This is a genomic window from Paenibacillus sp. BK720, from assembly GCF_011761545.1.
Classification (GTDB): Bacteria; Bacillota; Bacilli; order Paenibacillales; family Paenibacillaceae; genus Pristimantibacillus.
Map to the genome: position 1 here is coordinate 461,370 of NZ_JAASRQ010000002.1, position 115,343 is coordinate 576,712.

Consider the following 115,343-nt stretch of genomic DNA (forward strand, 5'->3'; position numbering starts at 1 on the left):
TTATTTGATAGTCAAGAACGCGAAACCATCGAGCGGTATATGCTGCCGACCTACAATAAACCCGTATTCGACGGGGATTTCGTATCCAAATCGATGTTTGGGCGCGAAGGCGGTTCCGTCAAGATGTTTGATCAATCGGGCGAACTGGAGCTGGAGGACCAAGAGGCGTTTGATACTAGCGAGTTATTTCCCGTCGTGTATCAAAAAAGAACACGGCTGTCCCGCATTCATACCGCCGCCGGGGAGCTGCACCTGTTGGTTGGCATGTTTATGATCAACGGAGAGACAGCCGGACTCCTCGGACGCGCAGGTGGGCCGATTACCGGCAATTCAAGTCATTTTATCCCGATTGGAGTGTTGGAAAACCAATGAAGAAATTCACGATCGTCGCTAGCGCGCTCATGCTATGCTCTATTCTCAGCTCATGCACGAACAATCCGGATTACGTGTATAGCACCAGTTCCTTTACGAATTCGCAGAATACGGCCGTTGCTTCTTCGGCCCCGGTTAATCCTGTAAGAAATGTGCCGTGGGATTATCGGGTCGTTGAAGAGGAGGTTGGCGATCTTGTCGGGAGCGACATGACTATCATTCCGGACAATACGCTCCTTCCTAATGACAATAATTATGCAACGGGAGATAAAGTGTGGATTCTGCAATACATGGACGCGATGTTAACGACGGACGATGACAGACGCAGCCAGATCAAGCTGTCCTCCTGGGATACGCTGAAATCTTTTAAGGACGAGAAGAGCGCTCTTGCTGACTTGGCCAGCTTAAAGGAATCGATTCAAACGGAAGTCGATTTGATTGGCGTATACAAGACGGAGAACGCCGGTAAAACGCGCGAGTTCGCCGTAATCACGCTGCCGTCCGGCAATGTCGTGAAGCAGCCGATCAGTGACGAGAAGTATGCGGCTCTAAAAACGAAATCCAAGGTTAAAGTAAATATCGAGCAGGTTCATTTGTATGATGACTATGATCAGGTATATTCGAAATTTCGGGGGTGGGCGCAATGACCGTTGTAATTAATCTCGTTGTTAGCGTAGTCGTCATCATTGTTTTGCAATTGGCCGGCATGCTGTTCTTTAGTTTAATGACGCCGTTTAATGACCTGGAGGAATTAAAGAAAGGGAATATGGCCGTTGGACTCGCGTTTGGCGGGAAGTTTTTGTCCACGGCATTCATTATTGGCGTTGCGGCTTACACGAATACGTCCATATGGAATATGATGTTGTGGTTTCTGGTGGGTTACTTCATTCTAGTGGCTTCTTATTGGATCTTCGAGCTAGTAACGCCGGGGCTCAAAATCTCGGAGCATCTGCAAAAGGGGAATATCGCGATTGGAGCGCTTCTATGCTTCGTATTTATAGGAACAAGCTTTGCGGTGAGCAGCTTGATTATTTAAAGAATGAGGCAAGGGGTCGTAACCCCCTGCCTCATTTTTGCTTGTACATGTTATTTTGAATGGACTTCAACTTCTCTAGGTGGGGCTTTAATTGGTTTAATAACGGGCTTTTCGGATATGGCGTCTGCTCTCGAAATGCCATCTCGGCTGCAACGTCTTTATACGCAGTTATGGTCTGGTCCAATGCGCGAAGCTCTGTCGCTAATGCAGATAAAGTCTTGCGTGTTTCGTCATTAATTAATTTCGGTTTTGTTTTCCAATAATTATAGCTAATGTTGTGAAGGGGAATCCATACATCCGCCTGAAAGGCTAGGATAAACATGTCTTTTTGTGTTTCCGTCGTCATAACCGTCTGATTAATGGAAATTTCGGGTACGGAATCCTTAGAAAAACCGTCGCTAAATTCAATGATGGTAAGCAGCTGCTCGTTAATAGCTTCAGCCTGGTCTTGCGCCTGGTAAATTAAGTTCTGGATTTTAGCCGGATCCTCGTCTTCCTTAGAAGCGCTTATTTTCTCTAACGTTTCGGCAAGCGGGATTGCAGATGATGCATGGGTCACGATGTAGATGTAACCGGAGTCATTTTTTTGTTGATATAGCGTTTTTAGATGGTTGTACTTATCTTCCCATTTATTATTTAAATGATTATAAGAAAAAGTACCGACGACTACTAGAATAATAAAAATGATGAAGCAATAACGCATAGGTTTTGACAAGAGCTAATTTTCCTTTCTGTCTGAGGCTCGTATGCCCGAATGTTCCATAATGGAAAATAACATGCGGTAAGCTTGATTACAAATGGAAAATAATTCGCGGGCGAAAGCCAGGTTTATCTGGATCTAAACGGACGGGAATAGAACCCTTTTCGGAAATAGCGAAAACCTAAATACCATCTACACGCAGAATTGGCGTATGGATGGTATTTTTCGGTTCTCCAGGTCACAATTTTTACCTTAGAAGTCACTGGCGTGGTAGTCCGGGACAAGAGGAGATTTCTACAATGGCTTATGGAGTCAGCCTACAAGGGAAGGAGGAGGCGTTCGTTAACGGTTCAGACCCTAAACTATTGGAGGTATTCTCATGCCCGGAAAGACAAGAAGCAGCAGGTTGTTCATTTACGTATTCACTCTGGCATTATTGATCAGTCAGTTGCCTTTCTCCGCGTTTGTGTCCGCTGCATCCGCCACCTATGAAGCCGAATCGGCGGCCCGTGCCGGAGGCGTGGTTATCGCAACCGACCATACAGGGTATACAGGTTCCGGCTTTGTTGGCGGTTATACCGATGCCAATAAAGGCAACGCGGCTACGACATTTACGGTAAATGCCAGCGCGGCAGGCAGCTATACGACTACCGCAAGATATTCAAACGGAACAGGCTCGGCGAAAACCTTAAGCTTGTATGTTAACGGCACGAAGCTGAAGCAAATCTCTCTGCCGGCAACATCTGACTGGAGCAGCTGGTCTACGCAGTCCGAAACGGTGTCTTTGAATTCGGGCAGCAACACGATTGCGTATAAATTCGAGACAACGGATTCCGGCAACGTGAATCTGGACAACATCGTCCTAAGCGATACTACCTCGGGCACCGCGCCATCCGGAACAAACTTGGCTCTGAACAAGTCAATTTCCTCTAACAACAACTATACCGGCTTTGGGGCCGCCAATGCCGTTGACGGTAACGCATCCACCTATTACGAGGGCGCAGCGAATTCGTATCCAAACACGCTTACCGTAGATCTCGGAAGCGCGCAAAGCGTGAATTCCGTTGTCCTCAAGCTTCCGGCTTCGTGGGGTACGAGAACACAGACTTTTTCCGTTGCGGCAAGCACCGATAACAATACCTTTACTACCGTTGCAGCTTCCGAAACGTACACGTTTAATCCGTCTTCCGGCAATACGGTTACGGTTTCTTTTGCAGCGTCATCCGCCAGATCTGTCAGAGTCAACTTTACGGCGAATTCCGGCGCTGCCGGCGGGCAGATTTCTGAGCTTGAGGTGTATGGAAGCGGAGGAACCGTAACTCCGCCCGATTCTCCGGCCGGGACCTATGAAGCAGAGGCTGCCGTATTGTCCGGCGGTGCATCCGTTGCAACGGATCACGCGGGGTACAGCGGAACCGGCTTTGCAGGCGGGTTTATCGATAGCAATAAAGGCAATGCTTCGGCAACCTTTCATGTAAACGTTACCAAAGCAGGCAGCTATACGGTTGCTTTAAAATATGCAAACGGTTCAACGGCAGCGCAAACGCTTAGCCTCTACGCGAATGGAATCAAAGCGACGCAGACTTCCCTTCCGGCAACGGCGAATTGGGATTCCTGGAGCACAAAAGCCGATACCGTAAATTTAAATGCGGGCACCAACACCATTATGTACAAATACGATACAACCGACACGGGCAATGTGAATATCGACAAAATCGACGTTGCGATTGTAGAGACGCCTCCGGTCACTCCTCCGCCATCCGGAACGTATGGGGCAACCATGCCTTATGACGCGTATGAGGCTGAATCCGTATCGTATACGGGAACGGTCATAGGACCAAACACGACCTTTGGCAGCCTAGCATCGGAAGCTTCCGGCCGCAAAGCCGTGCAGCTTACGGCAGCCGGTCAATACGTGCAGTTCACATTGGCGAAGGCGGCAAAAGGCGTAACGATCCGCTACTCCATCCCGGATAACGCGGCAGGAACAGGCATTGACTCGGCCATCAGCATGTACATTGGCGGCGCATTGTTCAAAGATATCAATCTGACGTCCAGATACAGCTGGAACTATGGGGCTTGGGGAACCGAGGGCGGGGAGATCCGCTGGTCGAATAACCCGAATGCCACGCCAACTACTCCGCATCATTTGTATGACGAAGTGTCGGTTGTGCTGAACCAGGAATACCCTGCGGGTACGGTTATCAAGCTGCAGCGGAATGCAACAAACCTGAACTTCACCTCGACGGCCAATGTCACCATCGATCTGTTCGAAACGGAAGCCATTCCGGCCGCGCTTACGATGCCGTCCAATTACGTATCCATTACCAGCTATGGCGCCGTAGCCAATGACGGTGCGGATGATACAACAGCCATTAACAATGCGATCAATGCGGTGAAAAATTCCGGCGGAACCTATAAAGGCGTATGGCTTCCAGCTGGTGCTTTTACCTTGAATAACGGGAATAAAGGCGCGGGGTATAACGGCAGCGGTACGAGGCTTTACCTGGACAGCGGCGTCTCGATGAAAGGCGCGGGTATCTGGTACTCGACTTTGTCCGGCAACTATGCGGGGCTGTACCTTCGCGGCGGCAACGTCACGATCTCCGACTTTAAAATCAGCGCGAACGATATCATTCGCGACGATTATAACGGCGTATCCGGCGTAGAAGGCAACGGAACGAATTCCACTTTGACGAACCTGTGGATCGAGCATACGAAGGTAGGCTTCTGGCTGACGAACCAGACGAATAACGCAACAATCTCGAATTCCAGAATCCGTGACGTATGGGCGGACGGACTGAATCTTCATTACGGAACATCCAATACAACGGTGACCAATAACTCGGTCCGCAACAGCGGTGACGACGGTCTGGCGATGTGGTCGGATACGTATTTGGATACGAATAATACGTTTAGCTACAATACGGTTCAAATTCCTACTCTCGCGAATAACATTGCCATTTACGGCGGCAAGGACAACAAGGTGATCGGCAACCTGCTGACCGATTCGGTGGTTAACGGTTCGGGCATATCGTTTGGAACCAACTTTAATCCTCCTTCGATGACGGGAACGTTGACTGTGCAGAATAACGTACTCATTCGGACGGGTTCCTATCATAAGGATTACGGCTATCAAATCGGTGCGATCTGGGCATATTGGCTGAATAACACGGGCAAAGCCCAAAACCTGACGGTTACCGTATCCGGCAATACCATACAGGACAGCGTCTACAGCGGCATTTTTATTGAGGAGCCGGCTCCAAGCATTTCGGTCACGTATGCTTCAAACGCCATAACCAATTCGGGGACTTACGGGGTGTATATCCGGGGAACGGCAACCGGCAGCTCCGTCTTTAACAATAATACGGTCAGCGGCGCGCCGTCCGGTAAGTTTTCCAATACGTCAAGCAGCTTTACCGCAACGGGTTCAGGAAATAATTGGTGATCCATAGGCAGCGAAAAGAAACAGCCCGGCTGAAATGAACCGGGCTGTTTCTTTTTACCTTTATATTCCATTAAGAAATCATGAAACCATTTACATGGCTTTACGTATTGTTCACAAGCTTGGTTTTTAATTCAGCTAATGCTTACGAAGCATGAATCATCACGATGACCGAACAACGGTCATTCTGGTGATTATTCATTTAAGGAGGCTATTTATGCCCGGCATCAGGATTGTTACCGATTCCACAACGGATTTGCCGAAGGAACTGCTCGACCAGCATGAAGTGGAGGTCATTCCTCTGTCGGTGTATGTAGACGGGGAGACGTACGAAGATAACGTAACGATTTTTCCGCTTGATTTTATTAAAAAAATGAAAATGGCCTCTGAGCTCCCGAAAACCTCGCAGCCTGCCGTTGGCGTATTTCTCGACACGTACGACCGGCTCGGCAAGAATGGCGACACCATTATTTCCATTCATATGACAAGCGGCCTAAGCGGTACCTTTGCCTCGGCGAGCGCCGCAGCCGAAATGTCCGCCAGCAATGTGATCGTTATCGACTCTCAGATGATCTCCCAAGCGCTTGGATTTCAAGTGATTGAAGCCGCTAAGCTCGCCAAGGAAGGACACACGTCCCAGCAAATCAAGACGAGATTAAAAAGCATACTTGAAAACACCTCATTGCTAGTTGTCGTGGATACGTTGGAAAATCTCGTAAAGGGCGGACGCATCGGCAAAGCAAAGGGCTGGATCAGCTCGGTGCTTAGCATCAAACCGATCGCGATGCTGCAGGAAGGCGTATATACGCCGATTGCCAAGGTTCGGACTTCATCCCAGATTATTAAGAGCTTGATGGAACGGTTCAAGAGCGATACCGAAGGCAAGGAGATAACCGAGATCGGAATCTCGCATGCCGATAATCTTTCCTTAGCCGAGCGGCTTCGGGAAGAGATCAGCCGGATCACGGCAACGCCAGTCCGTATCCGCCCGGCCACTCCGGTTATTACGACGCATACCGGCCCCGGTGCTATAGGTTTTATGTATTGCGCGGAGTAAACAAGAGGCTGTCTCCAATGGATTAGAGCGGTGACCCGAAGATAGGCACTTCTTTTTAAGTGTCTGTTTTTCGGGTCTTTTTTGTTTTCGAATCGCCTTAGAATATTTCTAAAGGTCAAGGGAATACTCAGTCAAAAAGGAGGCTTCCAAAATGAACCAGCTTGAAGTCGGTTTGCCGGAAAAGATTCAGAAGGCTCTTAGCGGTTCGCCTGATCTTATCGTAAAGACCTATTTCGTGCAGGAAAAGCTCGAATTAACCTGTATGTATTTGTCTACACTTGCGGATAAGAAGCTTATAGATGAGCTGGTTATCTCGGGAATGATAACACCTTGCCAGCCTCTCAAGGATCATACACCGGTTCAATGGCTCTTATCGTTATTTAAACAAGCTGAACTGAAGAAAGTAAGCGGTGTTGAGTCCTGTTTAAAGGAGATATTGGATGGCCAATGTCTAGTCATTCCGGTTGGAACGGAAGCCGTGTCTATTGACGTGCGCAGCCTTGAGCAGCGCGCTGTTGCGGAGCCTGATACGGAATCCGTCGTGAGAGGCCCGCGCGAAGGCTTCGTTGAGGATTACTCGAGAAATCTTTCCCTTATTCGCAAACGTTTAAAGAGTACAGCTCTCGTTATCGAGAAAATGACAATCGGTACAGAAACGCAAACAACGGTTTGTTTATTATATATGCGGGGCAAGGCAGAGCCTCAAATCATCGATCAATTCCGAACCAGATTAAAAGCGATTCATACAGACAGCATTCTCGAGAGTGCCTTCATAGAAGAATACATTCAGGAAAAAACGTTAACCCCGTTTCCGCAATTTCTTGCATCCGAAAGGCCTGATGCCATTGTGGCAAAGCTGCTAGAGGGGCAGGCGGTTGTATTAACGGATGGCACGCCTGTCTTATTGGCAGGTCCAATTCATTTTTTTCAGATGTTTTCAGCAACCGAGGACTATTACCAGCGAGCTGATATTGCCACGTTGCTGCGGTGGCTTCGCATGCTTGCTTTTTTAATTTCAATTTTTACTCCTGCCTTGTATATTTCTGTTGCCAGCTACCATCAGGAATTGCTTCCGTCATCCATGCTGGCAAACCTTGCGTCGCAACGGGAAGGCGTGCCGTTTCCGGGCGTTGTTGAAGCATTCGCCATGCTCATCGTATTCGAGATCATTCGTGAAGCGGGACTTCGCATGCCGCGGATAGCGGGGCAAGCGATTTCGATCGTTGGGGCGCTTGTGCTTGGACAAGCCGCGGTGGAAGCAGGGCTTGTATCGGCAGCGATGGTAATCGTAGTCTCCTTGACGGCAATTGCCAATTTTGTTGCTCCAACCTACGGATTTGGAATCGCCCAACGAATTATCCAGTTTGCCTTTATGGGGTTGGCCGGTACTTTGGGCTTCTTTGGAATTATGTGCGGCGTTTTCTTTCTCCTTGTGCATTTGATGTCTTTGGAGCCATTCGGTACGCCTTACTTCTCTCCTGTTGCGCCGCTAAAGCTAAAGGAGTGGAGGGATTCCATTCTTCGTCTTCCTAGACCAATGATGAAACAACAGCGGCAAAAAGAATAGATAGCAGAGGGTAGCCATCATGCGGAAGTTGATATTAGCTCTATGTATGTTAGGGATCTGTCCAGGATGCTGGGATATGAAAGAAATCAATCAGTTAGCTCTAGTGGATACGATTGCGATGGACCAGGACGATAACCGCAACTTCCATTTTTACTTTCAAGTATTGAATCCTCCCAGCATTGAAGCCCGGGGATCCGGACCGTCGAGAGCGGCTGTATACACTTATGAAGTTTCTGCGCCTGCCATTGGCCTAATTACGAAAAAAACAGAGGCCGTGATGTCCAGAAAGCTGTATACCTCGCATATGCAGGTTTATGTTCTATCGGAGCGCAGCGCTAGAAACGGAGTGCTGAGCTTTGTGAATTTGTTAGAAAATGATCCCGAGCGCCGAACCAATGTTTATACTATCGTGACGGAAGAGCCTGTATCTACCGTAATGAATTCCTTTACCGTATTGGACCGGGTGCCGGGAAGAAATATTCGGCTCCTATTGGATTGGCATGCGAAAAATTTTGGAATCAACAAACTGCCAATACGAATGAAAGATATCGTTGCAGGCATTCCTTTCAGCAGGCCGACTATTATTCCCATCATTCAATATACGGGGGAGCGTGCTGCATCAAAAGCGGACCGGCTAGACGATATTAACGCGACCAAGGAAAATCTGAGGCTAGTATCGGGAGCCGTGTTTATCCGAGCGAAGATGGTTGGGAAAATCAATACCGAGATAAAGAACCTGTATTATGTTTTTAACGGATATGCCAAGCGAATCGATGAAACGGTCGAGGTCAGAAATAAACGTGTTGATATAGAAGTGACGGATATAAAGATCAAGCGGATCTGGAAAACGGACAAACAGCTGATATTGCGACTGAACGCAAAGGCGGGCATCATAAACAACGAGCAGAACCAGAGATTGAATGCAAGCAATATCAAGGAACTGGAGCAGGCGATTAATTCTTTTTTTAACGAGAAAGGCGAGGATTTTTTCCGTTTCGCCCTTAAACAGAATTGGGATTTGCTCGGAATCGGCGATACCAGGCAAGGCCGAAAAAACTGGAAGGAGATCAAGGTTCAATTTGATACCCATTCCAAAGTAACCTCACTAGGGAATACGATCACGCCATACGAGTAGGGGATATGAATTGGAGAAAAAATTAAATACGCTTCAAATGTTTTGCATTGTAACTTGCTTTGTAAAAGGAACAACCTTTCTTGTGCTTCCAAGCGCCACGGTTATGGATGCTCAACAGTTTGGCTGGCTGGTGCATCTTTGGAGTCTCGTCTTCGGATTAGGGATAGCATCGCTATGGGTGTACATTTTTGATCAGCATCCAGGGCTGTCGCTGGTCCAAATATGCAATAAAGTATTGGGTAGGTACGGCGGAGGAATAGTTTCCTTCTGTTATATCCTCTTTTTCATTCAAATTACGGCTTGGGTAACAAGGAATGTAAGTGATTACGTGCATGTGGCTATGATGCCAAGAACGCCTTCGACGGTCATTCATCTTTCTTGTCTTGTTGTCTGCGCTTACGCCGTGATTAAAGGCATTCGAGTCATTTCGTTAGTCAGCGTGTTTATTGTGCCGTATGTATTTGTTGCGTTCTGGGTCCCATTTACCGTTATGTTAACCGAGTGGCAATGGCGCAATTTCCGTATTCCGAGCGAATTTCATCTCTGGCCAACAATAGTGGAAACGAAATACGCGCTGGGACTGCCCTTTATGGAATCTATAGCCTTTATGATGATATTTCCTTTGGTACAAGGCAAGCTTAAGACGGCTTTATTAGGCGGGACGGCGTCAGCGGGCATGCAAGTTGCGCTTTCGGTATTTTTCGTAATTGGAATTCTAGGCGTGCACAGGGCTTCTCATCTTCTGTATCCGGAGTATACGATCTTCCGAGAAATGGTTTTTTCCAACTTTATGGAGCACTTTGAATCGATCTTGTCCGTTAATGTGCTGTTAATCGTTTTTGTGAAAGTAAGCGTCATCCTTTATTGTACGGTAACCGCAATCGCGCAGCTGTTTGCCATCCGCAGCCGTGCGGCAATAACGATTCCTTTGATTTGGGTCATATCGGCTTATTCCCTTCTGTTTGCGAATATCGGAGAGTATATGAAGTGGATTCGCGACTATTTGTTTGCCTATTATTTGCCGTTTGGTGTGGGCTTCCCGGTTCTGCTTCTTGTGGTCCATTGGTTAAAAAATGCTGGAAAGGTTGCGAAATCTGCATGATTAGCCTAATGCTGATCGCTTTACTGTTTTTGACAGGCGGAACGATTATCGTCCGACGCTTACATTCGCCTCGAAATGAAATGTGGGTGTTCATCGTCATTTCCTGCATCGGCATTATCATATGGAGCAGTATTATTCTTTATAAGCCGCTTGATCTGAATAAGGCGATCGGCTGGATGATCGACAGTATAGCCGGATAATCCAGCGATCGCCACGACAGGTGGAAATTAACGGGTAAGCTCCCGCCGTACGACAGGGGCAACTTTGGCAGCCAGCAATTCGATTGCGGTTGCTACCTTGCCGAAAGGCATACCGCCAACATCCATTTGAAGCATGAATCGGTCGTGCTTAAACAGCTCATGCTGATGCAAAATTTTCTCAATGACTTGCTCCGGGCTGCCTACAGCAAATGCCGTTTCAGGTCCGGCGATACGACCGAACTCGGCTTGGGACATTTTTCTGCCCGCAAATTGTCCGAGGTAACTGCTATAGTAAGGATAAAATTCATGCAGCGCCTGCTGGGAGGTATGGCTGATATAACCGTGACTGGAGACGGCTACCCTCAGCTTGGAAGGTTCATGTCCGGCTTGCTGCCCAGCCTGGCGATATATGTCCGCAAGAGGCTTTGCTCGTTCCGGTGTCCCGCCAAGAAGAGCCAGGTTCATGCCTAGACCAAGCCGGCCTGCATTTTGGGCGCTCTGAGGCGTTCCGCCTACGCCAATCCAAACAGGCAATTCAGGCTGTTTAGGTCTTGGAGCAATTTCGAGATCACTCAACGAACTGCGGAATTGTCCGTTCCACGTGATTGTCTCCTGTTTACCGAGTTCTAATAGAAGCTCGATATTCTCGGCGAATAAAGCGTGATAATCTTCTAGCTTGTAGCCAAATAAAGGGAAGGAATCCACAAAGGCTCCGCGCCCAGCGATGATTTCTGCTCGCCCTCCAGACAGCAAATCGAGAGTGGCGAAATCTTCGAATAAGCGGACGGGATCAACCGTGCTTAGGACGGTAGTTGCGCTGGTCAACTTGATCTCTTTAGTAGCTTGCGCGATTGCGGCCAGAATAACGGGGGGAGAGGATACGGCGAAATCCAGTCTGTGATGCTCTCCTACTCCAAAGATATCTAAACCGGCTTCGTCAGCCAGCTTGGCTGCATCGATTATTTCTTTCATCCGCCGCTGAGCGCTTATGGTTGTGCCGCTAGCCGGGTCAGGAATTAAATCGCCAAAGGTATAAAGACCGATTTCAAAGCGTTTGGATGTATTCGTTACAGATCCATTACTCATCTGGAACACCTGCTTTCAACTATTTTTCATTAAATTATCGGAGCGTATACAAATGGAACACGAATTGAGTTATTGCAAGGTAGAGCCAGCACTCGAAGTCATAACGGGCAGATGGAAAATACCGATTTTATACATGCTTTTCCAGGGCACGAAACGGTTCAGCGAGCTTCAGAAGGGCATACCGAATATCACGAAAAAAATGCTGACTACGCAATTGCGTGAGCTTGAAGAGCACCACATTATTCAACGGGAGGTTTACCCGGTTGTCCCGCCTAAAGTGGAATATTCATTAACGGATTACGGCCATACATTAGAGCCGCTGCTAACATTTATGCATCAATGGGGCAGCGCTCATGTGGATTTCATGCGAAACAGAAGCAAACATCAACGATAGATGCCCGAGCCTTCCGGAAAGGTCAATTTTTTGCATTTGGTCAATTCGTTGTGAGAGTTGAGTGTTTGCAATGCCATTATGCTGTCGGAGCGCTTGTTTGAGAAGTAGTTACTTTTTACTGTCCGGGTCACTTTTTCGTAACCATGCCCTGAAGGTTTGTATTGAACGAAATAGACAAATAAAACGGGCTTTAGAGAAAAGTGCGAACGTCGAAAAAGCAGTATAGTGAACTCATGCAGGACAGCATTACTTCTTCTTGAGATAAATAAAACAAAGAACAGGTGGGAGAATATAATGGCAGAGCAAAAAGTATGGTTAATCACGGGAGCATCCAGAGGAATTGGTTTGGAGATTGTAAAGGCAGTGCTTGCAACCGGCGATCAAGTCATCGCAACGGTTCGGCGTTCGCCGGAGGCTTTATTGGATCAACTTGGGAATCCCGCTAATCTTAGCGTTGGGATACTGGACATTACAAATGAAGAACAGGCTAAAGAAGCGGCAGACCAGATCGCACGGAAGTTCGGGAAAATTGATGTTTTGGTCAATAACGCAGGTTTTGGCCTTCTTAGCGCCGTAGAAGAAGCTTCCGCCGAAGAGGTGAGAAGGAACTTCGAAACCAACGTATTCGGTTTGTTGAATGTAACCCGTGCCGTACTCCCTCATATGCGAAAAGAACGTTCGGGACATATTATTAATATTTCGTCTGTCGGAGGATTAAGCGGATATATCGGATGGGGAGTATACGGTTCAACTAAATTCGCCGTTGAAGGGATTACAGAGTCCCTGGCCTTGGAGTTGGCCCCGCTCGGCATACATGCTACCGTAGTTGCACCGGGCTTCTTCCGTACCGACTTCCTGGATGCTTCTTCCCTTAGCAGCTCCGGAAAAGTCATTCCCGATTACGCGGAAACGGTCGGAAAGATGAGGGATTTCGCTGCGGCGGCTAACCGCAAACAGCCGGGAGATCCCGTAAAGCTGGCAAAAGCCATTGTACGAATTGCGAACGCGGAAAATCCGCCTGTCCATTTGCCGTTAGGGAAAGATTCTCTGCAGCGGTACAGAGAAAAAACAGCCGATTTTGAACGAGATATCGCGAATTGGCATGATGTCATCACCGGTACTGACCATGATGATGTTTAAATGATCATTCACATTAAGATGAAACCGGGGCTTCCGCACCCGGTTTTTCCCATTATGAGCTCATTAGGAGGAAGAGCTAATGTCTGTACGGGCAGAAAAAGTGCTTAAGGCTCCTCGAGATCTGGCCAACGATTCCAGCGAACAACGGTTATTGAAAATGAAAGGGTTAACGGTTATTGAATCTTGTACGTTTACGGAAGGACTTAAAGGAAGTATGTTCCTGGAGGATCATCTTCTTTTGTTTGTGCTTGAGGGCATGTATAAAGTAACGTTCGGCGATGAGGAGTTTACCGTAAATAAGAATGAAATGGTTCTGCTGCAGAAGTCGATTTTAGTGAATTACGAGAAGTCGGGAGAAGAGGATTCCGACTATCGTCTGGACTATATCATGTTTTTTCTGAAAGAAGAACTGCTGACAGAATTTATTAATATGGCGGATCTCCAATATAACCATCCGGCTGTTTTGGTACCGGTATCTGTGAAAGCGATCAATGAGCGGCTAATGAGCTATATTCATTCATTGAAACCGTATTTTAAAGAAAGGGAAGCTTTAAAAGAAGGGTTGATTAGGGTTAAACTGCTGGAGTTATTGTTTGATGTCGCGGATGCGGACGAACAGTTTCTATATCAGTTTTTGCAATTAAGACGAACGGACAAAAAAGGGATTACTGAAATCGTGGAGCAGAATATTACTAATCCGGTCTCGCTTCAGGATCTAGCATACTTGTCGGGTCGAAGTTTGTCGACGTTCAAGCGTGATTTTCAAGCGATCTACAATACTTCCCCCGTGCGCTGGATACGTAACCGGAGGTTGGATATTGCAAGGGACATGCTGCTTCACACGTCAGCCTTGGTTACGGATGTCTGTTTCTCAACCGGCTTTGAGAATGTTGCCCATTTTTCAAAGGTATTTAAAGAGAGATTTGGCGTAGCGCCTTCCTCGTATAGACAAGCAGTGCTTAACTCGGAAGGCGAGACAACTTCTTAATCGATTTTGGCGAATTTTGTTGATTTTTCGCGAATATTTGGTATTATATTGACGAGTTTTATGGGGGGAGTCGATTGGATTGATCCGTATTTCTTCGTTAATAGAGAAGGGCTTTGAGTATCATGCATTGCCTCAAGGCTTGCAGATGCTGGACAATACGCTGGTTTTGCAGCTTGAAGGGTTGGAGGACAGTATTAGCGCAAGGCTTAGCTTCAGCTTTCAGAGCCGTGAATGGATAATTGATCAGGTAACAGGGCCGGAACCATCGACGGAATGGACAGCGGCAAGGCTAACCGAAGAGATAGAGCGGATTTTCGACTATCGGCCCGAACTCCTTGAAGCGGGAAGGCTGTTAATTGCGCGTATCGACGAAATAAATAAGATGGACGATGACGAATTCGAGGCGGTGTACGAGCGCGGCGAATTGAAAGAGTTCATGCTTTAAAGCTATAACCGGCCTTTGCCAAGGCCGGTTATTTTATTTTTAATCGGGGCAGGAAAAGAAGATCTGGCGGTTAATGACTATAAGGTAGGCTTTATCATCTTGAATGACTGGAGAGTGCAGGTAGTGGCAAAAGAGAAGAATTGGGCAGGCAATTACACGTATAATGCGTTGGAATATCTCTACCCGGAGAATGTGGAACAAGTGCGGGAGATGGTTGTGAGAAGCAGCAAGCTGAGAGTACTGGGCTCGAGACATTCCTTTAACGGGATCGCGGATTCGCACGCAAGCCTGTTGTCGCTTCAGAAGATGAATCGTGTACTTGAGTTGGATAAGGCAAATAACCGCGTAAAGGTAGAAGGCGGAATACGTTACGGGGATCTGGGCGAATATTTGCATCGGGAAGGTTACGCGCTTCATAACCTGGCGTCGCTGCCGCATATTACGATAGCGGGCGCTATTGCAACGGCAACCCATGGCTCCGGAGACCGGAACGGCAATCTGGCAACGGCTGTTTATGCCCTCGAAATCGTAAAAGCCGACGGAACAATCGCCGTGTTTACCCGGGATGACGAGGACGGAAAGTTTAATGGAGCCGTTGTTGGTTTAGGAGCTTTAGGCGTCGTAACCGCCATTACGCTGGACATTCAGCCTTCCTTTGAGATTAGTCAATACATTTATGATCTTCTCCCGCTGGCACAGCTCGAGAATAATTTTGACGCCATTTACTCCAGCGCTTATAGCGTCAGCCTGTTTACGGACTGGAAGGGCTCATCTATTAATCAGGTTTGGCAAAAAAAATTGGTTCAAGAGGGTTCGGCTGGGGAGGCGCAAGCGGAATTCTACGGGGCCAGCCTCGCGGAAGCCAAACGCCATCCCGTACCGGACCAAACCGCCGAAAATTGCAGCGAGCAATTCGGCGTGCCGGGCCCATGGCATGAACGTCTGCCGCATTTCCGCATGGATTTCACGCCAAGTGCCGGCGAAGAGCTGCAAACGGAATATTTTGTGGCCCGTGAGCATGCCTATGAAGCCATTTGCGCAATTCGCGAGCTTGGCGAGCAGATCGCCCCGCTGTTGTTTATTTCCGAAATTCGCACCATTGCTGCCGATCAGCTGTGGTTAAGTCCAAGCTATCGGAAGGATTCCGTTGGCTTCCACTTTACCTGGAAACCGAATTGGGAAGCCGTCAAGCAGGTGCTGCCGCTCATCGAAGCCAAGCTGGAAAAGTTTAACGCGCAGCCGCATTGGGGCAAAGTGTTTACAATGCCGGCGGAGCGAGTCCAAGCCCTGTTCGGGAAGCTCCCGGAATTCCGCCAGCTGATGCTGGAGTGCGACCCGGACGGGAAGTTCCGGAACGATTTTGTGAATGAGTATGTCATGACGAAGTAATCGATTCTTATTTATATAAGCCGGGTTCCTAATAGGGAGCTCGGTTTTTTATTTAACTGGAAATGGGTTGTTACCCGCACGACTAACAGCGTTCAAATGAGAGAAGCGTAAGTGAGAAATGAGTTGCTTTTGATGGAAAATATAAGGAGAATGGAGAGGTTGGCAGATAGAGGAGGCGAGGTCGAATTGGATTCGAGATTTCTCCAGGCAAGAACGGAAGAAATAAAGTACCACGAGAAGTTTTATGCCGAACATGAGTTGTTCGCCCCCGGAACCTGGATCGCTAAGCCGGTGCAAGCCATTATGGATACTTACGTTTTGCTGGAGCCTCATGGGATGCGCGTATTGGATCTTGGCTGCGGTGTTGGGCGAAATGCCATTCCGATTGCGCAAGCAATCAAAGCCTATAGCGGAAAGGTGACGGCCGTAGATCTCCTTCCTTCCGCAGTCGCGATATTGCAGGATAACGCGGAAAAATACGAAGTAAAAGATAACCTGGAGGCGATTGCCGCGGATATCGAGTATTTCCAGATCCCATCGCAATTTTATGACTATATCATTGCATGCTCTTCCCTAGAGCATGTATCCTCCGTAGACGCATTCCGAACCGTCATTGGCCGGATGATAGAAGGGACAAGGCCCCGCGGCATTCATGCCATCTTAATGAGTACGCAGACGGAAGAGCTGGATTATAATACCGGCGTAGTGTCGGAAGGATTAATAGAATTAAACCTGTCGACAGACGATGCTTTTTTTCTCTTGAGAGAATGTTATAACGGCTGGGAGATTGTGCTAGAGCGAGTGATCCCCCAGGCCGTTCAAGAAGTGAAATACGGGAAGTCTATCGAATACCGGGGAAATTGGCTGACATTTATCGTTCGCCGTACAAGCTGAGGGAGGGAAAGAATATGGCGATGCCTACTCATATTGTGGCCGTCGGAGGAATGGTGGAGAACGATCAAGGCGATATCCTGCTCGTGAAAACACAGCATGACGGATGGGTATTTCCCGGCGGGCAGGTGGAGGTCGGGGAGAATTTGACCGATGCGCTTATGCGCGAAATTCAGGAAGAGAGCGGGATCACATGCGTTGTCTCGCAATTGATCGGCGTATACTCCAATACTTGCACGTATAAATGGCATGACGGGGTAACGGATGTGCCTACCAAGCTGATGCTGGATTTTGCATGCCGCCAAGCAGGCGGTTCCTTGCGAACTTCCGAAGAAACCTCGGAGGTATGCTGGGTTCGGAAGGAGAAGGCGCTCGACCTGATCCAGTCCCCGGCGATACGGACGAGGTATCAAGCTTACTTGGATTTTGACGGTACGGTCAATTATATGGATTACGTTACAAAGCCGGACTTCAATATCAAACTGGAAAGGAAAATCTAGGCTGTAACAAGATGCAAAGGAGACGGCATCGCATGGAGCGACGGCAAACTCCTCATGGGGCGGAAATGCGGCTGCGCGCTCGTATGGTTTCGGTGCTTAAGGATGTGCCGCATCGTTAAGCGCCGCGAAAGTCCTGAGAGAATCGGACGGAGGAACAAACAACCGGAGCAGCTAGAGTCCGCTCCGGTTGTTTGTGACGTTCAGATTGAAAAAAGCCCCGTACTTCGTGACACTCTGTCTAATGTAAACGGTAATATTCGCCTCTATACTAGACATAGATGTAAGAGAAGGACTGCGCAAAAGATAATGGTTACGGCATGGTACGGTTAGGTAAAGGGAGAGGAGTGCGCAAGCGATGTCCATCAACCGGGATGAAGCGGATCTGATTGCAAAGGACCGTCAATATGTGTGGCATGCCATGGCGCCTTATAATGAGCAGGCACCTCCGATGGTCGTTAAGGAAGGACAAGGCTCGTGGATAACGGATAGCCGGGGCAACCGGTATTTGGACGGGATGTCCGGTCTCTGGTGCGTGAATGTGGGGTACGGGCGGGAGGAACTGGCCCGTGCGGCTTATGAACAGCTCAAAACCTTGTCCTACTATCCGTTAACGCAAAGCCACGAGCCGGCGATCCGCCTGGCCGAAAAGCTGAATGAATGGCTGGAGGATGACTATGTCATCTTCTATTCCAACAGCGGGTCCGACGCGAACGAAGTCGCGTTTAAGATGGCAAGGCAATATCATGAGCAATCCGGCGCCCCTGGCCGCTACAAGTTTATTTCCCGTTACCGGGCGTACCATGGCAATTCGATGGGCGCATTAGCGGCAACCGGGCAAGCTCAGCGCAAATACTTGTATGAGCCGCTTGCGGGAGGCTTCCTTCATGTCCGCCCGCCGGACAGCTACCGGCGTCCGGATGGCATGTCGGTCGAGCAGTTTAATCTGCAATGCGCGCAAGCGATCGAAGAGACGATCGTATGGGAAGGGCAGGAGACGATAGCGGCTGTTATTATGGAACCCGCGATCACAGGCGGAGGAGTCCTTGTGCCCGAGCCCATTTATCTCGAGAAGGTCAGGGATATCTGCACGAGGTACGGCGTACTGCTCATTATCGACGAAGTGATTTGCGGCTTTGGCCGTTCGGGCCGTAAATTCGGGCATATGAATTACGGCATTAAGCCGGACATCGTTACGATGGCGAAAGGACTGACCAGCGGTTATCTGCCTTTGTCGGCAACGGCGGTTCGCAAAGATATTTACGACGCCTTCAAGGGCAAGGACATGTACAGCCATTTCCGTCATCTGAATACGTTTGGCGGCGCGCCGGCAGCTTGTGCCCTTGCGCTGGCGAATCTCGGGATATTGGAGCGGGAACAGCTGGTGGAACGGTCGGCCGCGCTTGGCGAACGGCTTATCGAGGGATTAACCGGCTTGAAAGAGCATCCGATAGTCGGAGACATCCGGAGCTTTGGCTTTCTAATGGGCATCGAGCTGGTTAGCGATAAACAAACGAAGGAGCCTTATCCGCTGTCGGGCGTTGTCCGGATCATGGCGGAGTGCAAGGCGAAAGGTCTCCTAATAGGCAAAAACGGCGATACCGTCGCAGGCTACAATAATGTGCTAACGATCAGTCCGCCGTTGTCATCCACGGATGAGGATATTGCTTTTCTCGTTCAAACGCTAAAGGATGTATTCGAATGTATATAATAGAAGAAAAACAAAAAAAGCCTGATCTCTATCAAGCTTACGCGTTTGCTCTATGGTCGGGACGACACGATTTGAACATGCGACCCCCTGGTCCCAAACCAGGTGCTCTACCAAGCTGAGCTACGTCCCGGAAAAGAATGGTGCCGGCGATAGGAGTCGAACCCACGACCTACTGATTACAAGTCAGTTGCTCTACCAACTGAGCTACACCGGCATATGGTTTGTGTCGGGCACAAAACGTATTATGCCACAGCCCGTGCGAATTATGCAAGACTTTTTTCGAGAAAGTTTTCTAGAGCTTTTTGGCCTTGAAATGAACAACGGCGCTGTACAGCATTTTACCTGTAAGGGCATTAAAGGCAGCTTGATGCTGAACCTGGTGAACCTGCAGCAGAAGCGCTTTATTGTTCTCGATTTGCCGCTCGATCTTCAGCTCCAGCGTGCGCAGATCGCTAGCCTCAAAGAACTCTACTTTATCGTCAATCAAATCCAACCGGAATTCCATCGTCGACTCCTCCTGTCTCTATTTTTATTATTTGAATCTATTATAGCGTTTTTGGGCAGCGAATCAAAGACGGATGAGACTAAAGTCGGAGTGTTGGGAATTGACCCAATTTTTGTTTACAAATAGGTATATATATCCTAAACTAGTCCTTGTGTGTCGAAAATAGCGTAATTCAACTGAAAAAGGCAAACTTGCCGAAAGGCAAGGACGCAAAGTTATGGGCCTAATGCTGCATAGAAGCGATGGCTGCCAGACCGCCGGACGCAGGACATAGTGCCTTAAACAGCTATCCGCCTGTCCTAGGCCGGATAGCTTATTTTCTTTTTTCAGTGACAGCGAGGAGAGACGAGAAGAATGAAGGAATGGGTTAAAAAGGCATTGCAATGGCTAGGCGCAAGAAAGCAGCTTGTGGAGGGAAGAAGAAAAATCGGTGTGCGGCTGCTTATGCTGACCAGCATCATCACTTTATTTAACGTAGGGGCAGGCGCGTTCATCTATACGCAAAATCTGTCGGTATCCCATGCCGTCAAGAATGCGAATACGCTTACGAGCGCGCAGCGCGAATACGAAGGGATCTCTAATTCGCTGCTGCAAACGCTTCTGATGATGATCAATTCGATCGAAAACAACAATGACAGCCAGAATGCGGAAGTAGTCGATCCGAAAGAACGTTTGGCCGATATGCCGGGTCAGATCGAGCATTTGAAGAAGACCTTCGAGAAGCTGGACAAGATGTTCCCGGCCGCGGAGGAGCAGCAAACGTACATTGGCCAGGCGAACATCTACGAGATTGCCTACAATGACTTGAAGAGCTCGAATGTCACCCAGTTCGAAAATGTGACAGCCGAAATGAAATCGGCGCTTGTGCTTAGGCTCGTTAATATTTACTTGAACGAGCTGGAGTTCGCCAACCAGAACGTCAACGCCCGGATTACCGTTGACGCTGCGCATACGGATAAGGTTCTGTCCGATAGCGTGGATACGGCGAATATAATCATCCTGATTAACGTACTGATCCTGGCGGTGATTCCGTTTCTGTTCACGGTTGGGCTCATCCGAAGCATCCGATCCGGTCTTCAAGGGATTATGGGACGCATTCAAGCCTATCGGCATAATGACTTTACTTATAACCAGGCGTTCGAACGCAAGGACGAATTCGGCGATATCGACCGCTCGCTTGCGGCCATGGGCGATAATTTGAAAGCAACCATCAAAGCGACGCTAAGCGTAAGCCAGACCGTTCTCCAGATGTCGAACCAGATGGGCGATATGATCTCCCGCAACCGTACGGCATCCGAGCAGGTGAAAGGGCAGATCGATCTGGGAACAACCGTCCTGCTCTCCCAATACGACGATGCGACTTCGATCTCGGCCGTAACGGAGCAGATCTCGGCAAGCTCGCAGCAAATTGCGGCGTCGAGCGATTATATCAATAAAGACATGCAGCAAATGAGAGACGATTCCCATACCGGCTCGGTAGACATGGAAGGCGTTGTCCAAATGGTGAACCAGACGGTTGAGCAATTCAACCAGGTGACGGAAGCTTTTAACCGCATTACCGAACGCTACAGCAATGTATCGAAGTTTCTGGAGAGCATCCAGGATGTCAATACGCAGACGAACCTGCTGTCTCTTAATGCATCGATCGAATCCGCCCGGGCCGGCGAACATGGACGGGGCTTCGCGGTTGTAGCCGAGGAGATCCGCAAGCTGTCGGGTCAGACCGACCAGATTTCGAAAAATATTTCGAAGGAAATGCACCTGATTCAAGAGGATGTGGCGGCAAGCAGCAAGAGCATGGGTGCTTTCGCCGAAGTAATCTTCTCCACCAAGCAAGCCTCGACCGCCGCGAGCGACATGTTCAAAGGACTGGAAAAGCAGAGCCATACGTTGTCCGAGCAAGTCAGCGAGATCTCGACGGCCATCAATGAAATTACAACCGGCATCACGCATATCGTGACCGCCGTGGACAAGCTCCTGCTCACCTCCTCCGAGGTGAATGGCAAAATGGAACAGATGGGTCATCTGTCCGTTGAGCAGAACAATATTTCGGATGATTTGCAAGGGATGGCGCAAAATCTGCAGCAATCCTCGTATGAGCTGAAAGAAAAAGCGGCAATTTTTAAAGTTTAATGCCAATCTTGCAGGTACAAGACAAAGGCTGTTCTCCTTGCGGGGAGGACAGCCTTTGAGTCGTTTTACGGTCTAGTATCAGCTTGCGCGTTCCGGAACCGGTGAATTCCGAAGTCACGGAGGGAGGAGTGCAGAATCGCTTCTTTAAGCGGATGAAGATTTGGAGTGAAGCGGATCTCGATGCCAAGTCCCGCTAACCGCTCAATAAGATCGGAAAGCGGTTCCACGGCAAGGGGAACCAAGGTTTCCTTGGATACGTAGTATCCGGCGTATTCGTCGAACAGCTCGAAGGACTCGGGTGGCAGCTCGTACCGGTACAAGGTTGTCTGCTTGATCCGTTCGTGCCAGCCGGTCTCCACGGTAATCACAATGTTGGCAGCCGTAGTGCCGAAAAACCTCCGTTCATCCTCTGAAGTTAATCCTGCCGATCTCGTATAGACGATTCGAGGGCAATCCCTCGGGAAGAAAAAGGTGAACTGATGCTCCTCGTCAATCGCCCAGACAACGGGCGGCATATCGGTCCGGTTGGCTTTTACCCTCGGAACAAAGACGTCAATAGCCCTTTCCTCGCTGAAATGAAACAGCCTCATCCTCATAGCCTCCTATCGAAGCGGTCGTCAGTGCTTATCTATTCTAGGGCAGTCCTTTCGGGCAAACAACTATTTTTCGTAAAAAAATGGATATTTTTGATTCAGCCTCTTTACATCACTAATGATCTAGTGTACTATTCAACTATAACACTAATACAAAAGGGAGAGGCGCTATGACAACGGCAAAAATAACGAATCCGTCGATCGTGCTTCAATTGGACGGTTTGACGAAGAAGATCGGCAGCAAAGCGATTGTGAACGGATTATCCTTTGATATCGCGCAGGGAGAGGTTGTTGGACTGCTTGGTCCAAACGGCGCAGGCAAAACAACCACGATGCGGATGATTGTTGGTTTAATCGGAATGTCGGAAGGGGACGTCCGGATTTGCGGGCAAAGCGTACGGACGAACTTCGAGAAGGCCATCAGGCATGTCGGAGGAATTATCGAGAACCCCGAGTTCTACCCGTACATGACGGGCTACGATAATTTGAAGCAATACCAGCGGATGACGGAGGGCGTAACCGACGCGCGGATTGAGGAGGTTACGAAGCTGGTTGGCATGCAGGAAGCGCTCGGCAAAAAAGTAAAGGCCTATTCGCTTGGCATGCGCCAGCGTCTCGGTATCGCGCAAGCGCTGCTCCATGAGCCAAAGCTGCTTATTCTGGATGAGCCGACTAACGGCCTGGATCCGGCGGGTATCAAGGAGATGCGCGAATATTTGAAGCGGATAGCGGAATCCGAAGGCATCGCGATTCTGGTCTCCAGCCATTTGCTCAGCGAGATCGAGCTGATGTGCAGCCGGGTTATCGTAATTCAGGAAGGCAAGTTTGTTACCGCCCGCTCCATCGGAGAGACGGAATCGCCGAAGCAGAAGGTGCTCACCATTTCCATGCAGGTCGGAAATGCCGGGCAGGCGCAGGAAGCGATCAGCCACGTCGACGGGGTTGAGGTGACGCAAACGGATTCCTTCACGAACCGGATTACCGTCAAGCTGCTGCATGATCAGATTCCCGGTCTTGTCGCGAAGCTTGCGGCGGAAGGCGTTGCAATCTACCGGATTGAGGAAGTACGGGCAACCTTGGAAGAAGAGTTTATGAAGCTGACGGGAGGTAACCGCATTGCGTAACTTTACGGGATTATTAATAAACGAATGGCTGAAGCTCAGCAAGAAGAAGTCGTTTTTCGTCGCCTATGCCATTCTTGCCGTTGTTTTTGCGATTTTAGCCTTTGCTTTCTACAAATTGTCGCCGGACGGCCTGAACTCAACGGTTGATTTCGCAACGGGCACGATTATGCTTCAAGCCGCAGGGCAGCTGGTTCCGGTTCTTGCCGTTCTCGCGGCGGCAGGCAGCGTGACGCAGGAATACCGTTACGGCACCATTAAGTTTCTCCTGATCCGGGCGCAGAGCCGTCACAAGATTTTGGCCTCCAAGTATATCATCTCCGTGCTTTACGCGTTAACGTTAGTCGTAACCGCGGCCGTGTTTGCCGTCGTTGCCGGTTATATCGTTTACGGCGGCGGGGCAGGGGAATCGACTTGGACGGATTTTCTTAGCAATGCAGCAAGTCTGGCCGTTTACTCCATTGTGTTCGTAACGCTGACCTTTATGATCGGAATCCTGACGAAATCAAACGGTGCGGCAATCGGCATCGGCATTTTCTCCATGATGGTCGGCAGTCTTCTGGTTATGCTGCTGTCCCGTTACACGATTACGAAGTATTTGCTGTTCGCCAATACGGACCTGTCGGTCTACCGCAGCGACGCAGTGCCGGTTGAGGGGATGACGCTCGCCTTTTCCATTGTTATACTGCTTGTATATATGGCGCTGTTCCTATCCGTCAGCTTCGCCGTTTTCAAGAAGCGCGACATCGCTTAAGCGAGGCGTTTGGGGCCGACAGATGGAAAGGAGAATCTTGACCCGTGACAATTGTATTTGACAACAATATGCCGATTTATATTCAGATTATGAACTATGTGAAGAAGCAGATTATTACCGGCAGATTAAATCCCGGTGACAAAATCGAATCGGTACGGGACATGGCCCTTGAGCTGCAGATCAACCCGAATACGATTCAACGTACGTTCCAGGAGCTGGAGCGGGAAGGCATTGTAGAGACAAGACGAGGACTTGGCCGATTTGTGACGAGTAGGGAGTCGACGATTATGCAAATCAAGAAAGAAATGGCGGGCGAGCTGCTCGAACGGTTTGTGCAAGGAATGAAGGAGCTTGGCTTCGAGAAGGACGATATTGTGGCCATCGTAAAGGATGCCGTAAAAGACGGCAAAGCGGAAAGCCGTACGGACAGGAGTGAATAAGAGACGTGGAATCGATCTTGGAGCTATCGGGAGTAACGAAAACGTATGGAGCCAAGCGTGCGCTGGACAATGTTTCTTTCAAAATCCAGCCCGGCAGGATCATTGGCTTGCTTGGCAGCAACGGAAGCGGTAAAAGCACGTTGATGAAAATCGCCGCCGGCCTTATGCCGCCATCCTCGGGCCAATTGCTCGTATGCGGGGAAACAAGCGGTCAGCGGACCAAAGCTTTGACTTCTTTTATGCCGGATAAGCCGCTGACGGAATCCTGGATGCGGGTCAAGGACGCGCTTGGCTTTTATCGGGATTTCTACCCGGACTTTGACCCAGCAAAAGCCGATGAAATGCTGCAATTCATGAAATTGCAGCCCGCGGACAGGATCAGCACGTTGTCCAAAGGGATGAACGAGCGGCTGCAGCTGACCTTGGCTTTGTCCCGCAACGCCAAGCTGTATTTGCTCGACGAACCGATTGGCGGCGTGGATCCGGTCGCCCGCGAGAAGATATTGGATGCGATCGTTAAATATTATAACGAAGACAGCTGCTTGATGATATCCACGCACCTGGTACGGGATATCGAACGGATTTTCGACGAGGTTATTCTGATCAAGAACGGAAGCATTGTCCTTCACGAGGAAGTGGAGACGATCCGGTTCTCGCAAGGCAAAAGCGTGGATGAGCTGTTTAAAGAGGTGTTCGCGGAATGATGAATTTGCTTAAGCTGGTCAAATACGATTGGAAACGGAACGCTGGCTTTTTGCTGATCGTCGGAGCCTTGTTCGTCATAACCGGAGGTGCGCTTACGGTGTACGGCGAGGTTAAGAACCTGGAGTCGGATCTGATTTACGTGCTGACGTTTCTGCTTTATTTGGCCGTAACGATTTCGCTCTGCGTAACGGTCTGCAGGACGTTCGAACGCAATCTCAGGTATTTTAACCGCCGGCTTCTTCCGCTGCCAGCCTTATATACGGTATTATCTCCGCTATTGCTCGGAATCGCGGGGCTGATTGTCATTGGCGTTGCAGGCGTAATCCATCTGCTTGTGCTTGGCGGCGTTGTGGATACGGTACACTTGCGGGTCTTCGATATTCTGGCGGACAGAGGCTTCTGGGCGATGCTGATCTCCAGTATTTTATTTGTAACGATCATTTTCTCAAGCATTACGGTGGCGAAAGTATTTAGAGGGAAAAAGGGCTCCTGGATAGGCGCGGCTCTCTTTATCGGGCTGCAGCTCGCCGTTCAATGGGTGGAAACGAAGCTGTTCCCAAGCATGAACGTGTCTACGGATCAGTTTTTCAAATCCGTTAACGTAAAGATTACGGATTCCGCCGATCAGGTCGTTCATGTGCAGGCCAGCGTTCCGAATTTTTGGGGACCGCTGCTTTATGAAGCTGTTATTATCGTCCTGCTGGTTTATATGATGACCTATCTGATTAACCGGAAAATTCAGGTTAGGGGCTAGGAGTTGCGATAGAGCTTTCTGAGGTGCTTAGCACCCAGGGAAGCTCTTTTTTTGTCAGATATTGATGCTTTCGCCCTATTCTTTCAGTTGACGGTCCGTTGCCCAAAGTGTTTCAATTAAATTTGATGAGGCTGGACGGATGAAGAAGAAGGGAGAGACATGCAGCTTTGAATAACATCATGAAGCAGTTTATGAAGGCATCGCGGATACGCGTGCTTCCGGTTATGCTTATTCCCGTTGCGCTTGGCGCATTGGGCGCTTTCGTGTGGGATGGCCGCTTTAATGTTTGGCTGCTCCTGCTTACGCTTGTTGGCTCGGGCGCAGCGCATTTGTTCTCGAATATGATCAATGATTTGTGGGACTACTACAACGGAACGGATGAAGCAGCCAAAGCAGCAGAAGGGGTTATATCGACCAATTCCGGCTATCTCACAAACGGTACGTGGACGCTCCGCGCATTCGCAGCCGTGACCTGGTCGCTATTCGGGCTTGCCGCGCTATGCGGCATTGTTTTGTCGGCGATTAGCGGATGGCCGGTTATCGTGTTTGGAGGACTTGGCGGATTGATCGCTTATTTCTATGTTGCGCCGCCCATACGTTTTGGCTACCGCGGCAAAGGCTACAGCGAAGTTGCAATCCTGCTGTCGTTTGGTATTTTGCCCGTTGCCGGCGCTTACTATGTGCAGTCCTCGCAGCTCGACTACCGGGCTTTGCTGCTTTCGCTTCCGATCGGACTGCTTACCACTCTTATTTTATTCAATCATCATTTCCTGCACTGGCAGGCGGACAAGCAGGCCGGCAAAAAAACGCTGGTTGTCGTATGGGGAGAACAAAGAGCGCTAGTCTTCTCCAGATGGCTGCTGGCTTTAGCTTACGTCTCGCTGGTTATTTGCGTGCTTGCGGACGCGCTGCCTTGGTATGCGCTGCTTGGACTTGCGACGGGCGTTCCTCTGTATGCCGTATACGGCAAGCTGAAGGAGCATAATCCTTCCCATGCCTATTTGCCGCTGATGGGCAATTCGGTTAAGGCGACTAACCGCTGCGGCTCTATCCTGATTGCCGCATTAATCATTCAAGGCCTCTTATAAGATAAGGGGTCGGAATTTCATCACGAAAGCTGAGGGGACAGAAGATGGGCAAACAATGGGTGCTTGGGGATTTCGATACGATTCTTGACGAAGGCAAAGTATGGACGATTGGCGGCTTCCCGCTGCCGGACGGAACATTCTGGCAATACCGCGAGCCGGATGCGGTAGTTATCGTACGCAACGGTATCCTGTACGTGCGAGCTCCGCTTAGCCGCAAGCATGACAAGATTCAAATTCTCGACAATGCAAAGCATATGTACTATTCGGCAAAGCCGGTGGAAGTGCCGGAAAGTGGCGAGATCAGCTTCGAGCTCCAGATCCGTGCTCGTACGCAGAATACGGCGCCCGGCGACTTGTACGACGGTTATGCATCGCTTAATCTGCTGGATTTCACGACAGGAGGCGCGCTGGACTTCTTTGCAGGCAATGACAAATACGCAAGCGTTTATGCGGTTTTGCCGTTCCCTGGCGTTTCGGTGCCGGAGACGGACAAGACAAGATATTTCTGCGTGTTCAAGGAATCGACCGATTTCCAGGCTCGCGAGTTTAATACGTACAAAATTACGTACAACCGCGATAATGACGAGATTGTCTTCTGCGTAAACGGTACGGAAGTACGCAGGGAGCGTAACGTACCGGTGAAATTCAATCAGTTTACGGTAGCGCTTGGCATTATGACCGAGAAGGATCTGACCCCGGAAGGCAGCGTATCCGTTCATGGCCAGACGGTAATAGGAGAGTACTCGCCAATTACGATTACGGTAACCGAATAACGCACGAAGACGAGGCCGTTCCTGAGGGAGCGGCTTTTTTTGCGATGTGCCTAGGTTCAAGGCAATTATTTACAATTGTAATAGGGTGCAGATTAAACAAAATAAATGGCGAAGTGCTTGACATGAAACTCGGAGTATTGTATTGTTACTAACATAAAGAAAGTTACTTATAAAATTCCTAGGAGGCAGACAAAAATGTCAAATACTTCTACTACAGCAAAAACGTTTCTTGAGGCCGTAAAAGCTAGACGTACTTATTATGGAATCAGCAAACAATCCACGATCTCGGATGACCAAATCGTAAGCTTGGTTCAAGAAGCAGTAAAATATTCCCCATCGTCCTTCAACTCCCAAAGCGCTCGCGCAGTGGTACTGCTTGGCGAAAATCACGATAAGCTTTGGAATATCGTAAAAGAAACGCTCCGCAAAATCGTACCTGCCGATCAATTCGCATCGACGGAACAACGCGTTGACAGCTTTAAAGCCGGTTACGGTTCGGTGCTGTTCTTCGAGGATACTGCCGTAATCGAAGGACTTCAGAATCAGTTCCCAAGCTATGCCGACAACTTCCCGAAATGGTCGAATCAATCCTCGGGTATCCTTCAATACGTGGTATGGACTTTGCTGGAAGAAGAAGGCCTGGGCGCTTCCCTCCAGCACTACAACCCGCTGATTGACGAAGAAGTGAAGCAGACTTGGAACATTCCGGCCAGCTGGCAGCTGATTGCTCAAATGCCGTTTGGTACTCCGACTGCCGAGCCGGGCGAGAAGCAATTCCAGCCGATTGACGAGCGCGTGAAAATCTTCAAATAAGATCGCTACAAGTAAAGCAGCTCCATGCGTTGGGGCTGCTTTTTGCATGCAAGGAAGCCGCGCTACTAGCCGTTATAAGTAAAAACATGTACAATAAAAACCGATACATCATTTATACCCTTTATTATTCGACTGGAGGACCCTATGAGTATCGACCCGCGTACGTTGAAGCAGCTGCTCCAGCTGCAGCTTTCACCAACTCTGGACTTTCAAACGGCGGCTAATCCGCTTGAGGCGAATAGCGGCGACGGCAGCACATCCATGTTTGACTTTTTGCTGTCTCAATATATGAACGGCGATTTTTCCGAAATGGATAGGTTCGAGCCAAGCACGCTTACTACCGATTCGCTTGCCAAGCTTGCGAGCGTGCCTAGCTTGTACAGTGCCGTATTAAGCGGCGGAACGGACCAGGCAGGCAGCTCCGCAGCATCCGATTATGACGCTATGATTACGGAGGCGGCGGCCAAATACGGCATTGATCCCGAACTGATTAGAGGAGTTATTCGTACGGAGTCCGGATTTCATTCCGACGCGGTTTCCTCCGCAGGGGCAAAAGGACTTATGCAGCTCATGGATTCGACTGCCCGCGGTCTTGGAGTAACCGATTCCCTCGATCCGCGGCAGAACATCGATGGCGGTTCGAAATATTTATCCTATCTGCTTGGCAAATACAACGGTAATGAACAAGTAGCGCTAGCCGCCTACAATGCGGGGCCCGGGCGAATCGACCGGCTTGGCATTTCAACGGACAGCGAACTGCTGGCTAACCTGGACAAGCTTCCCGAGGAAACGCAGCGGTACATTGGCAAGGTGCTCGGAGCCCGCTACTAGTCCGCTTCATTATCGGGTATTTGGTTTGGAGATACAACTTGCCTCTAAACGCGGCCGCTTCTTTTGAACGGTCCCGATAGAGGTTTTCTCTTTTATAGGAAAGGTGTTGAATATATGCTGTATTTCGATCATTGCGCATCCACCCCGCCTTACGCGGAGGTCGTGGATACGTTCGCGGAGGTTATGAAAGCCCATTACGCCAATCCTTCCTCCATTCATCGCGCGGGAGTTGAAGCCGACAAGCTGATAGCCCGTTCTCGTTCCGTGCTAGCGGAGCAGTTCGGCGTAAAGCCGGAGGAATGGCTGTTCACGTCGGGCGGAACGGAAAGCAATAACCTCGCCGTAAAAGGAGCGGTCAGACAATTCCGCAGCCGGGGAAATCATCTGATTACAACCCAGATTGAGCATTCCTCCGTCAATGATGCCTTCCGTCAGCTTGAACAAGAAGGCTTCCGGGTCACCTATTTGCCTGTTAGCAAGACGGGGCATGTGGAACTCAAGCAATTACAGGCGGCTATAACGGATGAGACGATACTGGTCAGCATTATGCATGTGAATAACGAAGTGGGATCCATACAGCCGATCGAGCAGATCGGCCGGCTTTTGTCGGAGTACCCGCGAATCTTGTTCCATGTGGACGCGGTGCAAAGCATCGGCAAGCTCCCGGTTAAGCTGAAGGAGTGGAGAATCGATTTGCTGAGCGGATCAGCCCATAAGCTTCGCGGGCCTAAAGGCGTCGGCTATCTGTATGTACGGGAGGGCTTGCAATTGCAGCCGCTGCAATCCGGCGGTTCGCAGGAACGCGGCATGCGGGCGGGCACGCAAAATGTACCGGGCATCGTTGCTTCCGCCAAAGCGCTGCGGATGAGCATGCAGGCCGAAGAGAAGAACCGCAGCCGGATGTACGCGCTGCGGGAGCGGCTGATCCGGCGGGTTGCGGACATTCCGCAGCTGATGCTGAACGGCAGCGAGGACGCGGCAGTTATGGCGCCGCATATCGTGCATTTTTCCTATCCGGGCATGAAGCCGGAAGTGATCGTTCATATGATGGAGGAGCAGGGCGCCATCATCTCGACGAAATCGGCCTGCTCGTCGAAGGATAATAAGCCAAGCAAGGTGCTGCTGGCTATGGGAGCTTCTTCCGAGCGCGCAGCGGGAGGGATCCGCATCAGCTTTGGCGACGAGCATACGGAGCAGGACATCGACAAGCTGGTGGATATGCTGAGCAAGACGGTTATGCAGCTGAAGCCGCTTGAAAGGAGCAAATCTTAACGTGATTTACGATAAAGTCATTGTCCGTTATGGCGATCTTGTCATGAAGGGACGCAACCGCAATCAATTCGAGAAGCGGATGCAGCAGCAGATCAAGCTGGCTCTGAAGAGCTTTGCCGCATTGAATTACGCCAAGTCCTTCGGCAGGATGACGATTTCCTTAAACGGTGAGTCGTTTGAACCTATAGCGGAGCGGCTGAAGGATGTATTCGGCATTATCTCGTTCAGCCCGGTTATTCAGGTGGAAAACGAGCTGGAGAGCATTCAAGCTGCGGCGCTGCAGTTGATGAAAGGGCTTGAGAAAGAACCGGCGACCTTCAAGGTTAGCGCGAAGCGCGTCTGGAAGCCATTCGCGCATCCTTCGCAGGAGATGAACCATCTGGTTGGTTCCCATGTGCTGCGCGCGTTTTCCGAGCTGAAAGTAGACGTGCGGAAGCCGGAAGTGGAGCTGCGCGTCGATATTTACGAGGAAGGCACCTTCGTCTACAACACGGTTATTCCGGGAGCAGGCGGTTTCCCGTTTGGCTCGAACGGTAAAGCGATGCTATTGCTGTCGGGCGGCATAGACAGCCCGGTAGCGGGCTGGATGGCCATGCGCAAGGGCCTGGAGCTGGAGGCGGTGCATTTCCACAGCTATCCGTTCACCAGCGATAAGGCGAAGGAGAAGGTTATTGATCTCGCCAGAAGACTGTCCTACTATGCCGGAGCGCCGCTGAAGCTTCACCTGGTGCCTTTTACCGATATTCAGACAAGGCTGGTGCAGGCTAAGCAGGACAGCATGATGATTACGCTGATGCGCCGCGCCATGCTCCGCATTACCGAGCAGCTGGCTGTCCGAAACGGTGCCGGCGGCATCGTAACGGGGGAGAGCCTTGGTCAAGTGGCCAGCCAGACGCTGTCCAGCATGAACGTAATCGGTCGGGCGACGGTACTGCCCTTGCTGAAGCCGCTTATCATGATGGATAAGCAGGAAATCATTAACGAAGCGGTGCGGATCGGAACCTTCGAAACCTCCATCCTTCCCTACGAAGACTGCTGTACGTTGTTCCTGCCGAAATCGCCAAGCACGAATCCGAACCTGAATGTTGTGGAGCGGGCGGAATCCTATATTCCGGAGCTGGAGCAGATGCTGCGCGAGGCCGTGGAGCGCACGGAGATTATGGAGCTGACGCCGGAAGCGCAGCCCGAGGAGAAGGAAGCAGAGGAAGACCGCTGGTTCTAATCTAAATAAATAAAAAAAGCAGAGATCCCGTTAAACGGTTTCTCTGCTTTTTTCTTGCACAGCCTGTTTTCTGCGGTTGTTCGTAAACAAGCCCGCAGCTACAATCAGTGCGATAATGAGGATGATGAACGCCCAATAGATAACCGGGTTTTCCTTGAAAAACTCCTCGAACGCTTTTTCGTGGGTGATCATCTTGGCCGCCGTATAACCGAGTACGCCGGAGCCCAGATAAATGATCCAAGTAAATTTGTTGATCAGCTTGATGAAGAGCGTGGAGCCCCATACGATAACCGGCACGCTGATCAGCAGGCCTAATGTAACGAGCAGCATGCTGCCGTGCGAAGCGCCCGCAACCGCGATGACGTTATCGATCCCCATGGCCGCATCGGCGATTATAATGGTCTGAATCGACTGCCAAAGCGTATTGCCGGCTTTAATGTCGCCATGCTGATCATCTTCCTGAACAAGCAGCTTATATGCAATCCATAGAAGCAGGATACCGCCAGCCAAATGGAGCCAAGGCAAATCGAGCAGCCGTACTACAACGATAGTGGCGATGATCCGGATGCCGATTGCGCCAACCGTACCCCACAGGACGGCTTTCTTCTGCTGGTGCTGCGGCAAATTGCGGGCGGCCATACCGATAACAATGGCGTTGTCGCCTGCCAGGATGAGATCGATAAAGACAATATTGAGCAGTGCCAGCCAAAAATCTACTGTAAATACATCCATTATTCGTGACCCTCCCTTCCGTCGAATGTCCAGTAGCCGCGAAAGACTTCCTTTACTACGGATGAAGGACGGGATAGGGTTCAAAAATTTTTGTGGACATCCTTCATAAAACTTGTCCGCTGCTCATACAGGTGGTAAGAGAGGGGGCGAACGCAAAAATGGATAGTGTGCTGACTTTTCTTCAAATTGTCCTGATTAACCTGTTATTAAGCGGAGATAATGCCGTTGTTATCGCGATGGCCAGCCAACAGCTTCCTCCGAAGGAGCGGAAGAGAGCCGTATGGTGGGGAGCGCTGGCGGCCGTCGGGCTGCGATGCCTGCTTACGCTGGCCGCAATCTCCCTGCTCCAGATTCCTTATCTGCAGGCTATTGGTTCCTTATTATTGCTGTATATTGCGGCAAAGCTTCTGGCGGATGCCGGACAGGAAGGCGAAGGCGACCTGGACATGCCCCGCAAAAAATCCACATCGCTGTCCCAGGCCGTGCGCACGATCGTCGCTGCGGATTTTATTATGAGCCTCGACAATGTCCTGGCGATCGCGGCGGTCGCGGACGGGGATACGGTGCTTATTCTGCTTGGGATCGCGCTTAGCATTCCGATGATCATTTGGGGGAGCCAGTTATTGGGCACGCTATTGCATAAATTTCCCCCGCTTGTGTATATCGGCGCCGGGCTGCTTGGTTATGCCGCAGGAGGAATGCTTGTCCACGATCCCGGTATGGACGCTCTTTTGTTTAACGGTTCACGAACGGCTGCCGAAGCTATACCGCTGCTCTGCATCCCGTTTGTCGTCATTATCGGTTTATTGAAGCGGAAAACTTAAACCATTTTCACAAACCGTTCACAGGTGAACGGTATTTTTTTGCAATGTTCCTTCTGTTCCCGCTGGTATTTTCATCGCAGTTCCTTTAAACTATGATAGATAAAAACTGGCGTCGTACGTCTGTATGGGGGTAGACGTTGTAAGGAGCGGAACGCAAATGCCTAATAACAAATATTCCGCTGGAATTATTGTGTTACTAGCCGGGGTCGTTATTTTACTGGGCAAACTTGGTGTATTCAGCTTTTTGGGGGCTATCTTCTGGCCGCTGCTCGTCCTCATTCCGGGAATTTTGCTGCATGTATTTTATTTCGGCAGGCTGCTTCCCGCGGCAGCGCTCGTACCGGGTGGAATACTAACCGTGTCTGCGCTGCTGTTTATGGTTTGTAACATTTTTGGATGGGATGCACTGAAATATTTGTGGCCGCTGTTCCTGCTTGGCGCAGCCGTCGGTCTTTACGAATATTATTTATTTGGCTCGTCCCGTCCGCGATTTGCGCTTACGGCGTCTGTAGCGCTTGCCGTTGCTTCAGCTGTATTTCTGTTGCTCGTCTTGTTATGGAGCTGGGGAATTTACCTTGTTGCGCTGGTCCTGATGGTTGCCGGCGGCTGGATGGTAATCACGAACCGCTCGCGCCGCTGGTAAATGTTCGGCAAATGTTGTGCAAGGAAAGAAAATTAGACAAAATGGAGTGGATTATTAGTTATGCAAGCAAGAGAAAACATCCGGAATATTGCGATTATCGCCCACGTAGACCACGGCAAAACAACTTTGGTCGATAAGCTGCTGCAGCAATCAGGTACATTCAGAGAGCATGAAGCTGTACAGGAGCGCGCAATGGATTCCAACGATCTGGAACGCGAACGCGGTATTACCATCCTGGCGAAAAATACGGCGATTACTTATAAAGACTACCTCATTAATATCGTCGACACACCTGGACACGCGGACTTTGGCGGTGAAGTAGAACGGATTATGAAGATGGTTGACGGCGTATTGCTGGTCGTTGACGCGTTTGAAGGCTGCATGCCGCAAACGAAATTCGTACTCCGCAAAGCGCTTGAGAGCAACCTTACGCCAATTGTCGTCGTTAATAAGATTGACCGTCCGAATGCCCGTCCTACCGAAGTTATTGACGAAGTGCTTGACCTGTTCATCGAGCTTGGCGCGAATGACGACCAGCTGGAATTCCCGGTTGTTTACGCATCCGCGCTGATGGGTACTTCAAGCCTTGATCCCGAAAAACAGGATGACAACATGCAGGCTATGTACGAAACGATCGTTAGCCACATCCCGCATCCGACAGAAACGGTCGATGAGCCGCTTCAATATCTTGTAACCTTGCTTGATTACAATGAATATCTGGGCCGTATCGCCGTTGGCCGCGTGAACCGCGGTATTGTTCGTCAAGGCCAAGCCGTTGCGGTTATCAACCGCGATGGTGCCGTGAAACAGGCGCGTATCGAGAAGCTGTTCGGCTTCCAGGGTCTGAAGCGCATCGAGATTGAAGAAGCGGGCGCAGGCGATATTGTTGCGATTGCGGGCATTAAAGACATCAATATCGGCGAGACCATTGCCGATCCGGCTAAGCCGGAAGCTCTGCCGGTCCTGAAGATCGACGAGCCTACGCTGCAAATGACGTTCTTGGTCAACAATTCTCCGTTTGCCGGCCGCGAAGGCAAATGGGTAACGTCCCGCAAGCTGCGCGAGCGTCTGTACAAGGAGCTTGAAACGGACGTAGCGCTGCGCGTGGAAGAAACGGAAAGCCCGGATGCCTTTATCGTATCCGGCCGCGGCGAGCTGCATCTTGGCATCCTGATCGAGAATATGCGCCGCGAAGGCTACGAGCTTCAAGTATCGAAGCCTGAAGTTATCATAAAAGAAATCGACGGCGTGAAATGCGAGCCGTACGAACGCCTTCTGATCGACGTGCCGGAAGACAGCATGGGCGCCGTTATGGAGAGCCTCGGAACACGCAAAGCCGAAATGGTGAACATGATCAACAACGGCAACGGCCAGGTTCGTCTGGAGTTCATTATTCCTGCACGCGGTTTGATCGGCTACCGTACTTCGTTCCTGACCCTTACCCGCGGTTACGGCATCATGAACCATGCGTTCGACAGCTATGGGCCTCTTGCAGGCTCAGACGTGGGCGGGCGTCACCAAGGCGTGCTCGTGTCGAGCGAGACTGGCACTTCGACCTTCTACGGCATGCTGGGTGTTGAGGACCGCGGTATTCAATTCGTGGTTCCGGGCACGGAAATTTACGAAGGCATGATCGTGGGCGAGCATACCCGCGATAACGACATCATCGTTAATATTTGCAAAGAGAAAGCACTGACTAACGTGCGTTCCTCTGGCAAAGATGATACGGTGAAGCTGAAAACGCCTCGTCTGTTCTCTCTTGAGCAAGCGCTCGAGTATCTGAACGACGACGAGTATTGCGAAATTACGCCGAAGTCGATTCGTCTGCGTAAAAAAATCTTGAATAAGAGCGAGCGCGAGCGGGCGGAGAAGCACCGCAAAATGGCGCAAGCAAACGCATAATCACCTGGCAGGCATAAGGGGGTCACGGCATGCAGCAATGGTTGAGCGACCATCACGCCGTATCGTATTTGCTTATTCTTGGATTTACGATTTATATCTTCAACAAAGTGTTCAGGGCTAACAATCAGAAGCTTCCGATTCTGAAAGAAGTGCTTGTCTACGTCCTGATGGCCATCGGCTCGCTCGTGCTGATGGTCCTTCAGGTCGACAAGCTTCCTATTATTCAATGTATGGGTATCGCCGTGCTGATGATGCTTATGCTTCGCGGCCGGCAAATCTACGACAAATGGAAAAATAACCGGGCCGGCGGCGGCGCCGTAAAGGAAGCTGATTCAGGCAAATGACGTTTGATGATGCCTTGTTCAACTGGCTGCAGATTCATATCGTGGCCGAAGACCGGCCGGATGATCGGGCGGCATTGGATACCCGCGACTTTTTCGCGCAAATATTGTCGGAAGATCACGGAGTTGCCAATCCGCATATTTCGGCAACGGATGCAACGATGGTTCATGTCAAATATGAGCGCAACGGACGCACAAAGCTGCAAATGTATCCGCGAGAGGCTGCCGAGCAGCTTCTCGTTGATATCCGGTCCAATCCGAAATATAACTGACATAAAGGTGATGATCCTATGACGCAAGGCTCGGCAGAACTGCCTTCCCGGAGAGCAAATGCCAAGACCGCTCCTAGATCGCCTAAGCAACCGAAGAAAAGACGCGTGTGGAAAGTCGTTTTACTGCTATTATTAGCTGTTATTTTGATAATCGTGGCATACTTCGGATTTTTGGCTAACAAGGCGAACAATGCAATCCAGCAAATTGGTACAGTTTCAAACGATGACGTAAAGATTCCGACCGCGGAATCGGTTAAGAAGAAAGCGGTTGGGATGGTGCTGCTGGGTCTTGATACAAGGGCCAAGGGCGGCGGCATGAACACCGACGTCATGATGGTTGCCGTCTTTAACCCGAATACCAAATCGGCCACTGTTATTTCGATTCCTCGCGATTCCTTGCTCGAGCTGGACGGTTATGGCGAGCGCAAGGCGAATGCCAACTACGCAACGTTCTTTAGCCAAGCCCGTTCCGATAAAGGCATGGACAAGGAAGCGGCGGAAGAGGATGCAAAGCGCGCGATTCGGGATATGCTGGGCAAATATTTCGGCGTGGATCTGAAATATACGGCGGTTGTTAACTTCAAGGGCTTCGAGGACGTTGTAGACGCGCTTGGCGGCATTGAAGTGGACGTCGATATGGATATGAAATACGTCGATAATTACGACGGCACCAACATCAATCTGAAGAAGGGTTTCCAGAAGCTTAACGGAGACCAGGCGCTTGATTTTGTCCGTTACCGGAAATCGAACGACGGCAAAAACATGTCCAGCGATTTCGACCGCAACAAGCGCGAGAGCGAGGTTGTAGCGAAGATCGTCGACAAGATGAAATCGCTGAACGGAATTACGAAGATGGGCGAGGTTATCGACGCTGTTGGGGACAACATGGAAATCGACATGCCGCCGAAGGAAATTCAGAACCTGATGAAGACGTACTTCGGCATAAGCAGCTCGGATGTTCAGTTCATTCCGTTAGAAGGCGTATGGAAGAGCCCGTACGTTTATCTGGATGAGGCCAAGCTGAGCGAAGCTCGTGCGGCTTTGCAAGCGAAAATGGCTGAATAACCATAGACTGGCGGTGCTTTAAACGCTATAATAGTTGTACGGATATGAAATCCTTCCAAGAGGAGGTCATGCGGATGCCCAAAGCCGTGACCGCGACATTCACACTTAAAAGAAGAAGCGGTGATGAGTGCTCGGGAAAATTCTTGAGCCCAGCGGTTGACGACTGCATCTGTGTGCCGATCTCGGCATGTATCCGGATGGAAACGAATAAACTGATGACAGGCTTGTCCAAAGGGGCACACTGTCATAAGGAAAGCCTAGTGATCTGATCACTAGGCTTTTTGTGTCTTATGACGCGGTATACAAGCTAATGAAGATTGTGTAAATTGTTGGCCCGCTGTTGTACTTCCGGATCCTGCGGCATAACCTCTCGAGGGATCTGAGGTACGATGCGGCCGATAATGTCGGCCATCTCTTCCGCAAAGCCGCTGATCGGTCTGCCGCGCCGGATATCCGCACCGATTTCGTTCAGCCGCTGTGACAAATCCATATCGGCTGTTACGATAGCATCAATGCCGTAGGGATCTTTATGGAAAGCTTCGGCGACGGAATATTTGATTGTGCCGACTCTGGAGCGATCAAGCTTGCTGTCGACATCAATCCCGACAACGGCGGTGTTTCCGAGCACCACGCAGTGCGCATTCGTGACACCTTTGATGCCCATGGCCAGCTGTTCCAAATGCCTGGAGACTTGCTCAGGATTCGCAATTTCTTTCTTCTGAGGACTTGTCTGCTGTGCGCGAACAGAGCCATTATTTTGAGGAGAGGGTGATGTTTCGTTTCGAGCGACGGTGCCGCATCCAGCCGTAATTGCCGCAATAGCGATTGCCGCTATCAGTTTTAGGTACATGTTGGTTCCACCTCTTTTTCTTGTTGCACATCGTCTAATCAGAATGTAGTGTACCCGCAGCCAAGTATGGCTATGTATGTCTATCTATTGAATGACCGACGCCGGGAGGGTTCTCATGAAAAAAATATTCGTGCTCGACACTAATGTGCTGCTTCATGATCCGCAATCGCTCTTTGCCTTCGAGGATAACGAAGTCATCATTCCCGCGGTGGTGCTCGAGGAAATCGACTCCAAGAAGAGGCTGGCAGACGAACTAGGGCGCAATGCGCGTTCCATATCCCGGTTGCTCGATGGTATGCGGGTGGAAGGGCATCTACACGAGGGCATAACGCTTCCTAACGGCGGATTGTTAAAGGTGGAGCTTAATCATCGGAGTTTCATGCGCGTTCAAGAGATGTTTGGAGAAATGACCAACGATAACCGAATTCTTGCGGTCGCGCTCAACTATCACTTGGAACAGCTGGAGAACGAACAATCCAGCACTGTCGTTCTTGTAAGCAAAGATGTGCTAGTCCGGATCAAAGCGGATGTGCTGGGCCTCAAAGCCCAGGATTATTTGTCCGACCGGACCGTGTCCACGACTGATTTTTATGCCGGCTATGAGACCTTGTTCGTCCATCCGTCTGTTATCGACGAATTTTACACGTACCGGTTCCTGACGGTCAAAAGCATGCAGAATATCGCGAGGCTGAAGCCAAACGAATTCGTAATCCTGCGGGATGAGATGGGCACCTCCAAATCTGCCCTGCTGAAGGTCAGCCAGGATGGCGTACGCCTAGAGCCGTTGTTCTTAAGCAATGACCCGATTTGGGGAATTACGGCGCGTAACGCGCAGCAGCGCATGGCTCTTGAGCTGCTGCTCAACGATGAAATCCCGCTTGTCACTTTGACCGGCAAAGCCGGAACGGGCAAGACGCTGCTTGCGCTTGCCGCCGGCCTCTTGAAGGTGGAGGATGAGCATAAATACAAAAAACTGCTGATTGCCCGCCCCGTCGTACCGATGGGCAAGGATATCGGTTACCTGCCGGGCGAGAAGGAAGAGAAGCTGCGCCCATGGATGCAGCCGATCTACGACAATCTGGAGTACCTGTTTGACACCAAGAAGTCCGGCGACATCGATAAAATATTGATGGGTCTCGGAAGCATTCAGGTCGAAGCGCTGACTTATATTCGCGGCCGCTCGATACCGGGGCAATTCATTATTATCGATGAAGCTCAGAACTTAACGAAGCATGAAGTAAAGACCATTGTCTCCCGTGTGGGAGAGGGCAGTAAAATCGTACTGATGGGCGATCCGGAGCAGATCGACCATCCTTATCTCGACGCCGTAAGCAACGGGCTCACGCACATCGTCGAGCATTTCAAGAGCGAAGGGATAAGCGGCCACATTACCCTCGAAAAAGGCGAGCGCTCCAAGCTCGCTCAGCTCGCAGCGGATCTTCTATAATTTTAGCCTAAAAGCGCAGCGGTGCCGGGGAATCCCAGCACCGCTATTTTGCTGTTAAAGGCAGAAGGTTAATAGGGCGAACGGAGTAATCAAATGATTCTGGAGAAGTGTAACGTTCGCTTTTGTGAGTGGATTCCTACACTGCTTACACTTAAATCGATGGAATCCACGAGCAATGGCGATCGGAAGAACATTCAAATACGCAGTTTGCCCCATTAACCTACAGGGCGGGGGGGATAAAGTCCTAGACTTGTTTGGACAACTCTGCGTTTTATTGCTATGATAGTTTTAATAGACTAGACTGCGGGGGCTTAAGTTATTTCGGAAAGGGAGAAGTGTGTGGCTACAAGGAGATTTGTGATGATCCTTGCAGGAGCAGTGCTGTTGTCCGTTATTTTGCTTATTCCCAACATGGACCCGCGCAAGCCGGCTTCCTCCGGCGGCAGCTCCCATGATGCAAATACCGGACCTGTCGCTAACGAGCTGGATGAAGAGCCGACGGAATCCATTGTTGTAACCGTTTCCATGTCACCCGATCAATTTGCGTTTTTAGAAGAGGCGAATGAACGTTTCAGATTCAAATACCCCAACATCGAGGTGGAGCTGCTGAATATCGAGTCGAAGGAAGAAGCCTACGCTGCCTGGAAGCAGGATCTTATGCTGGGCGCTTCCTCCGATATTATGCTGATGGACAGCGGCTGGGTCAGGGAATTTGCCGTCATGGGCCTGCTTGAGCCCGTTGATAGCGTCAACGCGGCAAACACTTTATCCGACCAGCCGGCCAAGCTGCTGGCTCCGCTCAGGTGGAACAGTTATCTGTGGGGAATCCCTTTTGATGCCGATCCTTCCATTCTCGTATGGAATAAGGCTATGCTGGCCGAACAGAACCTAAGCGATCCTCCTAAGGATTGGACAAGCTTCCTGCAGCTCGCTGACCGTCTGTCGGCTTCCGGGAACGAGGGGGCTTTGCTATATTTGCCCGGTGATTTCAGCGGAACGGCAGCCTGGCTGGATGCCTGGAGCAGCGGTGACCAACGCGGGGCGGCTGCCTTAATCCTGAATGAAGAGTCGGCTAACCGCCTGGAAAAGACGGCTTCTTTGACGATCCCTTCAATGGCCGTCAATAAACGCTTGCTTGGAACCGAGATGGACAATCAGCGCTTGCTTGCGTCGGTCGTTTCCTGGTCGGAGTATAAAGGGCTTTCCCAATCGGAGCAGGATAAGCTGCTAATCGACAAGCTTAAGCTCCGCAACTTATGGCTGGGGAGCCGCAGCTTTGTTGTCTCGGCAAATACGGATCGGGCAGAGGCAGCGTTCAGCTGGATTAAAGAAATGACGAGCGTGACTGAGCAGGAACGCAATTATGAACGCCTTGGCAAACTGCCCGCGAAAAATTCCATATACGAAATAGGCGGATATTCGGGCTCAACGGCCCAATATCCGCCTACATGGTGGTTGCCTTTGCTAAACGAAGAGCCGGTCGGCGAACCGCCTGCTCCGAACTGGCATAAGGAATGGAGGCGGTGGGAAGCTTCATGGCAGCTGTATACGAGCGGGGCAGCGGACATTGCCGGTTTTATCCAATCGGTTACAGCTTCATCTTCAAGTAAACAATAAGCTCCTTGTCTTTCATTTCAACCGATTTAGCTTGTATGAATGTAAGGATGTCACCAGGATAAAAGCCGAGATCAAATTTGTCTTCAAGCGCTTTTCGTGTCGTGTCCGGCAGCGCAAAACCGTTAAACAACAGCTCATCGACATGGAATACGATGCCGTTCTTCGGCTTTTCTTCCACGGTGTAATGACCGGTGACGGCAATTTCCATGTTATCGTGCTTGCCGGATGCGGTAACTTTGCCGTCTTCGAACCGGAAGGAGAAATCGTTAAACCGTTTATCCTGCTCCCTAAGGAATGTATTCAAGGCATCCTCCGGAATATGAATCGTATAATTAAACCCGTTTATTTCCAGGTATTGCTTATTGTCTTCAATCCAGCTAGGCAGCTTGTTCATCGCTTTGGACAAAGCGCCGAAATATTGCTCCACTTCTTCAAGTCCGTCGGATTCCCAATAATTCGTCAGCTCCTGCATCAGCAGGCGAAGCCGATCCGCATCGGAGCGTCCGGCGAGCTGGCCGTCAATCTGCTGCTCGAGCTGCGCAACCCGGCTGCGCTGGGTTTGAAGCCGGCTTTCAATCTCTTCAAGCTCCGTTTTTCTTCCGTCCAATTTGGCGTATTCCTCTTTCAAGCTCTTATATTCCTTTGTGTAGGAATCAAGCGTATTGCGGTCCCGCGAGAAAATAATGTCTACGTAGTCCAGCATAGCGAATAAATCGTGAATCGAATCGAAGGAAAGTATCGCGCGCAGCAAAATCTCGCGTTCCCCCATATAATAAGCGCGCAGCACTTTACCGGCCTCTTCACGTTTCTCCTTTATTTCCTGCTCGCGCTGCGCAATCCGTTTATCCGTAATCGACATGTCGCCCGCAACCTTTTCTTTTTCTGCTTGGATACGTGCGATTTCTTTGTCAATCTCCACGATAGACAAGCTATTCTCCAAAATCTGATTGACCTGCTCGTCCTCCGTTAACTGAGGCTCGGCCATGACGGGAAGCTTGCAAATGGCAAGCATAAGAACGACAAGAAGGATAAAGGGCCATCTGCCGCGAACATAAATGCGATGGAATGCCACCAGCCGCCTCCTTTCTCACGTTGCAAGGCCTGTACAGCTAACATTGTATGCGACGGTTCCATTTATTATATCTGATAAGCAGGAGTTGAGCAGGTGAAATTAGGCAAAATATCGTTAATCAGCCGGATTTCGGAGCGAATAGCGCGGATGCCTGCGGTCGGCTGGCGGGCAGGCAGCAACGGCTCGGATAAGCTCCGCTGCATGACCTTCAAACAATACATGAGTTTATGTTTATATGACGGGCAATACGGATATTACCGCTCGGGACCCGTGCGAGTAGGGCGGGAAGGCGACTTTTACACCAGCTCCGCCGTAGGGGCCGTGATGGCGCATTGCTTGACGAATCATGTGCATGAATACGCTGCGCGTGCTGCCGTGAGCCAGATTCAGCTTGTGGAATGGGGGGCGGGAACGGGGCGGCTTGCGATGCAAATACAGGAGGCCTGGCAAGCAAGGGCAGAACAGCCTTCCGCTCTTCAATGCCGGTTTGTTCTGATTGACGATCACCCGGGTCACTTGGAAGAAGCCAAGCGGACTTTGGACTCGAAAACAGGCCGTACGGCGTTATTCCTGTCATCCGACGAAGCCATGCGGAGCGGAGGTCATTGGCGGGATCGGCCTTCGGTTGTGCTCGCCAATGAGCTGCTGGATGCGTTTCCGGTAAATCGGGTGACGGTGGAAAAAGGGAAGCTTGTCGAACTGGGCGTAGCGGGGAATGCGGAGGATGGCTTTTACGAGGTGCATATGCCGCTTTCGGACGAAAGGATTGCTGCCGCGTTGCATAGAGATGGAATTCGCCTGGCGGAAGGCCAGCAGACGGAAGTGAATCTCGATGCGGAGCAATGGCTTGCAAGCCTTGCCGGAGTGCTGGGGGAAGGACGGGTTATTATCATTGATTACGGTCATGAGGCGGAGGAGTACGCGGCGGAACACCGGATGAAGGGGACTTTGTTGTGCTATTCGGATCATGTCGCCTCCGACGAGCCTTACCTTCGGATTGGCGAGCAGGATATAACGGCGCATGTTTCGTTTACGTCCCTCCGTCATGCCGCGGAAGCCGGAGGGTGGCAGGTTGCTTACTACGGCACCCAGAAGCAGTTTCTGATCGATCACGGGGCGTTTGAGCTGCTGCGGAATCACGCGGAAACCGACCCTTTCGGCCAGGCGGCCAGAAGGAACCGGGCGGTTCGTCAACTGTTGCTGAGCGACGGAATGAGCGAGACGTTTAAAGTGCTTGTGCTGGATAAATGAAAAAAGGTGCGGCTCCGCGAGGAGCTGCACCTTTTTTTGCCGTTCGCAAACTTTAGAATGGGTTGCCCATTTTGAATACGGTCCAGTAAGTAAAGCCTACAAACGAAATAACCATATATCCCCAGAACATGAGTATGTATGTTCGTTCGCTAAATTTGAGATAACCCAGGAAAACGAAAGCCACCGCTTGTGCAAAAAACAGAAGCGCGAATTCAGTCATGTGGCCTGCGAAGGCCATCAAGCCGATCACAAGAGTCCAAAAACCGAGTACCCGATACATGCGTGCCATGAAACCATCCCCCCTTCGCTCTGACCCGAATTTCTATTGTACATTATAACGGTTGAATTTGGCAGTGTAAACAAGCAAGTACGAACAAAATCAACTATTTTGTGTAAATTGAAAGCGTTATGATATCAGTTTGCTCGTTAATCGGCAGAATTATGTATGAGCTTTTTGAAATTTGGTTATACAAATTAGTATCCGATAGATTCTATGAACTCTACCAAGGGCATAGAGATAAAGTAAGCGCCTTTACGTAAGGAGGTTTTGGTCGCATGACAGCAGTCAGACAAGATGCGTGGAGTCCCGACGACGATCTCATACTCGCCGAAGTTACACTACGCCATATTCGCGAAGGTAGTACCCAGCTAGCGGCTTTTGAAGAGGTAGGGGAACGTATAGGACGGACTTCGGCGGCTTGCGGATTCCGCTGGAACAGCTGTGTCCGCAAACGTTATGAAGAAGCGATTCAAATCGCCAAGCAGCAGCGCCAGAAGCGCAATTATTTGAAAAAACAGGCGATTGTCGCAACCCCTCATGTCTCTTCTATTGCCGTTTACGATGCAGAAGAAAGAGCATTTAGCGCTAATGCGGTAACGACGGAGGAAGGTTTATCCGTTGATTCCATTATTCGTTTTCTTAGACAGTTCAAGACCACTTATCAGGACGTAAGCCGTCAAATGAAATCCTTCGAGAAAGAACTGAAGGAAAAAGAGGATGAAATCGAACGTTTACGCGAAGAGAATGAGAGATTGTCTAGAGAAGTAAATAATGTTCAAACCGATTACCGGGCCGTCAATGACGATTATAAAACATTGATTCAAATTATGGACCGGGCACGCCGACTGGCGGTGTTGACGCATGAAGAGGAAGCAAAGCCTCGTTTTAAAATGGATGCAAACGGAAATTTGGAACGAATTGAATAGGTGATAGCCCCGCCGGCGATGTACGGCGGGGTGTTCGCTTTTTATCCGGAAACAAGTATGCTATATACGAGCATACTTTTTTTGTGCCCAATACTTGCGAAGTGGTGATCCCGAGTTTGAAGATACATATAGTTGGAGGCGGAGCGATTGGTCTCCTGCACGCCGGGCTGCTGGCTCGGGCGGGGCAGGAGGTGACGGTGTGGACGCGAACGGACAAGCAGGCGGAGCGGCTCCAAGCGGAAGGCGTCAGGCTGGAGACGCTGGATGGAGTTGTACGGGATATCGCAGTGGACAGCCATTCCCTTTCAAGCCTACAGGCCGGTCCAATCGGAGAGGAGCATTCCGCGGCATGGATCATACTGACGGTGAAGCAAAGCCATATCGATGAAAGCCTGCTGCATCGGCTGCGGAGGTTAAGCAGCGGGACAACGGCGATTTTATGCCTTCAGAACGGAATCGGTCATATGGAGAAGCTGGCGGCCGCTCTTCCGGACGCGCTCCTGTATGCGGGTGTCACGTCTGTTGGAGCCAGACGGCTAGATGATGCCCGCCATGTGCGGCACACGGGGGATGGACCATTGTGGTTTGGGGCGTATTCGGAGGACAAAAAGGACGATTATCTCCAAAATTTGTTGTTAAAAATACTGAAAACGGCAGGATTCCGTGCGGGATTGTCGAATGAGATGAAGGACATGATTTACCAAAAGCTGCTTATTAACGCGGTAATTAATCCGCTTACGGCGATTTACGATACGACAAACGGAGAGCTGCCGCAGCATCCGACAAGGCTGAGGCTGATGAGGTCCTTGTACGAAGAAACATCGGCGATTCTTTCGGCCGACGGAATGAAGCCGGGAGGCGACGGATGGCAGCTTGTGATGCAGGTATGCGCGGCAACGGCGGCAAACGTCTCTTCCATGCTAAGCGACGTCAGGGCAGGGCGCCAGACGGAAATCGACTGGATTAACGGCGGTGTTTCCGGACTGGCCGTACGTCTAGGCATAGCCTCTCCGTTAAACGATGCTGTAACAGCACTCGTGAAGCAGCTCCATTAACAAAACGAGGAAAGGTGCGGATGACATGGGCTTTTTATGGGACAGCATAAAATATGTCTACGCCTATTTGGCGGTAATACCTGTCATTCCTTTTCTTCTGGTTTATTTCGGGTATGGCATGTTTTCGGACGACAGAAAAAAAGCGTTCCAGCTGGCGATGGATGTTACAACAGCGCTTCTGATCGGATGCGTAGCCGTATTGTTCGATTCCATCTTTAACAGCTCATTCGGACTGTATGCTATAATTCTTTTTATGCTGCTTGGCGGCGGCTTGCTGGGCAATATGCAGTTCCGCAAACGAGGGAACGTAAACGTGAAGCGGGTGTTTCGCGCCGTGTGGCGGCTGGGTTTTTTTACGATGAGCATGGCGTATCTGCTGCTGATGTTTATCGCGATCGGACAGAAAATCTTTACCGCGTAAGCACTTTAGGGCCTGTAACCAAGAGGTTGCGGGTCTTTTTTTCTTTTGACGTGCGGCTTATCCTTTGTGTACAATCAAATTGTTGCTTGAATGGTTACAGTTTTGCAAAAACTATATGATCGATTTGGGAGGAACTGGCAGCGCTATGAATACGGAACATTATGACTTGCCAAGCGCCCAGCCTTTAACAGAGGCTTATATACATCGGACGGACGCAAATATCGATTCGCTGTACGGCTATCATGCCGGACGCGAGCAGGATTGGGCAGAGCGCCTGGAGAAGCTGGAGGGGCTTTCGGGCAGCCGGGCGAATTCGGCGGAATTAGCGGAGGTGCTGCGCCAATACAACAGCCCGTATACAACGCCGGAGGTGGATGCTTCAATTCGGGCCATTGCGGAAGGAGCGCCGGTTATTATTGGCGGACAGCAAGCCGGCTTGTGGTCGGGATCGCTGCTTGTGATACATAAGGCGGTCTCCATCGTCAGCGGGGCGAAATGGGCTTCCGAGAAGCTGGGCCGCACGGTTGTGCCGGTCTTCTGGATTGCGGGCGAGGATCACGATTGGGATGAAGCGAATCACACTTACGTGCTGAATGCGGAGCAGGAGCTTCGCAAGCTGATCGTTCAGCGTCCGGAAGGTCCAAGAACATCCGTAAGCCGTACGGCTGTGGATGCGGACAGCTGGAACGCGATGCTGGAGGAGCTCGAGCAGACGCTTCCGCATTCCGACTTTAAGCCTGGACTGCTTGAGCAGCTCCGGCAAATTACGGGTCAATCCCGGTCGTTGTCGGACATGTTTGCCGGAATTCTGGCCTTTTTGTTCGGCAAGGAAGGCCTTGTTCTACTGGATGCGGATGATCCAAAGCTTCGCAAAATCGAAGCGCCGATGTTCCGCCGCATGATCGAGGAGAACGATGAGCTGGAATCAGCCTATAAATCCGCGGCGGAGAAAGTGAAATCGCTTGGATATCAGCTGCAGGCGGATGTCGTAGAGGGCAGCGCGAATCTGTTTGTATTTAACCCTGCGAACGGGGAAGAGCGGACGTTGCTGCACAAGCGTGACGGGCAGTTCCAGGACCGGAAGGCGACGGCTTTCTGGACGAAGGAGCAATTGCTCCAGCTGGCGGAGGAGCACCCATCCCAGCTTAGCAATAACGTGCTTACGAGGCCGATTATGCAGGATTATTTGTTCCCGGTGCTTGGGACCGTTTTGGGTCCGGGCGAAATCGCGTACTGGGCATTAACCGGCGAAGCTTTCCGCAAGCTAGGGATGGAAATGCCGATTATTGTGCCGCGGATGTCCTTTACCCTGGTAGAAGGTACGATTGCGAAGCATATGATGAAATATGAGCTGTCTTTCGAGGATGTGGCGAAGCGTTTCGAGGCCCGCAAGCAGGCGTGGTTGTCGGAGCAGGACCAGCTTTCCATCGAAGAGCGTTTCGAAGACGTGAAGCAGTCGTTTGTTGCGATGTACGGTCCGCTTCTTGAGCTTGCCGGTTCCATTCAGCCGGGTCTTCTGAAGCTGGGCGAGACGAACCGTCAGAAGATAGTCGAGCAGATCGAGTATTTGGAAGCCAAAACAAAGGACGCGTTTAATAAGCAGTACGACGCATCGATACGTCAGCTAGACCGCATTGCGCTTTCGCTCTGGCCGAGCGGCAAACCGCAGGAGAGAGTCATCAACATGTCCGGCTACTGGAACCGTTACGGCTCCGCGTGGCTGGAGAAGCTGCTCGAGCTTCCTTTCAGTCCAACGGGCGGACATCAGCTCGTCTATTTGTGACGTGAGCAAACCTTTCTCGAGGCAATTCGAAGATGGGCGACCGCGTTTAGAGGTAGGTTTAATCGCCAAATAGAACTTCAGTTTTCGATTGTCGTGAAACTTGTACGTTCTACTGTGGTAAGAATGTTGTAGGAGGCTATTTAAAGGCATGAGTACATTGGAAAAAAGCATTATCCGCGATATCGCCCTCGCACCGGAGGGGCATTTGAAAATCGACTGGGCAAGCGCGCATATGCCGGTCTTAAACCGAATCCGCGAGCAATTCGAGCGGGATCTGCCTTTTAAAGGCCTAAAGGTGACCATTTCCCTCCATTTGGAAGCAAAAACGGCTTATCTCGCGAAGGTCGTTAAAGCTGGCGGAGCGGACGTAACCATTACGGGCAGCAACCCGCTGTCCACGCAAGACGATATTTGCGCGGCTCTTGTGGAAGACGGCATTACGGTATTCGCCAAATACAATCCGGAGCCGGAAGAGTACAAGGAGCTGCTTATCAAATCGCTTGAATCCAAGCCCGATTTGATTATCGATGACGGCGGCGACCTGGTTACGATTCTGCATACCGAGCGAACGGATCTCCGCGAGAATCTTCGCGGCGGCGCGGAGGAAACAACAACGGGAATTATCCGTCTGAAGGCGATGGAGAAGGAAGGCACCTTGAGCTTCCCGATGGTTGCCGTAAACGACGCATATTGCAAATATTTGTTCGACAACCGCTATGGTACCGGCCAGTCCGTGTTTGACGGCATTAACCGGACAACCAACCTTGTCGTGGCAGGCAAAACGGTAGTAGTGGTTGGTTATGGCTGGTGCGGCAAAGGCGTTGCCATGCGCGCCAAAGGCCTTGGCGCAAACGTGGTCGTAACCGAGGTTGATGCCATTAAAGCGGTTGAGGCTTACATGGACGGCTTTACCGTTCTTCCGATGTCGGAAGCGGCAAAAGCAGGCGAATTGTTTATCACGGTAACGGGCAATAAAGACTGCATCCGTGCCGAGCATTACGAAGTCATGAAAAATGGCGCGATTCTCTCGAACGCCGGCCACTTCGACGTCGAGTTCAACAAGCCGGAGCTTGCGGCTATGTCGACGGATATTCGTACCGTTCGCCGCAATATCGAAGAATATAAGCTGAAGGACGGCCGCAGCATTTACGTGCTGGCTGAAGGACGTCTCGTCAATCTGGCTGCAGGCGACGGTCATCCGGCAGAGATTATGGATACCACGTTTGCCCTGCAGGCGCTTGGTCTTCGCTACGTCAACGAGCAATATGCGAATATCGGCCAAAAGGTCGTCAACGTGCCTTACGAGCTTGACGAACAGGTCGCACGCTTCAAGCTGGATTCGTTGAACATCAGCATCGATAAGCTTACGCAGGAGCAGGTTGCTTATCTCGACAGCTGGAAAGAAGAATAGATTAAATGCAAAAAGGACGCGCCGTAATACGGTGCGTTCTTTTTTTTGAGGTCATGGGACTTGCGGCAATCACCGTACAATGAAACAAGGGGGGATTGCGCAATGAAAAGCTCCGTTGACACGATACGTCTCATGGATCGTTTCGGTGCACGCAACTATAGTCCGCTTCCTGTTGTAATCGAGAGGGCAGAAGGAGTATGGGTGGAGGATCCGGAAGGCCGTCGCTATATGGATATGCTCAGCGCGTATTCAGCGCTGAACCATGGTCACCGGCATCCCGCAATCATTCGCGCGCTTAAGGAGCAGGCGGATAAGGTAACGTTGACTTCAAGGGCCTTCCATAACGAACAGCTTGGCCTGCTTTCCAAGAAGCTTGCGGAATATACGGGCAAGTCCAAAATCCTTGCGATGAATACGGGGGCCGAAGCGGTGGAAACGGCGCTGAAGGCAGCGCGCCGCTGGGCTTACCGGGTGAAGGGGATTCCTTCCGGCAAAGCCGAAATTATCGTCTGCGAAGGGAATTTCCATGGCCGGACCATTACGATTACTTCATTTTCCTCCGATGCGCAGTATCGCGCCGGCTTTGGTCCTTTTACGCCGGGATTCAAAATTATCCCCTATGGTGACGCCGAAGCGCTAGCCGCTGCGATAACGCCCAATACGGCAGCTTTTCTCGTAGAACCGATTCAAGGCGAAGCCGGCGTTGTAGTGCCGCCGGACGGTTATTTGAAGCAGGCTTTTGAATTATGCAGACAGCGCAATGTATTGTTTATGGCCGATGAGATACAGACGGGCTTTGGGCGGACGGGCAAGCGGTTTGCCTGCGACTGGGAAGGCGTTGTTCCGGATGTGTATATATTGGGCAAGGCGCTTGGCGGAGGTGTTCTGCCGATTTCGGCCGTTGCGGCCGGAGATGACGTGCTGGGGTTGTTCGAACCGGGCTCGCATGGCTCTACCTTTGGCGGTAATCCGCTGGCATGCGCCGTAGCGTTAGCCGCGCTTGCGGTGATGGAGGACGAAAAGCTGGCCGAGCGGTCGGAGCGGCTTGGCCAATATTTCAAGCAATCCCTGGAGGCGATCCGCCACGAGGATATTATCGAGGTAAGGGGAAAAGGTTTGTTTATCGGAATGCAGTTATCCGTGCAAGCGAGAGCGTATTGCGAAGCTTTGTTCCAGATTGGGCTGCTGTGCAAGGAAACCCATGAGACGGCTATCCGCTTCGCTCCGCCGTTAATTATAACGAAGGATGAGCTCGACTGGGCGCTGGAGCGGATCAAGGAAGTGTTTCAAATATGAGTAAGCTTACCTTGTTATCCGTTCCCTTTGGTCTTGGAGCCGGTATCCCTGGCAGCGAACAGGCTCCCCAGTACATCTACCGGCTTGGCCTATTACAGCTGCTGCAGCGGCAAGGCTGTACGATAAATAAGCTGAAGGAAGTCATTGGCACCGGAATGCCTTCTCCCGCTATACCGGTCCCGATGAACCATTCCGAGGAAGTCATCAAGACGGGAATCGCATTGGCACGGGCCGTAAAAGCGGTGGTTGCTTCCGGACAATTTCCCTTCGTTCTTGGCGGAGATCATAGTCTGGCGATGGGTACGTTAGCCGGCTTGACCGCGCATTATAAGAAGCTTGGCGTCATCTGGATCGATGCGCATGCCGACATGAACACGGAGTTAACCAGCCCTTCCGGCAACATGCACGGTATTCCTCTCGCCGTCGCCCAAGGCAGGGCACAGCTGTCTTTATCGCACTTATTGCCGGGAGCGGGTACAATCGCGCCCGGCAATGTTGTCCTTATCGGAGCCCGCGATCTGGATCCGGCAGAAGAAGCGCTTATCCAGGCAGAAGGAATTGCTTGTTTCCGAATGGCCGACATCAGACGGCTTGGCATTCATGCGGTAATCGCCGAAGCGCTCCGTATCGCGGGAGATGCGGCGGACGGTATCCATCTGAGCTTTGATATCGACAGCATTGATCCTTCGGAAGCGCCGGGGACGGGAACGCCGGTACGGCACGGCTTGACTGCGGACGAAGCGCGGGAGGCTATCCGTCTGCTAGGCTTATCCAAACGACTGACCTCCGCCGAATTCGTAGAGGTGAATCCGCTGCTTGACCGCATGGATCAAACCTCTATGCTTGCAATGGAGCTAATCGTACTTTTACTAAGCAGCATGAAAAGTTAGGACGTATTTCCTCCCTCGCGCAACCTTTCCAAATCTTGTGCGTCTAGGACGGTGATCCATAGAAAAGGGGGAGTAAAGATGGGCATAAAAAAATACGGGTACACGTTCTTGCTCATGATTATGGCGATTGCACTGTTTCTCGGAGGCTGCACGTCGGGCAGCAGTAACATGAACTCGGCTGCGTCAACGGCAAACGGAGGGGCTGCCGTCACTGAACAGTCCTCGGATGCCAAAGCGGATGTCAATTCGGAGAGCGCGGCAAGCTCCGCCGAAGCGCCTGTCGCAGCCGTAGGCGGCGAGGCTGGCGGCGGGTCTATCGGAGAGATTGCCGCTGCCGGCACGGGAGCGGGCTTGAATCAAAAACTGATCTACAAAGCGAATTTAACGATAGAAGCCATTGATTACGATAAGGCGGCGTCGGCGCTCCGCAACACGATCCACCAGGCAGGCGGTTATATTTTGCAGTTCCAGGACGGTCAATACAGCGGCGAGATGAGCTCCACCTATACCATCAAAGTGCCTGCGGCATCGTTTATGGATTTCATTGACCGCCTCAACGGAATCGAACATAAGAAATTCGAGCGGCAGATAAGCGGAACGGACGTGACGGAGGAGTATGTGGATCTGCAGTCGCGTCTGACAGCGCAGCAGGTAGTAGAGGAGAGGCTGCTTGCTTTTATGGATAAAGCGACAAAAGCGGACGATCTGGTGAAGTTCTCGGAGCAGCTTGCGACGGTTCAGGAAAATATCGAGCGATTAAAGGGACGGATTCGCTACCTGGATAACAACGTATCTTATTCTACGGTCGAGCTCAGGCTGTATCAGCCAAACGCGAAGGAGGATACGCTGTCGGTGGAAGACGGTCTTGGCGATAAAATGTCAAAAGCCTTGCAAGACAGCGTAAACGCCATGATCACCGTCTTGCAGGGATTGCTGGTCTTTGTCGCAGGAGCTCTGCCGATTTTGCTGCTGCTCGTTATTATCGGGCTGCCGTTGTACTGGCTGAGAGGCAAATTCCGCTCCAGGCCGAAAGATCAGGCTACGCCAAGTCACCCTGTTGCCCCTCCTGTCAAAGAGGAGGCTAAGGAAGAGGATCCGAATCAGCTTAACGGTTAATCATATGAATTATTTTTCGAAAATCCTGCTCATGGAGCAGGATTTTTATTTTAGGTGGCGAACTAGTCTATCTTAGTGGGGAAATGTGGTGCGAAGTGGAGGATATGGGGGAAGGGGTGGGCGTATCTCATGTTTATGGGTGAATATCAACATACCATTGATGAGAAGGGCCGCATTATTATTCCTTCAAAGTTCCGGGAATCGCTTGGCACCAGCTTTATCGCAACCCGCGGTTTGGATAACTGCTTGTTTGTTTACCCTATGAGCGAGTGGAGCGTGCTGGAGCAGAAGCTGAAGTCACTGCCTCTCATGAAGTCGGATGCCCGCGCTTTTACCCGGTTTTTCTTTTCCGGGGCAACGGAATGCGAGCTCGACAAACAGGGAAGGGTAAACATACCAGCCCACCTTCGCGAATACGCGAAGCTGGATAAGGATTGCATGGTGCTTGGCGTATCAAGCCGCGTCGAGATCTGGAGCAAATCGACGTGGGAAGGCTATTATGAGCAATCCGAGCAGGCGTTCAACGAAATCGCGGAGAAATTGGTCGATTTCGACTTCAACTTCTAGAGTAAACAACAAGAATGGGAGGATGTTAGCGTGTTTCAGCATATTACAGTGCTATTGGAAGAGGCGGTTGACGGACTGGCGATTAAGCCGGACGGCATATACGTCGACTGTACGCTTGGCGGCGCAGGCCATAGTGAAAGAATTGTGTCCCGGCTGAGCGGTGGAGGGCGTTTGATCGCATTTGACCAGGATGATGCTGCGCTGGAGAACGCACGCGTAAGGCTTGCTCCCTATATGGATAGAGTAACGCTAGTCAAGAGCAATTTTCGTTATTTGGAAGAAATGCTTCTCACGTGTGATGTTCCAACGATAGACGGTGTCCCTCAGGTCGACGGTATATTGTTCGATCTTGGCGTTTCCAGTCCCCAACTGGATGAGGCGGAGCGCGGCTTCAGCTACAACCATGATGCTCCTCTCGATATGAGGATGGATCAGGGAGGAGCCTTAACGGCCTACGATATCGTAAACAGCTGGGAAGAGCGGGAGATTTCCCGCATTCTGCATGTGTACGGCGAAGAGAAATTCGCCAGATCGATCGCACGTAAAATCGTCCAGGCCCGCGAGAATGCGCCGATTGAAACAACAGGCGAGCTGGCAGAACTGGTCAAAGCCGGAATTCCGGCAGCTGCAAGACGAACTGGCGGTCATCCTGCCAAGCGTTCCTTCCAAGCTCTCCGGATTGCCGTAAATGACGAGCTCGGCGCCGAGGAGGACGCATTGGAACAAGCAGTGAAATGCGTTGGCCAAGGCGGCAGAATATCCGTTATTACTTTCCATTCGTTAGAGGATCGCATCTGCAAGCAATTATTCGCGAGTTATGTTGAAAAATGCACTTGTCCGCCGGATTTTCCGAAATGTGTATGCGGCGGCACAGGAAAGCTTCGGTTAGTGAACCGCAAGCCGATTGTTCCGACAGAGCAGGAGCTTGAAGTTAATCCTCGCTCTCGCTCGGCCAAGCTGCGTGTCGCAGAAAAATTGTAGGTTAGAGGGGGTTCTTTCATTGGCTTATATCAACGGCAATTTGGCGATGCAGCCAAAGCGCAAGCCGGATCAGAAGACGGTTGTCCGCGAGACGAAACGGATTGTTGTGAAGCGCAAGTCGATTCCGGTTCAGGAGAAGCTGCTGTACATGTTTACGGTCGTTTTTTGCGTAATCGTGCTTGGAGTCATCGTGAATCAATACGCGAAAAACTATGATATGCGCGTCCAAATCAAGCAGATGAAAACGCAATACGCAACGATGAACATTGATATGAAAGAGTTGCAGAAGCAAGTAGAAATGCTAAACGATCCGGAGAGGATCCGCAAGATGGCAGAAACGCAAGGCATGGCAAGCACTGAACAGCCGGACATCATGGTTAATACTCAATCCGCCAAGACGGAATAGGTGACGCATATGGTGAAACGAATTAAACTTCGCACGTTGTTGTTTGGAGGGATAATGACCCTCCTTTTTGTTGTTCTAATCGGTAGAATCTATTGGGTGCAGGTGGTCAAAGGAGACTTTTGGTATGACAAGGCCAAGACTAGATGGGCGGCCGAAGAGAAGCTCGTGGCGAAGAGGGGGACGATAACGGACAGGGATGGCAACATGCTCGCCATGGATTCCGTTGCTTACGATATCGCGGTAAACCCCGATATGATTCATAAGCTTAATATTGCCGGCGAGGTAGCGGCCGGATTACATACATTGCTGGGCAAGCCGGAAGCCGATCTGCTCAAGATCGTTACGGCGCAAAAGGACGGCAAATACTATCAGCAGCGAGAGATTCACGAGGAAGGCTGGAGGATCGACAAGGAGCTTGCCGACAAGGTTGTAAAGTTCCGGCAGGAGCTTTACGACAAATACAAGACGAAAGACGTCGGCATTTATCTGTTCGAAGATCAGAAACGGTATTATCCGCGACATTCCATGGCATCGCAGCTGCTGGGCTACGTGACGAAGGAAGGGCAGGCCGCTTCGGGGATCGAGTCGTTTTATAACGATAAATTGAAAGGCGAAGACGGGGAGCTCAAATACGAAAAGGATGGCAAACGCGTGCAGCTCGCGGAAGGCCAGGTCGAATACAAGCCGGCGAAGGATGGCCAGGATATCGCTCTTACGATCGACATGGATATTCAGAATTACGTGGAAAAAGCGCTCGAAGACATCAATGATAAATATCATCCGAAGAGCATTACGGCCATCGCGGCGGATCCGAATACGATGGATATTCTGGCAATGGCCAATTATCCGACGTTTGATCCGAATACCTATTGGGACATGAGCTATGAGAATGCGTATAACCATTCGATCAAGTCCTTGTACGAGCCGGGTTCCACGTTCAAGATCGTAACGCTGGCTGCAGCCGTGCAGGAAGGGATTTTCAATCCGAACGCGACGTATAAGTCCGGTGCTATTTCGGTACCGGGCGCCCCGGTAAAAGACATTAACAAAGTCGGCTGGGGGACGATAACTTATCTGGAAGGTTTAAAGCGCTCCAGTAACGTTGCGTTCGTTAAGCTGGGCTGGGAGCAGCTTGGCGGCGTAAAGCTCATGGATTATATCAACCGGTTCGGTTTCGGCCAAAAAACGGGCATCGAGCTTGGCGGCGAAGCGGCGGGCGCCATTAATGTGAACTTATCCATTCCTTCCGATATCGCCCGCGCTTCGTTTGGTCAAGGCAAGGTACAGGTTACCGCGATGCAGCAGGTTGCGGCGGTTGCGGCGGTTGCGAACGGCGGCAAGCTGATGGAACCGCATATCGTGAAACAAATTTACGATCCCAACACGAAGACAACCGTGAAGACGCAGCCTAAGGTTGTAAGACAGGTTATTTCGCAGGAAGCCTCCAAGAAGGTGGGCGAATATCTGGAACAGGTCGTATCGGACCAAGAGATCGGTACCGGGCGCAATGCTTACATCGAAGGCTACCGGGTAGCGGGCAAGACGGGTACGGCACAGAAGGTTATCAACGGAAAATATTCGCAAGACAAGTTCGTCGTATCTTTTATCGGTTACGCGCCCGTTGAGAAGCCGAAGATTGTCCTTTATATCGTCGTAGACGAGCCTAACGATCCGAAAGCCGGCGGCGGCGCCGTTGCGGCACCCGCCTTCAAGGATATTGTATACAAGAGCTTAAAGCATCTGGGCGTTGCGCCGGATATTAATGTTACCGAGAACGGGAAGAAGGAAGTAACGGTATCCGTGCCGAAGCTCGCAAGCCTAACCGTATCTCAAGCAAAAACGCAACTGAAGTCGCGCGGCTTGAACGTTGAGGTAGTCGGCGGCGGAACAAAGGTCATCCAGCAGGTGCCTGCATCGGGTGCCTCCGTTCATCCGGCCCAGAAGGTATACTTGATAACGGAGCAGCGCGATAAGCTGAAAATTCCGGATATGACGGGTATTTCGTTGCGTGACGCGCTCGAAATTGCTTCCGTGCTGGACATCCGCGTAACGGTCAAAGGCGAAGGGTATGTCGTCTCCCAGAAACAGGTTACGAAAAACGGGGAGCGTCTCGTTGAACTCACGCTATCGCCGCAGACGGACGCGGTGAACGACGGGACCGCGTCTTCCGATTCGCAGGGCGCGACGGATAAGGCAGACGATCAGAAAGTCGAGACGGCCAATACGCAATAATTAATCAATAGCTTGTTCTATCCCCCACTTGTCCCTCATAGGTTGGGAATGAGCGTCAGCGTACGCTCAGCCGAAGGATGAGGCGTAAGGGGGAACAAGGATGAAGGTATCAAATGTAACGTTGCGTCGCCGGCTGTTTATCGTACTTTTAATCAGCGTGGCAGCTTTTGCCGGATTGATTTTCCGGCTTTCTTACGTTCAGTTGTGGCAGGGAGAGAAGCTGTCCGCCCAAGCGGAAGACAACTGGCGGCGCGAAATTCCTTATAAGGCGAAGCGTGGCGATATTCTGGATCGCAACGGGACCAAGCTGGCTTTTGACGTAAGCACGCCAACCGTACTGGCTATCCCCGTGCAAATTCCGGACAAACAGGCAACGGCGGCCAAGCTTGCGCCTTATTTGGATATGACCGAAGAAGCATTGGTCAAGCTCCTCTCCAAGAAAACAAGCATTGTCGAGCTGAAGCCGGGCGGGAAACGAATGACGACCGACAAGGCGCAGCAGGTAAGAAACTTGCATCTTAACGGAATCGTGGTTGCGGAGGACAATAACCGCTATTACCCGTACGGAAGCCTCGCCGCGCATTTGCTGGGCTTTACGGGAGTGGATAAAGGGCTTACCGGCGTGGAAGCGAAATATAACGACATGCTTAAAGGGATAGACGGCAATGTCTCTTACTTGTCTACCGCGTCGGGCAAATCCATGCCGAATTCCTCGGATACGTATCAAGCGCCGCAGCAAGGCTTGTCGCTGGAATTGACGATAGACAAGCAGATTCAGGCGGTCATGGAGCGGGAGCTCGATCAGGCGATGACGGCCCTGCAGCCGGACGATATCATTGCGATTGCAATGAACCCGAATACGGGGGAAATTCTCGGCATGGCGAGCCGGCCAACCTATGAACCTGCTAATTACCGGGAATATCCTAGCGAAACCTATAACCGCAATCTTCCGATCTGGATGACTTACGAGCCAGGTTCGACATTTAAAATCATAACGCTTGCGGCAGCGATCGAAGAGAAGAAGGTAAACCTGAAGAACGAAACCTTCTTTGACCCCGGCGCCGTCGAGATCGGCGGAGCTAGGCTGCGCTGCTGGAAGAAGGGCGGCCATGGCAGCCAGACCTTCCTCGAGGTTGTGCAAAATTCCTGCAACCCGGGATTTGTAAACCTTGGTAATCGGCTTGGCAAAGAGAAGCTTTTCGATTATATTAAAAACTTCGGATTCGGTTCGAAAACCGGCATTGATATTCCTGGCGAAGCAAACGGTATCTTGTTCAAGCTGGATAAGGTTGGTCCTGTCGAGCTTGCCACGACCGCATTCGGTCAAGGCGTGTCGGTAACGCCAATCCAACAGATTGCTGCCGTTTCGGCTGCAATTAACGGCGGTACCTTGTACAAACCCCATGTGACCAAGGCATGGATTAATCCGCAAACCGGCGAGACGGTGCAGCAGATTGAACCCGAGGCTGTCCGCAAGGTTATTTCGGAGGATACCTCGAAGCAGGTGCGCGAAGCGCTTGAAAGCGTCGTTGCCCTCGGAACAGGCGGCAATGCGTTTATCGACGGCTACAGGGTAGGGGGCAAAACAGGTACGGCGCAAAAAGTAATCAACGGACGTTATTCTCCGAATGAACATATCGTATCCTTTGTTGGCTTTGCTCCCGCGGACAAACCGGAGATCGTCATCTATGTGGCCGTAGACAATCCGCAAGGCATTCAATTCGGCGGTGTCGTGGCTGCCCCTATCGTGCGTAATATTATGGAGGATGCACTTACGATCATGCAGGTGCCTCCGCGCGACAAGCAGATCGACAAGAAATACAAGCTTGGGGAGACGCCGATCGTTACGGTTCCTAATCTGGTAGGGAAATCGGTATCGGATCTATACGAGGATATGAACATGAACTTCAATTTGTCCTCGGCCGGTTCAGGCAATACGGTTATCCGCCAGGCTCCGGCGGTTGGCGCGCGGGTAGAGAAAGGCTCTACGATACGCATTTATTTGGGCGATGAGGACGATATATCGGATTCCCATTGACTTGCCGCTAATCAAGGAGGATGATATAACGCGTTCTCCTTGACTATAATGAGAGATAACGACCAGCATACGGGAGGAAAAACAACATGCGATTAAGCGAATTGGCAGAACTGCTTATTACGGCGAGATTAACTGGAGCAGGCGATACGGAGATAGCGGGGATCGAGACGGATTCGCGCACAGTAGAGCCGGGACAGCTATTCATCTGTCTGCCCGGTCATACGGTTGACGGTCATGCTTACGCGTCTCAAGCGGCAGCCAAAGGCGCAGTCGCATTCGTCGTCGAACGTGAGCTGGAGCTGGATGCTCCTCAACTGATCGTGAAGGACAGCCGGCTGGCAATGGCCGTATTGGCGGATCATTTCTACGGTCATCCAAGCAGGACCCTTCAACTGATCGGGGTAACGGGGACGAATGGCAAGACGACTACAACCTATTTGATCGAGCAGATTTTAAATGATAATGACAGAAAATCCGGCGTAATCGGCACCGTGGAGATGCGGTATGCGGGAAAATCGTATCCGATGTCGGGCACTACGCCCGAAGCGCTTCAGCTGCAGCGATATTTGTCCGACATGAGCAAGGAGGGGACGGCGTATTGCGCGATTGAAGTTTCCTCGCATGCTCTGGAGCAGGGACGCGTGAAGGGCTGCCGGTTCCGTACGGCGGTCTTTACGAACCTGACCCAGGATCATCTGGATTACCACGGAACCATGGAGAAGTATGCGGCGGCAAAAGGGCTGTTTTTCTCCCGCCTTGGCAATGAATACGCGGCAAACCCCGAAGACCGGTCTTACGCGGTTCTAAATGCGGATGATCCCGTATCCGAGCAGTTCGCCAAGCTGACGGCAGCGGAAGTGATCACTTACGGCATCGACCACCCGGCTGACGTCCGGGCTTCGAATATCCGGATTTCCGCGCAGGGCACTACGTTCCGGGTAAGCACATTCCGCGGCGAGACGGATATAGCGCTGCAGATGGTCGGCAAGTTTAACGTCTATAATGCGCTTGCAGCTATTTCGGCTGCCCTCATTGAAGGCGTTGCGCTTGACCGGATTAAAGCGAGTCTCGAAGCGGTTCCCGGCGTGCCGGGCCGTGTGGAATCCGTGCAGGCGGGCCAGGAGTTCGCCGTTGTCGTGGACTACGCGCACACGCCTGACGGTCTGGAAAATGTGCTTCGCGCGGTGAAGGAGCTGGCCCCGCCCCGGATCATTTGCGTATTTGGCTGCGGCGGCGACCGCGACCGGACGAAACGTCCGATAATGGGCTCGATAGCCGCCCGGTACGCGGATTACGTGCTTGTCACCTCCGACAACCCGAGAACGGAAGAGCCCGGCCTTATTCTGAAGGATATTGAAGCCGGTCTCCTGAAGGACGGAATCACGTCCGACCGTTACGAGCTCGAGGTTGACCGCCGCGCCGCGATTGAAAAAGCGGTTGAAATGGCAAGCCCGGGGGATGTAGTATTGATTGCGGGGAAAGGCCATGAAACGTATCAGATTATAGGAAGCGTCACGCATCCTTTTGACGACCGTTTGGTGGCAAAAGAAGCGATAAGGGGATTATTACATTGATCAATCGTACATTGGAGCAAGTCGCCGACATGTGCGGCGCAAGAGCCTATAAAGGTGAACCCGTCCGGATTGCCGGCGTCAGCACGGACACGCGCAGCATTCAGCCGGGTCAGCTGTTCGTTCCGCTTGTCGGAGAGAACTTTGACGGTCACAACTACGTGGCTCAGGCGCTTCAGCAGGGAGCGGCAGCCGCGTTGTGGGAGACGAAGCGGGAAGTGCCGCAGGAGCTGACGGACGCGCCTCTGCTGTTTGTAAGGGATACGCTGAAGGCACTGCAGCAGCTGGCTACCTCCTACAGGGAAGAACTGTACGTGCGCGTTATCGGCATTACGGGCAGCAACGGCAAAACAACAACCAAAGATATGGTTGCCGCCGTGCTTGGAACAGCTTATAAGGTTCACAAGACGGCAGGCAATCTGAATAATCATATCGGCCTGCCCCTAACCGTTCTCCAGCTAGACGAGGAAACGGATGCGGCAGTCCTTGAGATGGGCATGAGCGGCTTTGGAGAGATTGAGCTGCTTACGAATATTGCCCGTCCCGACGTTGCGGTAATTACGAATATCGGCGATGCCCACCTGCTTCAACTCGGCTCCCGCGAAGGGATCGCCAAGGCAAAGCTGGAGATTGCGCAAGGGCTTCATTCGGGAGGAATTCTTCTCTATAACGGCGATGAGCCGCTTCTGGAGGCAGAGCTGGCCAGAATGAGCTTGCCGGAAGGCACGCAGCTTCAAACCTTCGGCCTTGGAGAATCGAACGATTGGTCGGCGGCCAATATTGAGGTAGGGGCCGTATCCTCGACTTTTGCGGTTAAGCGCAAGGGGCAGGATGCGGCATCCTCCCCGTACACCATACCGGTTCCCGGCCAGCATAACGTCAGCAACGCGCTTGCGGCTATCGCGATAGGACGCCGATTCGGCATTTCGGAGGACAATATCCGCAGTGGCCTGATTGGCCTTGAGCTGACGGGCATGAGAATTCAGCCGGTGAAGGCCCATAACGGCGCCATGATTCTTAACGACGCGTATAACGCCAACCCGACCGCCGTACGCGCGGCGATTGATCTGGTCGGTCAATTGACCGGATTCCGCCGCAAATGGATTGTTCTTGGCGATATGCGGGAGCTTGGTCCGGAGGAAGAATCGCTCCATTTCGAGACGGGAGCCTATATCACGCCGGACAAGGCGGATGCCGTCATTACGTTTGGACCGTTGTCGGAGCATACGTCGGCGGGGGCTTTGTCGCAATTCCCGGCGGAAGCAAAGGGAACGGCAATCGTACATTTCGAAGATAAAGGGAAGCTTGGAGAATGGTTGAGAGAGCAAGTAAAGCCTCAGGATCTCGTCCTGGTCAAAGGCTCGCGCGGCGTGCGCATGGAACAGATTGTCCAAACTTTGGAAGCGAGGTGAGATAGATAATGGACACGATGGTCATCTTATTTTCATTAGGTGCATCATTCTTAATAGCGGTTCTGCTTGGACCATTGTTCATTCCGCTTCTCCGGCGCATGAAGTTTGGACAGCAAATCCGGACCGACGGTCCGCAAAGCCACTTGAAGAAGAGCGGCACCCCGACAATGGGCGGCATTATCATTATGCTGGCGCTGCTTATCGCTTTTTTGAAATTTTCGGATAAAACCCCGGATTTCTGGGTGCTGTTTACGGCTTCGCTAGGTTTTGGACTTGTTGGATTTCTTGACGATTATATCAAAATCGTATTTAAGCGTTCGCTTGGTCTGACGGCGCGCCAGAAGCTGTTCGGCCAGCTGTTGTTCTCCATCATCGTATGCGCGGAGCTGTACAATATGAATCACAGCACCATGATCACGGTGCCGGGCACTTCCTGGGGCTTTGATCTCGGCTGGTTCTATTATCCGTTCGTCGTCATTATCCTGTTCGGATCGAGCAACGCGGTCAACTTTACGGACGGTCTGGACGGCCTTTTGTCGGGGACCAGCGCAATAGCCTTCGGCGCGTTTACCATTCTCGCGCTGCAAGTATCCGAGCATGAATCGGCTATTTTCTCCGCGGCAATGGTTGGGGCGGTGCTTGGGTTCCTGATCTTTAACGCCCATCCGGCGAAAGTATTCATGGGAGACACCGGCTCGCTTGGCATCGGGGGCGGCATCGCGGCCGTCGCGATTCTGACCAAGATGGAGCTTATGCTTGTTATCGTAGGCGGCGTATTCGTACTGGAAATGCTATCGGTCATCCTGCAGGTTGGATCGTTTAAGCTCCGCGGCAAGCGGATTTTCAAGATGAGCCCGATTCACCATCACTTCGAATTAAGCGGGTGGTCCGAATGGCGCGTCGTTACGACCTTCTGGTCGGTCGGCTTGCTGCTGGCCGTTATCGGACTTCTTCTTGCGCTATAAGGTATAATGATAATAGTTGGACGGAACTCTTGCCGGCTTCCATGGGAGCCGGGCGAGAGGGACGGACTATACATAACGAAGACTATTAAGCGGTTAGCTCCGCTTCTCATACAAAGGAGTTGTACTTATGAACCATCCGGCGACTTATCGGGATCGCCGCGTCGTTGTATTAGGGCTTGCAAGAAGCGGCGTGAGCGTAGCAAAGGTATTCCATGCTCTTGGAGCGGAAGTGATAGTCAACGATAAAAAAGAACGCGAACTATGCCCCGAAGCGGATGAATTAACTGCTTTGGGCATTTCTGTGCTATGCGGTTATCATCCGGACGATCTCGTCACAAACGAAACGGCATTGCTGGTGAAAAATCCGGGAATCCCGTATTCGGCAAGTCCCGTTCGGCAAGCCGAGGCTCATGGCGTGGAGATTGTAACGGAGGTCGAGGTCGCTTATTGGCTGTCGGCGGCTCCGATCATCGGCATTACCGGTTCGAACGGTAAAACAACAACAACGACCTGGATCGGCGAGCTGCTTGCCGGTGCGGGCCGAAATCCAATCGTGGCGGGCAATATCGGCATACCGCTCTGCGAAGCGGCGGCCGAAGCGACGAAGGATGACTGGATCGTCGCCGAGCTCAGCAGCTTCCAGCTGAAAGGGACCTCCGCGTTCCGTCCTCGCATTGCCCTGCTGCTTAACGTTGTCGAGACGCATCTGGACTATCACGGCGGGATGGAGGATTACGTCGCGTCGAAGGCGAAGCTGTTCGACAATCAGACAGCGGACGATGTTGCCGTTCTGAACTGGGACGATGCAACCTGCAGAGCGATTGCAGACCATCTGACCGCAAAGCTGCTGCCGTTCTCGCTTTACGTGCGGCTCGACAAAGGGATCTGCATTGAACCGCCGTTTGAGCGCGGGAAAGATTCGGATCAAGAGCATATGATCGTATGGCGCAAAGAAGACGGAACGGAGCAGGCGATTCTGCCGGTATCGGCGCTTGGGCTTCCGGGCCGCCATAACGCCGGAAACGCGCTTGCGGCGATTGCTGCTTGCTTGGCTGCGGGAGTCGCTCCTGAAGCGATGCTTCCGGCCTTGCAAGGCTTTAGAGGCGTAGAGCACAGGCTTGAGTATGCAGGCGAATTCAACGGCGTCAATTATTATAATGATTCCAAGGCGACAAATCCAACGGCTACCACCATGTCGGTAGGATCCTTAAGCGCGCCTATTATCCTTATCGCCGGCGGGCTGGACCGCGGCTCCGATTATATGGAGCTTCTTCCGGTATTCCGAGACCGGTTGAAAGGGCTGGTAACGCTTGGCGAAACAAGAAGCAAGCTGGCGAAGGTAGCCGAGCTTGCAGGTTTAACGAATGTGCGATTGGTCGAACCTGAGGAGGACGCCGAGTCTACTTTGCGGAGGGCCGTCCGGGAGGCTGCCGGACTTGCGGAGCCTGGAGATATCGTTTTATTGTCGCCGGCTTGCGCAAGTTGGGATATGTTTACATCCTTTGAGGACCGAGGACGCATTTTTAAAGAATCGGCGCATACCTTGTAAGTAGGGGGCTTGTCCCTACTTTACGCTAAACAAGAGGTGTGTTTGCTATGGCCAAAGCCAGGTCCGCCCCGGACGTTTGGATGATCGCATCGATTGCGCTTATCCTTACGATTGGATTAGTAATGGTATACAGCGCGAGCGCGGTGCTCGCTTTCCATGAATTCGGCGATAAATTCTATTACGTGAAGCGCCAACTTATATTTGCCGTGCTTGGCGTCGGTGCGTTACTATTTACGATGAACGCGAATTATCTTATATGGAAAAACTGGGCGAAGGCGGCTTTGCTGATTTGCTTCGTCCTGCTTATTATCGTGCTTATCCCCGGTATCGGCGTAGTCCGCGGCGGCGCCCGAAGCTGGCTTGGCATCAGTTCCTTCGGCATACAGCCTTCCGAATTCATGAAGCTTGCGATGATTCTGTTCCTGGCCAAATGGCTGTCAGACAAGCAGCAGACCATTACCCATTTTACGAAAGGCTTGCTGCCGCCTCTTGGTCTGGTTGGACTAGCCTTCGGCTTGATCATGCTGCAGCCGGATCTGGGGTCCGGCGCGGTTATGGTAGGAGCCGCTTTGATCCTTATTTTCGCGGCCGGCGCAAGAATCAGCCATCTCGCCTTGCTTGGATCAAGCGGGCTGCTTGGTCTAATAGCGCTGGTAATTGCCGAACCATATAGGATGAAGAGGATTACCGGCTTCCTTGATCCTTGGGCCGACCCGCTGGGTACAGGCTATCAAATCATTCAATCGCTCTATGCCATAGGGCCGGGCGGTCTGGTAGGGCTTGGGCTTGGCATGAGCCGTCAGAAATTCAGCTACTTGCCGGAGCCGCAGACGGATTTTATCTTTTCCATCATATCCGAGGAACTTGGCTTTATAGGCGGATCCGCACTTATAATTTTGTTTATGGTCCTGGTATGGAGGGGAGTCCGGACTGCGATATCGGCACCCGACACGTTCGGAAGTCTGCTTGCGGTAGGGATTACGGGGATCATAGGCGTCCAGGTGTTAATCAATATCGGTGTCGTTATCGGCGCTATGCCGGTGACCGGGATTACGCTGCCGCTGATCAGCTACGGCGGATCTTCCTTGACGCTGCTGCTTACCGCTCTTGGCATTTTGCTCAATATATCCCGTTATTCAAGATAACGAAGGAAAACATATTGGCGTAAATGGCCGGCATGGCGCCGCCTTCTTAAGGCGGCCTCCTGACGTCCATTTTTGTGTTTACGGGTCAGCATGGGCGATTGTCACACTCGAGATGGAGAGGGCATAAGATACTCTATAAATCGTGACCGTCGCCCTGCTCGGGCCGTTTGTCACAAACGCAGCGGCGGGCAGCACCAGTTGCCGGCAGCCGCAAGCGAAGCCTGATTCTCTCAACTAGAAGCTATAAGGAGGTTCGACAACATGGAAAACTATATTACGGAATTGGAACAAGCGGGTCTCGGTCAAATCCTGTACAATGAGCCGCTTGCGAAACATACGACCTGGAAAATCGGCGGACCCGCTGACGTTCTGTTTATCCCACACGGCAAAGATCAGCTCGTGTCGGCCATCCGCCTGCTTCATAAGCATGGCGTACCGTGGACGAATCTGGGACGCGGTTCCAATATGCTGGTGAGCGACAAAGGAATTCGCGGCGTGGTGATCAAAACGCGCGACGGGCTGGATTATGTGCGCTTTGAAGGAACGCTCGTGCATGCGGGCGCGTCGTTTTCGTTCGTGAAATTATCAAGAATGTCAGGCAGGGAAGGCCTGACCGGGCTGGAATTCGCGGGGGGAATTCCGGGTACGGTTGGCGGAGCTGTCTATATGAACGCAGGCGCACATGGTTCCGATGTGTCACGTATTTTTAGATCAGCTGAGATTGTGCTGGAGACAGGTGAATTGGTACGATTCGACCGAGAGGCGATGCAATTCTCTTACCGCCACTCTATCCTTCATGAATTGAAGGGCGTTGTTGTGGAAGCTACGTTCGAGCTTGCAGAAGGAGACCGCAATGAAATTTCGGCAACACTCGCCGCATATCAGGAACGGCGGTTACGCACGCAGCCGCTGCAGCTCGCATGCGCAGGCAGCGTGTTCCGCAATCCACCCAATGATTTTGCCGCTAGACTTATTCAAGAGGCGGGCTTAAAGGGCGTTCGATTCGGGGGAGCGGAAGTTTCGGAGCTTCACGCCAATTTCATAGTAAACAGAGGGCAAGCGACAGCTGAAGATGTTCTCACCCTCATGACTCACATTCAAGGTACGATTGCGGACCGCTACGGCGTTCGGCTGGTACCGGAAGTATTGGTGGTGGGTGAGCGGTAATTCGGAGGTGATACATTGGACAAATTGGTGATTGAAGGCGGGAAACCTCTCTCAGGATCCATTGTTATCCAAGGAGCGAAAAATGCCGCTTTGCCAATATTGGCAGCCTGTATGCTTGCGGAAGGCACATCAACCATTGAACACGTGCCTAGGCTGCTTGATATCGACGTAATGCTTAACATTTTGCGCGAACTAGGATGCCGCGCTGAGCATGTGGGAGATACAGTTGTTCTGGATACAGAAACTGCACACACCTCGCATGTGCCGGAATCGTTAATGGGACAGATGCGCTCGTCTATCTTTTTGATGGGGCCGTTATTAGCTAGATTTGGTGAAACGCAGGTGTATCAGCCTGGCGGCTGCGCAATCGGCGAGAGAAAGATCGATCTACATTTGGAAGGACTTCAAGCTCTTGGCGCGGAAATCGAGGAGATTGGCAACCGGATCATCTGCCGTGCGGATAAGCTGCACGGGGCGGATATCCATCTGGCCTTCCCAAGCGTAGGGGCGACGGAGAACATTATGATGGCAGCCGTGCTAGCCGAGGGTCGGACAACGATCAGCAACGCAGCGCGCGAGCCGGAGATTCAGGATTTGCAGAAGTTTCTGAACGCGATGGGCGCGAAAATCATGGGTGCCGGAACGGACACGATTACGATCGAAGGGGTACAGTCGCTAACGCCTTGCACGTATACAGTCATTCCGGACCGCATTGTTGCCGGCACCATTATGGTAGCCGCAGCCGCAACCCGAGGGCAGGTCACCTTATTAAATACGAATCCGGCGCATTTATCCTCGCTTATCCATGTGCTTCGACGGGCAGGTATTCAAATCTTGGTTGACGGTGATATAATCAAGGTGGGCTGTCCAGGGCGCCCAAGAGCAGTCGAAAGAGTCGTAACGGCTCCGTATCCTGCCTTTCCGACCGATCTGCAGTCGCAGGTGATGGTGCTGCTTGCGCTTGCCGACGGAGTCAGCATTTTGAAGGAAACGATCTTCGAGGGACGTCTCAAGCACGTGGATGAATTATCCCGCATGGGCGCCGATATCCGCGTGGATCTGAACTCGGCGTTCATTCGGGGCGTACCGCGTTTGTACGGTGCAACGGTGGAAGCTACCGACCTGAGGGCGGGCGCAGCGCTTGTCATTGCCGGCCTGGCCGCGCAAGGCAAGACGATTGTCGAGCAAATCCATCATATTGACCGCGGTTATGAATGCATTGAAACGATGTTAAGCAGACTCGGCGCGCGCATTTCGCGTTTCTCTCCTGTGCCGAAGAATTGACCGGGGATGACTCGAATCGCAGCTGGATAGAAACGACCGGCCCTGCCAACAAGGAGGACCGGATGTTTTTTTAGAAGGAAGGGACAAGTTATGAGCGAGCTAGTGCCTGTATTAAAAGAGCCGGAGCGAAAGAGAAAGGGCAGCCGCAAACTGCTGGCCGTTCTTTTTTTATTGTTTGTTATTCTCTTATCTGTATTATTTTTCAACTCATCAATCAGCAAGATTACGACGATAACAATAGAAGGCGCGCAATATACTTCCAAAAGCGATATTCAAGCAGCAGCCGGCATTACGGCAGGGGACGCTTATTTCGGCGTATCGGAATCCAAGTCGGAGAAGCATATCGTCAAAGCGTTAAAGCCTATAGAAGAGGCGAGCGTCTCCAAGTCCTTCCCCGGTAATGTCAAAATTACGGTAAAAGAATTTCCCGTTGTGGCGTTTGAATTGTCGGCAAGCGGCGAAATGACCGCCATTATGTCGAACGGAACCAACGTTTCGGCATTAAGCGACGAATTTTTGATGGACAAGCCCGTTCTATCCGGCTGGAAGCCGAATGACCCGAACCGGACGGAATTGACCAAGCAGCTGGGCAAAATCTCGGAAAAGCAGCTGTCAGACTTGTCGGAGATTATTCCGGATCCATCGAAGGCTTATCCGGATCGGATTAAGATCTACACCAGAACCAAGTTTGAGGTCGTGACGGCGGTATCCTTGCTGCCGGAAAAAATCGAAGCGCTAAATGCGGTTATCGAAACGCAGGAGCCGGGAAAGATTACGATGCTGCTCGCGGACACTTATGTTCCGTTTAATAGTAATGCTTCAGAAAATATGGAATCTGATCAAAAAGAGACTACTCAATAGGTAGAAACAATGGTAGAATTTTATTCACGGATTTATTGTATTTTCATAGGACTATCAAGCATTCATAAGGATTCATAACATAAGAGCTCACAGCCGCAACATTAGGGAAATGAAAATTTTGTTGAAAAAAGAGGGAATATATCAAAGGCGTTGAATATGTAGAAGGACGAATGTTTATAACCCTATCTTGTGTGTATTTTATCAGTTGAAACGGGAGGTGCCGCGGGTTGAGCAGTAACGACATCATCGTCAGTTTGGACATCGGTACATCCAAAGTTCGTGCTATTATTGGTGAAGTGAACAACGGAACCATTAATATTATTGGAGTTGGATCTGCCGACTCGGAGGGTATTCGCAAGGGAGCTATTGTAGATATTGACCAAACCGTGCAGTCGATTCGCAGCGCCATCGAGCATGCGGAAAGAATGGTTGGCATTCAAATATCAGACGTCTATGTTGGGATTCAGGGGAATCACATAGCACTTCAGACGAATCGTGGCGTTGTTGCAGTATCCAATGAGGACCGTGAAATAGGAGAGGAAGATATCGAGCGCGTGGTTCAAGCGGCCAAGGTGGTCGCGCTTCCTCCCGAAAGAGAAATCATTAATCTTGTACCAAAGCAATTTTTGGTTGACGGCTTGGAAGGAATATCCGATCCTCGCGGAATGATCGGCGTACGGCTTGAAGTTGAGGCGACTATTGTAACAGGTGCGAAAACGGCTATACATAATTTGATGCGCTGCGTAGAGAAGGCCGGACTACGGATTTCTGGTGTAATCCTGATGTCGCTTGCTTCCGGCGTCATGTCGCTTACGAAAGACGAGAAAACAATCGGAACCGTGCTGACGGATATCGGCGCGGGTTCTACTACGATTACGATCTATGAGCAGGGCAGTCTTGTTGCGATCTCGACATTGCCGATCGGCGGCGAGTACGTAACGAACGATATTGCTTACGGACTGCGTACGCAGTCGGACCAAGCGGATAAGATCAAGCTCAAGTACGGCTGCGCTTTTGTCAGCGATGCAGCTGACGATGTAAAGTTTAAAGTGACTCGCATGGGGAGCAATGTAGAAAAAGAGTTTTCCCAAGTTGATCTGGCCAGCATCATCGAGCCGCGCATGCAGGAAATCTTCCATCTTGTCCGTCAAGAGGTGCGCAAGCTTGGTTATGGGGACAAAGTGAACGGATACGTACTGACTGGAGGTTCTGTTACGATGCCGGGTACACTGGCACTTGCGCAAGCGGAGCTGGAGTCATCTGTTCGTATCGCATCGCCGGATTATATCGGTGTGCGCGACCCTGCTTACAGCAGCGGGGTAGGAATGATCCAATACGTGTCGAAATATATGGGAGTACGAGGAGCAGCAGCAAGTACAGGGAAGAAAACGGCAAGCCGCAAGTCGGGTACCACCGCTTCATCCAAACCCGGTATGTTCGAACGGTTGAAAAATATGTTTAGCGAATTTATTTGATCGGGGGAAAATGAAAGATGTTGGAATTCGATTTGGATCTGGAGCAACTCGCTCAAATAAAGGTAATTGGTGTTGGAGGCGGCGGCAGCAACGCGGTTAATCGGATGATCGAGAACGGCGTTAAAGGCGTCGATTTCATAACAGTTAACACGGATGCGCAAGCCTTGCATCTGGCAAAGTCCGAGCATAAGCTGCAAATCGGCGATAAGCTGACCCGCGGTCTTGGCGCCGGCGCAAATCCGGAAGTAGGCAAGAAAGCGGCTGAAGAGTCGAGAGAGCTTGTCATGCAGCAATTGAAAGGCTCGGACATGGTGTTCGTTACGGCTGGCATGGGCGGCGGTACGGGTACGGGGGCAGCTCCGGTTATCGCCGAGATTGCCCGCGAATGCGGCGCGCTGACAGTTGGCGTAGTAACACGACCGTTCACCTTCGAAGGCCGTAAACGTGCCGCTCAAGCGGAGCTTGGCATCGAAGCGTTGAAGGAAAAAGTAGATACGCTGATTGTTATCCCGAATGACCGTTTGCTTGAGATTGTGGACAAGAAGACCCCGATGCTGGAAGCGTTCCGCGAGGCGGACAACGTGCTTCGTCAAGCAGTGCAAGGTATCTCCGACTTGATCCAGGTACCTGGTCTGATCAACCTCGACTTTGCGGACGTAAAGACGATTATGACAGAACGCGGTTCGGCGCTGATGGGTATCGGCATCGCAACAGGCGAGAACCGTGCTGCGGAAGCGGCGAAAAAAGCGATCATGAGCCCGCTGCTTGAGACGTCCATCGATGGCGCTCGCGGCGTTATCATGAACATCACGGGCGGCAGCAACCTGTCCCTGTATGAAGTCAATGAAGCAGCAGAGATCGTTATTTCCGCTTCCGATCCGGAAGTAAACATGATCTTTGGTGCGATCATCGACGAAGAATTGAAAGACGAAATCAAGGTTACGGTTATCGCGACAGGCTTCGAAAGCAAACCGTCCGCGGCATTGCGCCGCATGGCGCAGCCGCAAGCCGAGCCGGAAGCCCGCCAGGCGGCGCAATCCGCGTCTCCGCAGCAGCAAGCTGCCCCGGTGAAGCCATTTGGCGCATCGACTTCGAGCGACCAGCTCGAAATCCCTGCGTTCCTGCGCAACCGCCGCAACGACCGCTAATCCTTTAACGCCTGACCGGTGAACCGGTCAGGCGTTTTTGTTTTATGGTTGTTTGGTGGAACTCAGTAATTGGCTCTGAGAGGCTGAAACCCGCCTTTCAGCACCCGTGACTATGCCTTATTAGTTTGTTTGAGGCAACCCATCGAGCAATTAGCGCATTGGCTCGATCCTTCCCTATTTTCAAAATAGCCACGAACATCTATCCGCCTAACAGACACCGTTTCTCATCTCGGAAATCGGACAGCCCGTACTCCGGATGAAGATCGTCGAATCGGGAAAAGGCAGGCCGCCATAGCGAAGAAACGGCTTGCACTCATGACCCAACCCCTCCATCAGTCTTCTTTTATTTTCGCCGCCGCGTCTCTTAAGATGATCTTCATACCAACTATTAAATATCTCTTCATACGACAAATCCGGTCACGCTCCCCGTCAAATAGAAAATAAGAAAGCCGCGTATCAGGAGCAAAATCGATCCTGAAGACGCGGCGTGTGCTTCACTGCCAGAGGAATTATATGGATAAAGATTACCATATTCCCGGTAAGGCAACAACCCGTTAGCCCTATAAACTCGCACATACCCTCGACAAAAAAAGCTATGTCATGCCGTCATGTTTAGACAGACTTTGAAATAAGATTTTTATATACTAGGTTCAATCGTTCTCTCCAGAGGGGAGGGCAAACGTTCTGTCGTTCGAACCCGCTGGAAGGTGAAGCTGTGACTGTTTATGTCGATGTCATGTTTGTGCGGGAGCTGCTCGTTGACGGCAGCATACTGCTTACGACTGCTTGGGTGCGTCATATCCGGGCGCGTCCTTGGCGGGTGCTGACGGCAGCCAGCATGGGTGCTTGTTACGTTGTTCTTATGTTGTTTCCGCCCTTATCGATTCTTTTTACGTTAGCGGTAAAAATACTGATTTCTCTCCTGATGTTATGGGTCGCGTTTGGATTCTTCTCCATCCAAAACTTCTTCAGGAATATCGCAGCCTTCTACACCGTGAATTTTGTTGCGGCCGGCGCGATAATCGGTATTCACTACTTGCTGATGCAGGGTTCAGGCGAAGTATGGCGTACGATCACCTTTATAAATGGCGGTATGCAGGTCGAGCTCAAGATGGGATTTATTTACGTGCTCGCTGCGTTTAGTATCGGCATTTACATATACCGCTCGGTTTATGTTCAACGGCGCGAGAGGGAGCTGGTGAGGACCCATTTGGCCGAAGTGAAGATTCAAATCGGCGACCGGGAGCATACCTGCACCGGATTGATCGACACGGGCAACCAGCTGTACGACCCGTTGACGCGGACGCCGGTTATGGTCGTGGAAGCAAACGTATGGCAAGATGACCTGCCGGAATCGTGGCTCAAAAGCATTCGCGAATCGCAGGTGGATCGGCTTGTTGCCGGCCTCGGAGACGAAGCTTTTGCTTGGCAGGACCGGCTGCGACTCGTACCTTACAGAGGAATCAACCGTGGATCGCAATTTATGCTGGCGCTAAAACCGGACTTTGTTCAGATTGAGCGGGAAGGGCAAGTGTTCGTCTCCCGGAAGGTTCTTGTCGGCATTGACGGCGGCAAGCTTTCGGCAGACAGCGCTTACCAAGCGATTATCCATCCGTCACTCGTTCAGAACAGCCAATGATTGGATTAAGAAGACGAACGTTTACATCATTTTGGGGAGGGATGGGCCGGATGCTCGTCAAATGGAAATTAGTCCTGCAGTTATATTATTATCGTGTTTTGTTTTTATTCGGATTAAAAAGCGAAGAAATCTATTATATCGGCGGCAGCGAAGCGCTACCTCCGCCCTTGACCCGTGAAGAAGAGGAATATTTGCTCGACAAGCTCCCATCCGGCGATACGGCGATCCGCGCGATGCTGATTGAGCGGAACCTGCGTCTTGTTGTATACATTGCGCGCAAGTTCGAAAATACCGGCATTCATATCGAAGACCTGGTTTCCATAGGAGCAATCGGTCTTATCAAGGCGGTAAATACGTTTGATCCGGAGAAAAAAATCAAGCTCGCTACCTACGCGTCCCGTTGTATCGAGAATGAGATTCTGATGTATCTGCGCCGCAACAGCAAGACGCGGACAGAGGTATCTTTCGACGAGCCGCTTAATATCGACTGGGATGGCAACGAGCTGCTGCTGTCCGACGTTCTTGGCACGGAAAACGATACGATCTACCGGAATATCGAGGAGCAGGTTGACCGCAAGCTGCTTCATAAAGCGCTTGATAAGCTGTCGGAGCGGGAGCGGATTATTATGGAGCTGCGCTTCGGGCTTGCCGACGGCGAGGAAAAAACCCAGAAGGACGTAGCGGACCTTCTAGGCATTTCCCAGTCTTATATTTCGCGCTTGGAGAAGCGGATTATTAAGCGGCTCCGCAAAGAATTTAACAAAATGGTGTAATGTTATACCCATTTTCGGGGCAACAGATACCCCTTTTTCGGAAGAATAAAATAGGGGTCCAGGGAGATAATGTACATTAATGTTTCTCCTTGGGAGGTAATCACGTTGACCCGAAATAAAGTCGAGATCTGTGGAGTGGATACCGCGAAACTGCCTGTCCTGACCAATGCCGAAATGCGGGAGTTGTTTACCGCACTACAAACCCAGAACGAATGGGCAGCCAGAGAGAAATTAGTTAACGGCAATTTAAGGCTGGTTCTAAGTGTGATTCAACGGTTTAATAACAGGGGAGAATTTGTGGACGACTTATTTCAGGTCGGCTGCATCGGACTTATGAAGGCGATCGATAATTTCGACCTTAGCCAGAACGTCAAGTTTTCCACCTATGCCGTGCCGATGATTATCGGTGAAATTCGCCGTTACTTGCGTGACAATAATCCGATCCGCGTGTCGCGGAGCCTAAGGGATATTGCCTATAAAGCGCTGCAGGTTCGTGACAGCCTGACGAATCAAAATTCGCGTGAACCAACGATTTTCGAAATTTCCGAAGCGCTTAACGTACCGAAAGAAGATGTCGTTTTCGCTCTAGACGCGATCCAGGATCCCGTTTCGCTCTTCGAGCCGATCTATCATGACGGCGGAGATCCGATATACGTAATGGATCAGATCAGCGACGACAAAAACAAGGATGTGTCGTGGATCGAGGAAATTGCGCTTCGCGAAGCGATGCATAAGCTGAATGACCGCGAAAAAATGATTTTATCCATGCGTTTCTTTGAAGGAAAGACGCAAATGGAAGTAGCCGACGAGATCGGCATTTCACAGGCACAGGTATCCAGGCTCGAGAAATCGGCCATCCAACAAATGCAAAAGCATGTTAAGACATGAACGGCGCCGCTTGGCGCCGTTTTTTATTGTGCCGCGAATGCCTGACTTGTTTTTTTGCGGAAACAGGACATTTTGGGCGTTTTGTACATATAGTTAAGTGAGGATGTTTATCCCTGTCTAAATGGAGTGTAAGTGTAAATGACTGCACCGACGTTCTTATATTTAAGAAAAGTGGTGATGCGCATATGAAGATATCCGATTTCCAAACCAAGGATGTCATTAATATCGTGGACGGCAAGAAGCTGGGGCAGATCAGCGATCTGGAGCTGGATCTCCGGCAAGGGCGTATCGATGCGATTGTTATTCCCCAATTCACAAGATTTCTGGGCATGTTCGGCAACGGGGGGACAGAGGTTGTTATCCCTTGGCGCAATATCGTGAAGATCGGGGCGGATGTCGTGCTCGTCCGGCTTGATGATTCCAGCAAGAAGCTGGAGGACGAGGATTTGCACGCTCGCGCATAACAGGTTAAACTGCTTACAGAGGTGAGTGTCCGTATGGAATCGTTTAAATCTGTACTTACGGCGAAGGGACCTTCGCTTTTTTTATTGTCAACTTGGCTGGAGCAAAATGACCGGTTGACCGCCGGATTTACCGGCAGGAACGGCGGCGTAAGCGAGCAGCCGTGGTCATCGCTGAACGTTGGCCTGCACGTTGGAGATTCGGATGATGACGTTGTGCGTAACCGTCAGCTTATTGCGGAAGCGATTGGCTGGCCTTTTGAAGCATGGACTTGCGGGGAGCAGGTGCATGGCTGCGAAGTTTTCCCGGTGACCGAAAGCGATCGGGGGAAGGGAAGAATGTCGCGCGTGTCGGCAATTGCCGATACGGACGGACTAATGACGGACGTCCCGGGCGTGCTGCTCGCGTCATTTTACGCCGACTGCGTGCCGCTTTATTTCTACGACCAGCAGCATCAGGCAGTAGCGTTAGCTCATGCAGGCTGGAAAGGGACCGTTCAGCAGATTGCGGCGAAGACGATCGAAGCCATGGGACGGCAGTACGGGACGAAGCCCGAACAACTGCTTTGCGCCATTGGTCCGTCCATCGGCGACTGCTGCTACGAAGTGGACGGCTTTGTGATCGATAAGCTGCAGCCGCTTGTAGAAGGGCTAGCAAATAAACTGAATCAGAGCCCCGATGGGATGATGACATTGGTGGAAAACGGTAAAGCTATGGTAAACTTAAAACAAATTAACCGACATATTATGCTTGAAGCAGGAATTTTGCCGATTCATATCGAATTATCCGAGTGGTGCACGGGATGCGGCACGGATCAATTTTTCTCCCACCGGAAGGAAGGCGGCAAAACGGGCCGTATGGCCAGCTGGATCGGTATCCGGGAAAGGTGAACGAATGACGACTACAATCAAAGAAGCATTGCAGCAAAGATTGGAAGAAGTAGAGCTCCGGGTCGCTGCAGCCTGCAAGCGAAGCGGCCGCAGCCGCGAGGAAGTAAATATTATTGCGGTTACGAAATACGTATCGCTTGAAACGGCGCAGGCTGCTCATCAGCTTGGTCTCCGGCATCTTGGCGAGAACCGCTGGCAGGATGCCAAGGAAAAATGGGAAGCCATAAGCGGCAGCGGCGCCGATGAAGAAGACGGACAAGCTGTCTGGCATTTCATCGGTTCGCTGCAGACGAACAAAGTGAAAGACGTCATAGGCAAATTTACATACATTCATTCTTTGGATCGTCTGTCCTTGGCGCAGGCGATAGACAAACGGGCATCCCAGCTAGGTCTCACTGTCCCTTGCTTTGTTCAGGTTAACGTATCGGGCGAACAATCCAAGCATGGGCTGGACCCTGAACAGCTTCCTGCGTTTCTTGCAGAGCTTAAGGAATTATCATCCCTGCGTATTATCGGCCTTATGACGATGGCGCCTTACGAGACGGAAGCAGAAGAGACAAGACCCATATTTCGCTCTTTGCGCAAGCTAAGAGATGAAATGAACAAACGTGCAATCCTCCCGGAATCGATGACGGAATTGTCTATGGGCATGTCAGGAGATTTCGAAGTAGCGATAGAGGAAGGCGCAACCTGGATCCGCTTAGGAACGATACTAGTAGGAAAAGAGGGATAACGATGAGTGTCATGAACCGATTTATGAACTTTCTTGGTCTTCAGGAAGAAGAAGAGGTAATCGAGCGCGAAAGAGTAACGCAGCAGCATCAACAGACGGAAGAACCGGAAGTTGAAACTTCTCCGTTCGAAGCACGTAGAAACTCCAAAGGCGGCAATAACAATATCGTCAGCATTCATACGCAAAAGAGCGTGCGCGTCGTACTGAGCGAACCGCGTTCTTACGATGAAGCGCAGGATATTGCCGACCATCTGCGTTCGCGCCGGGCGGTTATCGTGAATCTGCAGCGTGTGCGTACGGATTTGGCTGTGCGGATTGTTGATTTCTTAAGCGGCACAGTCTATGCGCTTAACGGCCACATTTCGAAGCTTGGGCCAAACATCTTCCTGTGCACACCGGATTCTGTAGAAATTCAAGGCGCCATTACCGAAATGCTGGCAGAGGATATTGATTACAATAAGATGAGGTGACCTTGAGTTGAGTGTGTATTCTTTGATTATGAACATCCAGAACATTTACAGCTTTATGATTATCGGCTACGTATTGCTGTCCTGGCTGCCAAATGCGCGTGAAAGCTTTATCGGTGTTTTCCTGGGCCGGCTGGTAGAACCGTATCTCGGAATTTTCCGCAGATTCATTCCACCGATCGGCGGTATGCTCGATATTTCCCCGATTATTGCCATTTTCGCATTGCGCTTTATTGCTTTTGGGGTTATTGCCGTTCTTGAGTTCATTCTGAACATGTTCTAAGGAAGGACAGCTTATGAAGCCAACAGTATACGAACATTTCCATCCGGATGAGAAGCCTTTTGTCGACCGGGCGTTGGAGTGGGTTGAGCGGTCCGCGCAGCTGCATGAGCTGAAGCGGACCGATTTTTTAGATCCGAGGCAGGCTCAGATTCTGCAGATGCTGGCGAACCGGAATCCGGACGTCCAGCTTAGGCTTGCCGGCGGATATCCAGAGGCTGAACGCTGCAGAGCGATTATTGGCCCGGAGTACCGATACCTGGACGATGAACCGATAGGCTTGTCCGTTCTCGCCGTCACCGGCGGAGGAAGCGAGCTCGATCACGGCGATTACCTGGGCGCATTGCTCGGGCTCGGCGTCAAACGCGATCGAATCGGAGATATTCATGTTCATGAGGACTATTCGCATATAATTGTTTTGGACGAAATTGCCGATTACTTAAATGTACACTTAAGACAAGTGCATCGTGCGAGCGTACTAACGGAAATAATCCCTATCACTGAGCTTAAGCCCGTTGTGCCTGCCTTTCAAGAAATGTCCTTCACTGTCGCCTCGATGCGGCTTGACGGAATCGCTAGCGATGTTTACCGAATCAGCCGGACGAAGATCGTTGATCCCATCCGTGCAGGCAGATGCAGAGTGAACTGGAAGACGGCCGAGAATCCGTCCGAACAGCTGAAAATGGGAGATGTCGTCTCCTTTAAAGGCTTAGGCAGATTCAAGGTTTTGGAAATCGATGGCATGACAAAAAAGGGAAGAATTCGCGTCAGGGTTGGTAAATTTATTTGATCGGTTGCAGGATTTTGGAAACAGCTGTCGAATCCAAATTCACAACGATTATTCCGAGTACATCCGCGATTGCGGCAAATACACTTTAGGAGGTGCGCCAATGCCGTTGACGCCATTGGACATACATAACAAGGAATTTGGACGAAGATTACGCGGGTATGACGAGGATGAGGTCAACGAATTCCTTGACCAGGTTATCAAAGATTATGAATCCATCATTCGCGAGAACAAAGAGCTTCAGAATCAGATTCTTGGTCTTCAAGAAAGACTGAACCATTTCTCGAACATTGAAGAGACGCTTAGCAAGACGATTATCGTCGCGCAGGAAGCGGCGGATGAAGTGCGAAACAACGCGAAGAAGGAAGCCCAGCTTATTATCAAGGAATCGGAAAAGAATGCCGACCGCATTATTAATGAGTCGCTGGCCAAATCCCGCAAAGTATCGCTTGAAGTGGAAGAGCTTAAGAAGCAGGCCTCGATTTACCGAGCTCGCTTCCGTACTTTGGTTGAAGCGCAGCTCGAGCTGCTTAGCCAAGACGGTTGGGATTCGCTGGACTCGGCGTCTCCGCAGCTATCCCATTCCTCGAGTACTTCGCATTCTTCCCATGCTTCGTCTTCCGTAACCCATTTATCGGCGGAGCAATTGCAGCGCGGATAGGCAATTGTCATTTGACAACCGCTCTGCGATAAGCTATAAATAGAATTAATTGCATGATAGTTGAATGGAACTTCATTGACGAGAACGAGTACGATTCCAAGTTCGTTCACCAGAGAGCCGTTGATTGCTGAGAAACGGCGTTCGAACCGATTCGGAAAATCATCTCCGAGAAGCAGTGCTGAACACGAGATCCAGGCGGATCCGTTATTAAGGACTGACGGCTTGTCCCCCGTTACAGGGACCGCGAATTTACGCAATTCGCGCCAAAGGTGCCGCATCCGGTTGTTTCTTAGCCGCTGTCTGCGGAACAAGGGTGGTAACGCGAGCGCAGCCTCGTCCCTTTTACAGGGACGGGGCTTTTATTTATTTTTGCCCATGCTTACGATGCAAGAATTTCACGAACCGTTTAATCAAACGGTTAAAGTTCCAATTCTTTTTAGGAGGTAATCAAGATGCAACGTGTAGACGTCAAAGAAAAAGCAAGAGCCCGCGAATTGCGAGTACTGAAGCAATGGGCAGAGAACGATACGTTCAAACAATCCATCGAGAACCGCGCCGGCAAGCCTAACTATGTATTTTACGAAGGTCCTCCGACCGCAAACGGCGCGCCGCATATCGGTCACGTTCTGGGCCGCGTCATCAAAGACTTTATCGGCCGTTACAAAACGATGTCCGGCTACCGCGTCGTCCGCAAAGCAGGCTGGGATACCCACGGTCTCCCGGTAGAGCTTGGCGTAGAGAAGCAGCTCGGCATCTCCGGCAAGCAAGAGATCGAGAAATACGGCGTTGAAGAATTCATCAAGAAATGCAAAGACAGCGTGTTTGTTTACGAGAAGCAATGGCGCGAGCTGACGGAAGCGATCGCGTATTGGACGGATCTGGATAATCCGTATATCACGCTTAAGAACGAGTATATCGAAAGCGTATGGCATATCCTGTCGACGATCCACAGCAAAGGGCTGCTCTACCGCGGTCACCGCGTAAGCCCGTATTGCCCATGCTGCCAGACTACGCTAAGCTCACATGAGGTTGCGCAGGGCTACGAAGACGTGAAGGATCTGTCCGCAACGGTTAAATTCAAGCTCGCGAGCGGCGAATCCATTCTCGCTTGGACGACAACGCCTTGGACGCTGCCGGCTAACGTGGCTTTGGCGGTAAATCCGGAGCTGGATTACGTCCGCGCTTCCAAGGACGGCGAAGTCTACATCGTTGCCCAAAACCTGGCGGAGAGCGTGCTGAAAGAAGGCTACGAGACGCTTTCGACGCTGAAGGGCTCCGAGCTTGTGGGGCTTTCCTACGAGCCTCCGTTCCGCTATGTGCCTATCGAGCATGGTCACGTTGTCATCCCTGGCGATTTCGTCAGCGATACAAGCGGTACGGGTATCGTTCATATCGCGCCTGCCCATGGCGAGGACGACTATAAAGTTTCCCGCCAGAACGGCATCAGCATGCTGAGCGTCGTAAATAACGCTGGCCGTTATGTGGACGAAGTTACCGATCTTGCGGGCCGTTTCGTAAAAGACTGCGACGTCGACATTGTCAAAATGCTCAGCGAACGCGGCCTGCTCTTCTCCAAAGAGCGCTACGAGCACAGCTATCCGTTCTGCTGGCGTTGCAAATCGCCGCTTCTGTATTACGCGACGGAAAGCTGGTTCATCGAAACGACAAAAGTGAAAGATCAGTTGATCGCCAACAATAGCACGGTCGACTGGTATCCTGGTCATATCCGCGAAGGCCGCTTCGGCAAGTTCCTCGAGGATCTGGTGGACTGGAATATCAGCCGTAACCGCTACTGGGGAACGCCGCTTAACGTTTGGGTATGCGAAGCAACCGGTAAAGAATACGCGCCAAGCAGTATTGCGGATCTGCGCGAGCGCGCCGTAGATTTCGTTCCGGAGGATATCGAGCTTCACAAGCCCTACGTGGATGAAATCAAGCTCAAATCGCCATTCCAGGAAGGGGCTGTAATGACCCGCACATCGGAAGTTATCGACGTTTGGTTTGACAGCGGCTCGATGCCGTTCGCGCAGCAGCATCATCCTTTCGAGAATGCGGATGAGTTCGCGGAGCAGTATCCGGCGGATATGATCTGCGAAGGCATCGACCAGACGCGCGGCTGGTTCTTCAGCTTGCTGGCGGTATCGACGCTGTACAACGGCAAAGCGCCTTACAAGGCTGTTATCTCGACAGGCCATATCCTGGATGAGAACGGACAGAAGATGTCCAAATCCAAAGGCAACGTTATCGACCCTTGGGAGATTATCAACGAGTATGGCACGGATGCCTTCCGTTGGGCGCTTCTTGCAGACAGCGCGCCATGGAACAGCAAACGTTTCTCGCGCGGCATCGTAGGCGAAGCGAAGTCGAAAGTTATCGATACGATCGTAAATACTCACGCGTTCTACGCGCTGTATGCCTCCATCGACGGCTTTGATCCGGCTGAGCACGAAGAACGCCCGCCGGCAAGCAAGCTTGACCGCTGGATTGTATCCCGCCTGAACAGCTTGATCAAGACGGTAGTGAAGGGTCTTGAAGTGAACGACTTCCTGAACCCCGCGAAAGCGATCGAAGTATTCGTCGATGAGCTCAGCAACTGGTACATCCGCCGTTCGCGCGACCGTTTCTGGGGCAGCGGCCTGACGGAAGACAAAGTAGCGGCTTACCAAACGCTGCGTCATGTCCTGCTGACGCTCTCCCGCGTCATTGCTCCTTACGCTCCGCTGCTTGCAGAGGACGTATACGGCAATCTGGGCGGCGAGTCGAGCGTTCACTTGGCGGACTACCCGGTTGCGGACGAATCGGCAATCGACGAGACGCTGGAGCGCGACATGGACAGCGCGAAGCAAATCGTCGAGCTTGCCCGCAACGTGCGCAACGAGACCGGCATCAAGACGCGTCAGCCATTGTCCGAGCTGATCGTATCGCTTGACCGTGACTTTGCGGTAACGGAATACGAGGACATCATCAAGGACGAGATCAACGTGAAGTCTATCGCGGTTCAAAACAGCGACAGCGGTTTTGTGGATTTCACACTCAAGCTCAACCTCAAAGTTGCGGGTAAAAAATACGGCAAGCATGTTGGGCCAATCCAGGGCTACCTGAAGGGGCTGGCACCTGAGGCGACACGCGAAGCTGTCGCTTCCGGAAGCCTGGTATTCACTTCGTCGGAAGGCGAAGCGATCACGGTAACCACGGAAGAGCTGCTCGTAGAGAAGCAAGCGAAATCGGGCTTTGCATCGGCCTCCGCAAACGGCGTTACCGTTGCGCTTAACACGGATATTACGCCGGAGCTGGAGCAGGAAGGCTGGGTTCGCGAAGTTATCCGTGCCGTTCAGGATACTCGCAAAAAGCTGGATCTGCCGATCGAGAAACGCATTGATCTGGTACTCGACGTAGACGCCGGGCTGCAAGCCGCACTGGAGACATTCAGCAACGTGCTCAATGAGAATGTCCTGCTTAACAGCGTTTCTTATGAGAAAGCGGAAGGTATGGAACGCGTACAGCTTGGGGAAAAAGAAATCGGGATTCTTGTCCGCGTTTAGGCATACGGACGCCAGGGATCGGGATATAGTATAAGGAGCATGGCCACGAAAAAACGAGAGCCTTCAGGGTCTCGTTTTTTTCTTCCCGGAAGCGGATGGATAATTACGTTTTGCAAAGGGGGACGCTGCATGGTCCGAGTAAAACTGGATAACGACCCGGAGAATGACCTCAAGGACAAGAATAAGGCTGACAATGAAACGATGGAACGTACATTAAGCAGATTGGACATGCGGTTAAGCAAAATCGCGACCGATATGGAACGGACGCAAATCGCGGATTACGTGGATTTGCTTAATCATCCGCTCCGGCTCATGTGGCGCAATTTGCTTGGCGGTCTGTCGAGAGGCGTCGGCATCGCGATTGGATTTACGTTCTTTGCCGCTACCATTCTGTATGTGCTGCGGATAATCGGTGCGCTGAATCTGCCGATCATCGGCGATTATATAGCGGATATCGTACGTGTCGTACAAATCCAGCTGGAAGGCAAAATTTATTAGAAAAAAGGCGGGAGGTGCAGCGCACCCTCCGCCTTTTTGTCATTCCCGTCATTCCAGCTCAAGCTCATGATCGCCTTCTTCATGATCCATATACTGCTTGTAATGACGGTTGCGGATAACGGAAACATGGTTGCCGGTAATATCCGTCGCCACAAAGCTTTCGTAGGATTCAACGAAGCCGTCGTTCTCGTCCGCTTCGATGCCGATATGATCATAATCGTCGACATTGTTATTTTCCGAGTATGCGGGTGATTCGGACGTTCCCCATTGCTCGACAATTTGCCAAGCGTCTTCGCCGTCGAAGCCGTTATAATCATCGTCATCCCGGCTGGATCTGCCAAAAGGAGGGGCGAGAAATTCCTCTTCGACCGGCTGCTCATGAGAAGTTTCCTGTCTTGGCGCATGCTCGACGCAGTACAGCGCATCGGGAAGAGCCTCGAGCCTTTCGTCGGGAATCGGCTTCCCGCAGGTACGGCATTGGCCGTAAGTGCCATTATCCATTGCCTCAAGCGCCGCAGAGATGCGAGCCAGATGAAGATCTTCCTTCTCAAGCAGCGCAAGATCCTTGGAGCGCTCGAACATTTCGGTACCGAGATCCCCCGGATGATTGTCTATAGGGGATAACTCGCCCGTATTATCGCGCAGCGAAGAGGCAAGCCCATTATGTTCGTTATGGGACTGGCGTTCCTCTATCTCCCGTTTCTCCGCCTCGAGCCGGCTTCGAAGTTGTGCAAGCTGGGTTGCATTCGGCATCGGTTGCACCTTCCTTAGATGAAATAGGTAAGACGTTTCGTATCTTTAGCTATAGTTTTCGCAAACCGGCTTTTTTTATAAAGGACTTCATTGGAAAGGGGGGACTACTGGCTCAGATGCTGGCCCTTATGCTACAATACAGTAGTTTGGTACAAACTAGGAGGGATACGATGCGTTTTTATTATTACTGGATCGCGGCAGCAGCATTTTTGCTGGACTTGATCACCAAAAAAATCATTGTGGCTCAGCTTGAAATCGGTGAGCAAATCAGCGTGATCGGCAATTTCTTTCTTATTACCTCGTATCGGAACCGCGGCGCGGCATTCAGCATTTTGCAGGAACAGCGGGTGTTTTTCATTATCATCACTGTTCTTATCGTCAGTGCAATTATCTGGTATATCCAGGCCTCCAGAAAATCAGGAAAGATATGGCTTCTGACCGGGCTTGGCCTTGTGCTTGGCGGGGCGGTCGGCAACTTCCTTGACCGTGCGATCGCCGGGGAAGTGGTTGATTTTCTGATGTTTAATTTCGGCAGCTATACGTTCCCGATCTTCAACATAGCGGATTCCGCTATTTGCGTAGGCGTAGCATGCATATTAATCGATACCTTGCTGAATTCGAAGGAAGATTCGAAACGAATCGGCAACAGAGAGGACAAGGACCAAAACGAGCATGAGCAGCAACCTGTTTAATGAAAATGATGATTTGTTGGAATTCGAGGCAGCCCCGGAGCAGGCAGGAGAACGAATCGATAAATTCGTGACGGACAGCCTGAACGAGGATTCCATATCCCGCACGCAAGTGCAGGAATGGATCAAATCCGGAGCGGTGCTTGTCAATCAGAATGCCGTAAAACCGAACTACAAGCTGTCTTCCGGAGATCTGATAGCCATCCGCGTGCCGGAGCCGGAGGATGCGGCAATCGAAGCCGAAGATATTCCCCTTGATATTGTGTACGAGGATGCGGACGTGATTGTCATCAACAAACCGAGGGGGATGGTTGTCCATCCTGCGCCGGGACATTCCTCCGGAACGGTCGTGAATGCCTTGATGCATCATTGCAAGGATCTGTCTGGCATTAACGGCGTGCTTCGCCCTGGCATCGTGCACCGTATCGATAAAGACACATCCGGCCTCTTGATGGCGGCCAAAAACGATCTTGCGCACGTTTCCCTTGCCGGGCAGCTGAAGGAGCATTCCGTTTCGCGCAAATATATTGCCCTGGTCCACGGCAATCTGCCGCATGATCAAGGCACAATCGATGCTCCAATCGGCCGCGACCAGAATGATCGCAAGCTGTTTACGGTCACGGACCGCAATAGCAAGCATGCCGTTACCCATTTCGTAGTGCTCGAGCGTATTGCGGACGACTACACGATTGTAGAGCTGCAGCTGGAGACGGGGCGTACGCATCAAATTCGCGTTCACATGAAATATATCGGTTATCCGCTTGCGGGTGATCCGATGTACGGCCGCAACAAAACGGTGGCACTCAAAGGACAAGCGCTGCACGCGGCGGTTCTGGGCTTCAAGCATCCGCGGACCGGAGAGTTTCTGGAGTTTGAAGCACCGATTCCAGCCGACATGGAGCATGTGATTAATTCTCTCCGTCTTCGTTAATTAGCCAGGATGAACGTTCAAAGGCATGTGCGGAAAAATGCAAACTTTTCAGCATATTATTCATTATTTCAACGCAAAAAGTAAGCTATTCTAAAAAACGATGCTTTACATTAAATAGCCATCAAAAACATGGACTCTGTTCAAAGGCATGTGCTACAATGTTCGGGAAAAAGGCTTGTCCTTATGAACAGTTGCTGGTGATGAAGGAGAGACGAAAAGCGATGCAAAACATGGAACAAACAATGGAAGTAATCAATTACATCAAGAACGGCAAGAAAGTTACGCCGGTGAAGGTATACTTCAAAGGCAAAATCTCATCGGCTAACGCTGAAGTGAAGGTATTCGATTTCGGCGACGGTGGCGTGCTGTTCGGCGACTGGGCGGAAGTCCAAGCATTGCTCGAGAACGAGAAAGAAAACATTGAATACTACGAAGTGGAGAACGACCGCCGCAATTCCGCAATTCCGATGCTCGATCTGAAGGGCATTAACGCCCGCATCGAGCCGGGCGCGGTCATTCGCGACAAAGTCGAAATCGGCAACAACGCGGTTATCATGATGGGCGCAACGATTAACATCGGCTGCTCGATCGGCGAAGGTACGATGATCGATATGAACGCAACGCTTGGCGGACGCGTGCAAGTCGGCAAAATGTGCCACGTTGGCGCAGGCGCCGTGCTGGCTGGCGTAATCGAGCCGCCATCCGCTCTTCCGGTTGTTATCGAAGATGACGTTGTCATCGGCGCTAACGCGGTAGTTCTGGAAGGCGTCCGCGTTGGCAAAGGCGCTGTTATCGCAGCAGGGGCTATTGTTATCGAGGACGTCCCTGAAAACGCGGTTGTCGCAGGCGTCCCTGCCCGCATCATCAAGATGGTTGACGAGAAAACGAAGTCCAAGACGATCATTGTTGAAGGTCTTCGCGATTTGAAATAATAGCTTTTCAGCGCGCGCCATCTATGTGGCGCGTGTTTCCTTGTTTGGAGGGGCTGACGAATGCTTGTGGTTGGCCTCTTGCATGTTGCAGGAGGGAGTTGATGGAATGAGCAAGTTTGTGGAGTTAAGGCGGAAGTTTCACCAGATTCCCGAGCCGGGCTTTCAAGAGTTTAAAACGCAAGCCTTGCTGCTCGAGTATATTAACGGACTGCCGCAGGAGAGGCTGGAAGTGCGGACCTGGCGTACCGGCATCTTGGTTCGCGTGAAAGGCCTAATCGGGGAACGCTGTTTAGGTTATCGGGCGGATATGGACGGGCTGCCCATTGAAGAAGATACCGGCTACGAGTTTCGTTCGACGCATTCCGGCTATATGCATGCCTGCGGACATGATCTTCACATGGCCATTGGTCTTGGGGTATTGACGGCAATCGTCGAGCAGCCGGTCAATGACGATGTTCTGTTCGTGTTTCAACCGGCCGAAGAGGGTCCGGGCGGAGCATTGCCGATGCTTCAAAGCGAAGAGTTTAAAGAATGGAAGCCGGATTTTATGATGGCGCTGCATATCGCCCCGGAATATCCGGTAGGCACAATCGCAACGCGTCCGGGCATATTATTCGCCAACACCTCGGAGCTGTTTATCGATATCATTGGCAAAGGCGGCCACGCGGCGTATCCGCACCGTGCCAACGATATGATTGTTGCGGGGGCAAGCCTCATCATGCAGCTGCAATCGATCGTCTCGCGCAACGTCGATCCGCTAGATTCCGTAGTTGTGACGTTAGGCAAGATCGAAGGCGGCACAAAGCAGAACATTATCGCGGAGCGGGTGCGCCTCGAGGGTACGATCAGAACCTTGAGCGCAAAGTCGATGAGCGATGTGAAAGCGCGTATCGAGTCGCTGCTGGACGGGCTTAAAGTCAGCTTTGGCTGTCAGACCGAGCTTGATTACGGCTCGAATTATTATCAGGTTTATAATAACGAACAAGAAGCCCAGCGATTTATGGATTGGGTTCGCGCTTTTGAGGGCGTGCAGCTCGTCGAATGCACCGAAGCAATGACCGGAGAGGATTTCGGCTATTTCCTTCAAGATATCCCGGGTCTTATGTTCTGGCTTGGCGTAGATACGCCGTATGGCCTGCATCATGCCAAGCTGGAGCCGCAGGAGGACGCGATTGGAGTTGCGATCGAGGTCGTCTCGAATTATTTGCGGCATCGTTCATCATAAAGAAAGCTGCTTTGCGCAAGTCGCAAAGCAGCTTTTTTGTGTGGCGGATAGATTAAAGTCCTTCTGCAAAGGAATGAATGCGGTCCAAGGCTTCTTTCAGCACTTCCATGGAGCAGGCGTAAGAAATGCGGATGTAATTGTCGCCGTAAGGCGCAAACGCGGCGCCGGGCACGACCGCAACCTTTTTCTCCTCGAGCAGCCGGTGCGCGAAAGTCGTGGAGTCGAGTCCAAACTTCTCAATCGAAGGGAAGATGTAGAAGGCTCCGTTTGGCTTTACCACATCGAATCCGGCTGCGACAAGCCGGTCGTAAGCATAGTCGCGGCGACGAGCGTATTCGTCTCTCATCGGCAGCGCGTCGTCAAAGCCGGCAGTCAATGCTTCTACCGCCGCCGCTTGGCTAATCGAGCTGGCGCATGTTACGTTGTATTGATGCACTTTTACAATGTGCCGCGCCAGATAGGCAGGCGCGAACAGCAGTCCGATGCGCCATCCGGTCATGGAATGCGATTTGGACAATCCGTTTATGACGATTGTCTTGTCGCGCATGCCGGGCAGTGCCGCAATGGAAGAATGCGTTCCGTCGAATGCAAGCTCGCTGTAAATTTCATCGGATAGGATAAATAATTCGCGTTCATGCACCAGAGCGGCAATCTCCTTCAGCTCGTTCAGCGTTAACGCGCAGCCTGTCGGATTCGAAGGCGACGCAAGCACGATGCAGCGCGTCCGTTCCGTCAAATGCTGTTTGATCAAATCGGCCGTTAATTTGAAACCGTTGCCCGTTGTGTCGACGTGCACCGGCTTAGCGCCGCACATGCGGATAATCGGCTCGTAGCCCGGATAAATGGGGCCCGGCAGGAGCACCTCGCTGCCTTCCTCAAGTATCGTACGGAACGCAACGTCAATCGCTTCGCTCGCGCCGACCGTTACGATAACCTCTTCCGAGGGATCATAAACAAGCCCGTATTTATGCTGAACGAAGCTTGCTGCCGCTTTTCGCAATTGCAGGGTTCCTGCGTTTGGCGTATATACCGTTTCCCCGTTGTCGATCGCATGCTTGGCTGCTTCGAGGATATGCTGCGGCGTAGGAAAATCCGGCTGCCCGATTGTGAGCGACAGCACTCCTTCATATTGACTAACCTTGTTGGCCATTTTCCGGATGCCGGAAACTTCGATGCCTCGAACATCCGCTCTAATTAAATGTTCCATGCTTGCTTTCACCTGTCCTGTCTATGTACGTTATGGATGGTATTCATCTTAACATAAAGGGCTTGGCACTTCGAGGGGGGATGGAGGCTTGCCTATCAGAAAAAGTTATTTCATTAATCATAAAATGTCCCTGTAATAAAATTAACGGCGGTGCAGATGATAAAAACATTCGATTGCGCAGTTTGCTTTTTACCTGCACAACCCTTGACATCCATTGCCCGACGCGGTACAATTCTTTTGATATATGGCAGTACCTTTAAATCAGCCCCGTGAGGCTGGCAAGGTAGCGTGAATAACAGATCTGCCACACTTGGAACAGGGCCTTAGCCTAACCGTATCCTGCTGGGATAGCGGCGGTTAAGTCGACCCTCTATGTGTGGCTGGTCTCAGGCTCCTTGCGTTGTTGGCAAGGAGCCTTTTTTCGTCTCCTTGCCGACAGGCGCGATTGATTATCCGAGAGCGAAGGAGGCGGTAACGGTGGAAGAAGAGCATCTGGTCATAATGGACGAGACGGCGATCCGAAGAGCACTCACGAGAATTGCCCACGAGATCGTGGAGAAGAACAAAGGCATTGATAACTGCGTTCTCATTGGCATCCGCACAAGAGGGATTTACCTGGCAAGAAGAATCGCGGATCGCATTCAGGATATCGAAGGCAAGCCGGTTGAAGTGCGAGAGCTCGATATCACCTCTTACCGGGATGACCGCAAAGCCGCATCCGTGGATACCCGTGTGGAGCTGGCTGCGGTAATCGGCGATTTGAATGGCGAAGTGTTCTCCGCGCATGATAAGAAAGTTATCCTGTGCGACGATGTCCTCTTCACCGGTCGCACGATCCGTGCAGCCATGGATGCCCTGATGGATTGCGGAAGGCCGGAAAGCATCCAGCTGGCCGTTCTGGTGGACAGAGGCCACAGAGAACTCCCGATCCGGCCTGATTACGTCGGCAAAAACGTACCGACCTCCAAGCAAGAGCAAATTGACGTCTCGTTAACGGAAATCGATCTGAAGGACCAAGTCATGATCATACACCAGAGGGGGCAGGTCTGATGACGACGATGACACAGCTTAAACAACGCAGTTTGCTTGGACTTAAAGATCTTGGAAAAGAAGAAATTGAATCGATTTTGGATCGCGCGGCTTACTGGGAACAACACCCAGCCAAGGTGCACAATGTAATGCAGGGCAAATTCGCGGCGAACATGTTCTTCGAGAACAGCACAAGAACCCGTTTTTCCTTCGAAGTAGCGGAGAAACGCCTCGGAGCGGAGGTGCTGAACTTCTCGGCTGCCGTGTCGAGTGTGCAGAAAGGCGAATCGATCTACGACACGGTCCGCACGCTGGAATCGATGGGGATCGACGTCGGAATTATCCGGCTGAAGCCTATCGGCGTTCTTGCCGAGCTGGCAACCAAAATCCAAGTGCCGCTTATCAACGCGGGCGACGGCAATAACGAGCATCCGACGCAGGCACTGCTCGACTTATATACGATGCGCAAGCATTTCGGCAATCTGAACGGTCTGACCGTATCGATCATCGGTGACGTTCTTCACAGCCGGGTAGCACGCTCCAACCTGTGGGCGCTCCGCAAGTTTGGCGCGAAGGTGCAATTCTGCTCGCCAAGCAATATGACAGCGCCTGAGCTTGATGCGCCTTACGTATCGATGGATGAAGCCCTGAAAGCCGACGTGGTGATGATGCTTCGCGTACAGCTTGAGCGCCATGAGAGCGGCATGCTGAACTCGGCGGAAGCTTACCGCGAGCAATTCGGCCTGACGGTTGAACGCGCAAGCCGGATCGCAGAGCATGCGATCATCATGCATCCGGCTCCAATCAACCGCGGCGTTGAGATTGACGACGAGCTGGTTGAGCATCCGCAATCCCGCATTTTCCCGCAAATGGCTAACGGAGTGCCGGTTCGGATGGCGGTTGTTGAACGGGCACTGAGCTAACACGAATAAATTCCGGAAGGTGAACAAAACAATGTCAGTATGGATTATTAACGGTAACGTATGGGATAAAGCTTCTGGAAGCTTGCAAAAGAAACATATCCGCCTCGAAGGGGAGCAAATCGCGGAGATCGTTGACGGCTCTAGCGCGCCGGACACAGGTTCAGCGGAAGTCATCGACGCGGCAGGCAAGCTCGTATCGGCGGGCTTCATCGATATGCACGTCCATCTTCGCGACCCGGGCTTCGAATATAAAGAAGACATCGCAACAGGCACAAGATCGGCTGCAAAAGGCGGATTCACGACAATCGCTTGCATGCCGAATACCCGCCCTTCGGTGGATACGCCAGAGACGGTGAAATACATTCTGGACAAAAATGCGGCGGAAGGCATTGTAAAGGTTCTTCCTTACGCAGCGATTACGAAAAACCAGCTGGGCCGCGAGCTGACCGACTTTGCCGCTTTGAAGGAAGCGGGAGCAATCGGCTTCACCGATGACGGTGTGGGCGTGCAAAGCGCGCAAATGATGAAGGATGCCATGGCGCTCGCGCAATCGATGAATATGCCAATCATCGCGCATTGCGAAGACAACACGCTGGTTGAAGGCTTGTACGTGAGCGAAGGCTCCTTCTCCCGCAAGCATGGGCTGAAAGGCATCCCGAACGAATCGGAAGCCATCCATGTCGGCCGCGACGTTCTGCTCTCCGAAGCAACGGGCGCGCACTACCATGTATGCCATGTCAGCACGGAGCAGTCGGTTCGCCTGATCCGTCTCGCGAAGCAGATCGGCGTACGGGTAACGGCCGAGGTTTGCCCGCATCACCTGGTTTTGTCCGATGAAGATATCCCGGGCTTTGACGCGAACTGGAAAATGAACCCGCCGCTGCGCACGCCACGCGACGTAGAAGCGGTTATCGAAGCGCTGGAGGACGGCACGATCGATATGATCGTTACCGACCATGCACCGCATAGCGCGGAAGAGAAAGCGCGCGGCATGCAGCTTGCGCCGTTTGGCATCGTTGGCTTCGAAACGGCTTTCCCGCTGCTCTACACGAAGTTCGTGCAAACAGGCAAATGGACGCTGGGCTTCCTGCTTGACCGCATGACAGCAGACCCGGCCCGCGTGTTCGGCTTGCCTACCGGCCGTCTTGAAGCGGGAGCGCCTGCGGATCTTACTATCGTGGATCTGGAAAACGAGCGTGCGGTTGACCCGTCTTCGTTCGCATCGAAGAGCAACAACACGCCATTTGGCGGATGGAAGCTGCAAGGCTGGCCAGTGGCTACAATCGTTGACGGCAAGATCGTGTACAACGAATCCGCTAACTAATAGAACATACGAAGACCTGATGAGGAGTGATACGGATGCAAGCAAGATTATTGTTGGAAGACGGAACGTTGTTTACGGGACAATCTTTCGGCGCGGAGACGCAAACGTTCGGAGAGGTTGTTTTTAATACAGGGATTACAGGTTACCAGGAAGTATTGTCCGATCCGTCCTACTGTGGACAAATCGTTACCATGACTTATCCGCTGATTGGCAACTACGGGATTTCCCGCGACGACTTCGAGTCGATCCGCCCAAGCATTCACGGGTTTGTAGTACGCCGTTACGAGCCGGTTCCAAGCAACTGGCGCGCGCAATATTCCCTCGGCGACCTGCTGAAGGAATATAACATCCCGGGCATCACAGGCATCGACACGCGCATGCTGACCCGTATTCTCCGCCAGCATGGCACTATGAAAGGCATTCTTACTACAGGCAACGAACGTGTAGAAGAGCTTCAAGAGCGTCTTGGCGGCATCCAGCTGATGACCGACCAAGTGGCCCGTACCTCGACCAAATCGGTCTTCTCCAGCCCGGGCTTTGGCCCTCGCATCGTGCTTGTCGATTTCGGCGCGAAAAGCGGCATTCTGCGCGAGCTGACGCAGCGCGGCTGCGACGTCGTGGTTGTTCCGCATAACACGACGGCTGACGAAATCCGCAAATTGGCTCCGGACGGCATTCAGCTCTCCAACGGCCCTGGGGATCCGAAGGACGTTCCTTACGCGGTGCAAATGATCAAAGAACTGCTCGGCGAATTCCCGATCTTCGGTATCTGCCTTGGCCACCAGCTGTTCGCTCTGGCTTGCGGCGCGGACACAACGAAGCTGAAGTTCGGCCACCGCGGCGGCAACCATCCTGTCAAGGAGCTGGCTACGGGCCGCTGCTACGTCACTTCCCAGAACCATGGCTACACGGTTCTCGAAGATTCGATCAATAGCACGGAGTTGACAGTTACGCACATCAATAACAATGACAAGACCATTGAAGGTCTGAAACATAACAAATACCCGGCGTTCTCCGTGCAATATCATCCGGAAGCTGCGCCTGGCCCGTTTGATTCCAGCTATCTGTTCGATGAATTCCTGGACATGATCCGCGACCACAAACAAAACAACCCGCAAAAACCTCGTCAAGCTGTGCTGGCGGCAACGTTGAAAGGAGAACTTCAATATGCCCAAAAATAATGAACTCAAAAAAATTCTCGTTATCGGCTCCGGCCCGATTGTCATCGGACAAGCGGCGGAATTCGACTACGCCGGCACGCAAGCCTGCCAAGCGCTGAAGGAAGAAGGCTACGAAGTCGTTCTGATCAACAGCAACCCTGCAACCATCATGACGGATACGAACATGGCGGATAAAGTCTATATCGAGCCGATTACGCTTGAATTCGTATCCCAAATCATTCGCCAGGAGCGTCCGGACGGACTTCTGCCGACGCTTGGCGGACAGACGGGCCTGAACATGGCCGTAGAACTTGCACGCGCAGGCGTTCTGGAAGCGGAAAACGTGAAGCTTCTTGGCACGCAGCTGACTGCGATCGAGAAGGCGGAAGACCGCGACCTGTTCCGCGACCTGATGCGCGAACTGGAACAACCGGTACCTGAGAGTGTTATCGTAACGACGGTCGAAGATGCGGTAACCTTCGCTAACGAAATCGGTTATCCGATCATCGTTCGTCCGGCCTACACGCTGGGCGGCACGGGCGGCGGTATCTGCGCGAACGAAGAAGAGCTTCGCGATACCGTTGCATCGGGTATCCGTTACAGCCCGATCAGCCAGTGCTTGATCGAGAAATCGATCGCCGGCATGAAAGAAGTCGAATACGAGGTTATGCGCGACGCGAACAATAACTGTATCGTCGTCTGCAACATGGAAAACTTCGACCCGGTTGGCGTCCACACCGGCGACAGTATCGTCGTAGCGCCATCCCAAACGCTGTCCGACCGCGAGTACCAAATGCTCCGTTCGGCGTCGCTGAAGATCATCCGCGCCCTCAACATCGAAGGCGGCTGTAACGTACAGTTCGCGCTGGATCCGCATAGCTTCCAATACTATGTGATCGAAGTTAACCCGCGCGTAAGCCGCTCGTCGGCACTGGCATCGAAAGCAACGGGTTACCCGATCGCGAAGATGGCAGCGAAGATTGCTGTAGGCTACACGCTTGACGAAATCGTTAACCCGGTTACCGGCCAGACGTACGCTATGTTTGAGCCAACCCTTGACTATATCGTATCGAAAATCCCGCGCTGGCCGTTCGACAAGTTCGTTAACGCGAACCGCAAGCTCGGCACGCAAATGAAAGCAACAGGCGAAGTTATGGCGATCGGCCGTACTTTCGAGGAATCGATGCATAAAGCGGTTCGTTCCCTGGAAATCGGCACGCACCGCATTCACCTGAAGGAGGCGGCAACGCTCGATGACGCCGTACTGCAGACTCGCCTGGCTAAGCCGGACGACGAGCGCATGTTCCTCGTAGCGGAAGCATTCCGCCGCGGTTACAAGCTGCAGGACGTGCAGGACATCACGAAAATCGATTGGTGGTTCCTGGATAAGATCCAAGGCATCGTTGAATTCGAGGATCAAATCCGCCGCGAGGTGGCACTGTCCCGCGAAACGCTGTACGAAGCGAAACGCAAAGGCTTCTCCGACCGTTCCATCGCCGAAATCCGCAAGGAAGGCTTCCCGAACGGCAGCCATACGAACGAGCATGATATCCGCGCGTTCCGCAAAGAGCTTGGCTTTACGCCAGTGTACAAAATGGTAGATACCTGCGCGGCCGAGTTTGAAGCTTCGACGCCGTACTACTACTCGACTTACGAAACGGAAAACGAAGTAACGGAATCGTCGAAGGAGAAAGTACTCGTGCTTGGCTCCGGTCCAATCCGTATCGGTCAGGGCATCGAGTTCGACTACTCGACGGTACACGCGGTATGGGCGATTCAAAAAGCCGGCTACGAAGCGGTTATCATCAACAATAACCCGGAGACGGTATCGACGGACTTCAGTACTTCGGACCGCCTGTACTTCGAGCCGCTGTTCTTCGAGGACGTAATGAACGTGATCGAGCAAGAGAAGCCAATCGGCGTAATCGTACAGTTCGGCGGACAAACGGCAATCAACCTGGCTGCTCCGTTGTCGAAAGCCGGCGTACGCATTCTCGGTTCCAGCCTCGAGAGCATCGACACGGCGGAAGACCGCAAGAAATTCGAGAAGCTGCTCCGCGACCTGAGCATTGCACAGCCTGAAGGCAGCACGGTTACTTCGGTTGATCAGGCGGTAGAAACCGCTCAAAAACTCGGTTATCCGGTTCTCGTTCGTCCGTCCTACGTACTTGGCGGCCGCGCGATGGAGATCGTATACTCCGATGAAGAGCTTCTGAGCTACATGGAAGTTGCGGTAAAAATCAATCCGGAGCATCCGGTACTGATTGACCGTTACATGCTGGGCAAAGAAGCAGAGGTTGACGCGATTTGCGACGGCGAAACCGTTCTGATTCCTGGCATCATGGAGCATATCGAGCGCGCGGGCGTTCACTCCGGCGACTCGATCGCGGTATATCCTCCGCAATCGCTGTCGGACGATATCAAGAACCAAATCGTCGACATCACGGTGAAAATTGCCAAAGCACTTAAAGTTGTTGGACTTGTAAACATTCAATTCGTTATCCATAACGAAAAAGTATACGTCATCGAAGTTAACCCGCGTTCGTCCCGTACCGTGCCGTTCCTTAGCAAAGTAACGGACCTGCCGATGGCGAACCTGGCAACAAAAGCAATCCTGGGCACAAAGCTGGCCGATCTTGGTTATGTAGACGGCCTGTGGCGCGAAGACAACTACGTATCGGTTAAAGTGCCGGTATTCTCCTTCGCGAAGCTGCGCCGCGTCGACCCGACGCTGACTCCGGAGATGAAATCGACGGGCGAAGTAATGGGCCGCGACGAGAATTATGCCAAAGCCTTGTACAAAGGCCTGATTGGCGCAGGAATGAAAATTCCAATGTCCGGTGCGATCGTTGCGACAGTAGCGGACAAAGATAAAGAAGAAGCGACTGAGCTGCTCCGCGGCTTCTACGATTTGGGGTATAAAATTATCGCAACAGGCGGAACGGCCGATACGCTTGAAGCTGCGGGCATGCGCGTAAGACGCGTGAACAAGCTGAGCGAAGGCGCTCCAAATATCCTCGACCTGATTCGCGAGGGCGAAGCGCAATTCGTTGTTAATACCTTGACGAAGGGGAAAACGCCTGAACGCGACGGGTTCCGTATTCGCCGCGAAGCGGTAGAGAACGGCGTCGTATGCATGACATCGCTTGATACGGTTCGCGCATTGCTCCGCATGCTCGAGTCGATCAACTTCTCCTCGCGCCCAATGCCGGTGCTGCAGAAGTAATTGAATACATGAAAGCACGGCCAGCGCCGGTTGCTTTCGGCGGCAGAAGCTTTTAAACATCGCTTCTGCCCCGAAGCCGGCGGATGGCCGTTTATTTCGGCCTCGGAAGCGAAAGGAGACTTTGATTGCGATGAGTTTAACAAGACAACAAGCGGCAGGCAAAGTTATGGTTGCCCTTGACTATGCGGATGCGGCTTCTGCCGAGCGCTTGCTCGGCGAGCTGGAAGGCATTCCGTGTTATATGAAGGTTGGCATGCAGCTCTTTTACGCGGCGGGTCCGTCGTTCGTGGAAGACTTGAAGAAACGCGGCTATCGCGTCTTTCTGGACGTGAAGATGCACGACATTCCGAATACGGTAAAAGGCGGCTCGAACAGCGTAACGAAGCTGGGCGTGGACATGTTTAACGTGCATGCGGCCGGCGGCGCCGCGATGATGGAAGCAGCTGTCGAAGGCGCGGAAGCCGCGCTCTCGAGCGGACAAGCAAGACCGGCTATTATTGCGGTAACGCAGCTGACCAGCACCAACGCAAAGGTATTAAATGAGGAGATCGGCATTCCTGGCTCGGTCGAACAGGCGGTAGTCCGTTATGCGGAATTGGCGAAACGCGCTGGACTAAGCGGCGTCGTAGCTTCACCGCTTGAAGTAGAAGGGATCAAAGCCGCATGCGGCACGGATTTCCAGACGGTAACCCCGGGCATTCGCCCGACTTGGGCGGCAACCAACGATCAGTCCCGCATTATGACGCCTCGCGAAGCCTTGCTGCAAGGTACCGACTATATGGTAATCGGTCGTCCGATTACGGCGGCGGCCAGCCCGCGTGAAGCATTGGAATCTATCATTGAGGAGCTGATTTAAGCTATGACGAATGTAACCTTATCGGAATTGCCGCGCGCAATCGCAACAAAACTGCTGGAGATCGAAGCCGTGGCGCTTCGCCCGAATGATCCGTTTACTTGGACTTCCGGACTGAAATCGCCGATCTACTGCGATAACCGTCTGACGATGACTTACCCTGAAATCCGCGACATGATCGCGGAAGGTTTCGCTGCCGTCATCCGCGAACGTTATCCGGATGCCGAAGTCATTGCCGGAACTTCAACCGCAGGCATCCCGCATGCGGCATGGGTAGCTCAAAAACTCAATCTGCCTATGGCTTACATCCGCGATAAAGCTAAAGGCCACGGCAAGCAGAATCAAATCGAAGGCCGCATCAACCCTGGTCAAAAGGTTGTCGTTATCGAGGACCTCATCTCGACTGGCGGCAGCTCGCTGAAAGCGGGCCTGGCGGTTCGCGAGGCAGGCGCGGAGGTACTGTCCGTTCTGGCGATTTTCACCTACCAGTTCGAGAAAGCCGCGAACGCATTTGCGGCGGAAAATATGCCGCTTGAAACGTTGTCCAACTACGGAGCGCTTATTGAAGCGGCTGTTGAAATCGGCAAAGTGCAAAGCGAGGACATTGCAACGCTGCAGGCGTGGCGCGCAAATCCGGAAGCTTTCGGCAAATAAAAGCCGGCCGTTCTAATGAAGAGCGAAGAGCAAATCCCGAAACGGGAATTGCTCTTTTTTTGTTTTCACGATTCGACATAAAATTTTGCGAAATGTTTGCGCCCGTTATTTCGAACATTCTTTCATTTGCCGATATCTTAGTAGGTCGAGTAATTTAAGATTGCTGAAATGGGGAGTCGTGCAGATGAGATTTAACTTAAGGTGGAAAATGGCTTTGATCGGGGTATTACCGCTTGTTTTCTATGTCTTCTCGGGGATCTATTCGCTGACGGAGCTGGTGCAGGTGAACAAGACGATGTCCGATGAAGTATACGGCGTGTCTGCCCGTTCTACTTCGCTTATTTTGAATGCGGATCGTGATTTATATCAAGCCTATTCCGCTTATCAATATTTAGCCTTTGGTGAATTAAACGAAGAGGGCGCGAAGGTTTGGAATGATGTGTTTTCTGAAAATCTGAAGGAAGCGGAAGACCGCGTGAATGAGGCCAAGGCGATCTTCGAGGCCAATAAGCTGCTTGAGTATCATAGCGGAGACGGCAGTGCCACAATTGGACAGCTTGTACAGGATTTTGACGCGGATTTCAAAGCATGGTCCTCGTTTGTAAGCGGCGAGCTTCAATCCGGTAAAGCCGCGGCCAAGGATGCGGAAATTCACGAGAAGTACGAGAAGGCACGGACAGGCTTGGATGATCTCTTTAATCTGCTGGACAGCTATGCCAAGCAGCAAATCGAGGACAGCAATGAACAGCTGGCATCAACGAAAACCGGCAATTACATCGGCATGGGGATTGCAACCTTATTGCTGGCGGCGCTTATCTACTACTTGATCCGCAGCGTGATGAAGACGGTATCCGCCGTGAAGACAAGAACAAGGCTGGTGGCGGAAGGTGATTTGACCGCGGAACGAAACGTCAAATACAGCAAGGATGAGCTTGGGGACAGCTTGCGCTCCGTGGACGAAATGATTGGCGTGTTGAAACGGCTCATCACGTCCATTTCAACGAATGCCAAGCATGTGGCCGACTCCACGTCCCAACTCAATATCGTATCTCAGGAATCCTCCACCGCCTCGCAGCATGTGGCCGCGAATATCCAAGAGGTAACAAGCGGGACGGAAGTGCAGGCACGCAGCGCCGAGGAAACGGCAAAGGCGATTGACGAGATGGCTATCGGCATTCAGCGTCTTGCGGAGAACACATCCGCTTCTGCCGAGCAGTCGGCTTCAACGGCGATTGAAGCAGGCGAGGGACAGGAAGCGCTTGGACGTCTGGTTAAGCAGATGGGCGAAATCAAAGAGGTTATCGGTCAGCTGGCGGTTATGATCGAGACACTGGAGAACCGTTCCCAGCAGATTGGCTCCATCGCCGAGAACATTACCGCCTTTGCGAACCAGACGAATATTTTATCGCTCAACGCCTCTATTGAAGCGGCGAGGGCAGGCGAGCAAGGACGCGGCTTCGCCGTCGTTGCGGGCGAAATTCGCAAGCTGGCGGCAAGCTCCCTGGAGTCCGCGGACAGCATTCATCAGCTGGTTGCCGAGACAAGAGGCGAAATTGCGGGAGCTTCGGGCTATATGGCCCGGACGCTGGAGGAAGTGCAGCGCGGCAACAGCCGGGTAGAGGAGCTGCAGAACAGGTTGTCCGTTATTGTGGCGGCCATCGATACGATGACCGGGCAGCTTCAGGAGAATTCGGCCATTACCGAGCAGATGTCGGCCAGCTCCGAAGAGGTTAATGCCTCGATGGATCAAGCTGCCTCTTCGGCCGCCGCTAACCTGGAACGTACCGAAAGCGTTGCGGCGGCAACGGAAGAGCAGCTGGCTCTCATGGAGAGCATTGCTTCCGCGGCAAGCCAATTGGATGGCGTCGCCCGCGAGCTTACTAGAGAAGTAAATTATTTTAAAGTGAACTAGGAACCGAATTGGCAAAAAGACTGCGAAAGGTATCGCGCATATGTCCGGGTTAACGGCAATATGAACGATGCCTTTTTATTTTTTAGAATAAATTTCTTCCGTTTGGAACTTTTTCTTAGCGAGCTGCGTCTAACGATTTAGATGAGAATTATGAAAGAGAGATAGGGGAGGTATCGCATCCGTTCATGGCGGCAACAGACAAGGAAGAACGATTAGATGGAGGGCAGCAGGACAACGAATTACATAACAGCAGGTTGCTGTCGGTTGTAGACGTGGAAAGAACATTTCAGGCCGGAGGAGCGCCCCTGCGCGTTCTGAAGGGACTTCATATGGAATTGGAGCATGGCCAGCTTGTTATGCTCCGGGGCCGTTCGGGCTCGGGGAAAACAACGCTATTGAATTGCCTTGGAGGGCTGGATACGCCAAGCAAAGGCGAGATCTGGTTTAACGGCAAGCCGTTTCACAAATTGAACGATACCGAGCGCACGTTGATCCGGCGCAAGGAAATGGGCTTTATTTTTCAGGCGTTTGCGTTAATGCCTTTGCTCTCGGCGTGGGAGAACGTGGAGCTGTCGCTCCGGATGGCCGGAATCCCCCGTTCCGAGTGGAAGGAGCGGGTTGCTTATTGCCTTGAGCTGGTAGGCCTTGAGAAAAGGATGCACCACCGTCCGTTCGAGCTGTCGGGGGGCGAGCAGCAGCGCGTGGCAATCGCGAAGGCTATTGCGCATAAGCCGATTCTCTTATTGGCGGATGAACCAACCGCGGAGCTCGACTCGAACATGTCCGCGCAGATTATGGCGGTCTTTCAAAATATTATTCGCACGGAACAAGTTACGATTTGCATGACAACTCACGATCCTACAATTTTGGAGGTTGCCGATCATGTCTATGAAATGGTGGACGGGAAATTTATATAAGCGTTCCGCGGCTGTAATGATTGCGGCTTCGGTCTTGATGACGAGCGGCTGTTCTTTGCTGCCCGATGAACCGGAAGAGGAGGTGCTGCCGTCCATCGCACCGCCTCAAATCTCCAAGAAGCCGGAATACGAAGTGACGACGGCCACTTTGGAGACGAAGGTGCAGGTTATCGGGAAGATGATCTCGCAGCAGGAAGAGACGCTTTATTTTACGCTGGACGGTATGCGCCTGAAGGAACTGAACATTAAAGCCGGCGATCAGGTCAAGGCGGGCCAGACGATTGGCGTGCTGGACGTCGAGTTGATGCAGAAGGATCTACGCAACCAGAAGCTGGCGTTCCGCAGGGAAGAGACGGCGATGAAAGAAGCGCTTCAGAGCAAGGACGAAATGGATCCGATCGAATTCGAGGAGAAGTCCATTGCTTTCGAGGAGAAGAAGCAAGCGCTCGCGGACCTGGAGGAGCAGATCAGCCGCTCGGTTCTAACGGCTCCGTTTAGCGGGACGGTTGTTACGCTGAACGTACAGAAGGGCGATCTGATCAAAGCTTACGACCCGATAGCCGTTATTGCGGATACAAGCCTGCTAGTACCGGCAGCCAAGCTGACGAAGGACGAACAAGCCAAGATCGCGGTAGGCATGCCGGTCGTCGTGGATATCAACAATGCCGGGCAATTCAAGGGTACCGTTAAGGCGCTCCCGGTGACCTCCACCGATTCGAACAACGGCGGCGGCAACGGAGGCGGCGGTGGCCAACAGCCGGAGAGAGAACGCCCGGAAGACTTCATGATTATCCAAGTCAAGGATTTGCCCAAAACGATTAGCCGCGGTACGCCATTATCCATTAACGTAATCACGAAAAGGAAGGAAAACGTCGTCGTTATTCCGCCATCCACCCTCCGTACGATCGGCTCCAGAACCTATGTCCAGGTTGTAGACGCGGAAGGGAAGCGGGAGGTGGACGTCGAGGTTGGCCAGCAAACGGCAACGCAGATCGAAATTATCAAAGGACTTACGCCAGGCCAGAAAGTTGTAGGTAAATAGCATGGGGATTCCATTATTCCGATTTCTGTTCCGCAAAATGTGGAATACCCGCTGGCTCACGTTAAGCACTTTAGCCGGTCTTATTATGGCCGTTGCTTTCGCAACGAGCATTCCGATGTACGCGGACGGCGCTTTAAAGCGCGTCGTTGCCCAGTCGCTGCAGGAGAAAAGCGACGGCCTTCCCGCAGGCTCGCTGCTGATGCGCTATCAGGTGCCCGGAGGCGAGAAGACGGATCCTGCCGCCTTAAAAGAGATGGAACGCTTCATTAAAGATGATGTTCCGGGCCTTATCGGCTTTCCGTACCAGACGAAGCTGTCGAGCTATTCGATCCGGGGCGCCGAGGTTGTACCGGAGGATCCGACAAAGGTCGATGCAAGCCGCATTCGTCAAATGACGATTATGACGATGGCGGACCTCGAGGAGAAAACCGAAATTACGCAAGGACGCTGGTTCAAGAATACGGAAGGCGAAGACGACGTACTCGAAGCGGTCATGCTGGAGGAAGGGATGTACCGCAACGACCTCCATGTCGGCGATATTCTAGAGTACCCCGTTTACGGCGGGCTGGATATGACCCTTCGCGTCAAAATCGTTGGCGTCGTAAAGCCGCTTAATCAGACCGATCCTTATTGGTACCAAGGCTTGGAAGGCATGATGAATACGCTGCAGATCAGCGAGGACGAGTTTATGGGATCGCTGATTCAGAAAGCGGGCATCCCGGTTAACAACGCAAGCTGGTATTACGCGTTTGATCTGTCGCAGATCAAGACGAGCGAACTGTCCCCTCTCGGAAGAACGCTGGACCGTCTCAACATCGATTTGTACCAGAAGCTTAAAGGCGCAAAGGTCGAAATTTCGTTCGCCTCCACGCTGACGGAATTCAAGAAGCAAAGCCTGCAGCTCCAGACGCTTCTCTTCACGCTTGCAGCCCCGATGCTGGCGATGGTGTTCTACTTTATCGCGATGAATGCCCGCCAGTCGCTCGATAAGCAGCGAAGCGATATAGCCGTTTTGCGAAGCAGGGGAGCGGGAACCAGGCAGATCATATGGATTTATTTGCTCGAGGGTCTGCTGCTTGGAAGTCTGGCCATCGTGGCGGGACCGTTTATAGGCTGGTTTATGGCCAAAAGCATAGGCTCCGCGGACGGCTTCCTGTCCTTCGTTAACCGGAAATCGATTCCGGTAGGCTTCTCGACCGAAGCGATTATCGCCGGGGCAGCGGCCGTTTTGCTGGCGGTGCTTTCTACCGTCATACCGGCGGTTATCTATGCGCGCTCCTCGATTGTCAGCTACAAGAGAGAACTCGCTCGTTCGGACCGCGGTCCGTTATGGCAGCGTTGGTTCCTCGATGTTTTATTGCTGGGAGTGGCCGGATACGGCTGGTATATGTTTAATGAACGACAGATGTTATCCTTCCAGACCGGCATGACAACCGACCAGTTAAACGTCCAACCGTTCTTGTTCTTTGTACCGGCATTATCCATTTTTGCGCTTGGCCTCGTCTGCTTGCGGTTGTTTCCGTGGCTGCTGAAGCTGTTTAACTGGCTGGGACGCAAATTCCTTCCGGTACCGCTTTATTTGACGCTGACGCAGCTGTCGCGTTCATCCAATGGGTACTACCCGCTTATGATTTTGCTTATTCTGACGCTTGGTCTTGGCGTGTATAACGCTTCCGCGGCGCGGACTATCGATCTTAACTCCACCGAACGCACGCTGTACAAATACGGTACGGATGTTACCGTCCAGACGGTATGGGAAGGTACGGTCGAGGTGGTTCGGCCTAGCGGCGGGAACAACGGCAATGGGGGAAGCGGCGGTGGAAACGGCGGTGGAAACGGCGGCAATGGCGGCAATGGCGGCGGAGGCGGTAACGGCGGCGGTGGCGGTGGCGGCCAGCAGCCGGTACCAACCCGCATTTTGTATAACGAACCGCCGTTTGAGATCTTCCGCAAGCTGGAAGGCGTTGAGGCTGCTGCCCGCGTTCTCCAGACGAAAGGCAATGTGGTTGTTTCGGGCCGGTCAATCGGGCAGGGCAGTATCATGGGGATCGATAACGTGGACTTTGCGAAGGTCGCATGGTTCCGAAGCGATTTGTTCCCGATCCATCCATACAACTATCTGAATTATTTAGGCATGTATGAGCAAGCGGCGCTTATTCCGTCCAATGTAGCGGATAAATACCAGCTTAAGCCCGGGGATCTGATCTCGGTAGGCTTCCCGGAGGGCATGCTCGATTTCGTTGTCGTAGGCATTCTTCCGTATTGGCCGACGCAATATCCCGATCAGTCGCCGTTCGTTATCACGAATCTGGATTACATCTACGATCAGCTGCCGATGATGCCTTACGAGGTATGGCTCAAGATGAAGCCGGATGCGAAGGTGGCGCCAATCGTGGAGGAGCTTCAGAAGGCTGGCATCGATATCGCCAATATCAAGGATGTGCGCTCGGAGCTGATTACCCAATCGAAGCTTCCGACAAGAGGCGGCGTATTCGGGATTCTTAGTCTCGGCTTCCTCGTATCGGTCATCGTTACCTTAACCGGCTATGTGCTGTATTGGTTCTTTAATCTATCCGGCCGGGTCGTGCAATTCGGCGTATTGCGGGCGATGGGTCTTTCCAGAAGACAGCTGACCGGCATGCTGCTGCTTGAGCAGCTGTTTACGGCGGGGCTCTCTATCGGATTAGGCATTCTGATCGGCAAGATTACGAGTCTTATCTTCCTGCCCTTCCTGCAGACCGCGGAGAATGTGGCGGATACGGTTCCGCCTTTCCGGGTCGTCTTCGACTCAAAGGACACGAATCAGCTTTACGCGGTCGTTGGATTTATGATGGTGACGGGAGCCGTGCTGCTCTTCCTGCATATCCGCAGACTGCGCGTTCATCAGGCGGTCAAAATGGGAGAGGAGCGGTAAACAACATGATTACATGCGAAGGGCTCGTCAAAATTTACAAAAGCGACGATCTGGAGGTCGTCGCCCTGCAAGGCCTGAATCTGAAGGTCGAAGACGGAGAGCTTATGGCTATCATAGGCAACAGCGGCAGCGGTAAATCGACCCTGCTGAATATATTGGGCGGTCTCGACCGCCCTTCCGCCGGCTCCGTCCATGTCGGGCCATGGGACCTGCTCAAAATTTCCGAAGACGATCTTGTGAAATACAAGCGGGAAACCGTCGGCTTCATCTGGCAAAATAACGCCCGGAACCTGCTGCCGTATCTGACGGCTCTGGAAAACGTGGAAATGCCAATGATGCTCTCGGGCAAGGTCGACCGGGCTTATGCCAAGCAGCTGCTGGAATGGGTTGGTCTCAAGGAAAGGATGCACAACAAGCTGCATCAGCTCTCCGGCGGTGAACAGCAGCGCGTGGCTATCGCCATTTCGCTGTGCAACCGTCCAAAGCTATTGCTTGCCGACGAACCAACCGGTTCCGTAGATACGGCAACTTCGGATCTCATTATGGGGATATTCCGAAAGCTCAACAGGGAGCTTGGCGTAACGATCGTTATCGTTACCCACGATCTTACGCTTGCCGGCAAAGTGGACCGTGTCGTTGCCATCCGCGACGGATTAACGAGCACGGAATTTCTGAAACGCAATCCGAATATGATTCCCGGTGGAGGTGAGGAAGAGCAGGAGGAGAAGGGACTTCAAGCCGTTCATGAGGCTTACGTTGTCGTGGATCGTGTCGGCCGACTGCAGGTACCGAAAGAATATTTGAGCGCACTAAACATTAAAGACAAGGCATCGATGGAATTTGACGGCGAGCGGATTATTATTACACCGCCGAAATCACTGGGGGGTTAGGAACCGAATGAAGAGGAAATGGGCGTCTAAAGTTACTTTCTTGTCCTTATCACTAATTATGTCGACATCGCTGCTGGCAGCCTGCAGCAAAGGCTCCGAGAGCACGGCGGAGAAGCATGTGCTTCGTCTTGGCGTCTTGTACGGAGGAGCGGATAACGAGTCGTACGTCCGCCAGCAATATACCGATACGTATGAAATGATGCACAAGAACATCGATTTCGAAATCGTAAGCGCGATCGATTACAACGATCAACGATATGATACACCGGATCCAAACGGCGTCGTAAAACAGCCGGATCCGTTCGCGAAAATGAAAGAAATGTTGACAGGAGACAATCCGGTTGACGTTGTTATTCTGGATTACAGCATGCTTCGCCGTTTGATCCAAGACAATCTGCTTCAGCAGCTGGATCCGCTTATTCAGAAAAGCAAATTCGATCTGACTGATTATGTGCCAACCGTTATCGACGGCATCAAATCGGCGGACGACAGCGGCAATATTTACGCTTTGACGCCTACTTTCAGCTCTTCCGCCCTTTACTACAACAAAAAATTGTTCGCTGATCAAGGCATCGATCTTCCAACGGACAATATGACGTGGGATGAAGTCATCAACCTGGCTTCGCGCGTAGCTACCGGCGAAGGAGCGGACCGCAAGTTTGGCCTCTCCATTAACCGTTGGGCAGGAGACGGCTTCAGCGATGTTCAGACCTATGCGGCTCCATTGCAGCTGAAGATGTGGGATGACAAAGGCGAGAAAATGCTTGTAAACAACGAGCAATGGGAATCCGCATGGACTGCGGTAGCCAACCTTTACAAGCAAAAAATTTCTCCTAGCCAGGAGGATATGAACGCTTGGCAGACGAAGATTTCCACCGATAATCCAGGCGCCTACAATCCGCTTGGCAGCGATATGTTCCTGAACGGAAAAGTCGCGATGACCATCGCGGAATACGGCTACGTAAATGAGATCAGCAACGCGATGAACAATGCTTCGAAGATTAAGAACTTCACGCCTTTCGACTGGGATGTCGTGACGATGCCGACTCAAACATCCAAACCTGGCATCGGGGGCAATATCTACTTCAGCCAGCTGATGGGTATCAACGCGAAAGCGCAAAACCCAGACGATGCTTGGGACTTCGTGCAATTTACGAACAGCAAGGATTGGGCAGAGCTGAAATCGCGCAGCTCGTATGAGCTGGTTGCTCGCAAAGAATTCCTGAAACCGAAAGACGGAATGAACTACAACATCAACGCGTTTACGACGTTGAAGCCGATTCCTCCGCAATCGACCGATACGGAGAAGCTGCAGCGCGAGAAACCGGGCATCTGGGAAGCGCAGTCTCCTGGTTACGAATTGTTCCAGAAGGTCATTAAAGGGGATATATCGGCGAAGGAAGCGCTCCAGGAATGGGAGACAAAAGGAAACGCCGTCCTTGAGAAATTAAAGACGAATCCGAATGGCGGCACCGGTGAAGGCGTCGGCGGCGGCGGCGGTCCAATCGTTAAACCGCTTGACGACACGGCCGTAGAAGCCGTACCGGCAGGCTAATTCGTAAAATAAAGAAGCGGCTGTGCAGATTAAATCTGGCACAGCCGCTTTTTTCGCTCTTATAAGCAATAGAGAGCGGAAGAACATTCGAGTGCTCAGCTCCTGCTCCTAATTCTATCCCAGCAGACCAAAGCTCTTATCGATATGCCAGACACCGCTGGCTGTCTTGCGAAGAAGATGAAGCTGATCAATCGACGAGGTCAGATCGACGGCCGACATCCGGAGATTGCCGTAAAGATCATGGAGCTCATCCGGCGGCATATTTTGCCCGATCGTCACATGCGGGGTGTAGACGAAGTTCGGTGCCGGAACTTGAAGCGGCCCGGCGCAGACGGCTTCATGGAGCCGGATCATGGGCGTTGGATCTTCCAGCGCCAAATACAGCACGTGACTTGCGGGATAAAAGGAAGAGACGCGGTTAAACCGGACTTGAAGCGGTTTAGTTTGCGAAGCGACGGCTTCCAGATGCTCGGTAATAGCCGGTAATTGCGCATCGGAGAGCTCTTCCTTGTCCCGGACCGTCATATGCGGCGGAATGATCGAATAATGCGGATCATGTCGAATACGCCAGCTGTCGGCGAAGTCCTGTACAGCTTTTGAAGGGAATACCGCAATACCGTAAAGCATACTCATCAGCTCCTTTATTCGAATATCGGAAAGTATAAGCTATCTTTATCCTTTGCATATTTTTCACTTGCGAAACGTATGCGGTACCTCTTGAAGACGGCTCTTCGATCGATATTTTGATTATACCCGATTTGCTTGATTTCACCGAATTTGGGCATTATATATCGCGAGGAGGGATCCGTTATGAAATGGATATATTGGGTACGGCTATACGAAACCAAATTTCAGGCCGGCTGTCTCGTAAGAAGAATGGAAAATGACTGGTGGGTATACGGCTACGAATGCCCGCAGGAGATCGAGGTTTTCCGGTCGCGAAAAGGTCGTTACGGCGTGCGCTTTCTTGTTTAAAGCATATGTTGTGGAGGGCACAACGATATGTTCAAATAAAAAATGTTCATTTTTTTTCCTGGATGAGAAATAAATGCTTGACTCGGCATATAGGAGTATAGTATATTAATCCATGTCGCCATTTCAATTTGATGACTTTAACAAATGGATATCGCGGGGTGGAGCAGCTCGGTAGCTCGTCGGGCTCATAACCCGAAGGCCGCAGGTTCAAATCCTGCCCCCGCAACCAACCACTCGACCGAAACGTGATTCTGACGTTTATCGAGGGCCCTTAGCTCAGTTGGTTAGAGCGGTCGGCTCATAACCGATTGGTCGTGGGTTCGAGTCCCTCAGGGCCCACCATTTGAAGCATCAAGACAAATGCCGGGGTGGCGGAACTGGCAGACGCACAGGACTTAAAATCCTGCGGTGGGTGACCACCGTACGGGTTCGATTCCCGTCCTCGGCACCATTTTTCAGAACTACATAGGAATTATAAGATAAACCCCTTTCGGTTGGCCACGGTCAACGAAAGGGGTTTTTACTTGCGTTTGAATCTGGTTTGAGTATGGATGATTGTCCTCGAATCCTTTACAATAGGAAGACAATGTTGAAAGCAAAGGTGGTTCATGGATGGCGGGAAGCAAGCATTATGTCGTCTGGGTCGGCAAGCAGCCAGGCGTGTACAAGAGCTGGCCGGAGTGCCAAGCGCAGGTGAACGGATATCCGGAAGCGAAATACAAATCTTTTGAGTCCAAGGATAAAGCGGAAGCAGCGTATAAGGAAGGCTGGAAGAACCATTGGGGGCAGGGAAAAGGAGCGGCAGCGCCTGCTGCTTCGCCGGCAAAGAAGAAACCCGGCTATTACGCCTCCAAATCGGCTGCAGCGGCTGAGGAGCAGGAGATTGATTATGACAGCATCTCCGTTGACGTTGGCACGCGGGGCAATCCGGGACCGGTTGAATATAAAGGCGTCGATACGCAAACGGGCGATATCCTGTTCTACGTCGGTCCTATTCCGAACGGCACCAATAATCTTGGCGAGTTTATTGCCATTGTTCATGCCCTCGATTATCTCAAGAAGCAGGGAAGCAGCAAAACGATCTACAGCGATTCAAGGACGGCATTAAGCTGGCTCAGGAACAAGAAGATCGCTTCGAGTCTCGTAAGAAATGCTTCGACCAAGCAGATTTGGGAGCTGGCCGATTGGGCGCTGGACTGGCTGCGCAATAATACGTACAGCAATAAAGTCGTGAAGTGGAATACGGAAGAATGGGGAGAAATCCGCGCGGATTTCGGACGGAAATAAGGGAGAAGACAGACAGATGGATTTTCAACTGAACAATGACTGGGCCGAGCTGCTGCGCGGCGAGATGGACGAGCCTTACTTCAAGCAGATGGAAGAGCAGCTTGGCGAGCTCTACGCAACGAAGACGGTGTATCCGAAGGCCGAGCATGTTTTGAATGCGCTGCGGTATACGCCTTACGAACAAACGAAGGTTGTCATCATCGGACAGGATCCTTATCATGGACCGGGGCAGGCGCATGGGCTTAGCTTCTCCGTACAAAAGGGGATCGTTATCCCGCCTTCTTTGAGAAATATTTATAAAGAGCTGCAGCAGGATATCGGTTGTCCGATTCCGCAGCATGGCTCGCTTGTGACGTGGGCCAAGCAAGGGGTATTGCTTCTTAACACGGTTCTGACCGTCGAAGAGGGGCAGCCCAATTCGCATCAGAAGCTGGGCTGGGAACGGTTTACCGACCGGATTATCCGCAAGCTGAATGAACGGGAAGAACCGGTTGTGTTTATTTTATGGGGCAAGCATGCCCAGGATAAAGCCGCCTTTATTGATACCGGCAAGCATCCTGTAATCGCCTCGGCGCATCCAAGCCCGCTGGCGGCGCGCAGAGGTTTTTTTGGCAGCCGTCCGTTCTCTAGAGTAAACGAGCATTTGCGGAGCCTTGGCTATACGGAGATTGATTGGAGCCTGCCAGAGCAGCCCGAAGATCATTAATACGAAAAAAGCCTCCAGAGCCATCTATTGAGATGGACCCGGAGGCTTTTCATTTCGTCGGAATTAGCTAGCCGAGACCACGCTGCTTACGGAGGTATCAGCCTTCGTTGAAGCCAATACCGGCTTGTAGGCCGCGTCTACGTAAGTGGTTGCGCTAACTTCCGTGATCACTTGCGGGTACATTTTGGTTGGATCCGGTTGAACCGTCTCAACCTTTATGACCGCTTGGCCGTCAACGAAGGAGATCGATGTAATGCGCAGGCCATAGCCAGGATGAGGCGCTTGACCGGACACGGTTACTTTGTTGATGTCTTTGTTCACCGAAGTTACGGTCAGCTTAAGATCCTGAATCGGCTGCGGGGCCGGCTCTGCCGGAATGGTAGGCGTTTTCTTTACGAATTCGAGGCCGTCATACAACCAGCCTGCAGCTACGCCGCGCGTAATTTTTTGTTTTGGATAGAAATTGTTTTTCTTATCCAGCGTTGCGATTTTGGAAATGAGCAGCTTTTGGATGCTGTTCATATAATCCTTGTTAACATCCTTTTCGTCGTTAATCGTCATGTAGAGTTCGATAAAAGCGAAGTCGCCTTTTTTCGTGATCGCCTTGAAGAGATGATGGGCGAACTGCTCGCGCGTCATTTCATCGTTGGCTTTTACGTTCTTGGGAACTTCCAGGCCATTGTATTGGGCAATGATAAACGCATCCGCATACCAGGAGCCATCCTTCAGATTCGGGTAATAATCGGAAACCTCGGGCTTCTTGATAAAACGAATGTTGTCGATATTGAGGTCAAAAGCTTTGACGATCATCGAAATGCCGGAAGCATAGGTCAGCTTGCCGCTCGAATTGAATTTATCGCCTTTTTCGCCTTTTACAACCCCTTGCTTTTGCAGGGACTCAATCTTTGATTTATTTGGGTCTTTGCTTGTATCACTGAAGGCGAATACGGTTTGTCCCAGAGTAAATACAAGCAGCATGGACATGGCCAGCAACAGAACGGCTTTTAATTTCATCATCGACTCTCCTCTTGTTTGGAATTTGCTATAGCATCTATAATAACGAGTTCCCTATTGGTATTGTTGCACCAAAAAGAGAAGTGTCATGCAAATATTTGCTGCTTTTTTGCAGAACTTCCGGTCAGAAGCCGTTGTATGGCAGCGAGGCAGGGTCCGGGCCGGAAAGCCTCGAACCCATCCTTGCATTCGAATTAATTGCTAAACTCCATTTTTTTGAAATCAAAAAAAAGACCCTTGCAGGTCTTTAGCGAGGGTCACTCCGAGTCTTCCTTATACCACGGATTCAGGTGGATAAGGACTTCTTCCACATCCTTGTGACGGTCGAGAATCGTTTGTTTTATTTTTCGGGAGACATCATGACCTTCCTGGATGGTAAGCTCTCCGGGAATGCCGACACGGACGTCAATCATGACGTATTGCCCAAATTCTCTCGCCCGGATTCTATCAATCCGCTTTACTTCGGGGATCGAGGAGACAAGGCGCTCGTAATCCTGAAGCTTCTCCGGGGACACGGTCTTCTCCATGAGTACATCCACAGCTTCTTTTCCCATATGATAAGCAAGCTTTAATACGAAATAGGCAACAACAATCCCCGCAGCGGCATCGCCGTAGCTTAAGAACGAAATGTCATTTCTTTCCCCGATGATAGCCGCGCCGATCCCAATCACGGCGGCAAGCGACGCATAAACGTCGGCCAGATGGTCGAATGCGGTAGCCTCCAGGCTTTTACTGCTCGTCTGCTTGCTGACTCGAATGCAATAAATGTACAGCCACAGCTTCCAGAAAAGGGAGACAACGGCGGCTACGAAAGCGACCATGCTTGCAGCGGCGGCAGGGTGGAAGAAGGACTCAAAGGAATGATAAGCGATAAATAAAGCCGCGACCACCATGATAATGGCGACCAGCGCGGAGCCGATCAGCTCGCTTTTGCCATGACCGTACGGATGGTCCTCGTCCGCGGGCTTCTGCGCAACCTTAGCGGCGCCCAAGGCGGCCATCGACGCAATGACGTCACCGGCGTTATGTACGCCGTCCGCGATTAATACCTGGCTTTTGAACATAAGGCCAACAATGAGTTTAATGCCCGTCAGTATCAGATTGCTGAATAAGCTGATCCAGATGGCAAAGACATTCGAGGAAACTTTTGAACCTGATACGTTTGAATCGCTCACTCTTTACAACCTCCAGTAATTTCCTAACCACGCGAAAAAAACAACGACCCTTATCATATATGATGAAGGTCGTGTGGGTCTAGAGAAACAGTGTTGCAACGGGTCAAGATTTTTAGGCGCAGTTAAAAGTAAGCGGAAAGGGAGGGGGCCAAGGGCTCCCTCCCTGCTTTGTCCTGCAAAACTAACGATGCTCAATCAGGTCAATGGCGCCAAGCACCATATGGGCCAGGCCAAATCCGAGAACACCGGTACCTACAAGCTTATACTTGCTTTTTCTTAGCAGGGATGCACCAGAGGCCGACACGACAGTTCCGAGAACAGCAGGAATCAAACCCTCACGCATGATATCCACTCCTTCGATTGTTTTGCAAGACGGTATAGTTTGCGCGATTTAAGGAAGAAAATGCATGAAGTTCGCCCTTATCCGCTGAATGCCAGGCATCTGATCGAAACAAAAAAAGCCTTGATCTCTCAAGGCTTTCTCATGTAGGAACAATCTTAACCTTTTACCGCGCCGGCCGTAAGACCGCTGACGATATATTTTTGTCCGGCTAAATAAAGTAGGAGGACAGGAATCGACGTCATGACGAGGTCGGCGAAAATAAGATTCCAGTCACGGCTGTATTTGCCGTAGAAGTTATAGATGGAAAGCGGCATCGTCCATGTCGAGCTGTCCGTAAGGAAGTACAGAGGAATCGTGATGTCGTTCCATACCGACATGAATACCATGATCGCAACCGTTGCGTTAACCGGTACGATAAGCGGCGTAATGATTCGGAAGAACACGCCCATCAGGCTTGCGCCTTCCAGGAAGGCAACCTCGTCGAGCACCTTGGGCACCGATTTGATAAAACCGCTGTACAAAAAGATGCTGAATGCCGTATTTAAAGCCGCGTAAATCAGAATGACGCTCGTTATGCTGCCGTAGAAGCCCAGCCATTGCACGACGCGGATCGTTGTGATCGTGGACATCGGAGCAATCAGTCCCATGAAGAAAAACAGATACAGGTAGCTAGCGACCTTGCTGTCGCGGCGCGCTAGTATAAAGGCGGCTGCGGAAGACGTAATAATATTCAATATGGCGGATACCCCGGTAATGACGATACCGTTCAGAAACGCGCGGGCAAGACCGCCTTCCTTAAATACGGTTACATAGTTAGAGAACATCCATTTGTCCGGGAAACGGATTTGAAACTTGGAAACCTCGGCGCTAGTCATAAACGAGCCAAAAATCATAAGCAAAAGCGGAATGATAATGCCTAGGCAAGCGATTAACAGCAAGATTTCTACCAGGTAGTTGCGCAGCGATATTTTTCGAGCGAAATTCATTATTCGGTAACCTCCTTACGGCGCATGAAGACGAGCAGCGGAATGGCAATCAGGCTGACGATGAGGAACAAAAGCGTATTGATCGCCGTGCCAAGGCCCCAGTTGCCTTCGCCAAACGCACGGAGAATAATCGTGCCCACCACCTGCGAGGAATTGCCCGGACCGCCGCTTGTCAAGACGAATACCTCGGAGAAAACCTTCAACCCGCCAATCAGCGTAAGCATCAGGTTGATATTGATGGCCGGCAGCAGAAGCGGAACGGTAATGTTCGTAAAGCTTCTCCAAGCTCCCGCACCGTCAATCGTTGCGGCTTCGTAGTATTCCTTCGAGATGGATTGCAAGCCGGCCAAGTAAATAGCCATCTGAAATCCCGCTTGCTGCCAGATGGCAACGAGAGCAACCGTCCAAATAACAAGATGAGGATTGGTCAGCCAAGCCTGGCTTAGGAAGTGAAGACCGATGGCGTCGAAAAACCTGTTCACCATGCCTTCCGTGCGAAGGATAGGCGTGAAGACGATCGAGATTACGAGTACGCTTAAAATAGAAGGAGAGTAAAATATGGCCCGAAGGAAATTGCGGGACTTAAGCCGCATATTTAAAGCGATGGCGAGAACGAGGCCAATCACATTTTTTCCGACAACAGTTGCCAGCGCAAAAATAAACGTGTTTTTCAAGGCAAGAGTCAAGGTATCGTCCGTGAAGATCTTGTTGAAATTATCGAAGCCGATAAATTTGATCCCGATACGATCCAGACGCCAGTCGGTAAAGGAGTAATACAGGCCGATAATGGCCGGCATTACGAAGAAGACCGTATAGATAAGCAGCGCTGGCCATACGAGATAATAGCCGTACATACTTTTTGAGCGTGTCATCATTTTCTCATCCCACCAAAATTGTTGATTTTATAGTCTAGTTCTGCTGCAGTGTTCCTTAGAAGGAGCGGCCGC

The 115,343-nt window shown here is 51.5% G+C and carries 109 protein-coding genes, 5 tRNA genes, 1 riboswitch and 1 other annotated feature (1 of these 116 only partly in view); of the genes, 96 read left to right on the forward strand and 18 right to left on the reverse strand.

Annotated elements, in window-relative coordinates; genetic code table 11:
- The 3 genes in view from FHT67_RS08900 to FHT67_RS08910 are tightly spaced (each overlapping or abutting the next) and all read left to right on the forward strand, a layout consistent with a single transcriptional unit that may run on beyond the window.
- Positions 1–372: the 3' end of a glutathionylspermidine synthase family protein gene (locus tag FHT67_RS08900; protein ID WP_132306389.1), read on the forward strand. It extends 840 nt beyond the left edge of the window; the window shows 372 of its 1,212 coding nt (coding positions 841–1,212); the start codon falls outside the window, past its left edge; the stop codon is at positions 370–372.
- The gene (locus FHT67_RS08905) at positions 369–1,019 is read left to right on the forward strand and encodes a hypothetical protein (protein WP_167197510.1); all 651 of its coding nucleotides are present in this window, start codon (positions 369–371) and stop codon (positions 1,017–1,019) included. The genes FHT67_RS08900 and FHT67_RS08905 overlap by 4 nt, the downstream gene beginning before the upstream one ends.
- Positions 1,016–1,408, forward strand: coding sequence for a DUF350 domain-containing protein (locus tag FHT67_RS08910; protein WP_132306385.1), 393 nt, complete (start codon positions 1,016–1,018; stop codon positions 1,406–1,408). Before FHT67_RS08905 ends, FHT67_RS08910 begins: the two co-directional genes overlap by 4 nt.
- Positions 1,409–1,439: 31 nt before the next feature.
- Here the strand turns inward: FHT67_RS08910 and FHT67_RS08915 are convergent, their stop codons facing one another.
- Positions 1,440–2,123, reverse strand: a complete 684-nt coding sequence (locus FHT67_RS08915; RefSeq protein ID WP_243711609.1) for a hypothetical protein — start codon at positions 2,121–2,123, stop codon at positions 1,440–1,442.
- Between the two features lie 364 nt (positions 2,124–2,487).
- On the opposite strand from FHT67_RS08915, the gene FHT67_RS08920 reads away from it, so the two are divergent.
- The 6 genes from FHT67_RS08920 (at position 2,488) to FHT67_RS08945 (ending at position 10,614) form a co-directional block, all read left to right on the forward strand.
- Entirely contained in the window at positions 2,488–5,556 is a 3,069-nt protein-coding gene (locus tag FHT67_RS08920) for a galactose-binding domain-containing protein (protein WP_167197513.1), read from the forward strand.
- 214 nt (positions 5,557–5,770) lie between these two features.
- Positions 5,771–6,610 carry a DegV family protein gene (locus FHT67_RS08925; RefSeq protein WP_167197515.1) on the forward strand — a complete coding sequence of 280 codons (840 nt, stop codon included), beginning with the start codon at positions 5,771–5,773 and terminating at the stop codon, positions 6,608–6,610.
- Between the two features lie 151 nt (positions 6,611–6,761).
- The gene (locus tag FHT67_RS08930; protein WP_167197518.1) at positions 6,762–8,177 is read left to right on the forward strand and encodes a spore germination protein; all 1,416 of its coding nucleotides are present in this window, start codon (positions 6,762–6,764) and stop codon (positions 8,175–8,177) included.
- A 76-nt stretch (positions 8,178–8,253) separates the two neighbouring features.
- Positions 8,254–9,312 carry a Ger(x)C family spore germination protein gene (locus tag FHT67_RS08935; protein WP_167197521.1) on the forward strand — a complete coding sequence of 353 codons (1,059 nt, stop codon included), beginning with the start codon at positions 8,254–8,256 and terminating at the stop codon, positions 9,310–9,312.
- Between the two features lie 10 nt (positions 9,313–9,322).
- Positions 9,323–10,414: a GerAB/ArcD/ProY family transporter gene (locus tag FHT67_RS08940; protein WP_132306375.1), complete on the forward strand. Its 1,092-nt coding sequence runs from the start codon at positions 9,323–9,325 to the stop codon at positions 10,412–10,414.
- Between the two features lie 8 nt (positions 10,415–10,422).
- Positions 10,423–10,614 carry a hypothetical protein gene (locus tag FHT67_RS08945; protein ID WP_208403202.1) on the forward strand — a complete coding sequence of 64 codons (192 nt, stop codon included), beginning with the start codon at positions 10,423–10,425 and terminating at the stop codon, positions 10,612–10,614.
- A 27-nt stretch (positions 10,615–10,641) separates the two neighbouring features.
- Here FHT67_RS08945 and FHT67_RS08950 read toward each other — a convergent pair whose 3' ends face one another.
- A complete protein-coding gene (locus tag FHT67_RS08950) occupies positions 10,642–11,700 on the reverse strand; it encodes an LLM class flavin-dependent oxidoreductase (protein WP_167197526.1) in 1,059 nt (352 codons plus the stop codon).
- 52 nt (positions 11,701–11,752) lie between these two features.
- On the opposite strand from FHT67_RS08950, the gene FHT67_RS08955 reads away from it, so the two are divergent.
- The 8 genes from FHT67_RS08955 (at position 11,753) to FHT67_RS08990 (ending at position 19,155) form a co-directional block, all read left to right on the forward strand.
- Positions 11,753–12,094, forward strand: a complete 342-nt coding sequence (locus tag FHT67_RS08955) for a winged helix-turn-helix transcriptional regulator (RefSeq protein WP_132306369.1) — start codon at positions 11,753–11,755, stop codon at positions 12,092–12,094.
- A 294-nt stretch (positions 12,095–12,388) separates the two neighbouring features.
- On the forward strand, positions 12,389–13,234 hold the full coding sequence (locus tag FHT67_RS08960) for an oxidoreductase (protein ID WP_132306367.1): 846 nt from the start codon (positions 12,389–12,391) through the stop codon (positions 13,232–13,234).
- Between the two features lie 79 nt (positions 13,235–13,313).
- Complete coding sequence (locus tag FHT67_RS08965; RefSeq protein ID WP_132306365.1) at positions 13,314–14,222, forward strand: helix-turn-helix domain-containing protein; 909 nt, start codon at positions 13,314–13,316, stop codon at positions 14,220–14,222.
- A 79-nt stretch (positions 14,223–14,301) separates the two neighbouring features.
- On the forward strand, positions 14,302–14,667 hold the full coding sequence (locus FHT67_RS08970; protein WP_167197529.1) for a hypothetical protein: 366 nt from the start codon (positions 14,302–14,304) through the stop codon (positions 14,665–14,667).
- 123 nt (positions 14,668–14,790) lie between these two features.
- On the forward strand, positions 14,791–16,056 hold the full coding sequence (locus FHT67_RS08975) for an FAD-binding protein (RefSeq protein WP_167197533.1): 1,266 nt from the start codon (positions 14,791–14,793) through the stop codon (positions 16,054–16,056).
- 186 nt (positions 16,057–16,242) lie between these two features.
- Positions 16,243–16,950 (forward strand): class I SAM-dependent methyltransferase, encoded by a 708-nt coding sequence (locus FHT67_RS08980; protein WP_132306359.1) that lies wholly within the window; start codon positions 16,243–16,245, stop codon positions 16,948–16,950.
- A 14-nt stretch (positions 16,951–16,964) separates the two neighbouring features.
- Positions 16,965–17,447: an NUDIX hydrolase gene (locus FHT67_RS08985; RefSeq protein WP_132306357.1), complete on the forward strand. Its 483-nt coding sequence runs from the start codon at positions 16,965–16,967 to the stop codon at positions 17,445–17,447.
- Between the two features lie 355 nt (positions 17,448–17,802).
- Positions 17,803–19,155, forward strand: a complete 1,353-nt coding sequence (locus tag FHT67_RS08990; RefSeq protein WP_167197536.1) for an aspartate aminotransferase family protein — start codon at positions 17,803–17,805, stop codon at positions 19,153–19,155.
- Positions 19,156–19,208: 53 nt separating this feature from the next.
- Here the strand turns inward: FHT67_RS08990 and FHT67_RS08995 are convergent.
- The 3 genes from FHT67_RS08995 to FHT67_RS09005 form a co-directional block, all read right to left on the reverse strand.
- Positions 19,209–19,285 (reverse strand) — tRNA-Pro (locus FHT67_RS08995).
- Between the two features lie 8 nt (positions 19,286–19,293).
- Positions 19,294–19,369 (reverse strand) — tRNA-Thr (locus FHT67_RS09000).
- Between the two features lie 78 nt (positions 19,370–19,447).
- The gene (locus tag FHT67_RS09005) at positions 19,448–19,660 is read right to left on the reverse strand and encodes a YrzA family protein (protein WP_132306353.1); all 213 of its coding nucleotides are present in this window, start codon (positions 19,658–19,660) and stop codon (positions 19,448–19,450) included.
- Between the two features lie 174 nt (positions 19,661–19,834).
- Positions 19,835–19,922: riboswitch (cyclic di-GMP riboswitch) on the forward strand.
- Between the two features lie 92 nt (positions 19,923–20,014).
- Between FHT67_RS09005 and FHT67_RS09010 the strand changes: the two genes are divergently transcribed.
- Positions 20,015–21,793 carry a methyl-accepting chemotaxis protein gene (locus FHT67_RS09010; protein WP_167197539.1) on the forward strand — a complete coding sequence of 593 codons (1,779 nt, stop codon included), beginning with the start codon at positions 20,015–20,017 and terminating at the stop codon, positions 21,791–21,793.
- Positions 21,794–21,858: 65 nt separating this feature from the next.
- On the opposite strand, the gene FHT67_RS09015 is transcribed toward FHT67_RS09010, so the two are convergent.
- Positions 21,859–22,383 (reverse strand): DUF6886 family protein, encoded by a 525-nt coding sequence (locus FHT67_RS09015; RefSeq protein WP_167197542.1) that lies wholly within the window; start codon positions 22,381–22,383, stop codon positions 21,859–21,861.
- Between the two features lie 173 nt (positions 22,384–22,556).
- Between FHT67_RS09015 and FHT67_RS09020 the strand changes: the two genes are divergently transcribed.
- The 11 genes from FHT67_RS09020 to thiI all read left to right on the forward strand — a co-directional run bounded on the left by FHT67_RS09020 (position 22,557) and on the right by thiI (position 32,159).
- Positions 22,557–23,510: an ABC transporter ATP-binding protein gene (locus FHT67_RS09020; RefSeq protein WP_132306347.1), complete on the forward strand. Its 954-nt coding sequence runs from the start codon at positions 22,557–22,559 to the stop codon at positions 23,508–23,510.
- Entirely contained in the window at positions 23,503–24,261 is a 759-nt protein-coding gene (locus FHT67_RS09025; protein ID WP_167197545.1) for an ABC transporter permease, read from the forward strand. Before FHT67_RS09020 ends, FHT67_RS09025 begins: the two co-directional genes overlap by 8 nt.
- A 44-nt stretch (positions 24,262–24,305) precedes the next feature.
- Positions 24,306–24,701 (forward strand): GntR family transcriptional regulator, encoded by a 396-nt coding sequence (locus FHT67_RS09030; protein WP_132306343.1) that lies wholly within the window; start codon positions 24,306–24,308, stop codon positions 24,699–24,701.
- 5 nt (positions 24,702–24,706) lie between these two features.
- Positions 24,707–25,405, forward strand: coding sequence for an ABC transporter ATP-binding protein (locus tag FHT67_RS09035; RefSeq protein WP_132306341.1), 699 nt, complete (start codon positions 24,707–24,709; stop codon positions 25,403–25,405).
- Positions 25,402–26,160: a hypothetical protein gene (locus FHT67_RS09040; RefSeq protein ID WP_167197548.1), complete on the forward strand. Its 759-nt coding sequence runs from the start codon at positions 25,402–25,404 to the stop codon at positions 26,158–26,160. Before FHT67_RS09035 ends, FHT67_RS09040 begins: the two co-directional genes overlap by 4 nt.
- A 179-nt stretch (positions 26,161–26,339) precedes the next feature.
- Positions 26,340–27,248: a prenyltransferase gene (locus FHT67_RS09045; protein ID WP_167198386.1), complete on the forward strand. Its 909-nt coding sequence runs from the start codon at positions 26,340–26,342 to the stop codon at positions 27,246–27,248.
- A gap of 44 nt (positions 27,249–27,292) precedes the next feature.
- The gene (locus tag FHT67_RS09050; protein ID WP_132306337.1) at positions 27,293–28,021 is read left to right on the forward strand and encodes a DUF6081 family protein; all 729 of its coding nucleotides are present in this window, start codon (positions 27,293–27,295) and stop codon (positions 28,019–28,021) included.
- Between the two features lie 195 nt (positions 28,022–28,216).
- Positions 28,217–28,834, forward strand: coding sequence for a nitroreductase family protein (locus FHT67_RS09055; protein WP_132306335.1), 618 nt, complete (start codon positions 28,217–28,219; stop codon positions 28,832–28,834).
- A gap of 144 nt (positions 28,835–28,978) precedes the next feature.
- A complete protein-coding gene (locus FHT67_RS09060) occupies positions 28,979–29,665 on the forward strand; it encodes a lytic transglycosylase domain-containing protein (protein ID WP_132306333.1) in 687 nt (228 codons plus the stop codon).
- Between the two features lie 114 nt (positions 29,666–29,779).
- Entirely contained in the window at positions 29,780–30,937 is a 1,158-nt protein-coding gene (locus FHT67_RS09065; protein ID WP_132306331.1) for a cysteine desulfurase family protein, read from the forward strand.
- Position 30,938: 1 nt separating this feature from the next.
- Positions 30,939–32,159, forward strand: a complete 1,221-nt coding sequence (gene thiI / locus FHT67_RS09070; RefSeq protein ID WP_132306329.1) for a tRNA uracil 4-sulfurtransferase ThiI — start codon at positions 30,939–30,941, stop codon at positions 32,157–32,159.
- A 30-nt stretch (positions 32,160–32,189) separates the two neighbouring features.
- Here the strand turns inward: thiI and FHT67_RS09075 are convergent, their stop codons facing one another.
- Positions 32,190–32,891 (reverse strand): TerC family protein, encoded by a 702-nt coding sequence (locus FHT67_RS09075; RefSeq protein ID WP_132306328.1) that lies wholly within the window; start codon positions 32,889–32,891, stop codon positions 32,190–32,192.
- Positions 32,892–33,049: 158 nt separating this feature from the next.
- Here FHT67_RS09075 and FHT67_RS09080 point away from each other — a divergent pair, with 158 nt between their 5' ends.
- From FHT67_RS09080 to FHT67_RS09105, 6 genes are all read left to right on the forward strand, one after another.
- Entirely contained in the window at positions 33,050–33,715 is a 666-nt protein-coding gene (locus FHT67_RS09080; protein ID WP_132306327.1) for a TerC family protein, read from the forward strand.
- 157 nt (positions 33,716–33,872) lie between these two features.
- Positions 33,873–34,358 carry a hypothetical protein gene (locus tag FHT67_RS09085; protein ID WP_167197551.1) on the forward strand — a complete coding sequence of 162 codons (486 nt, stop codon included), beginning with the start codon at positions 33,873–33,875 and terminating at the stop codon, positions 34,356–34,358.
- Positions 34,359–34,418: 60 nt separating this feature from the next.
- Positions 34,419–36,260 carry a translational GTPase TypA gene (gene typA / locus FHT67_RS09090; protein ID WP_132306325.1) on the forward strand — a complete coding sequence of 614 codons (1,842 nt, stop codon included), beginning with the start codon at positions 34,419–34,421 and terminating at the stop codon, positions 36,258–36,260.
- A 29-nt stretch (positions 36,261–36,289) separates the two neighbouring features.
- A complete protein-coding gene (locus FHT67_RS09095; protein WP_132306324.1) occupies positions 36,290–36,604 on the forward strand; it encodes a YlaH-like family protein in 315 nt (104 codons plus the stop codon).
- A complete protein-coding gene (locus FHT67_RS09100) occupies positions 36,601–36,873 on the forward strand; it encodes a hypothetical protein (RefSeq protein ID WP_132306323.1) in 273 nt (90 codons plus the stop codon). Before FHT67_RS09095 ends, FHT67_RS09100 begins: the two co-directional genes overlap by 4 nt.
- 18 nt (positions 36,874–36,891) lie before the next feature.
- On the forward strand, positions 36,892–37,938 hold the full coding sequence (locus FHT67_RS09105) for an LCP family protein (RefSeq protein WP_132306322.1): 1,047 nt from the start codon (positions 36,892–36,894) through the stop codon (positions 37,936–37,938).
- A gap of 307 nt (positions 37,939–38,245) precedes the next feature.
- Here FHT67_RS09105 and FHT67_RS09110 read toward each other — a convergent pair whose 3' ends face one another.
- On the reverse strand, positions 38,246–38,788 hold the full coding sequence (locus tag FHT67_RS09110) for a YhcN/YlaJ family sporulation lipoprotein (protein WP_132306321.1): 543 nt from the start codon (positions 38,786–38,788) through the stop codon (positions 38,246–38,248).
- 115 nt (positions 38,789–38,903) lie between these two features.
- Here FHT67_RS09110 and FHT67_RS09115 point away from each other — a divergent pair, with 115 nt between their 5' ends.
- Together FHT67_RS09115 and FHT67_RS09120 are read left to right on the forward strand one after the other, a co-directional pair.
- A complete protein-coding gene (locus FHT67_RS09115) occupies positions 38,904–40,235 on the forward strand; it encodes a PhoH family protein (RefSeq protein ID WP_127498531.1) in 1,332 nt (443 codons plus the stop codon).
- Between the two features lie 339 nt (positions 40,236–40,574).
- Positions 40,575–41,852 carry an extracellular solute-binding protein gene (locus FHT67_RS09120; RefSeq protein WP_167197554.1) on the forward strand — a complete coding sequence of 426 codons (1,278 nt, stop codon included), beginning with the start codon at positions 40,575–40,577 and terminating at the stop codon, positions 41,850–41,852.
- On the opposite strand, the gene FHT67_RS09125 is transcribed toward FHT67_RS09120, so the two are convergent.
- A complete protein-coding gene (locus FHT67_RS09125) occupies positions 41,824–42,924 on the reverse strand; it encodes a coiled-coil domain-containing protein (protein WP_167197557.1) in 1,101 nt (366 codons plus the stop codon). The genes FHT67_RS09120 and FHT67_RS09125 overlap by 29 nt on opposite strands.
- 93 nt (positions 42,925–43,017) lie before the next feature.
- On the opposite strand from FHT67_RS09125, the gene FHT67_RS09130 reads away from it, so the two are divergent.
- Positions 43,018–44,175 (forward strand): SAM-dependent methyltransferase, encoded by a 1,158-nt coding sequence (locus FHT67_RS09130; protein WP_167197560.1) that lies wholly within the window; start codon positions 43,018–43,020, stop codon positions 44,173–44,175.
- Positions 44,176–44,227: 52 nt separating this feature from the next.
- Here FHT67_RS09130 and FHT67_RS09135 read toward each other — a convergent pair whose 3' ends face one another.
- Entirely contained in the window at positions 44,228–44,464 is a 237-nt protein-coding gene (locus tag FHT67_RS09135) for a DUF2626 domain-containing protein (RefSeq protein WP_132306314.1), read from the reverse strand.
- Between the two features lie 266 nt (positions 44,465–44,730).
- On the opposite strand from FHT67_RS09135, the gene FHT67_RS09140 reads away from it, so the two are divergent.
- From FHT67_RS09140 to FHT67_RS09310, 35 genes are all read left to right on the forward strand, one after another.
- Complete coding sequence (locus FHT67_RS09140) at positions 44,731–45,381, forward strand: RsfA family transcriptional regulator (RefSeq protein WP_132306312.1); 651 nt, start codon at positions 44,731–44,733, stop codon at positions 45,379–45,381.
- Positions 45,382–45,497: 116 nt separating this feature from the next.
- Positions 45,498–46,436 carry a ketopantoate reductase family protein gene (locus FHT67_RS09145; RefSeq protein ID WP_167197563.1) on the forward strand — a complete coding sequence of 313 codons (939 nt, stop codon included), beginning with the start codon at positions 45,498–45,500 and terminating at the stop codon, positions 46,434–46,436.
- 25 nt (positions 46,437–46,461) lie between these two features.
- Positions 46,462–46,857, forward strand: coding sequence for a DUF3397 domain-containing protein (locus FHT67_RS09150; protein ID WP_132306308.1), 396 nt, complete (start codon positions 46,462–46,464; stop codon positions 46,855–46,857).
- Between the two features lie 145 nt (positions 46,858–47,002).
- Positions 47,003–48,640: a bacillithiol biosynthesis cysteine-adding enzyme BshC gene (gene bshC, locus FHT67_RS09155; protein WP_167197566.1), complete on the forward strand. Its 1,638-nt coding sequence runs from the start codon at positions 47,003–47,005 to the stop codon at positions 48,638–48,640.
- A 148-nt stretch (positions 48,641–48,788) separates the two neighbouring features.
- On the forward strand, positions 48,789–50,051 hold the full coding sequence (locus FHT67_RS09160; protein WP_132306304.1) for an adenosylhomocysteinase: 1,263 nt from the start codon (positions 48,789–48,791) through the stop codon (positions 50,049–50,051).
- A 102-nt stretch (positions 50,052–50,153) separates the two neighbouring features.
- Positions 50,154–51,347 carry an ornithine--oxo-acid transaminase gene (locus FHT67_RS09165; protein ID WP_167197569.1) on the forward strand — a complete coding sequence of 398 codons (1,194 nt, stop codon included), beginning with the start codon at positions 50,154–50,156 and terminating at the stop codon, positions 51,345–51,347.
- The gene (gene rocF / locus FHT67_RS09170; RefSeq protein ID WP_167197572.1) at positions 51,344–52,237 is read left to right on the forward strand and encodes an arginase; all 894 of its coding nucleotides are present in this window, start codon (positions 51,344–51,346) and stop codon (positions 52,235–52,237) included. The genes FHT67_RS09165 and rocF overlap by 4 nt, the downstream gene beginning before the upstream one ends.
- 78 nt (positions 52,238–52,315) lie before the next feature.
- Positions 52,316–53,353 (forward strand): DUF4349 domain-containing protein, encoded by a 1,038-nt coding sequence (locus tag FHT67_RS09175; protein ID WP_167197575.1) that lies wholly within the window; start codon positions 52,316–52,318, stop codon positions 53,351–53,353.
- Positions 53,354–53,482: 129 nt separating this feature from the next.
- Positions 53,483–53,920 (forward strand): division/cell wall cluster transcriptional repressor MraZ, encoded by a 438-nt coding sequence (gene mraZ, locus FHT67_RS09180; RefSeq protein ID WP_132306296.1) that lies wholly within the window; start codon positions 53,483–53,485, stop codon positions 53,918–53,920.
- Positions 53,921–53,950: 30 nt separating this feature from the next.
- Positions 53,951–54,901: a 16S rRNA (cytosine(1402)-N(4))-methyltransferase RsmH gene (gene rsmH / locus FHT67_RS09185; RefSeq protein ID WP_132306294.1), complete on the forward strand. Its 951-nt coding sequence runs from the start codon at positions 53,951–53,953 to the stop codon at positions 54,899–54,901.
- 19 nt (positions 54,902–54,920) lie between these two features.
- Positions 54,921–55,307 carry a cell division protein FtsL gene (ftsL, locus tag FHT67_RS09190; RefSeq protein ID WP_132306292.1) on the forward strand — a complete coding sequence of 129 codons (387 nt, stop codon included), beginning with the start codon at positions 54,921–54,923 and terminating at the stop codon, positions 55,305–55,307.
- Between the two features lie 9 nt (positions 55,308–55,316).
- On the forward strand, positions 55,317–57,539 hold the full coding sequence (locus FHT67_RS09195; RefSeq protein ID WP_167197577.1) for a penicillin-binding transpeptidase domain-containing protein: 2,223 nt from the start codon (positions 55,317–55,319) through the stop codon (positions 57,537–57,539).
- A gap of 100 nt (positions 57,540–57,639) precedes the next feature.
- Positions 57,640–59,577 carry a stage V sporulation protein D gene (locus FHT67_RS09200; protein WP_132306288.1) on the forward strand — a complete coding sequence of 646 codons (1,938 nt, stop codon included), beginning with the start codon at positions 57,640–57,642 and terminating at the stop codon, positions 59,575–59,577.
- An 86-nt stretch (positions 59,578–59,663) separates the two neighbouring features.
- Positions 59,664–61,151 carry a UDP-N-acetylmuramoyl-L-alanyl-D-glutamate--2,6-diaminopimelate ligase gene (locus FHT67_RS09205; RefSeq protein WP_167197580.1) on the forward strand — a complete coding sequence of 496 codons (1,488 nt, stop codon included), beginning with the start codon at positions 59,664–59,666 and terminating at the stop codon, positions 61,149–61,151.
- Positions 61,148–62,560, forward strand: coding sequence for a UDP-N-acetylmuramoyl-tripeptide--D-alanyl-D-alanine ligase (locus FHT67_RS09210; protein ID WP_167197583.1), 1,413 nt, complete (start codon positions 61,148–61,150; stop codon positions 62,558–62,560). The genes FHT67_RS09205 and FHT67_RS09210 overlap by 4 nt, the downstream gene beginning before the upstream one ends.
- A gap of 8 nt (positions 62,561–62,568) precedes the next feature.
- Positions 62,569–63,525, forward strand: coding sequence for a phospho-N-acetylmuramoyl-pentapeptide-transferase (mraY, locus tag FHT67_RS09215; RefSeq protein WP_015845462.1), 957 nt, complete (start codon positions 62,569–62,571; stop codon positions 63,523–63,525).
- A 127-nt stretch (positions 63,526–63,652) separates the two neighbouring features.
- Positions 63,653–65,074, forward strand: coding sequence for a UDP-N-acetylmuramoyl-L-alanine--D-glutamate ligase (murD, locus tag FHT67_RS09220; protein ID WP_167197586.1), 1,422 nt, complete (start codon positions 63,653–63,655; stop codon positions 65,072–65,074).
- 47 nt (positions 65,075–65,121) lie between these two features.
- Positions 65,122–66,219, forward strand: coding sequence for a stage V sporulation protein E (spoVE, locus tag FHT67_RS09225; protein WP_132306282.1), 1,098 nt, complete (start codon positions 65,122–65,124; stop codon positions 66,217–66,219).
- Positions 66,220–66,480: 261 nt separating this feature from the next.
- Entirely contained in the window at positions 66,481–67,386 is a 906-nt protein-coding gene (gene murB / locus FHT67_RS09230; RefSeq protein WP_132306280.1) for a UDP-N-acetylmuramate dehydrogenase, read from the forward strand.
- Positions 67,387–67,401: 15 nt separating this feature from the next.
- The gene (gene murA / locus FHT67_RS09235; RefSeq protein ID WP_132306278.1) at positions 67,402–68,670 is read left to right on the forward strand and encodes a UDP-N-acetylglucosamine 1-carboxyvinyltransferase; all 1,269 of its coding nucleotides are present in this window, start codon (positions 67,402–67,404) and stop codon (positions 68,668–68,670) included.
- 90 nt (positions 68,671–68,760) lie between these two features.
- Positions 68,761–69,531 (forward strand): cell division protein FtsQ/DivIB, encoded by a 771-nt coding sequence (locus tag FHT67_RS09240; protein WP_132306276.1) that lies wholly within the window; start codon positions 68,761–68,763, stop codon positions 69,529–69,531.
- Between the two features lie 227 nt (positions 69,532–69,758).
- On the forward strand, positions 69,759–71,006 hold the full coding sequence (ftsA, locus tag FHT67_RS09245; protein ID WP_132306274.1) for a cell division protein FtsA: 1,248 nt from the start codon (positions 69,759–69,761) through the stop codon (positions 71,004–71,006).
- A gap of 17 nt (positions 71,007–71,023) precedes the next feature.
- Positions 71,024–72,154, forward strand: coding sequence for a cell division protein FtsZ (gene ftsZ, locus FHT67_RS09250; RefSeq protein ID WP_132306272.1), 1,131 nt, complete (start codon positions 71,024–71,026; stop codon positions 72,152–72,154).
- A 715-nt stretch (positions 72,155–72,869) separates the two neighbouring features.
- Positions 72,870–73,793 carry a sigma-E processing peptidase SpoIIGA gene (gene spoIIGA, locus FHT67_RS09255; RefSeq protein ID WP_132306270.1) on the forward strand — a complete coding sequence of 308 codons (924 nt, stop codon included), beginning with the start codon at positions 72,870–72,872 and terminating at the stop codon, positions 73,791–73,793.
- A gap of 50 nt (positions 73,794–73,843) precedes the next feature.
- Positions 73,844–74,566 carry an RNA polymerase sporulation sigma factor SigE gene (sigE, locus tag FHT67_RS09260; protein ID WP_015845452.1) on the forward strand — a complete coding sequence of 241 codons (723 nt, stop codon included), beginning with the start codon at positions 73,844–73,846 and terminating at the stop codon, positions 74,564–74,566.
- Positions 74,567–74,671: 105 nt separating this feature from the next.
- Positions 74,672–75,454: an RNA polymerase sporulation sigma factor SigG gene (sigG, locus tag FHT67_RS09265; RefSeq protein WP_015845451.1), complete on the forward strand. Its 783-nt coding sequence runs from the start codon at positions 74,672–74,674 to the stop codon at positions 75,452–75,454.
- 185 nt (positions 75,455–75,639) lie between these two features.
- Positions 75,640–75,918: a YlmC/YmxH family sporulation protein gene (locus FHT67_RS09270; protein WP_132306268.1), complete on the forward strand. Its 279-nt coding sequence runs from the start codon at positions 75,640–75,642 to the stop codon at positions 75,916–75,918.
- 33 nt (positions 75,919–75,951) lie between these two features.
- The gene (pgeF, locus tag FHT67_RS09275) at positions 75,952–76,806 is read left to right on the forward strand and encodes a peptidoglycan editing factor PgeF (protein ID WP_167197589.1); all 855 of its coding nucleotides are present in this window, start codon (positions 75,952–75,954) and stop codon (positions 76,804–76,806) included.
- 4 nt (positions 76,807–76,810) lie between these two features.
- Positions 76,811–77,539, forward strand: a complete 729-nt coding sequence (locus FHT67_RS09280) for a YggS family pyridoxal phosphate-dependent enzyme (RefSeq protein ID WP_167197592.1) — start codon at positions 76,811–76,813, stop codon at positions 77,537–77,539.
- 2 nt (positions 77,540–77,541) lie between these two features.
- Positions 77,542–78,009 (forward strand): cell division protein SepF, encoded by a 468-nt coding sequence (locus tag FHT67_RS09285; protein ID WP_132306262.1) that lies wholly within the window; start codon positions 77,542–77,544, stop codon positions 78,007–78,009.
- A 28-nt stretch (positions 78,010–78,037) separates the two neighbouring features.
- The gene (locus FHT67_RS09290; RefSeq protein WP_132307156.1) at positions 78,038–78,289 is read left to right on the forward strand and encodes a YggT family protein; all 252 of its coding nucleotides are present in this window, start codon (positions 78,038–78,040) and stop codon (positions 78,287–78,289) included.
- Between the two features lie 13 nt (positions 78,290–78,302).
- Complete coding sequence (locus FHT67_RS09295; RefSeq protein WP_132306260.1) at positions 78,303–79,076, forward strand: YlmH family RNA-binding protein; 774 nt, start codon at positions 78,303–78,305, stop codon at positions 79,074–79,076.
- Between the two features lie 100 nt (positions 79,077–79,176).
- On the forward strand, positions 79,177–79,734 hold the full coding sequence (locus FHT67_RS09300; RefSeq protein WP_132306258.1) for a DivIVA domain-containing protein: 558 nt from the start codon (positions 79,177–79,179) through the stop codon (positions 79,732–79,734).
- Between the two features lie 66 nt (positions 79,735–79,800).
- Positions 79,801–80,078: a binding site (T-box leader), on the forward strand.
- Between the two features lie 108 nt (positions 80,079–80,186).
- Positions 80,187–83,276, forward strand: a complete 3,090-nt coding sequence (gene ileS, locus FHT67_RS09305) for an isoleucine--tRNA ligase (RefSeq protein WP_167197595.1) — start codon at positions 80,187–80,189, stop codon at positions 83,274–83,276.
- A 129-nt stretch (positions 83,277–83,405) separates the two neighbouring features.
- Positions 83,406–83,774 (forward strand): DUF5665 domain-containing protein, encoded by a 369-nt coding sequence (locus FHT67_RS09310; RefSeq protein WP_167197598.1) that lies wholly within the window; start codon positions 83,406–83,408, stop codon positions 83,772–83,774.
- A gap of 48 nt (positions 83,775–83,822) precedes the next feature.
- Here FHT67_RS09310 and FHT67_RS09315 read toward each other — a convergent pair whose 3' ends face one another.
- Entirely contained in the window at positions 83,823–84,527 is a 705-nt protein-coding gene (locus tag FHT67_RS09315; RefSeq protein ID WP_132306252.1) for a TraR/DksA C4-type zinc finger protein, read from the reverse strand.
- A 170-nt stretch (positions 84,528–84,697) separates the two neighbouring features.
- On the opposite strand from FHT67_RS09315, the gene lspA reads away from it, so the two are divergent.
- From lspA to FHT67_RS09335, 4 genes are all read left to right on the forward strand, one after another.
- Positions 84,698–85,219, forward strand: coding sequence for a signal peptidase II (lspA, locus tag FHT67_RS09320; RefSeq protein ID WP_167197601.1), 522 nt, complete (start codon positions 84,698–84,700; stop codon positions 85,217–85,219).
- Positions 85,200–86,147: an RluA family pseudouridine synthase gene (locus FHT67_RS09325; RefSeq protein ID WP_167197604.1), complete on the forward strand. Its 948-nt coding sequence runs from the start codon at positions 85,200–85,202 to the stop codon at positions 86,145–86,147. Before lspA ends, FHT67_RS09325 begins: the two co-directional genes overlap by 20 nt.
- Before the next feature lie 221 nt (positions 86,148–86,368).
- Positions 86,369–87,079, forward strand: coding sequence for a 2,3,4,5-tetrahydropyridine-2,6-dicarboxylate N-acetyltransferase (gene dapD / locus FHT67_RS09330; RefSeq protein WP_208403203.1), 711 nt, complete (start codon positions 86,369–86,371; stop codon positions 87,077–87,079).
- A gap of 106 nt (positions 87,080–87,185) precedes the next feature.
- Positions 87,186–88,304: an N-acetyldiaminopimelate deacetylase gene (locus FHT67_RS09335; protein ID WP_132306246.1), complete on the forward strand. Its 1,119-nt coding sequence runs from the start codon at positions 87,186–87,188 to the stop codon at positions 88,302–88,304.
- Between the two features lie 52 nt (positions 88,305–88,356).
- On the opposite strand, the gene FHT67_RS09340 is transcribed toward FHT67_RS09335, so the two are convergent.
- Entirely contained in the window at positions 88,357–89,511 is a 1,155-nt protein-coding gene (locus FHT67_RS09340; protein ID WP_167197607.1) for an aminotransferase A, read from the reverse strand.
- Between the two features lie 501 nt (positions 89,512–90,012).
- Here FHT67_RS09340 and pyrR point away from each other — a divergent pair.
- The 13 genes from pyrR (at position 90,013) to FHT67_RS09405 (ending at position 107,910) form a co-directional block, all read left to right on the forward strand.
- The gene (gene pyrR / locus FHT67_RS09345) at positions 90,013–90,561 is read left to right on the forward strand and encodes a bifunctional pyr operon transcriptional regulator/uracil phosphoribosyltransferase PyrR (protein ID WP_208403247.1); all 549 of its coding nucleotides are present in this window, start codon (positions 90,013–90,015) and stop codon (positions 90,559–90,561) included.
- On the forward strand, positions 90,558–91,463 hold the full coding sequence (locus FHT67_RS09350) for an aspartate carbamoyltransferase catalytic subunit (protein WP_132306240.1): 906 nt from the start codon (positions 90,558–90,560) through the stop codon (positions 91,461–91,463). Before pyrR ends, FHT67_RS09350 begins: the two co-directional genes overlap by 4 nt.
- 31 nt (positions 91,464–91,494) lie before the next feature.
- Entirely contained in the window at positions 91,495–92,787 is a 1,293-nt protein-coding gene (locus FHT67_RS09355; protein WP_132306238.1) for a dihydroorotase, read from the forward strand.
- A gap of 35 nt (positions 92,788–92,822) precedes the next feature.
- Positions 92,823–93,968 (forward strand): carbamoyl phosphate synthase small subunit, encoded by a 1,146-nt coding sequence (locus FHT67_RS09360; RefSeq protein ID WP_132306236.1) that lies wholly within the window; start codon positions 92,823–92,825, stop codon positions 93,966–93,968.
- A complete protein-coding gene (gene carB / locus FHT67_RS09365; RefSeq protein WP_132306234.1) occupies positions 93,955–97,173 on the forward strand; it encodes a carbamoyl-phosphate synthase large subunit in 3,219 nt (1,072 codons plus the stop codon). Before FHT67_RS09360 ends, carB begins: the two co-directional genes overlap by 14 nt.
- Positions 97,174–97,303: 130 nt before the next feature.
- The gene (gene pyrF / locus FHT67_RS09370; RefSeq protein ID WP_132306232.1) at positions 97,304–98,029 is read left to right on the forward strand and encodes an orotidine-5'-phosphate decarboxylase; all 726 of its coding nucleotides are present in this window, start codon (positions 97,304–97,306) and stop codon (positions 98,027–98,029) included.
- 3 nt (positions 98,030–98,032) lie between these two features.
- Positions 98,033–98,680 carry an orotate phosphoribosyltransferase gene (gene pyrE, locus FHT67_RS09375; protein ID WP_132306230.1) on the forward strand — a complete coding sequence of 216 codons (648 nt, stop codon included), beginning with the start codon at positions 98,033–98,035 and terminating at the stop codon, positions 98,678–98,680.
- Positions 98,681–98,864: 184 nt separating this feature from the next.
- Positions 98,865–100,592 carry a methyl-accepting chemotaxis protein gene (locus FHT67_RS09380; protein ID WP_167197610.1) on the forward strand — a complete coding sequence of 576 codons (1,728 nt, stop codon included), beginning with the start codon at positions 98,865–98,867 and terminating at the stop codon, positions 100,590–100,592.
- A 185-nt stretch (positions 100,593–100,777) separates the two neighbouring features.
- Positions 100,778–101,509, forward strand: a complete 732-nt coding sequence (locus tag FHT67_RS09385; protein ID WP_167197613.1) for an ABC transporter ATP-binding protein — start codon at positions 100,778–100,780, stop codon at positions 101,507–101,509.
- Positions 101,475–102,551, forward strand: a complete 1,077-nt coding sequence (locus tag FHT67_RS09390) for an efflux RND transporter periplasmic adaptor subunit (RefSeq protein ID WP_132306225.1) — start codon at positions 101,475–101,477, stop codon at positions 102,549–102,551. Before FHT67_RS09385 ends, FHT67_RS09390 begins: the two co-directional genes overlap by 35 nt.
- 1 nt (position 102,552) lies before the next feature.
- On the forward strand, positions 102,553–105,465 hold the full coding sequence (locus FHT67_RS09395; RefSeq protein ID WP_167197616.1) for an ABC transporter permease: 2,913 nt from the start codon (positions 102,553–102,555) through the stop codon (positions 105,463–105,465).
- Positions 105,466–105,470: 5 nt separating this feature from the next.
- The gene (locus tag FHT67_RS09400) at positions 105,471–106,355 is read left to right on the forward strand and encodes an ABC transporter ATP-binding protein (RefSeq protein ID WP_132306221.1); all 885 of its coding nucleotides are present in this window, start codon (positions 105,471–105,473) and stop codon (positions 106,353–106,355) included.
- A gap of 7 nt (positions 106,356–106,362) precedes the next feature.
- Positions 106,363–107,910, forward strand: a complete 1,548-nt coding sequence (locus FHT67_RS09405) for an ABC transporter substrate-binding protein (RefSeq protein WP_167197619.1) — start codon at positions 106,363–106,365, stop codon at positions 107,908–107,910.
- Positions 107,911–108,024: 114 nt separating this feature from the next.
- Here the strand turns inward: FHT67_RS09405 and FHT67_RS09410 are convergent, their stop codons facing one another.
- The gene (locus tag FHT67_RS09410; RefSeq protein WP_132306217.1) at positions 108,025–108,537 is read right to left on the reverse strand and encodes a 2'-5' RNA ligase family protein; all 513 of its coding nucleotides are present in this window, start codon (positions 108,535–108,537) and stop codon (positions 108,025–108,027) included.
- A 183-nt stretch (positions 108,538–108,720) separates the two neighbouring features.
- Here FHT67_RS09410 and FHT67_RS09415 point away from each other — a divergent pair, with 183 nt between their 5' ends.
- From FHT67_RS09415 to FHT67_RS09440, 6 genes are all read left to right on the forward strand, one after another.
- Positions 108,721–108,885 carry a hypothetical protein gene (locus FHT67_RS09415; RefSeq protein WP_015845421.1) on the forward strand — a complete coding sequence of 55 codons (165 nt, stop codon included), beginning with the start codon at positions 108,721–108,723 and terminating at the stop codon, positions 108,883–108,885.
- A gap of 152 nt (positions 108,886–109,037) precedes the next feature.
- Positions 109,038–109,114 (forward strand) — tRNA-Met (locus FHT67_RS09420).
- 36 nt (positions 109,115–109,150) lie between these two features.
- Positions 109,151–109,227: transfer RNA gene (locus FHT67_RS09425), tRNA-Ile, on the forward strand.
- A gap of 20 nt (positions 109,228–109,247) precedes the next feature.
- Positions 109,248–109,336, forward strand: a tRNA-Leu gene (locus FHT67_RS09430).
- Between the two features lie 161 nt (positions 109,337–109,497).
- A complete protein-coding gene (gene rnhA, locus FHT67_RS09435; protein ID WP_167197622.1) occupies positions 109,498–110,172 on the forward strand; it encodes a ribonuclease H in 675 nt (224 codons plus the stop codon).
- Positions 110,173–110,188: 16 nt separating this feature from the next.
- A complete protein-coding gene (locus FHT67_RS09440; protein ID WP_132306213.1) occupies positions 110,189–110,878 on the forward strand; it encodes a uracil-DNA glycosylase in 690 nt (229 codons plus the stop codon).
- Between the two features lie 63 nt (positions 110,879–110,941).
- Here FHT67_RS09440 and FHT67_RS09445 read toward each other — a convergent pair whose 3' ends face one another.
- The 5 genes from FHT67_RS09445 to FHT67_RS09465 all read right to left on the reverse strand — a co-directional run bounded on the left by FHT67_RS09445 (position 110,942) and on the right by FHT67_RS09465 (position 115,271).
- On the reverse strand, positions 110,942–111,895 hold the full coding sequence (locus FHT67_RS09445; RefSeq protein ID WP_167197625.1) for an S-layer homology domain-containing protein: 954 nt from the start codon (positions 111,893–111,895) through the stop codon (positions 110,942–110,944).
- 254 nt (positions 111,896–112,149) lie between these two features.
- Positions 112,150–113,067 (reverse strand): cation diffusion facilitator family transporter, encoded by a 918-nt coding sequence (locus FHT67_RS09450; RefSeq protein WP_132306209.1) that lies wholly within the window; start codon positions 113,065–113,067, stop codon positions 112,150–112,152.
- A gap of 181 nt (positions 113,068–113,248) precedes the next feature.
- Positions 113,249–113,410, reverse strand: a complete 162-nt coding sequence (locus tag FHT67_RS09455) for a hypothetical protein (RefSeq protein ID WP_015845409.1) — start codon at positions 113,408–113,410, stop codon at positions 113,249–113,251.
- Positions 113,411–113,565: 155 nt separating this feature from the next.
- Entirely contained in the window at positions 113,566–114,396 is an 831-nt protein-coding gene (locus FHT67_RS09460) for a carbohydrate ABC transporter permease (RefSeq protein WP_167197628.1), read from the reverse strand.
- On the reverse strand, positions 114,396–115,271 hold the full coding sequence (locus FHT67_RS09465; RefSeq protein ID WP_481856687.1) for a carbohydrate ABC transporter permease: 876 nt from the start codon (positions 115,269–115,271) through the stop codon (positions 114,396–114,398). The genes FHT67_RS09460 and FHT67_RS09465 overlap by 1 nt, the downstream gene beginning before the upstream one ends.
- Positions 115,272–115,343 lie beyond the last annotated feature (72 nt).

Bases quoted from the DNA above. Each gene is read 5' to 3' on its own strand.
- FHT67_RS08905 (WP_167197510.1), top strand. From the start codon at position 369: ATGAAGAAATTCACGATCGTCGCTAGCGCGCTCATGCTATGCTCTATT.
- FHT67_RS08910 (WP_132306385.1), top strand. From the start codon at position 1,016: ATGACCGTTGTAATTAATCTCGTTGTTAGCGTAGTCGTCATCATTGTT.
- FHT67_RS08920 (WP_167197513.1), top strand. From the start codon at position 2,488: ATGCCCGGAAAGACAAGAAGCAGCAGGTTGTTCATTTACGTATTCACT.
- FHT67_RS08925 (WP_167197515.1), top strand. From the start codon at position 5,771: ATGCCCGGCATCAGGATTGTTACCGATTCCACAACGGATTTGCCGAAG.
- FHT67_RS08930 (WP_167197518.1), top strand. From the start codon at position 6,762: ATGAACCAGCTTGAAGTCGGTTTGCCGGAAAAGATTCAGAAGGCTCTT.
- FHT67_RS08935 (WP_167197521.1), top strand. From the start codon at position 8,254: ATGAAAGAAATCAATCAGTTAGCTCTAGTGGATACGATTGCGATGGAC.
- FHT67_RS08945 (WP_208403202.1), top strand. From the start codon at position 10,423: ATGCTGATCGCTTTACTGTTTTTGACAGGCGGAACGATTATCGTCCGA.
- FHT67_RS08950 (WP_167197526.1), bottom strand. From the start codon at position 11,700: ATGAGTAATGGATCTGTAACGAATACATCCAAACGCTTTGAAATCGGT.
- FHT67_RS08955 (WP_132306369.1), top strand. From the start codon at position 11,753: ATGGAACACGAATTGAGTTATTGCAAGGTAGAGCCAGCACTCGAAGTC.
- FHT67_RS08960 (WP_132306367.1), top strand. From the start codon at position 12,389: ATGGCAGAGCAAAAAGTATGGTTAATCACGGGAGCATCCAGAGGAATT.
- FHT67_RS08965 (WP_132306365.1), top strand. From the start codon at position 13,314: ATGTCTGTACGGGCAGAAAAAGTGCTTAAGGCTCCTCGAGATCTGGCC.
- FHT67_RS08985 (WP_132306357.1), top strand. From the start codon at position 16,965: ATGGCGATGCCTACTCATATTGTGGCCGTCGGAGGAATGGTGGAGAAC.
- FHT67_RS08990 (WP_167197536.1), top strand. From the start codon at position 17,803: ATGTCCATCAACCGGGATGAAGCGGATCTGATTGCAAAGGACCGTCAA.
- FHT67_RS09005 (WP_132306353.1), bottom strand. From the start codon at position 19,660: ATGGAATTCCGGTTGGATTTGATTGACGATAAAGTAGAGTTCTTTGAG.
- FHT67_RS09010 (WP_167197539.1), top strand. From the start codon at position 20,015: ATGAAGGAATGGGTTAAAAAGGCATTGCAATGGCTAGGCGCAAGAAAG.
- FHT67_RS09015 (WP_167197542.1), bottom strand. From the start codon at position 22,383: ATGAGGCTGTTTCATTTCAGCGAGGAAAGGGCTATTGACGTCTTTGTT.
- FHT67_RS09020 (WP_132306347.1), top strand. From the start codon at position 22,557: ATGACAACGGCAAAAATAACGAATCCGTCGATCGTGCTTCAATTGGAC.
- FHT67_RS09040 (WP_167197548.1), top strand. From the start codon at position 25,402: ATGATGAATTTGCTTAAGCTGGTCAAATACGATTGGAAACGGAACGCT.
- FHT67_RS09045 (WP_167198386.1), top strand. From the start codon at position 26,340: ATGAAGCAGTTTATGAAGGCATCGCGGATACGCGTGCTTCCGGTTATG.
- FHT67_RS09050 (WP_132306337.1), top strand. From the start codon at position 27,293: ATGGGCAAACAATGGGTGCTTGGGGATTTCGATACGATTCTTGACGAA.
- FHT67_RS09055 (WP_132306335.1), top strand. From the start codon at position 28,217: ATGTCAAATACTTCTACTACAGCAAAAACGTTTCTTGAGGCCGTAAAA.
- FHT67_RS09060 (WP_132306333.1), top strand. From the start codon at position 28,979: ATGAGTATCGACCCGCGTACGTTGAAGCAGCTGCTCCAGCTGCAGCTT.
- FHT67_RS09065 (WP_132306331.1), top strand. From the start codon at position 29,780: ATGCTGTATTTCGATCATTGCGCATCCACCCCGCCTTACGCGGAGGTC.
- FHT67_RS09075 (WP_132306328.1), bottom strand. From the start codon at position 32,891: ATGGATGTATTTACAGTAGATTTTTGGCTGGCACTGCTCAATATTGTC.
- FHT67_RS09080 (WP_132306327.1), top strand. From the start codon at position 33,050: ATGGATAGTGTGCTGACTTTTCTTCAAATTGTCCTGATTAACCTGTTA.
- FHT67_RS09085 (WP_167197551.1), top strand. From the start codon at position 33,873: ATGCCTAATAACAAATATTCCGCTGGAATTATTGTGTTACTAGCCGGG.
- typA (WP_132306325.1), top strand. From the start codon at position 34,419: ATGCAAGCAAGAGAAAACATCCGGAATATTGCGATTATCGCCCACGTA.
- FHT67_RS09095 (WP_132306324.1), top strand. From the start codon at position 36,290: ATGCAGCAATGGTTGAGCGACCATCACGCCGTATCGTATTTGCTTATT.
- FHT67_RS09100 (WP_132306323.1), top strand. From the start codon at position 36,601: ATGACGTTTGATGATGCCTTGTTCAACTGGCTGCAGATTCATATCGTG.
- FHT67_RS09105 (WP_132306322.1), top strand. From the start codon at position 36,892: ATGACGCAAGGCTCGGCAGAACTGCCTTCCCGGAGAGCAAATGCCAAG.
- FHT67_RS09110 (WP_132306321.1), bottom strand. From the start codon at position 38,788: ATGTACCTAAAACTGATAGCGGCAATCGCTATTGCGGCAATTACGGCT.
- FHT67_RS09115 (WP_127498531.1), top strand. From the start codon at position 38,904: ATGAAAAAAATATTCGTGCTCGACACTAATGTGCTGCTTCATGATCCG.
- FHT67_RS09135 (WP_132306314.1), bottom strand. From the start codon at position 44,464: ATGGCACGCATGTATCGGGTACTCGGTTTTTGGACTCTTGTGATCGGC.
- FHT67_RS09140 (WP_132306312.1), top strand. From the start codon at position 44,731: ATGACAGCAGTCAGACAAGATGCGTGGAGTCCCGACGACGATCTCATA.
- FHT67_RS09150 (WP_132306308.1), top strand. From the start codon at position 46,462: ATGGGCTTTTTATGGGACAGCATAAAATATGTCTACGCCTATTTGGCG.
- bshC (WP_167197566.1), top strand. From the start codon at position 47,003: ATGAATACGGAACATTATGACTTGCCAAGCGCCCAGCCTTTAACAGAG.
- FHT67_RS09160 (WP_132306304.1), top strand. From the start codon at position 48,789: ATGAGTACATTGGAAAAAAGCATTATCCGCGATATCGCCCTCGCACCG.
- FHT67_RS09165 (WP_167197569.1), top strand. From the start codon at position 50,154: ATGAAAAGCTCCGTTGACACGATACGTCTCATGGATCGTTTCGGTGCA.
- rocF (WP_167197572.1), top strand. From the start codon at position 51,344: ATGAGTAAGCTTACCTTGTTATCCGTTCCCTTTGGTCTTGGAGCCGGT.
- FHT67_RS09175 (WP_167197575.1), top strand. From the start codon at position 52,316: ATGGGCATAAAAAAATACGGGTACACGTTCTTGCTCATGATTATGGCG.
- mraZ (WP_132306296.1), top strand. From the start codon at position 53,483: ATGTTTATGGGTGAATATCAACATACCATTGATGAGAAGGGCCGCATT.
- FHT67_RS09195 (WP_167197577.1), top strand. From the start codon at position 55,317: ATGGTGAAACGAATTAAACTTCGCACGTTGTTGTTTGGAGGGATAATG.
- FHT67_RS09200 (WP_132306288.1), top strand. From the start codon at position 57,640: ATGAAGGTATCAAATGTAACGTTGCGTCGCCGGCTGTTTATCGTACTT.
- FHT67_RS09205 (WP_167197580.1), top strand. From the start codon at position 59,664: ATGCGATTAAGCGAATTGGCAGAACTGCTTATTACGGCGAGATTAACT.
- mraY (WP_015845462.1), top strand. From the start codon at position 62,569: ATGGACACGATGGTCATCTTATTTTCATTAGGTGCATCATTCTTAATA.
- murD (WP_167197586.1), top strand. From the start codon at position 63,653: ATGAACCATCCGGCGACTTATCGGGATCGCCGCGTCGTTGTATTAGGG.
- spoVE (WP_132306282.1), top strand. From the start codon at position 65,122: ATGGCCAAAGCCAGGTCCGCCCCGGACGTTTGGATGATCGCATCGATT.
- murB (WP_132306280.1), top strand. From the start codon at position 66,481: ATGGAAAACTATATTACGGAATTGGAACAAGCGGGTCTCGGTCAAATC.
- FHT67_RS09240 (WP_132306276.1), top strand. From the start codon at position 68,761: ATGAGCGAGCTAGTGCCTGTATTAAAAGAGCCGGAGCGAAAGAGAAAG.
- ftsZ (WP_132306272.1), top strand. From the start codon at position 71,024: ATGTTGGAATTCGATTTGGATCTGGAGCAACTCGCTCAAATAAAGGTA.
- sigE (WP_015845452.1), top strand. From the start codon at position 73,844: ATGCTCGTCAAATGGAAATTAGTCCTGCAGTTATATTATTATCGTGTT.
- FHT67_RS09270 (WP_132306268.1), top strand. From the start codon at position 75,640: ATGAAGATATCCGATTTCCAAACCAAGGATGTCATTAATATCGTGGAC.
- pgeF (WP_167197589.1), top strand. From the start codon at position 75,952: ATGGAATCGTTTAAATCTGTACTTACGGCGAAGGGACCTTCGCTTTTT.
- FHT67_RS09280 (WP_167197592.1), top strand. From the start codon at position 76,811: ATGACGACTACAATCAAAGAAGCATTGCAGCAAAGATTGGAAGAAGTA.
- FHT67_RS09285 (WP_132306262.1), top strand. From the start codon at position 77,542: ATGAGTGTCATGAACCGATTTATGAACTTTCTTGGTCTTCAGGAAGAA.
- FHT67_RS09290 (WP_132307156.1), top strand. From the start codon at position 78,038: ATGAACATCCAGAACATTTACAGCTTTATGATTATCGGCTACGTATTG.
- FHT67_RS09295 (WP_132306260.1), top strand. From the start codon at position 78,303: ATGAAGCCAACAGTATACGAACATTTCCATCCGGATGAGAAGCCTTTT.
- FHT67_RS09300 (WP_132306258.1), top strand. From the start codon at position 79,177: ATGCCGTTGACGCCATTGGACATACATAACAAGGAATTTGGACGAAGA.
- ileS (WP_167197595.1), top strand. From the start codon at position 80,187: ATGCAACGTGTAGACGTCAAAGAAAAAGCAAGAGCCCGCGAATTGCGA.
- FHT67_RS09310 (WP_167197598.1), top strand. From the start codon at position 83,406: ATGGTCCGAGTAAAACTGGATAACGACCCGGAGAATGACCTCAAGGAC.
- FHT67_RS09315 (WP_132306252.1), bottom strand. From the start codon at position 84,527: ATGCCGAATGCAACCCAGCTTGCACAACTTCGAAGCCGGCTCGAGGCG.
- lspA (WP_167197601.1), top strand. From the start codon at position 84,698: ATGCGTTTTTATTATTACTGGATCGCGGCAGCAGCATTTTTGCTGGAC.
- FHT67_RS09325 (WP_167197604.1), top strand. From the start codon at position 85,200: ATGAGCAGCAACCTGTTTAATGAAAATGATGATTTGTTGGAATTCGAG.
- dapD (WP_208403203.1), top strand. From the start codon at position 86,369: ATGCAAAACATGGAACAAACAATGGAAGTAATCAATTACATCAAGAAC.
- FHT67_RS09335 (WP_132306246.1), top strand. From the start codon at position 87,186: ATGAGCAAGTTTGTGGAGTTAAGGCGGAAGTTTCACCAGATTCCCGAG.
- FHT67_RS09340 (WP_167197607.1), bottom strand. From the start codon at position 89,511: ATGGAACATTTAATTAGAGCGGATGTTCGAGGCATCGAAGTTTCCGGC.
- pyrR (WP_208403247.1), top strand. From the start codon at position 90,013: ATGGACGAGACGGCGATCCGAAGAGCACTCACGAGAATTGCCCACGAG.
- FHT67_RS09355 (WP_132306238.1), top strand. From the start codon at position 91,495: ATGTCAGTATGGATTATTAACGGTAACGTATGGGATAAAGCTTCTGGA.
- FHT67_RS09360 (WP_132306236.1), top strand. From the start codon at position 92,823: ATGCAAGCAAGATTATTGTTGGAAGACGGAACGTTGTTTACGGGACAA.
- carB (WP_132306234.1), top strand. From the start codon at position 93,955: ATGCCCAAAAATAATGAACTCAAAAAAATTCTCGTTATCGGCTCCGGC.
- pyrF (WP_132306232.1), top strand. From the start codon at position 97,304: ATGAGTTTAACAAGACAACAAGCGGCAGGCAAAGTTATGGTTGCCCTT.
- pyrE (WP_132306230.1), top strand. From the start codon at position 98,033: ATGACGAATGTAACCTTATCGGAATTGCCGCGCGCAATCGCAACAAAA.
- FHT67_RS09380 (WP_167197610.1), top strand. From the start codon at position 98,865: ATGAGATTTAACTTAAGGTGGAAAATGGCTTTGATCGGGGTATTACCG.
- FHT67_RS09385 (WP_167197613.1), top strand. From the start codon at position 100,778: ATGGCGGCAACAGACAAGGAAGAACGATTAGATGGAGGGCAGCAGGAC.
- FHT67_RS09390 (WP_132306225.1), top strand. From the start codon at position 101,475: ATGTCTATGAAATGGTGGACGGGAAATTTATATAAGCGTTCCGCGGCT.
- FHT67_RS09395 (WP_167197616.1), top strand. From the start codon at position 102,553: ATGGGGATTCCATTATTCCGATTTCTGTTCCGCAAAATGTGGAATACC.
- FHT67_RS09400 (WP_132306221.1), top strand. From the start codon at position 105,471: ATGATTACATGCGAAGGGCTCGTCAAAATTTACAAAAGCGACGATCTG.
- FHT67_RS09405 (WP_167197619.1), top strand. From the start codon at position 106,363: ATGAAGAGGAAATGGGCGTCTAAAGTTACTTTCTTGTCCTTATCACTA.
- FHT67_RS09410 (WP_132306217.1), bottom strand. From the start codon at position 108,537: ATGCTTTACGGTATTGCGGTATTCCCTTCAAAAGCTGTACAGGACTTC.
- FHT67_RS09415 (WP_015845421.1), top strand. From the start codon at position 108,721: ATGAAATGGATATATTGGGTACGGCTATACGAAACCAAATTTCAGGCC.
- rnhA (WP_167197622.1), top strand. From the start codon at position 109,498: ATGGCGGGAAGCAAGCATTATGTCGTCTGGGTCGGCAAGCAGCCAGGC.
- FHT67_RS09440 (WP_132306213.1), top strand. From the start codon at position 110,189: ATGGATTTTCAACTGAACAATGACTGGGCCGAGCTGCTGCGCGGCGAG.
- FHT67_RS09445 (WP_167197625.1), bottom strand. From the start codon at position 111,895: ATGATGAAATTAAAAGCCGTTCTGTTGCTGGCCATGTCCATGCTGCTT.
- FHT67_RS09455 (WP_015845409.1), bottom strand. From the start codon at position 113,410: ATGCGTGAGGGTTTGATTCCTGCTGTTCTCGGAACTGTCGTGTCGGCC.
- FHT67_RS09460 (WP_167197628.1), bottom strand. From the start codon at position 114,396: ATGAATTTCGCTCGAAAAATATCGCTGCGCAACTACCTGGTAGAAATC.
- FHT67_RS09465 (WP_481856687.1), bottom strand. From the start codon at position 115,271: ATGATGACACGCTCAAAAAGTATGTACGGCTATTATCTCGTATGGCCA.